Consider the following 115,343-nt stretch of genomic DNA (forward strand, 5'->3'; position numbering starts at 1 on the left):
TTTATCATTAAACTTTTAAAAAAGCTTTTTAGTATAATGACTGGTAAAAATACGTTTCTTTTTGAAATATGGAAGTTTAAACCGCGAAAAACATTTCTAACTCCTGTAGCGTTTCCCCAGAGGTCTGAATATCTTTTACGATTTCCCCTTTATTTAAAGCTACTATTCGATCACAAACTTCTACAGTGTGTTGCAAATCATGGCTTGAAACTAAAATTGTGATGTCCTTATTTTCAGCAAGTTCTTTAATTACTTTTTTCAACCTATTAACCGTTGTAGGGTCTAAATTAGCAAAAGGTTCGTCAAGAATAACCACTTCCGGATTGCCTATCAAGGTCGCGATTATACCTACTTTCTTTTGATTTCCTTTGGATAAGTCACGCAGGTATTTTTTATTTTTTAGTATTTCACCATTAAAAAACTCTTCATATTTTTCTAATAAAGCATCAATATCAGCCTTGTTTTGACCGCGTAAATCGCCAATGAAATAGAAGTACTCTTCCGGTGTAAGATAGCCTATCAAGAAGCTTTCATCGATAAATGCAGCGGTAAAAGGTTTCCAATCTTCGCTAGCATTTACCAAAATACTGTTGTTTATTATACTCCCAGTTGAAGGTTGGATTAAATCCAATAGTAAACTAAAAAAGGTTGTTTTTCCGGCACCGTTATTTCCCACGAGACCCAAACTTTGTCCTTTTGGGATTTCAAGATGTTCGATATTTAAAACTGTAGTTCCGTTATATTTTTTTGAAAGCTGATTTACCTGTATCATTATATTTTTATGTATTGTGATGACTCAAAAGTTATCATTACTAATTTTCTTGTTGTTTGAAACCGTTGATGGTTGCGTATTTTCTTTTGGTATAACCGGCTGCAATTGTATTCAAAAGATAATTTCTCACTACCAACCCAATCACGCCAATTGTCGCAATTGCAATTATAGCTACCTCTACATTTATCAATTTATAAATACCATAAAAAATCAAGGTTGGGATTAGCATCAAAGGCAATCCAACAATCCATTGCGTAGCTCCTGTTCCCTGGTAATTCATAAACGGACTTTTCTCTAAATCAATTCTTTTTTTGTTAAACGAACCCGCAAATAATAAAACCGGAATGTTGACACCCAAATTATAAGTCGCACAGGCCAGGTTAATGGCTAATACATTCCATCCAAAATAAAGATAAGGCGTGCTTAAAATTGCCAAAATCACAACAGAAACAGACATTAATCCTGCTTTTGAAGCCAAATATTGTTTCATAGGAATGTTTTGTGACATCATCATTCCATAATAATTACTGTCCCAAGAGGGTACAAATTGCCCGTAATTTATCATGAATACCCCAGTCATTAAGATTCCGACCAATACAGAAAAGGCTGGTGTTTCTTTGTAAGTAGGATTCGTGTAAATCATTAAACCATAAGCCAAGAAAATCAAAGAGATCCAAATCACTGTTTTAGGTCTTTTGTTTCTCCATATCATTTTTAAATCCAACTGAAGAAAAGGTGCGATGTCGCCAAAGCGCTTCGTCCAACTTAAATCAGACGTTTTTGCTTCCTCCACTTTCGATTGCAATGAGCTGTCCAGATAGAAATTGCTTTTTAGGTACTTGAAATTTAAAATATAGAATCCTGCTAAAATCAAGATTGGTACTAAAACTAATATTGGCTGTAACACTAAAGTATCAAGAACAACGCCTGAAAGCGTTGTGATTTTAAAAACCCCAAAATAATCCAGACCAAAAAATACCATTCCTAAAACTACGAAAGGAAGAAAGGCTTTGATGTTTTCGGCAAATTTCTTTTTGATTAAAAAATTAGCATAATTGACTATTAAAGCTAAAATATACATACCAAACATCCAAATAATCATGTTCAATGTGCCATCATTCCCTTTGATAATATTAAAAACCCCAAAAGGGATGATAACCAATAAGGGAAAAATATTGTAGATCGAAATTAAACTCTTCAGCAACACAAAGTGGATTACCGATTCTTTTTTTATGGGCAATACTAATAATGGTTTAATATTCATCACCGGTAAACTTTGCATAAAAAAACGAAAAATTAGTTCTATCGCCAACCAGAAAATCACATAACTATTGACTATCGTCAATGGTTTTTGACCCGGGAATACTTTCTCTAAAATTGGATATAACGCAATTCCTAATACTAAAAAAACAAGTAAAAAATAAACTACTAAAAAGCCCATCAGAATTTTTAAGCCGATGCTTTTTCCAACACTGGCTGAACGGAAAAAAGCTTTCAACTCTAAATTTATAAAATGTTTGAACATAATTTAATGGTTTGGTTTTACAATAAGTAAATAAAAGTAAGAAAACGTTACAGCTTTTCTAATTTATATTCAGGGTAGGTTTCCATTAAGTACTCTGTAGCTTTTGATGGAATGATTTTAAAGATGATAAAAATTACTACAGCCAGAAGGGCAAAAAGGAAACTTAAGCCAAGAATCCAATAGTCGTTTCCACTATACTTTTCGCTATGGTAAAAAATGCGGGGAAACAGGTTAATTGGAATACTAATCAGTCCTAAAAAACCACCATATTGATTTATAATTTCTTCAAACAACCATCTTTTCTGTCCTGATTGCAGTTTTTGTTTTTGATTCTTTTTGTTTTTGAAAATTTCATGAAATGAAAAAAGAATCAAAATGATAAAAAGCCCCATAAAAACCCATTCGCTGTAATAGCTTATTTTGAGAATGCTAAACAATGCCAGCGTCATCGCAATTGTCAATACAATCTTAGGGACTCCAAAAAAATCTTTGAAATGTTGCCAAACCAAACGATTGTACTTTTTACTTAAAACAGCTTGACGTTTTTCAACCACATCCATAAAACCAAAAACACCAAACTTCTTGAATTCTCTATTCAAGGCTTCGTCAAATGTAAGTTTAGGATATTCTTCCCATTGCATTTCAATGGCATTCGCGAGATGGTCCACAAGTTCAGTTTGTAAATCATACCATTCCACATAATGCTGTTGGGTGAAAAGATAAAGACGGTCTATTTGTTCAATGGTTAGTTTCATGAGTTAGAAATAGATAGTTTTTCTTCAATCTTATAATGATTGTACAAAATTCGTAAACTATTGATAGAGAATAATATAAAAAGGAAAGGGAAAACTAACATCAATACTTTAGATTCTATACTTTTATTTAAAGGAACTGCTCGAAAAATAGTAGAAAAGATTTGAATCGAAAATAATAAAGTAATATAAAATCTTCTGTTAAATAAAGTAGAATAAATAGTCTTTGCCTTTGATTTAGAAAGAGTAACTCTAAAGTAAATAATGGTTACAGCCACAATAAACAATAACGTTCTTAATAGCATACCAAACACTAATAAAATAGAGGCATTATTATCTGTTTTATAAATCAACCAGATAATTAAAGTGCTGAAAAAAGCTAGTGACAAACCCCACTTCAACTCTGATTTTGTTAAATCAACCATTTTATCCATGACCATTTTTGGTCCAGTATAAGCGTATCCAAGCCATAAACCATAGGTTGTAGGTTTTAATTGTGATTCCCATTTTTTAAAAACCATTTTTAAATTTTCTTCAAATGAAAGCGTGTTTTCTTCCATTATGAATTCAATTTCTGAGGCTATATGATCTGTAACTTCTAGTTTGATGTCGTCATATGTAACGCCGTTTAAAACTAAGGTTTCATCGATTAAGGCTATTTGTTGGTTTGTTAGTTTCATCTTAAATTAAGTAAGTTGGTATTGTTTTTTTATATTGGCTAATGAGTTTTTATAGATTTGTTTACCCGTAATAAATATTAATATTCCTAAAACCCAAATTGCGCAAAAAATAATTCTTAAGACATTGTATTGCTCAACCCATTCCTTACACACATTACCAAAGTTCAGTCCTAAATTCATAAATCCAAATCCCAACACCATCGGACTACTGATTTCAATTTGTAGAAATCGCTTGCCGTTAATTTTTCTGTTTTTGAAATAGGAGTACATAAAAGGAATGTATAAAGCCAGTAAAAAAACAAAAAGCACAGAAATAAACTTTACCGGTTTATCAAAATAAAACGACAATTTATAACTGATGATCAGCGCAAGTAGACATGCAAATATTTTTGGAAACTTTAAATATGCTGTAATCATTTTCCATTGTGTCTTCCTAAACTCTCTCTTTAAAATTTGTGTACGTTCTTCTTCAATTGCTTTAAACCCTTTCCTTCCAAATGTATCCTCAGCATATTGTTTTACCTGATGAAAAGTAAGCTCAGGGTCTTTCGCCCAAAACTCCTCCATACTCGTAACCATATGATCCGTCAACTCTAATTGTAATTCATACCACTTGATGTCATGGGAAGCAACATAGTTGGATATGTATTCTATTTGTTCAACTGATAATTTCTTTTCCATGAAAATTTAAAATTCTAATTTAGGATTAACTAATGATTGCATCGTTCTAATGAAATCTTCCAGTTCGGCAAGGCGGTTAACGGTTTCTTTAGTTCCTGCTTCTGTAAGTTTATAGTATTTCCGCATGCGGTTATCCACTTTTTCAATTTCCACATCCAGTATGCCTTCGGCTTCCAACTTGTGTAACGCAGGATAGAGCGCACCTTCGGTGATATTGAGTTCTCCTTGCGTAATGGCTTTTACTTTTTGGGTAATTTCATAGCCGTACATCTTGCCGTTTTCTTCTAGCAATTTCATGATAATGGTATTTAAACTTCCTTTATACAACTGTGAATTTTTCATTTTTTTGTCATTTCGAGGCACGAAGCAATGTCCTGTTGAAAAACAAATATACATAAGAATCTTATACATAACACTTTTAGGTATGTAAATTTTTCAAACACTTTGATTTAAGAAACCTATTCAGTTTAGTATATTTGCAAAAAAAATATCTCATGCCTTCATTTTTAAAACTAATTATAAAAGAAGTACGACGCGAAACCAAGGATGCGGTTTCGATACTCTTCAACATTCCAGAGCAATTACAACCCAATTATACTTTTATTGCCGGGCAATATGTTAATATCCGATTAACGCTCGACGGCCAAGAAATTCGTCGTGCTTATTCAATTTGTTCTTCTCCGGAAAGTGGTGAATTGCGTATCGCGGTTAAAGCTGTAAAAAATGGTGCTTTTTCGCAATTTGCCAATACCAAGCTTAAAGCGGGGGATGCACTTGAGGTAGGAAAACCAGAGGGAAAATTTATATTAGAACCTGAATTAGAAAGACAAAAAAACTACGTGGCTTTTGTATCTGGAAGTGGGATAACACCCGTAATTTCGATATTGAAAAGCGTATTGAAAAGCGAGCCAAAAAGCTCTTTTGTACTAGTTTATGGTAACAAAACACCCGAAGAAACAATCTTTAGTAAAGAATTACACGATTTACAATTACAATATGTAGGTCGCTTATTTATTCACTTTGTTTTTAGTCAAGCCAAAGCAGAAAATGCTTTATTTGGTCGAATAGACAAATCTGCCGTAAATTATGTTCTGAACAACAAACACAAGGAACTGGAATTTGATAAATTCTATTTGTGTGGGCCAGAGGAAATGATCGAATTAGTTTCGGGGGTTTTGAAAGAGAAAAATGTAAAAGAATCGGCTATAAAATTTGAGCTTTTTACTTCATCTTCTCATGAAAACGTAATAAAAGATTTAGGAGGACATTCTAAAATTACCATTATGGTAGACGACGAAGAAACCACCTTTGAAATGTCTCAAAAACAAACCATACTTGAAGCTGCCCTAAAACAAGGAATTGATGCTCCTTACTCCTGTCAAGGCGGGATTTGCAGCAGCTGTCTTTGTAGAGTAACTTCGGGAACAGCTGAAATGACGAAGAATTCAATCCTAACTGATAAAGAAATTGCAGACGGATTGATCCTTAGTTGTCAAGCTCATCCTACATCAGAAACGATCTATGTAGATTACGATGATGTTTAGGAAATAAATATCCAACTTTAAAAATTGGGGTTTGGAATTTTTTATTTTGGGATATTTAGATATTTAATGAGCTAATTGCGACTGAATACTCAACACTACCGTCTCTGGAATAATGGTTCTCATAGCATCTTCATAACCTTCCACTTTTTTATTGCCATAAACGGATGTTGGCAACATAGGGTACTTTTCTCTATTAGAAACTAAAGAATTCGATAATGGTTGATTAAAAGGAACAAATCCAGCATACGGATGCGTAGCACCCCAAAGTGTAATGACTTTTACTCCCAGCATTGCTGCAATATGGGCATTTCCAGAATCCATAGAAAGCATTACATCAAGAGTACTTATAAGTTGTAACTCCTGCTGAAACTTGATTTTGCCTGCCATGTTGATTACATTGTCTTTTGAGTCTGAAAGAGAATCTAAGATTTCTATTTCTTTCTTTCCTCCTCCAAAAAGCAGAATTTTATAATTTGGATTGTCAGCCAATTGATGGATAACTTCTTGCATTAAATCCAAGGGATACACTTTAGAATCGTATTGTGCAAAGGGAGCGATTCCAATTAATTTTTTATTATCTGTTCCAATAAGATTTACTGTTTCTTTATCTAAATTGGCTTTTTGGGGAAATATCGGTTTTGATAAATCTATCGGAAAACCGAGTTGTTCAAACACTTTTACATGTCTTTCAAATACCGTCGATAAAGGTTGGAAAATCTTATTATCGGCACGTGTTAATGCTTTTTTACCTTCACGTCCCTTGTCTGTATACGCAGTTTTTTTTCCGCTCAAGGCAAATAATGTCCTAACAACTTTAGAACGTAAAACGTTATGCAAATCGGCGAAAGCATCGACATCCAATTTTTTCACATCTTCAAATAACCGAAACAAGCCTAAGGCTCCTTTATGCTGTTCTTTTTCATCGAAAGCAAAAAAAGAAAGATTTGGTATTTCTTCAAAAAAAGGTTTAAAAAAAGGACGGGATATGACCGTTATCTTAACATCAGGATATTGATTTACAAAAGCCCGTAAAACAGGAACCGTCATGGCGACATCTCCCATTGCGGAAAGTCTCATGACGGCTATATGCTTTATTTTATTTGACAAATTACTACTTGTCAACTATTTTTTCCCTTGGTACAAAACAGGATTTAATTCATCATCATTGTACATTTTCATTTGCTTGTACACTTTCATGAATTTATCCCCACTAGAAATGTCTATTAATAAATCGTCAATTGCGGTAGACAAGTCAGTTCTTTGTTCTAATAGAATATTTAATTTCGTCTGACATTTATCTCTATGATCTTGAGATGCTTCTGCACGAGTCGCTTCCTCATTCATATGATAAATTTTCAATGCTAAAATTGACAATCTGTCAAAAGCCCAAGCTGGACTTTCTGAGTTGATTTTTGCATTATCTTTTACTTTTACATCGCTGTATTTTTTTAAAAAATAACCATCAATATATTCTACCATATCAGTACGTTCCTGATTAGAAGCGTCAATTCTTCTCTTCAAAGTCAATGCAGCAACGGGGTCAATATTTGGATCACGAATAATATCTTCAAAATGCCATTGAACTGTGTCAATCCAGTTTTTTAGATACAATAAATGTTCAAATTGATCTTTAGGAAAAGGGTTATTTATAGGCTGATCTACATTATCAAATTGATGATAATCTTTGATGCTTTGTTCGAATACGGAGTACGCTAATTTTGAAAACATATTTTTATATTTTATAGTTACAAAGATACTTTTTATACTTTTATAAAAAAATTACAAATCACAAATCTAATCTAGAACCCAAAAATCAGCATTAAATCTGATTTGGGAACTAAAAATGTTAATTCAACAAATCATGCAAATTCACAATCTATCGGAAAACAATAGCGTTCTTAATCATTTTTTGGGACAAATCAGAAATGTAAATATACATAATGACAGCATGCGTTTTAGAAGAAATATTGAGCGAATAGGAGAAATTATGGCGTATGAATTGAGTAAAGATTTGCATTATAAAGCGGTCGAAATTCAAACTCCACTAGGCATCAAAAAGACCACTGAGATTAGTGATCAATTGGTAATCTGTTCTGTTTTACGTGCCGGATTCCCAATGCATACGGGTTTTTTAAATTATTTTGATTCAGCCGAAAATGGTTTTATTTCTGCATCAAGACACCATCCAAACAACGACGATTACTTTGAGATTCTTGTAGAATACCAGGCTATCGCAGATTTTAATGGGAAATATTTATTACTAGTAGATCCTATGCTTGCCACCGGACAATCGATCGTGGCAGTCTTTAACCGCTTAAAGGAAAGAGGAGAAGCAAAAGAAATTCATATTGCAGTTGTAATTGCTGCACCTGAGGGAATAGCTTACCTGGAACAACACTTACCGGACACTTGTCATTTATGGGTAGCCTCTTTAGACGAGAAACTAAACGAGCATAGTTATATTGTACCTGGACTAGGTGACGCAGGAGACTTATCTTATGGAACTAAATTATAATTGAGAGAAAAAAGCAAAAAAGCTGCAGGCTATAAGAACAACCAAAACCATTTCTTGTTTCAATTTTAACTGAGGCATTTCGATATGGTTTGTTGCCATTATAGCCAAAGGAGCAATTGTAAATATAAGTAAATCATTGCTTTTATTTGAAGAAACCAAGAAAATCACTACTCCAATAAAAAAGGAAGCGATGATTTTTTTGAAAGAAGCATGCGTTATTGATAGTCTACTGGATAGCGTGGCAAACATCGAAATAACAAAAAACAAAGCCACTGTCGCATAGATTGACAAAGCACCGTTTTGATAATTATTAGTAAAATAATTAATTTTAAAACTGGTTTTAACACTGCTATTGATATATTCTAATGCGCTGATGTCAAAAAGTATCGAACTAAGTGCAAAAAGAGTTCCTACTGCAAAAAAGGCAATAATGGGCAATATCCAATTTCTATAGTCTCTTGAAACATGGAAAATTATCGAAATAAACACCAAAACTAAATAGAGAATACACCAAAAATGAAATAAAGCAGCTACAAAAATCCATAAGGAGGCATCAAATATTTTTTCTTTGGAGGCTTTTAGCGATTGAAGGGAAAGTAATCTTCGTAGGGCTAAAAGGATAAAGAAATTGGCAAAGACTAAATTAATGTTGTCTAAAACCGAAGGGAAGAAAATTAAAAATAGAAAATAGAAAAAGATCGTGTAGCTACTGTCTTTACTCAATCCGTTCTTTGTCGAAATGAAATTTGTCAGGAAAATAGAGCCCAATAAAACAAGTAAAATCCCCGCTTTTTCAAGAATCAATATAGTGGAATCAGTCCAGACCAAATCCTGAATTTGATAGATCAAAAAAAAACTCAGTATTAAAATTACAACCAGAGAAAAATTTAATGGTGTAGATTTTTTAAAAAGACTTGTAATCATAAGGATATTTTATACTTTTGTGACTTTAAAACTGTAAATATAATACTTGTTTAAAAAGGAAACCCCCAAGTTGAAAAAGATTCTTAACAAAAGCGTTTTTTACTTCTGGGAAATTAAAAAAACAACAACATAATTTTAACGATATGAAATCATTTTTTGAAGGAATTCAATACCTATTTGTAAATATATTATTTGCTCCATTAGATTTTTTACGTTCACTTGAACTTAGCTCATGGTTTGTTGCCAATACAATCAATTGGATTTTCATGATTATTTGTGCAGCTGCAATGGTATACTGGATTAAGCAACTAAGAATTTTCGATGAGGCTGGAACTGAAAAACAAGATACTACTGCGCACTCTTTTTTTAAATAAAACGACCTAACCCCAAATAAAATTTAGGGTTAAGCAGCATACTTATTATTTATAAAAGATCGTTACCGATATCTTTTCTAAAATTCATCTTATCAAAATGTAGCTTGTCTATATTTTGATAAGATTTTTTTATGGCCTCTTGAAAGTCATTCCCATAAGATGTTATTGCTAGCACCCTTCCTCCATTAGTAACAACAGTGTCGTTATCCAATTTTGTACCGGCGTGAAAAACAATGGAGTCCGTAATTTTTTCCAGTCCAGAGATAATTTTTCCTTTTTCATAATCTTCCGGATAACCTCCAGATACAAGCATAACCGTAGTCGCACTTCTCTCGTCGATTTCTAGCGTAATTTCATCTAGTTTTTCATTGGCTACAGCCAAAAACAATTCTACTAAATCTGTTTTTAATCTTGGAACAACCACTTCAGTTTCCGGATCTCCCATTCTTACATTATATTCAATAACAATAGGTTCGTTATTCACATTAATCAATCCGATGAACACAAAACCTTTGTATGGAATTCCATCTTTTTGAAATCCTTCAATTGTGGGTTTAACGATACGTGTTTCTATTTTTTCCATTAATACAGCATCAACATAAGGAACTGGAGAAACAGCTCCCATTCCGCCCGTATTCAATCCGGTGTCTCCTTCACCAATACGTTTGTAATCCTTGGCTGTTGGAAGTATTTTATAACTTTTCCCGTCAGTAAGAACAAAACAACTCAATTCTATACCGTCAAGGAATTCTTCAATCACTACTTTTGAACTGGCTGCACCAAATTTTTGATGAACTAGCATATTTCTTAATTCTTCTTTGGCTTCCGCCAAATCATGAATAATCAAAACTCCTTTTCCTGCAGCCAGTCCGTCAGCTTTCAGTACATAAGGAGGTTTTAATGTCCCTAGAAAATCACATCCTTTTTCCACTGTCTCAGCAGTAAAACTGTCGTAAGCAGCAGTGGGTATATTGTGTTTAACTAAAAATTCTTTAGCAAACTCTTTACTTCCTTCCAGTTGTGCTCCTATTTTAGATGGACCAATAACCGGGATATGACTTAGTTTTTCATCGTTTAGAAAAAAGTCATAGATTCCTTTTACCAAAGGATCTTCAGGTCCTACAACAACCATTTCTACCTTTTCAGCAAGTACAAACGTTTTTATAGCATCAAAATCAGTTATACTAACATTAACATTCGTTGCTATTGCAGCGGTTCCAGCATTCCCCGGCGCAACAAAAAGTTTATCGCAAAGTGGACTTTGAATCATTTTCCATGCAAATGCATGTTCTCTTCCGCCTGAACCTAAAAGTAAAATAGTCATGTGTTGTGTAGTTTAGTTGCTTATCCACCTTTTGGAGGATGTTGCAAAAATAATTGCTTTTGAACGTAAAAAATAATTAATTTCTAAAAAGTTGTTGGTTCTTCCCAATTAGTTGTTCTTATACATTATTTTTGGATAAACAAAAACTGAAAATGCTTCCTCTTTTTGACTTATCACTTCAATTTAATGGCTATCCAATTCAGGAGGCTAAAGCTGAATTGCAAAAAATTGCCGCTTTTACTACAAGCGAAAAAGAGCATTTTATTGAAAGTAAAAAAAGAGAGATTGTTGCCTTCCATTTAAATAACAATCCTTTCTATCAGGAGCTAGTTGGTACAAAATCGTTTAACGATTGGAATGAACTCCCTATTTTAAACAAACAAAATCTACAGAAACCATTAACTGAGCGACTTTCAAACGGTTTTTCTATTAAAAACGTCTACGTTAATAAAACATCAGGCTCCAGTGGGGATCCTTTTGTATTTGCCAGAGATAAATTCAGCCATGCATTATTTTGGGCTTCTACTGCTTTTCGTTTTGGTTGGTACGGCGTTGATTTAAATACTTCCTATCAAGCCCGTTTTTATGGAATTCCGATGGATTTTATGGGATATCAAAAAGAACGCATTAAGGATTTTTTAGGCAAACGGTTTCGTTTACCAATATTTGATTTATCTGACCCTGTCCTTGAAAAGTTCCTACGCCATTTCAAGACCAAAAAATTCGACTATATCAACGGTTATACTAGTTCAATCGTTTTGTTTGCTAAATTTTTACAGCAAAAAAACATTGTTTTAATAGACGTTTGCCCGTCATTAAAAGCCTGTATGGTTACATCTGAAATGCTTTTTGAGGAAGACAAAAAACTTCTGGAAAAACAACTAGGCATTCCAATTATAAACGAATATGGTGCGTCAGAATTAGACATAATTGCTTTTCAAAATCCAGATGGAGAATGGCAGGTCAATGCCGAAACTTTGTTTGTGGAAATTCTAGATGAAAAAGGAACTGTTCTCCCTTACGGGAAAAAAGGCCGAATTGTAATTACTTCTTTGTTCAATAAAGCCCATCCGTTTATTCGTTATGATATTGGTGATATTGGGGTTTTAGATGAAAAAAGTACGGTACACAAACCTATTTTGAAGCAACTAATTGGCCGAACCAATGATGTTGCAATTTTACCAAGCGGTAAAAAAGCGCCCGGCTTAACCTTTTATTACATCACAAAAAGCATTATCGAGGACGACGGAAATGTAAAAGAGTTTACGATTAAGCAAACCACAATCGATACTTTTATAATTAAGTATGTAAGTGATATTGTTTTAAGTCAGGTCCAAATTAAAAAAATAGAAGAGGCCATCACCTTGTATCTAGAACCAAATTTAAAATTCAGCTTTATCCAAAAAGATACTTTAAAAAGAAACAAACGGGGGAAATTGAAGCAGTTTAAATCGATGGTTTAATTTTCTTGATGTAACTAGGCTTTATTAACAATTGTGTAAATAAAAACAGCTTCATACAAGCCACCGCAATAGGAAAACTAAAACCATGAAACTTTCTATAAACAGCAAAATTATATTTAATCAAATCTAACTTTGAAGTCGAAAGAGAGTCATTTCTAACGCGGTAATACGCAAGGCTTTCAGGAACGGGTTGAGCCGTTTTTATCTTTTTAAGAACTGTTAACCATAACATCCAATCTTGGCGTTTTCGAATGGACGAAATAGGGATTTTTCCAAAATAGTTGACATCGTATATTCCGGTCAGATTCCCAATATAATTACAAAAAAATAATTGTCGGTACGAAAGGTTTAGTGGTGCTTCCACTCGTTTGTTCAATGGTTTTCCCTCTTCGTCGATACAATCATAAAAAGAAAACGTAAACGCTATCTTATTTGTTTTTAGGAAATCAATTTGTTTTCTAAGTTTCTCCGGTTTCCATAAATCATCTGCGTCTAAAAAGGATATATATCTTCCATTAGCATTAGAGAGTCCTTTATTTCTGGCAACACCAGTACCTGAATTATTTTCGAGTTGGAAAAATCGAATTCGGCTATCTCTTTGAACCATCCCTAAAATTAGAGCTACAGTATTATCTGATGAACAATCGTCAACCACGATAATTTCCCAGTTGTTGTAGGTTTGGTTTTGAACCGACCGAACCGTTTCTGCGATAAATTTCTCAGAATTAAAGCACGGAATTATTATAGATACTAAGGGTGTTTCCATATTAATATGCTTTTTCTTCCCCTTTATATATGTTTACCATCGTTTGGTATATTATTTTCAAATCCAGAATCAACGACCAGTTTTCGATATAAAAAACATCAAATTTTATTCTGTTGATCATGTCTCTGTCTTTTTCAATTTCCCCTCTAAATCCGCTAACCTGCGCTAAACCGGTAATACCGGGTTTCACACAATGGCGAATTGGATATTTTTTAATTTTACCCGTATAAGACAGATTTTGTGACCACAAATGAGGACGCGGTCCAACCACAGACATATCGCCAAGGAGTACGTTAAAAAACTGAGGCATTTCGTCTACACTGGTTTTCCTCATTAACTTTCCTATTCTGGTAACTCGAGGGTCGTTCTTAGACGCTTCCGTTTCTGTTGTTCCATTTATTTTCATGGATCGAAACTTGTAACAATGAAACTCTTTTTCGTCGATTCCTGGTCTTCCTTGTCTAAAAAATACTGGCCCTTTTGATTCTAGTTTTATCAAAATAGCCAAAAGTGGCATCAGCCAAGACAATAGACCCACGATAACAATACTCGAAAAAATAATATCAAATACTCGTTTAAATATTTTAATCGTAGGATCATTTAATACTGTTTTCTTTAACGAAAGAACCGGAAAGGAATCATAATAATCAATTTGTAAGTTCTTTGAAAAAATCTCTTTTGAGTCTGGAATAAATTTTATTGTTTTTTTATTCTCGTCTGAGAAAGCGATGATTTGTTTTAACTGTGCGTTAGAAACCTCCTTCAAAGAACAGTAGATTTCATCGATTTCATTTTCTATGACAAATGATTTAAGCTTCTCTAATTTTCCTTTAATTTCTATGTTCTCTTTCTTATTCGAAAAAAAACCAAAAAAATGATATCCAAAATCATTTCTAGCTTCAAAAAGTTTTTTTAATCGAATTGCTTCTGGAGTGTATCCAATAATAACAACATTTCGAAAATTACTACCCGTCGCTATTCTGTATTTTTTTAGAAAATAAAACAAGGTGAATTTTGAAATGGAAACCAAAGCCATACTGGAAATTATAAACAATATGACTGTTTTTTCACTAAAAGCATATTGTTTTGAAAACGGAAAAAAGGCAATAACAATTAAAAGAAACAGAACGCCTTGCTTGACAATTTTTGAAAAAATTTCAATAGGTGCTGTAAAACGATAGACATCGTAAAAATGAATAAACACAGCAACAGCAATCCAACCGACTATAAGATAGATTATAAAATAACTAATATTATAGATTTGATATTCAAACAAATAAAATCCTAATATAGAAATTATCATCAAGTCCATTAGGATACTAATGGGTCTGATGTATTTTGAATATCTTCCTATATTATTTGCAGTCATGATTAGTTGTTGTCTTCCCTCTCCTATTTTCTATTCGATAGTATTTCCTGGTTTTGACTTTATTCGATTCGACTACTTATTTAATATAGTTTGAAAAGTCTTTGTGTTCTTCTTTAGAAAGTTCCTCTTTAGACATTGATCTGAAATAGTCGTAGGTAATCTTCATTCCCTCAGCTCGATTTACTTTGGCCTCCCAACCTAATATTTCTCTTGCTTTTGTAATGTCAGGTTGGCGCTGCAACGGGTCATTTACTGGCAACGGGAAATAAACCACTTTTTGATTCGTTCCAGTCAGTTTTATAATTTCATCTGCAAAATCTTTGATTGTAATTTCGTCTGGATTTCCAATATTCACCGGATACACATAGTCTGAATGCAATAATCTGAAAATACCTTCCACCTGATCATCTACATAACAGAAAGAACGAGTTTGCATTCCGTCGCCAAAAATAGTTAGATCTTCACCACGCAGAGCCTGGCCAATAAATGCAGGAATAACTCTTCCATCATTAAGTCGCATTCTTGGTCCATAAGTATTAAATATACGTACTATTCTGGTCTCTACACCGTGAAAAGTATGGTAGGCCATTGTTATTGATTCCTGAAAACGTTTAGCTTCATCATACACACCTCTAGGCCCTATGGTGTTTACATTACCATAGTATTCCTCCGTTTGTGGATGAACTAATGGATCTCCATACACCTCCGATGTGGAAGCAATCAGAATTCGAGCTTTTTTAACTCGTGCCAAACCTAAAAGATTATGCGTTCCAAGAGAACCCACTTTTAGTGTTTGAATTGGAATTTTTAAATAATCTATAGGACTTGCTGGTGAGGCAAAATGCAAGATATAATCCAACTGACCTGGAACATGAACGAATTTTGTGATATCGTGATGATAAAATTCAAAATTTTCCAATTTGAACAGGTGTTCTATATTTTTTAAATCTCCAGTAATGAGATTATCCATGCCAATAACAAAATAACCTTCCTTAATAAAACGGTCACATAAATGTGATCCTAAAAATCCAGCTGCACCAGTGATAAGTATCCTTTTCATAAATAAATTTTACAGTTGCAAGGTATTAAAAAACATTTAATAAAATAGTAGTTGTGGTATCTCGTTCCAATAAGATAAACCATGATAAATTACTTATAAACTTAAAATTATCTTCTATATTACGTTCCTTAATAACACTATTCCTAGTCTATTTTATATATTTTTACAGAAACAAAATCATCTAATTTGAAAGTTGTCCATATAGTTGAAGCACTAGCGGGGGGAGTTAACACCTATTTCAAAGAGTTATCCTTTTTCTTCGGTGATTCTGAAATAAAGGAAGACATCGATACCACAATTATTTATAGCGCTAACCGAAAAGAAGTTGACTCAAAAAAAATAAATGAGGAGTTTTCAAAAGGAGTATCGCTTATAGAGCTGAACATGGTTCGCGAATTTTTGCCACTTCAAGATCTAAAATCACTATTACAATTAATTAAGGAACTTCGAAGAATTCAACCAGATGTCATTCACCTTCATTCTTCAAAAGCAGGTGTTTTAGGACGCATTGGCTGTTTTCTATTATTTAAAAAAACAAAGCTGTTTTATACTCCGCATGGTTATGCATTTCTTCGAACAGATACTTCCAGTTTTACTAAAAAATTGTATCGCATAATTGAAAGTAGTTTCCAACGAATATTTGGTGGAGCGACCATCGCTTGTGGAGATACAGAATATGGAATCGCCAAAACCATAGGGAAATCGCATCTGGTAAGAAACGGAATTGATATTAAAAAGGTTCTAAAATACAGTTCTAAAAATGACAATACCGTCCTAACGATAGGCATTGTTGGGAGAATAACTTCCGCTAGGAATCCGGCATTATTTAATGAAATCGCATTAAGATATTCTAATCTTAATTTTCTCTGGATTGGAGATGGAGAATTACAACCATTACTAACCGTCCCAAACATAAAAATAACTGGTTGGTTCCTTGATAGAGAAGATGCACTTACAGCGCTTAATACTATTGATATTTATATTCAGACTTCACTATGGGAAGGCTTGCCCATAGCAGTTCTCGAGGCAATGGCAATGCAGAAACCTGTTTTGGCAACAAATATTATCGGAAATAAAGATGTAGTAGTACATAACGAAACCGGTTTCCTTTTTGATGAGATCGCTGAATTAGATAACTATATTGAAATTCTAAAAGACGAAGAAGTGCGACACCGTTTTGGGAAAAAAGGCTTAGAAAGGTGCCAAGATTTATTTGACAGTGCGAAAAATTTTAAGCAATTAATCGCTCTTTACAAACAGTAGCTTTCTCTTGTAGCCAAGAACTGCCGAAGACAGAAAACCAAAACCCGCTGAAAGCGATTCCATCAAAGCGCAATAGAAAATCATCCGTTAGATTCGAAGTTAGAAAGAGAAAAAAGAAAAATATAACAATTGCATTTTTTAAATCATATCCTAAATATCCGATGGTAAAAATGTACAAAAAGACTACAACTGGGCCCAGAACCCCAAATTTTAATAGAAAATCCAGAAACTGATTGTGTGTTGGAAATTCATATTTCGCTAGAAAATGCTGGTTGCTTTGTTTGTAATATTTAAATAATTCCGGTTTCCCATCTGAAGCACCAACTCCAAAAGGAAGATGATCCAAGGACAGTTCCCAGGCAGATTTCCAAATGGACACGCGTGTAACAAATGAATTAAATACTTTTGCTTCCGGGTTTTCAATCTCATCTAGCTTGCCCACTTTATCCATGTATGCAAATGTTACCGTGTTATATTTCTCTTTCATATAGGGATTGTTTTTAACGAACAGGAAAAGGATTCCTCCTAACAAAATAGCACCCAAAGTTATGATTACAGCCACTTTCTTAAAATTATAATTTCGAATGACTTCGTAGAAAAAAATGATGATTATACCAGCAATTACATTAAAAAGAGCCATTCGGGTATTTACAAAAAGCACAAAGAAAAAAGAAAGTGCAAAAACCAATACTCTAAGTAATTTATAAGCTAAGTTTTCTTTTTTTCGAAAAGCATAAACAACAAAATACATACTAATAATCGCTACAAAAGCAAGGTGCATATTGAGCGCCGGTGCATGAATTCCAATAGAATTAGAGAAACTGTATCCCATTTCCCATAAATCAGTACCGCCTAAATATTTATCTATCAAGTCCGGAAAAACGACAATAAACCGAATGAAGAAAAACAATACAATCGCAGTCGTTGTGTAGCTATAAAATTGCAGTAATTTAATAAATTGCACCCGCTTATAATTGCCTAGAATAAACAATGGAAAGAGTAGTAACGAAATACTTTTTTCCATCGATTTCAATCCTTCTCCAAAAGAATCATTATTCCAAAAAAGTAAAATCTCTAATAATAATGGTGAAGCGATAACCAACCCCAATAATATTGCTAATCGAGTGAGTTTTAATTTTTTTATAAAGCCTAAATTAAACAAGACAAATCCAATAATAATCCAAGTACATGGTTTTCTAAAAATCATGGTACTTGCAATTAGAAATAGAAAAATATTGAAAATTTTATTGAAGTTATTTTCTGAAATGTTCATAGTATAAGGCATAATAAATTAAAGGAAACACTCCTATTTTATGACGAATGGCGCTTCCTAAATCGGGCTCAAAAACCCCTTGAACAATAAAATATGAAAATAAAATAAGCAATATCCACAGTTCGTATTCCTGCTCTTTTCTATTCTTTAAACAACGTGAAAAGCGTACTAGAAGAATATAAAACAATAAAATTTGCCAAATAACGAACGCAATGATCTGAGGAGACAAAAGGTGTTTTAAGCCATTTACAGGAAAGTTGACCGTGAAAAAACCATAGACAATACCCACAGTTTCGCCGTACCAAGTGTCTGGTTTAAGGGGAGAAACAATCATGGAGTTAGCATCTTGTGACCGCAATCTACCACTATTAACTACTTCCCTACTACTTTCAGAAAGATACTGTCCTTTCAGGACACCATAACTTAATGACAAAAAAACAGCGATACAAAGTCCATAAAAAATAGTAGTTAGCGTTTTATTCTTAAAATTGATAAAACTCACTAAATACATCCCAAATGCAATAATAGGTATTAGTAAAAAGTACGGGCGATAAAAAGCTCCCAAAACCCCCAATAGAAATAAAGATAAAGAAACTGATTTCTTGAAAGGTATGCTTTCGCTCTTATAAATAAATACAATGAGTGCTAAATACAAATAAGTAATAAACTCTTTGGACGGCATCGACATAAAAATAGCCATCATAAAAAACCCTAAATAAACCAGAAGGTTCTTAACATTAATCTTTTCAAAATTATCAGGCACGCCTATTTTATATAAAACATAAGCAAGAATGGGATATTGAATCAATGCAATCAAAGGAAAAGACAAATAACGCAAACCTGTTATTTTGTAAAATAAAATGGTAAGCGGGTAACTTCCTAAAAACCCAATCTCATTCCCTTTATCGAACGCAATAAGAGTAGCGTCGTAAAAAAACCGTTTGGGCAATACGTAAAATGCCAGCACCGCAACAACTAAGTTGCAAATAAGCAAAAGCATAAAAGCCGCTTTATTTTTTTTTACTAACATCCTCATAGTTTATATAATCCGGTATACAATTCAATGTGTTGATCCACCATAAATTTAATATCGTATTGCTCTGCCCTTTGCTGGCATCTATTTGCAACATCTTGGTAATATATGTTATTTGTAAAGAGTTTATCAATATAACTCGAAAGTTCTTTAGCGTCACCTGGTTTAAACAAGATACCAGCATCTTTAACAATTGTTGTTAAACAGTCTACATTAGAAGCAATAAGCGGTTTTCCTGATGCCATCCCTTCAATAGAAGCCAATGAAAATCCTTCATAGTTTGACGAAAGCACCACTATATCGGCCATTTTTACTAATTCGGGTACATCCATCCTAATTCCAAGAAACAGTACCCGGTCATCAACTTTTAATTCTTTTGCCAGTTCCTTACATTGCTGTTGCAAAATCCCTTCCCCCACCAATAACAGTTTTACATTACTTGATAAATAAGACAACGCCCGTATCAAGGTAGCCTGATCCTTGGGCTCTTTAAAACTGGAAACCTGAATGATTATTTTAACATCCGAATTTGTATTCGGAAAAAAATCAAATCTATCTCTAGGAATACTATTTTTAAACGTGTCGATTGGCACTCCATTATTTATGACCTCAATATTTGAATCCGATAATCCAGTCTGTTTTTTAACAACATCACCTACTGTTTCAGTGATACAAACTATTTTTTGGTATTGTCTATAAAAGAAAGGGTCTATGCCTTTAAAAATACGACTCCTTACTCTTCCACTAGAAGTACTATGCTCCGTATAAACTAATTTTATTTTAGAACCCGATACTAATTTTGCTAATACCACCCAGTACTGCGCTGGGAATAAATGAACGTGTGCGACATCATAGTTTTTTAAAAAAGGAATGATTTTAAATATATGTATTGGATTATAGCGAGAACGAAACCCTAAAGAAAAGATAGAACAACATGCCGATGCCTTTAAAGACTTGATAAATGGATAATCTACACCATTTAATACCAGCAAGTCCACCTTAACTCCCCTTTTATTGTAAAGAGGCAATGTATCCAACACCAGTTTTTCAGCTCCTCCTGACTCCAAACTATTTATAATATGTACTATTCTCATTAGTAATTTCTTCTAGTGTAAATATTGGGTGATCGATTAATCATTAATTCAAAAAAACCTTCACCTTGTCTTTTCTATAAATTACTACTGCTGCACTAATATTCCAAAAAAACGAACTTACAACAAAAGCAATTGCCGCTCCTGTCATCCCATAATCTGGTATTAAAAACCTATTTAGAACAAAATTAACCACAACAGCCAAAACTAGTATGATTTGGAAAATATGCTGTCTTCCAGTCATATTTAAATAAACCGGAACCGCTCCAAAAGCCGAACAGATACCTTGACCGATCATCAAAATAAGCAACGCATCCTTAGCTGCAATGTAGTCTTTTCCAAAAAAGCCCAAAACGGATTCAGAAAACAGACAAATAATAATGGTCGCCGGTAAAGTCAGTATAAAAATCAACCTCGAACTATTTCTTAGTATTTTATTAAGTTCAATAGTATTTCTAGTCGAAAAATATTCGGCTATTTTTGTCGAAATGGTAATGTTTACAGTAATAATTACCATCGATACAATAGTCATAAATTTAACTGCCAAAGCATAAAACGCAACACTAGCATCGTCTCTATATTTCTTTAAAAACATAATATCAAAACTCATCAATAAAAATAAAGCCATCCCGCTAATAGCAATAGGGTACGATTTGGTAATTATTTCTTTATATGAAATAGCGTCATCTTCACTTTTGCTACGATTTCGAGTGAAATAATAAAACGTTAAGCTTGTTGTTATCACTGAAAGAATTACAAATCCAAAGAGAAAAACATCAACCAAATAAGTTTCATCATAAAAATAATAGAGTATAACGGCACCAATTATAACCGGAATGTATTTTATGGTATTTCTAAATAATTCCGCTACATACAAATGATCCAAAGCTCTGAAAACCTCAATGTTTAGTGTTGTTAAAGCGTAAAAAAATAAAATTACAGTTGCTTTCAAAAGAATCGGATAGACTCCTTCATCTGCAAAAAAAGTATTTATAAACTCTTTATCTAGACTTAAAACTATTACAAATAAAAATACAGACATTGAAAATACGATGCCTACCATTTTCATGTAAATACTTCGTAGATCACTTGAAGTATTCGAAATTTTCAATCTTCCTCTAAAATACAAAATAGACTGATCGCATCCCAGCAGGCTGATACTACCTATCACTAATAAAAATGAACGAACAAAATCGTATTGACCTACCGTCTTTGGATCAAAGTTTTTTGTGAGAAATAAAGTAAATCCAAACAAAATAAATACGCCAATAACCCGCAACACCAGCGTAATTAAACTTTGTAGAATAAAGGGATTTTGTCTTATTTTTTGAAGATAGCGACTAATTATTTTCAACATATTTATATCTGATAACCCATTAATTTCAGTTAAATTCGAAAACAATTACTTTACTGTCTTATTCGATATATGGATATTTACTTTGCTTTCAACGATTGACTTTTGTAAAACGAGAAGATGAATCCAAAAATAATAAATAGGGAAATAAACAGTATCGGTAGAACTAATTTCATTTTACCATTAATAGATTTATTGTTTTTAATATTCAAAATTACAGCATTGTCATTGATGACTTTCCTCGAATTGAATAAATCAATTTTTAATGTTCCCAAAACATTTACCAACGAATCTTTTGTCTTAATAATGTTATTTAATTGGGTGTTTTCATTGTAATAAATCAGTTTATCACTATTTTTAGCGTTCCCATTTCGATTTGAAAATGCGTTTACTATTCCGTCAATTTGTAAAACAGTAGCTTCTTTTTCTTTGATCTTTTGCTGAATGTTACCAACTGAAATCTTTTGTATTTCCTCAAAATAACTACTGCTATTTAAATAATTCAATATTGGATCGACAAAATCACTTTGACGCGTCACTCCATTTGTTGAAAGAATAATGGTATGATAATTATAGTTCTTACTGGTGGTACTTTCTTTAACGATTGTTTTTAAATCCCCGTTTTGCGCCATTAATTCCAAAAGTTCAAAGTTTTGCTCGTTATTACTTATTAATTTATAAACATCAACGATAGGTTCAATTGAAATTTTGGTTAGTTGCGAAGGGTCATTAATACCGATGGATTTCAAAAAAAGAACGTCTTTTTCGGAAATTTTAGAAGCCAGTAAATCAATTTTAGAATACAGATAATCCGTTGATTTAAAATTTGGTGCTACAATAACTTGATGATTGTAATCTTTTTGATTTTTATCTAAATAATATCCCAGCCCAAAGCCAACGATTAATAGAATTAAAATGATTATCCCATTTTTTATAAAAAAATGAATGCATCTAAATATAAATACATTCAATTCCTGAAAAAGATTTCCAATTTTTTTTGAGATTTGAAATAAATCAATCTCTTGATTATCGTTATTTTGGGGTACGTTTGTACTCATCCTAAAAAATTATTTTGTGTTGAATATTTGTTCCAAAATTTTAATCGTAATCAAATAAGTAGGTTTTACGCCCGTTGTTCCTAGTCCGCCTGAAGCTAGTGTGCTTCCGGTTTCTAAAGGATTATCTGAAGCATAATAAGCATATCTCACCTTGACATCATGGGGAACACTTTTTCTGATTTTAGAGGCTGACTGAATAGCTTTTTGATAGTAAGAACCTTCCATCTCTAAACCAATTACACCCCAAGTTGATTCATGGAAGAATTTCAATAAATCCTTGTTTTGCAATGATGTTCCAAGCACTGTAACCATAGGTCCAGCAAAAACTTCTATACCGTTGCCTACAAACATATCAGCAGTTAATTCATTATGGAAAAAATAATTATCAGCTGTTCCCTCATTGATATGTGCATTCGGAATCATAATATCTCCTTTTCCACCTTCAAGAATTCCAGCTTTTCCCATTATAGAAACCGATTCTACATTCAGCAAAGTGTCTTTTTTGAATGGTTTTAATAACTCATCAATGGTTTCGTAGGCTTGCTCTCCAAATGCATAATCCATTACGATTAATACCGGTTGTGTATCGCCAAGTTTGGCTTTTGGAAAGGATGAATTAGCCCAATTAATTTTGGCAGTATCAAAAATTTGAACATCAATGTTCGTTCCTGAAGTATCTGGTAGCGAAATCATTCCTTGTTTCAAGGCGATTCCTTCCACTATATTTCGAACTTCATTTGCTCCTGACTTACTCAATTCTTCATAAATAAAGAAGTCAGATTTGTCTTTGAAATTCGTTTTTAAGGCTGTGGTAGCAAAAATAGAATTCATAACCGAGTGCATATTGGCACTGATGACATGAATAGGTCGGTCTAAAAGTCCGTTTTCTTTTAATACTTCCTTGATATTAGTTGCCCAAATTTCACCATGTATGTGATGTCCTAAACGTTCTCTTAAAATAGGGCTAAAAGTAATGACTCTTTTATTATTATCAGTAATCTCTTCTATTGCTAATTTCCCTAACCAAAATATAACATGTAAAAATCGATCAGGCGCTGCTGTAGATCCAAAAGCATCATATATGTCCAATACTTCTTCAAAAGTTCTTCCAAGGATATTAGCGGCATGAGAAATTGCTTTCTCTTTTTCTACAAGCGTTAGTTTTTTATTTTGAGCCACGGCAGCTTCCAGTTTCATCCAGTCGCGGGAAACTTCTCCAGCATCATCTAGTAAAACTCGGTTTCTTATTTTATGCGATTCAATGAAAATAAAGGTCAAATGGGTCAAAATATCATAAATATCTGAGCGGCCTCTTGTGATTTCCACGTTCATTTGTTCTTCATCAATACGGTAACAGTTCCTTTTTCTTTTTGGAGGAACAATTGCTTGAAAATGAGATTTAGAATACCCTTCATCAGAAGTAAGGTTAATAAATCTACATTCTTCAATTCCTACAGGAAGACGTTCAATAACATATAACAGTCCGTTTAATTCTACTTTTTCTTCTGCAATGTTTCCGTATATTTCCGGACGTAAAGCTAACAATGCTTCACGCAATGTATCTCCAGAAATCCCCATTGGTTTGTAGAACCCTCTGTTGAACAAATGGCGCATTGTAATGTACATTTTTTCAATGGCTGCCGATGATTCTTGTGCTCGGGACCTTGATATATTTTTAGTTTCTTTCATTATTTTATTTTTTCTAACCTACGAATATAATTCTTTTATTTAATGTTCAACACTTCGACAATCTTCCTGTCGTTTGAAAGCCTCGGGATTTTATTTTGCCCACCTAGTTTTCCTATCGATTTCATATAATCTTGGAAACCGTTTTTGACCACTTTGGTTATCACTACTTTTTGCAGAATATTACCTACAATCAAGTCATCATAATACATATTTTGTTTTCTCATCGCATTGTCTAACGCTTCCTTGAAAACGGCCGGATCCTCGGGTTCATTTTCAAATTCAATAAACCATTCATGATAAGGCAAACCGTTTAGTGGGCTTATTTGCGGAGCAACGGTAAACTCATTTACACGTGCTTTTGTTCCCTCCATAGCTTCCTTTAAAGCACATTCTACTTCTTTGCCAATTACGTGTTCCCCAAAAGCAGATATATAATGTTTAATTCTTCCCGAAACGATAATTCGATACGGTTTTAATGAAGTAAACTGCACTGTATCTCCAATGTTATAGCCCCAAAGTCCGGCATTAGTGGAAATTATCAATACATAATTAACTCCTAATTCCACTTCCCCAATAGTATACCTTCTGGGTTTATCAGAGAAAAATTCGTCGCTTTTAACAAATTCATAAAATATTCCTGCATTCAACAACAGTAACATTCCTTTTTCCTTTTGCGAGTCTTGATAAGCAAAAAACCCTTCCGAAGCCGGAAACAGTTCAATGCTATCTACTTTCCTACCTATTAAATTTTCGAATTTGGCTCGGTAAGGTTCGTAATTAACACCGCCATAAATAAACAGATTAAAGTTTTTGAATATTTCGCCCACGGTCTTCCCTCCTTTTTGTTGCAAACGCTCAAAGTACATTTGCACCCAAGATGGAATTCCTGAAATTACAGTCATGTTTTCATCGAAGGTTTCTTCGACAATGGCATCTATTTTCCTTTCCCAATCTTCAATACAATTAGTTTCCCAAGATGGCATTCGGTTTTTTTGCAAATATTTTGGAACAAAATGCGCTACAATTCCTGACAGTCGACCAAATTTAATTCCGTGTTTTTCCTCCAGAATTGGACTTCCTTGTAGAAAAATCATTTTTCCGTCCACAAAATCAGCCTTACCCGTTTCATGGATGTAATGTAAGATTGCATTTCGCGCCGCTTCAATATGATATGGCATGGATTCCTTAGTAAGCGGAATGTATTTTGCTCCGGAAGTCGTCCCTGATGTTTTAGCAAAATAAAGCGGTTTTCCTTTCCAAAGAATATTTTCTTCTCCTTTTACCACTTTTTCAACATAAGGTTTTAAATCCTCGTAATCTCGAATAGGAACGTGTTTTGCAAAATCTTCAAATGTTTTTATTTGGTCAAAATGATGATCGATTCCAAACTCAGTCTTCTTCGCTTCTTTAATTAATGAATTTAAAACATTTTTTTGGCTATCAACAGGATTGCTGGCCCAGGCTTGCGTTTTCTTATATATTTTCTTGGCAAATAATTTTGCTGCGGCTGATTTTACTGACATAGTTTTTTGGGTTTTGCCACGAAGTCGCTTTCGATAGCTACCGAAAGGCACAAAGGTTTTATTTTTTCGTGTTTTTACTCCCAGCCTTCGTAGCGGCTGGTTGGGCATTTTTCTCTTCTTTTGCTACTTCTTTTCTTAATTCTAATTCTTCTTCTGATGCCGATAATTTTACTTGTGGCACTACTTCCGTACTGGATGCAAGAATGGAATCTTTATTAAATTTTGCATATTCTAATTCTCCGTTAAGTACTTTTTGAATGGATTGAATATAGGCCTCATTTTTCTTAAGTGCTATGGTTAATGAATCTGATTTTAAAGCTAATTCAGTCGCATCCCTTTTTAATTTAGAAGAAGAATACCCCGGAATGAATTCTCTTAAAGGGGTAAATGCGATTATAAAAGTAGTGACTGAAATCAAAAAAATGGCACCAATAGTCGCCACAACAAAAACATTCATTAAATTTAATTTTAAAGAAAATATTTCTTCAAAAGTATCCTCATTCAAAATAACCAAGCGGTTTTTAGTGAATAATTTACGGTGAAGTTTTTTCCTTTTCAATCTTTTACCTGCCATACTTTTTCTTTATGTTACAAATATAATAATTAATGTCAACGAAAGTGCTTTGACCACTTAGTTCGGCTTAATTCATGGCAATGATTTAATTTTAATACATTTTTAACCCTAACTGAATTAAATAATAGTTAAATTGAATTCTTATTAAGTTATTCTATTTACCTTTGTCCCAAGATTTATTACAAATTTGCTTCGGCATAAATTATTCAATCATGGGAAGATTTGGTGTTACAGAAATCCTTGTTATATTAGCAGTTGTTTTATTACTTTTTGGAGGTAAGAAAATTCCAGAATTAATGAAAGGATTAGGAAGCGGAATTAAAGAATTCAAAAATGCCGCTAAAGAAGAGCCTTCAGCTGATAAGAAAGACGAAACTGAAAACGAAAAAAAATAAAAAAAGTCCCGATGCTGTCGGGACTTTTTTTATGCTCTTATAGTATCATTGTCAATTGAATTCGTTTTCTGTCTTCATCGACCTCTGTTACTTTTACGGTTACATGTTGGTGTAACTTCACAACTTCGTTCACATCGCTTACAAAGCCAGCTTTGAGCTGCGAGATGTGAACCAAACCACTTTCTTTTACTCCAATATCAACAAAACATCCAAAATTAGTGATGTTATTGACGATTCCCGGTAATATCATACCAGATTTTACGTCTTTAATCGTTTTGACATTCGGGTCGAATTCAAATACTTTTGCTGATTTTCTTGGATCTAATCCTGGTTTTTCAAGCTCTTTAATAATATCTTTCAAGCTTAACAGACCTATTTCGGGAGTGATGTAATTCTCCGGTTTTATTAAGGCTGTTTTTTCTTTGTTTGCAATCAAATCATTTACCGAAAGTTTCAAATCTTTAGCCATTTTTTCGACAATTCCATAGGCTTCCGGATGTACAGCCGAATTATCCAATGGATTTTTAGCATTCGAAATTCGAATAAAAGCAACCCCTTGCTGATACGCTTTTTCACCCAAACGCGGGACTTTTTTCAGTTGTTTTCTATTTTCAAAAGGACCATTTTCTGAACGGTAGTTCACAATGTTCTCTGCGAGCTTCTCTCCTATTCCACTCACATAACTCAATAAATGTTTACTAGCTGTATTAATATTTATCCCAACAGAATTCACACAACGGATTACCGTATTGTCTAATTCTTCTTTCAGTTTAGTTTGATCAACATCATGTTGGTATTGGCCTACGCCAATGGCTTTTGGGTCAATTTTTACCAATTCAGCCAATGGATCTGACAATCGTCTCCCAATAGAAACCGAACCACGAACCGTTACATCATAATTTGGGAACTCTTCACGGGCAATTTTAGATGCTGAATACACCGACGCTCCAGCCTCCGAAACAATAAAAACCTGCACCGGTTTGTCGAACGCAATTTTCTTTATAAAAAACTCAGTTTCACGGGAAGCGGTTCCGTTTCCTATCGAGATTGCATCAATTTTATACGAATTCACCATCGAACGAATTTTTTTCATCGCCATAGCTTCTTCTTTTTGTGGAGCATGCGGATAAATAGTTTCATTATACAATAAATCCCCTTTTTCATCCAAACAGACAATTTTACAACCGGAACGAAATCCTGGGTCAATCGCCAAAATCCTTTTTTCACCTAATGGCGGCGCTAATAGTAATTGTCCTAAGTTATTGGCAAAAACCTGAATCGAATTGGCATCTGCTTTGGCTTTAGCTTCCTGCAAAGCTTCATTTGAAATAGCCGGATTCAACAATCTTTTAAAACTGTCTTCAATAGCAAGTTGTACGTGTGAAGTAGTTTTGTTTTGACCTTTTAAAATCAACTCATCTATTATATCATATGCGGTATCAACATCTACTTCCACTTTTAGTTTTACAAAACCTTCGTTAACTGCGCGAAGCATCGCTAATAGTCGATGCGACGGTGCTTTACTTAATGGTTCTGACCAATCGAAATATTGATCAAATTTTTGTGCTTTTTCTTCTTCTTTTTGCTTTTTTACTACCTTGGTACTAACAGTAGCACTTCGTTGATACAGGCGTCGCAACTGTTTTCGAACATAAATATTTTCATTTATCCATTCGGCAATAATATCTCTTGCCCCTTGTAAAGCGGCATCTTCATTAACAACATTGTCGTTCAAATACTGTGTTGCTAAAAAATCAACATCATCATTATTTTGTGCCATAATGATTTTAGCTAATGGTTCTAAACCATGTTCACGGGCAACATCAGCTTTTGTCTTTTTTTTCTTTTTATAAGGTAAATAGATGTCTTCCAGTTCCTGTATATCGAAGCTTTTATCAATTTTAGCAAACAGCGTTTCGTTCATAGCGCCTTGCTCCATAATTGATTTTAATATTGCCTCTTTGCGCTTTACAATGTCTTCATACTCTTTTTGAAGCTTAGCGATTTGCTCAATTTGAACTTCATCTAGATTTCCAGTGGTGTCTTTACGATACCTAGAAATAAAGGGAATAGTACAATCTTCTTGTAATAATTGAACGGTTTTTTGAATATTAATTGCTGCTGTAGCAACTATTTTTGATATGAATTGTATGTTAGTCATTCTATTGTTATTTGAATAATTGTATATAAGGGTCAAATACGTAAACTTTGCCTCTTTTGCTTCCTGTTATTTCTTTTAAAATTTTCATGATTATTAATTCTTCCAAAATTTTATAGGCGGTAGCTTGTGAAACCCCTGTAATATCAACTATTTTGGAGGCATTAATAGTTGGTTTTTGATATAGAAACTCCATAATATTCAACAAATGATTGCTTCTACTAGCTGTTTTTTGAATTTTATCTTCTGTTTCTTTCTTTAGTTTTAAAACTGCATCAAAAGTTTCAATACCACTTTTGGCAGTTTCAATAATACCTACCAAGAAAAATTTAAACCACTGTTTTAAGTCGTCTTTGGTTCTCACATTCATCAAATTATCATAATATAATTGTCTGTTTCTTTCGAAAAAATCAGATAAATATAAAATTGGTTTTTTGAGAATGGTTTTATCTACTAAATATAATGTTATCAGCAACCTTCCTACTCTACCGTTACCATCCAAAAAGGGATGAATCGTTTCGAATTGATAATGAATTAATGCTATTTTGAGTAAATCAGGAAAATAATATTCCTCATTATGAGCAAATTTTTCTAAATCACTCATTAATTCCGCCAATGAATTATGCACTGGAGGGATAAATGTAGCGTCATTTATTGAAGCACCTCCAATCCAATTTTGACTAGTTCTGAAATCGCCCGGTTGTTTATTTTCTCCTCTAACTCCTTGCAATAAGGTGCGATGTGTTTCTTTTATTAATCGGGAGGAAAATGGAAGCGTTTCTAACTCTTTGATTGCTGAATTCATAGCTTCAATATAGTTTTGAACTTCCTCCCAATCGTCTCTTTTGTCCAGAACAATATCATCTTTGTCTAAAAGTGCTTCCTCTATATTAGTTTGCGTGCCTTCAATTTTACTACTTTGTGTAGCTTCTTTCAGCACGTGCATACTAATATACATATCAATATTTGGAATATATTCAGAATACATATCCAATCTTCCTAATTGTCTATCTGCTTTAGAAAGCAATTGTTGGATTTCCATATCATCTAACAACCAATGTTTATTTATAAAAGAGGGTTGAAAACTTTTATAATACCCCTGATTTTCAAAATTTCCTGATTTATAATTCTTCATTTCGGTATATTTTTAAAACAAATATAATTATTATTTTAAAATTTACGTGTTTTTTAAATTAGTGAATACTACTATTTTAAAAAATAACATTTTTTTAAAATAACGAAGTTGCTTAATAAAAATTTTACTGGTTTTTTAAATTAAGCTATCTTCGAATCCTATTTATATGTCTTCCAATGATTTTTAATTACTACATAATAAGCGTTTCTATTTTTGCCTTCTTACTTATCGCCTACGATAAATACCTATCCAAAAACAAAAAAAGAAGAATACCAGAAAAAACACTTTTAAGCTTTGTAGTTTTTGGAGGTACTATAGGCGCAGGAATTGCTATGTTACTTTTTAGACATAAAACAGCAAAAAGAACTTATCTATTGAAGTTTTGGGCTATTGTAACAATCCAAATAGTACTTCTTTATACCTACTTTTATTTTGGATTTTATTCCAAATAAAAAAGCCTATTCATTTAAAAATAAATAGGCTAGATATAGTTATTTGGTACGAAGCACCTCGATTTTAAAAATTAGCAACACGCAATTTTATCTACTCTGGTTTGGTGTCTTCCTCCTTCAAATTCAGTATTTAAAAAAGTATTTACCATTTCTACTGCTTGTGGAATAGATGTATAACGAGCTGGAATACTAATAATATTAGCATCATTATGTTGACGGGCTAAAGCTGCTATCTCTTTCATCCAACATAAAGCAGCACGTACTTTAAGGTGTTTGTTTGCACTCATGGCTATTCCATTACCGCTTCCGCAAATAACAATTCCAAAATCAACTTTTCCTTCAGCTACATCTTTTGCAACAGCGTGCCCAAAATCAGGATAATCTACACTATCATTTGAATCTGTTCCATAATTAGTTACCTCATATCCTTTTGCTTTAAGCATATCTACAATGGCTTTTTTATATTCTGGACCAGCATGGTCATTTCCAATTGCTATTTTCATTTTATTTCTATTAAGTTGTGTGCTGCAAATCTACCAAAACAATTTTGTATAATTAAAGTATGGAATTCTTTATTTGTTAAAAAAGAACAACAGCGGCAGCAGCCTTATTTTACTGCATTGTAACACACAGATTACGAGTAAGTTTAGCAGTTATCAACAATTATCATTATTTCATAAAACATTGATAATCAATAAATAATATGAATTTATTTTGTTAAAAATATCCATTGTTAATAGTAAAACGCAATTGCTTGATATTCAGTTAACTTTAAGTTAACATTAATTGTTGATAACTTGAGATAGAATATTAGAACTATTTTTCTGTAGTATTAAAAAAATAAGTAATCAAAAACCCACATTAGAAATCCAAATTTACTTTGGTGAATTTTTAGAATAGTTATCAATATAAAAAAGTGCTTTATTAACAAAATTTTAAAAAATACTTATTTACAAATTCAAATGATTTTAGTCTATCAACCATTGTTAATTAAAACATAAAAACTCTTTAAAACTAGATATTTAAGTAAATATAGTATTGTTAATAACTCCGAATAAAGTTCTACAACTTGGTTTCAATACTTTTTCTTAAATATTTATAGCCACTATTAACAAGCTATAATACCCATTAATAAATAATTTAAATTAATTTTTTTTTTTATTGTATTATATATGTGTTGACAACTTTAAAGAAAAATTAAACAATTTTTAAATTGTTATCGTACTTCATTTCTTGTAAAATTGCTTTTACGCTAGCAAAGTCATTAGGATGAATTTTAAGTTTGATTCCTCCAAGAGCAGTTGAGTACATGGGAACAATTGATGACATCAATTCATTCTGAAAATAATACTGCAAACCTTCCTGATCCAATCGATGTTTTAGAATTTCTATTTCATGGATGTAATCAAAAATAGCGATAGTTATAAATGCTTCCATTTTTATTGTTTTCATAAAGATACAACTATTCTGTAAAGTTATATTTTCTTTAAAACTGCCTGCTATTTTCTTATAACTGCATACTATTTCGTAATTTTCGACTTTTAAGAAAAGATTTATGAGTAAAAGAATAAGAAAGCCGGTAAAGAAAGAGAAAGATTTCTCTGAACAAATTATAAAAATATTATCGCAAAGTGCTAATAAAGCATTCAATTATAAACAAATAGGAGCAAAGCTAGAGCTTGACGATACACAAAGTAGAAACCAAATTATAAAGGATTTAAAGATACTTGCAAGCCAAAATAAAATTATAGAATCAGAGCCAGGAAAATATTTGATTAAAGCAGAAAGCAAAGAGTATTACGAAGGCAAGATTGACATGACAGGTAGAAAAACAGCCTATTTTGTTTGTGCTGAATTAGAGGAAGATGTATTTATTCCAACGAATAATTTAAACCATGCCTTAGATAAAGATATTGTCAAAGTATATGTTTACAACCGAAGAAAAGGTAAAAGACCTGAAGGTGAGGTTATTGAAGTGATTGAAAGACATAAAACTGATTTTGTAGGAGTTATTGATATTCAGAAGAATTTTTCTTTTGTTTCTACAGCCAATCCAAAAATGTATACGGATATTTTTATTCCAAAAGATAAAATAGGAGAGGCAGAGCAAGGAGATGTGGTATTAGTTCATATCGAAGACTGGCCTTCAAGAGCAGATAGTCCTTTTGGAGCTGTGATTAAAGTATTAGGAAAACCAGGAGAGCACGACACCGAGATTCACGCTATTTTAGCTGAATACGGTTTGCCAGCTGAATTTCCAATTGAAGTTGAAACCTTTGCTCAAAAAATTGATACTTCGATAGAAGAAAGTGAAATTGCTAATCGTCGCGATATGCGCGATACATTGACTTTTACTATTGATCCAAAAGATGCCAAAGATTTTGATGATGCTTTATCATTCAAAAAATTAGAAAATGGAAATTACGAAATAGGTATTCATATTGCCGATGTCTCGTATTATCTAGAAGAAGGAAGTATTCTTGACGACGAGGCTTATCAAAGAGCTACCTCTGTTTATTTAGTGGATAGGGTAGTACCTATGTTGCCAGAAGTACTGTCTAATTTTGCATGTTCATTGCGTCCAAATGAAGAAAAATATACTTTTTCGGCTATTTTTGAAATTACAGATAAATGTGAAGTAGTTAATCAATGGTTTGGAAGAACAGTAATTTATTCTGATCAACGTTTTGCTTACGAAGAAGCTCAATATATTATAGAAACTAAGGACAATACAATACCCGAAGAAATTTCCATCACAGGAAGTTCTTATGTTGTTTCGGATGAAATTGTTGCTGCTACTTTAAAAATGGATGAATTAGCTAAGATTTTCCGAAGAAAAAGAATGAACGACGGAGCTATTTCTTTTGATAAAGTAGAAGTAAAATTCAACTTAAATGAAGAAGGAGAACCGGAAGGCGTTTACTTTAAAGTATCAAAAGATGCTAATCATTTGATTGAAGAATTTATGCTTTTGGCCAATAAAAAAGTGGCTGAATTCATTGGTAAACAAAAGAAAACTTTTATATATAGAATTCACGATGAGCCTAATGCAGATAAATTAATTGCATTACAAACGGTTATAGCAAAATTTGGTTATAAAATTGATTTAAGAAGTAAAGACGATATTTCAAAATCGTTGAATAGTTTATTAAGTGAGGTTGTAGGAACTAAAGAACAGAATTTAGTAGATACTTTAACCATCAGAACGATGAGTAAAGCTAAATATTCTACTGATAACATAGGGCATTATGGATTAGCATTTGATTATTATTCTCATTTTACGTCGCCTATTCGTCGTTATCCTGACGTTATGGTACACCGTTTGCTACAGTTTTATCTAGATGGCGGAAAGTCCGTAGACGAAGATACCTATGAAGCTAAATGTTTACATTCTTCTACAATGGAAGGATTAGCTACCCAAGCAGAAAGAGATTCTATCAAATACATGCAGGTGAAATACATGCAGGATCATAAAGATCAAGAATTTTTGGGAGTTATTTCTGGTGTTACTGAATGGGGAATTTTTGTCGAAATCATTGAAAATAAATGTGAAGGTATGGTTCGAATTCGAGATATAAAAGATGATTATTATTCTTTCGATGAGAAACAATATGCACTCGTAGGAGCAAGTTCGCATAAATTATTACAATTAGGGGACGAAATTTACGTTAATGTTAAAAATGCGGATCTAGTTAAAAAACAACTTGATTTTAATTTTTTAAGACGTATTGAAGAACCAGTAAAATAAAAAAAATGAAAAGATTGTTGATTATAACATTTGTTATTGTTGCCCAAATGAGCTTTGGTCAGGTTACTAAAAACTTAGGTGATTTTAGTGATATCAAAGTATTTGATAAACTTAAAGTTGAACTAATTTCATCTTCAGAAAATAAAGCAGAAATTACCGGTAATAGGGAAAGTGAAGTTGAATTTGTTAATAAAAATGGAGAATTAAAAATAAGAATGCCATTTCCTAAATTGTTATCCGGAGATGATATTACTATTAAATTGTATTTTAGAAACATTGAAAGTATCACTGCAACCGAAGGTTCTTTTGTTTCATGTGATACTAGGTTCAAACAAACGATCATGGATTTAAGTGCAAAAGAAGGAGCACAGATTAATATTGATTTAGATGTTGAAAAAGTAAATGTAAAAGCAGTTACAGGTGGAATTATTGAATTATCTGGTAAAGCTTTAAATCAAGATGTAGTTATTATGTCTGGTGGAAATTTACAATCTAAAGAATTACATACCTCACAAACCTCAATAAACGTTTCTGCGGGAGGAAATGCAGAAATACATGCTAGTACTCTTGTTGACGCTAAAGTTAAAGCAGGAGGCTCAATTTACATTTATGGAAGTCCAAGACAAATCAATAAAGAAACATTGTTTGGTGGAACGATCGTAGAAAAAAAATAATTCGTAGTTATAAATTTTAATGGTAAACGATATTTTATCCGGAATTCCTTGGGGAATTTTCCTAAGTTTTATGATTGGTCCCGTATTTTTTATTTTACTTGAAACAAGTATTATAAAGGGTTTTAGAGCTGCAATAGTTTTTGATTTAGGTGTTATTTTAGGAGATATAGTATTTATTGGTATTGCATACCTTGGGAGTTATAGGTTAATCCAATCTTTAAAAGACAAACCAGCTCTCTTTATTTTTGGAGGGATGTTGATGTTAGCCTATGGTATTATTTCTTTTATCAGTTTGCGGAAAGAAAAGAAGATTGACACTAAAAAAATTGATAATGAAATCATAAGAAAAGATTATTTTAGTCTTTTTATTAAAGGATTTTTCTTGAATATTATTAATATTGGAGTGCTAGGTTTTTGGTTAGCGATAATCATTTCGGTGGGTCCAAAATTAGACATGCAAACTTCGAGAATGGTTACTTTTTTTGCTGCTGTAATTATCACTTATTTATTAGTAGATTGTATTAAAATTCTTTTAGCTAAACAGTTAAAAACAAAGATGACTCCAACTAATATCCTTAAAATTAAAAAAGGAATCAGTGTTGTTTTGATGGTTTTTGGAATCGTTTTGATAACACAAGGTTGGTTTCCAAAAGAAAAAGAAATGGTTAAAAATGCATTTCAAAAAATAGAGAAGGAACATTAAATTTTTTGTCTTATATATTTAAACCGCTCTATTTGAGCGGTTTTTTTTATGTTTTAAAATGACTTAAAATCTAGCTAAGAATTTTAATGGTTTAAATTTTGGCGATTCTCTGTGTCTTCTTTGTGACTCTCTTTGAAACTATTCACTAAAAATTGAACATAAAAAAACCTCCAAGTTTCCTTGAAGGTTTTAGAGGCATCGTGCGGATTCGAACATATCTTTAATAAATTTTTCTAAAAAATTGAATATAAAAAAAAACCTCCAAGTTTCCTTGAAGGCTTTAGAGGCATGGTTCGGATTCGAACATATCTTTAATAAATTTTTCTAAAAAATTGAACATAAAAAAACCTCCAAGTTTCGTTTAAGGCTTTAGAGGCATGGTTCGGATTCGAACATATCTTTAATAAATTTTACTAAAAAATTGAACGTAAAAAATCCTCTAAGTTTCCTTGAAGGCTTTAGAGGCATAGTTCGGATTGGAACATATCTTTAATAAAATTTTCTAAAAAATTTAATATAAAAAAAACCTCCAAGTTTCCTTGAAGGTTTTAGAGGCATCGTGCGGATTCGAACCGCAGTAGGAGCTTTTGCAGAGCCCAGCCTAGCCACTCGGCCACGACGCCATTTATTGAATGGATGGCAAAAGTACTTAAAAAGTTTAGAGTTTAAAAGTTTAAAGTTTAAAAGTTTTAAAAAATTATTATTTTCTGCTTTTAAAATGCGTTTACATTTGCGGTATTTGCAATCGGTTTAACTTCTGTATTTTTCTAATTCAACAGTAACCGCTTCAACATCACCACCAATAGGAGGATTTAATTTAGAAACAGCCAATAGTATTCTAGAAACTTCTGGAATTTCTCCAAATACACGTGTAATTATCCTTTGTGCCACATGTTCTAGTAAATGGGAACGGATTTCCATTTCTTCCACAACAATTGTATTCAATAATACATAATCTACGGTGTCATTCAAGTCATCTGACTGGCAAGATTTACGTAAATCGGTCTTTATTTCTAGGTCAATCGAGTAATCGGAACCTATTTTTCCTTCTTCGATCAGGCAACCATGATAGGAGTAGGTGCGTATATTTTTTAATTTAATAGTTCCCATTTTATGTATCGTCTTTAATTAGCTTGTTTATTTTTTTATAAAAGTACGAATTATTTGAATTTTATTGGCTTAAAAAGAAATAAGCAAATCCTGCATTCGCTATTTAACCAACAATTTTGATAACTTTGCTTCTTTAATACAACATTATGTCTACAGAAGAAAAATCACTTCATTTTATAGAACAGATTATAGAAGAAAGCTTAGCAAATGGTTTTCCAAAGGAGCAACTTCGTTTTCGTTTTCCACCAGAACCAAATGGCTATTTGCACATTGGTCATGCTAAATCAATTTGTCTTAATTTTGGCTTAGGATTAAAATACAACGCGCCAGTTAATTTACGTTTTGACGATACAAATCCAGCTAAAGAAGAGCAGGAATATGTTGATGCCATAAAAGAAGATTTGTTATGGTTGGGTTTTAATTGGACTGAAGAACGATATTCTTCTGATTATTTTCAACAACTCTATGATTGGGCGGTTGAAATGATTAAAAACAATAAAGCTTATGTAGACAGTCAGTCTTCTGAAGATATGGCTATGCAAAAAGGGACACCTACTCAACCTGGAGTAGACGGTCCTTATAGAAACCGTTCTGTAGCTGAGAATTTGACTTTGTTCGAAGCGATGAAAAATGGCGATTATCCAGAAGGAAGCCATGTTTTACGTGCAAAAATAGATATGTCATCGACTAATATGTTGATGCGTGACCCTTTGATGTATCGTGTTTTACACCGTCATCATCATAGAACAGCTAACGATTGGAAAATTTATCCAATGTATGATTATGCTCATGGCGAAAGCGATTATGTAGAGCAAATTTCACATTCAATCTGTACATTAGAATTTGTGATGCACCGCGAGTTATACGATTGGTTTTTAGACCAAATTTATGATGAAAATAAGGTAAGACCACATCAATATGAATTCGCTCGCTTGAACCTTAATTACACTGTAATGAGCAAGCGAAAGTTATTGCAATTGGTGCAGGAAAACATTGTTAATGGATGGGATGATCCAAGAATGCCAACTATTTCTGGTTTAAGAAGAAGAGGGTATACTGCAGCTTCTATTCGTAAGTTTTGTGATATCATTGGTGTTGCAAAGCGTGAGAATGTAATCGACGTATCTCTTTTAGAATTTTGTCTTCGTGAAGATTTGAATAAAACAGCGCCTCGAGTAATGGCAGTTTTAGACCCAGTAAAATTAGTTATTACTAATTATCCTGAAGATAAAGAAGAGTCATTAGATGCTGAAAATAATCAGGAAGATGATGCTGCCGGTTTTAGAAAATTGCCTTTTTCTCGTGAATTATACATAGAAAGAGAAGATTTTCTTGAAGTTGCTCCAGCGAAGTTTTTCCGTTTAAGTATTGGGAATGAGGTTCGTCTTAAAAATGCATATATAATTAAAGGCGAAAGTGTTGTAAAGGACAGTGAAGGTACTATTACCGAAATCCATGTTTCTTATGATGAAGACAGCCGAAGCGGTAGTGGGAGTGAAGCTTCTCAACGAAAAGTAGCTGGTACCTTGCATTGGGTTTCCATAAAACATGCCATTGAAGCTGAGATTCGTTTGTACGATCGTTTGTTTATTGATGAAGCGCCAGACAGTCATAAAGAAAAGAACTTTTTAGAATTTATGAATACTAATTCTCTCGAAATAGTGAAAGGTTTTGTAGAACCAGGTTTAGCTTCTAGTACCCCTGGAGATAAATTTCAATTCCAACGTTTGGGTTATTTTAATACAGATAAAGATAGTAGAGAAGGTAATCTAGTTTTCAATAAAACAGTTGGGCTCAAAGATGCTTGGGAAGAAAAAGGCAAGAAAGAAAGTAATTTATTGGTGAATACACAAAAAGAAATCAATAAATATGTGAAAGAAAAAGACGTTTCTAATGCTGATTTGATGTTGGAAAATATCGTTGCTAACATACTAAGTATCGATAATTTCAGTCTGATAAACCAAACGGTTGTTAAAAATGTTAAGAATGACAATAATTCTTTATTGTTTGCTAATTTAATTTTACTGCACTCTGATAAAGTACAACCGAAAGATATTGAAAAAGAGGTTTTGACAAAATTATACACGATGTCGTTAAAAAGTCAATTGGCTGCCGTTAGGATTTTAGCAATTCAGAATTTGAGTACGGATGCTGTTAATTTTGATGAATTTAAAAATCAGCTTGCAGAATTGAAAAACACAGAGAAAAATGAAAAAGTTTCTGATTTATTAACTAACCTAAAGCTCTAATCTATTTTTCTTATAGAATAGATTTTAATAATACAAAAACGCCTTTAATGGGCGTTTTTCTTATTATTGTAAAAAACTATCAAATACAAATATTTAATTGTTTTTATATATTAAAAACGACTCCCATATAGCTTGATTAAGCTGTTTTTAAGTTTTATACATTAAATAGCATGAACTATGCTATTTTCATTGATTAGTATCCTTTATATAAGCTTTTAATCATTTTAAAATCACTTTTATTGCTTATTAACATGTAAATGTTAATAAAATTTGTATCTTTATGTTATTACTAATTAAATATAAAAAATTATGTCAAAGAATACAGGAAATACGATTTTAGCAATTTTAACTGGTGCAGCTATTGGAGCTGGTGTTGGAATTTTATTTGCTCCGGATAAAGGTTCAAAAACAAGAGTAAAAATTAAAGACAGTTATAAAGATGCTCAAAAGGATTTACAAAAAAAGTATGAAGAACTTTCTGAAGAAGTAAAAACAAAATTCACTAGTACGAAATTTGATTTTGAAGGAAGCTATGATGATTTACTTTCAAGTATGAGTCATAAAACAGAAGATGTAATTAGTTTCCTTGAAAGTAAATTAGCTGAGCTAAAAGAGAAAAACTCAAAACTTCAAAAATAATTAATAAGCTTTAAATTTGAAAATAAATAATTAATGTATGGCATTTGAAGAAATAAAAGAGAATGTTGAAGAAATTCAAGAACAGACGCAAGCATATATTGAAAATAATCTAGCCTATTATAAATTGCGGACTTTTAAAATGGCAATGAAATCAACGACTACGATTTTAAAGTTTTCTTTGATATTGTTGGGTTTTAGTATGGTTTTGTTATTTCTTTCTTTAGCCCTTGCATTTGCTATTGGAAATTATTTGGATAGTTTTCCATATGGTTTTCTGATTGTTGGAGTGATTTATCTTCTTGCTACAGGAGTTTTATTTTTGGTTAGAGATAAGGTAGTGGAAGGACCTCTATTAGAGAAATTTTCAGAAATATTTTTTAACGACTAAACTAAACTATGGGAACTAAAAAATATTCATCGTATGATCAAATTGATAGAGAACTTGAGATTTTAAATATAGAAAAAGAAATCAGCTATCAAAAAATTATTCTGGGCTATCATAAAACTAAGGAAAGCATTACACCTAAACATTTAGTTAACAATTTGTTGGGCTCCTTTAAAACAGGCTTTAATGGCTCTTATGGTACCATATTAAACATAGCAGTACCATTTGTGATCAAATGGATAATAGATAAAAAAAGAGGCCGTTAGGCCTCTTTTTTGTTATAATAATAAAAAGTATTATTCTTCTGTTTCAGAATCGTCTTCCTCTTCATTTTCTATTGGAGTGATAGGTTCAGTTTTTGTTTTAGCTTTTCTATTTCCTTTTTTCATTGATTCCCCGACCATATTACTAGCTGAGAAGCTTGCCACCATATTGTTTAGCATGTCACTACCTGCTTGTGGTGAATTTGGTAATAAAATCAAATTAGAATTAGTATCAGCACCAATAGCTTGTAAAGTATCGTAATGTTGTGTAACCACAATCAACGCAGAAGCTTCTTGAGAGTTAATTCCAACTCTATTTAATACATCCACACTTTCTACTAATCCTCTAGCAATCTCTCTTCTTTGATCTGCAATACCTTGTCCTTGTAGACGTTTACTTTCTGCCTCTGCCTTTGCTTTTGCAACAATTCTAATTCTAGATGCTTCCGCTTCAAATTCAGCTACTGTTTTCTCTCTATCAGCAGCATTAATTCTATTCATGGCGTTTTTTACTTGAATATCCGGGTCAATATCAGTTACTAATGTGTTGATAATTGTATATCCGTATGTGGTCATAGCTTCGTTTAGTTCTCTTTTCACGGCAATGGCGATGTCATCTTTTCTTTCAAAAACATCATCTAATTTTAATTTTGGAACCTCGGCACGAACCACATCAAATACGTAAGAAGTAATTTGGTCATGTGCGTATTCTAATTTATAAAAGGCATCGTAAACCGTTTCTTTGACCACCATAAATTGAACCGAAACTTTAAGTTTGACAAAGACATTGTCTTTAGTTTTGGTTTCGATAATTACGTCTAGTTGTTGGATTTTAAGATTTACACGTCCTGCAACTCTATCAATTAGGGGAATTTTCAAATGGAGTCCTGATTGTCTAACGCTGTGAAATTTACCGAATCGTTCGATGATAACAGAAGTTTGCTGCTTCACTGTGAAGAATGAAGACAGTAGAATAAATAATCCAATAACAAGTAGGATAATTAATGTAATGTTCATAAGATGTATAATTAAGATTAAAAATTAGTGTTAAATTACAAAAAATCTTTAGGTTTGTGAACGTTTAATTCAAGAATATGAAAAAGCTCTATTTTACATCAGTTTTGATTTTGGTTGTATGTACCGTTTTTGCACAATATGGTTATAGGGATTCTAATAGGATAGGGGTGACGTTTGGAGTAAATCAGCTTACTATGAATACTGACAATTTTCAAACAAAGCCGGATTTAGGTTGGAATGCTGGTTTATCTGTGAGAGGGAATTTCTATGATAATTGGGATATGGTTTACGCACTACAGTTTAGCGAAAATAATTTTTCAGTGGCTACTAGGAAACTCAATGTTCAAAATGTAGATGTTAATTATAAACTGGCTTCGGCTCAGATATCGCTACAGTTGAGTTATATTCTTGTAGAAAATATTTTGAGTGTGGAGTTTGGACCAATTGTACAAGTGAATGGAAAATTTAAAATTGATTATGAAGATGAAAACAATACGATTAATGGGACCGCATTGTTAGCAAAGGACATTGTTGATATTTCTAAATTTAATTTCTATCCAACTGTTGGTATTACAGCTGGTGTACGTCATTTTAGATTTAATGTTTCGTATCAGTATGGAATAAATAACATGCTTGATAATCTTAATACGAAGCAGCTGGGGGTTAATTTTAAAGGAAATCCTGGAATACTTAATGGAAATATTATTCTATATTTATAAAAAAAGCCTCCGTATTTACGGAGGCTTTTTGACTTTTATAAAGTTTCAATTGCTTTTTGAATTCTGCTAATTGTTTCTTTTTTTCCAATGAGCTCCACGATATCAAATAGGTGAGGGCCTTTTAAAGCACCAACCAAACTCAAACGGAAAGGTTGCATTACTTTTCCCATTCCAATTTCGTTTTTCGTCATCCAGTCTTTTACGATAGTTTCGATGTTGATGGAAGTGAAATCAGTTATTTCTTCTACGACAGATATTAGTTCTTGCATTAAAGCTGGAGTTTCTGCTTTCCAGTTTTTTGATGCTTTTTCATCATAGGTTGTTGGAGCAACAAAAAAGAAATCGCTTAATTCCCAAAACTCAGAAACAAATGAGGCTCTTTCTTTTATTAAAGATACGATCTTAACTAATGTAGTTTCTAGTGCTGTAATTCCTTTTTCTTCCAAAATAGGAGTGAAGGCTTTCGCCAAATCTTCGTCTTTTTGCTTGATTAAATATTGGTGATTGAACCATTTATTTTTTTCTGGATCAAATTTCGCACCTGCTTTGTGAACTCTGTTCAAATCGAAAGCTTCTACTAATTCTTCTAAAGTATATATTTCTTTGTCTGTTCCATCGTTCCAACCCAATAATGCTAAGAAGTTAACAACTGCTTCTGGGAAAAATCCTTTTTCTCTGTAACCTGATGAAATTCCTTCTTCCGTTTTCCATTCTAATGGGAATACTGGGAACCCTAATTTATCTCCGTCACGTTTAGATAGTTTTCCGTTTCCAACTGGTTTTAAAATCAAGGGCAGGTGTGCAAATTCAGGTGCATCCCAACCAAAGGCTCTGTATAATAAAACGTGAAGTGGCATAGACGGTAGCCATTCTTCTCCACGTATAACATGCGAAGTTTCCATTAAATGATCATCCACAATATTTGCTAAATGATATGTTGGCATTCCGTCACTTTTAAACAGTACTTTATCATCTAGTAAGCTGGTTTCAAATTTGACATCACCACGAATGATATCTTGTAAATGCAAGGTTTCACCAACTGGAGTTTTAAAACGGATCACATAAGGATCACCGTTAGCGATTCTTTGTGCAGTTTCTTCAGCAGAAATTACCAGTGAAGTATCTAGTAATTCTCTATTAGTATGATTGTAAATAAAGGTTTTCCCTTGTTCTTCTTGTTCTTTTCTTGCTGCATCTAATGCTTCAGCCGAATCAAAAGCATAGTAGGCCCAACCAGAGTTTATTAATTTATCAGCGTATGCTCTATATAAAGGTTTTCTTTCGCTTTGACGGTAAGGACCAAATTTTTCATTTTTCCCTATCGTTTCATCAGGAGAAATACCTAACCATTTTAATGCTTCCATGATATACGCTTCGGCACCTGGAACAAAACGATTTTGATCAGTATCTTCGATTCGTAAAAAGAAAACACCATTATTTTTCTTGGCAAACAAATAATTGAATAGGGCAGTACGGACACCGCCAATATGTAAAGGTCCTGTTGGACTAGGTGCAAAACGCACACGAACTTGCTTCGACATTTTTATAAATTTTGATGCAAAGATACGATTTCAATCGCTGAACTGCAGAATTTGAAAACGAGATAATTTTAACATTTTTGACATTGGTGCTTTTTTAACATTTCTTTATTCATATAAATTATTACTTTTATTGGTTATATGAAACAAATAGAAGCTTTGGAATCTTCAAATGGTATTTATCAAAAGTTAGAAGCATTTATCAGGAAGTATTATACTAATGAATTGATCAGGGGAATTATATTCTTCATCGGTTTAGGATTGTTGTATTTTCTGTTCACGCTTTTCGTGGAATATTTTCTTTGGCTCAAACCAATGGGAAGGTCTATTTTGTTTTGGACTTTTGTTGGAGTAGAGGTGGTGTTGTTATTTCGTTTTATTTTATTCCCAATATTTAAATTGTTTAAATTCCAAAAAGGAATCGATTATGACCAGGCTTCAAAAATTATCGGAAATCACTTTGCAGATGTCAATGATACGCTGACTAATTTTCTCCAACTAGCGAATTCGGATAAGCAGGAGCATTCTTCTGAATTACTTTTGGCTTCTATCGATCAAAAAGCAAATGCTTTGCAGCCTGTTCCTTTTGGGAATGCCATAAATTTTAGATCTAATAAAAGATATTTGCCGTTTGCAATAGTTCCTATTTTGTTTTTTCTATTCTTTTATTTGTCTGGTAATACTGCTGTGATTTCTCAAAGTTTAAATCGTGTCGTTCATTTTAACGATACCTTTTTGCCTCCTGCTCCTTTCAAATTTGTTGTGCTCAATAGCAATTTACAAAGTGAGCAGAACAAAGATTTCTTGCTAAAGATTAAAACGGAAGGAAAAGTAGCTCCAGAAAACGCAATGATCTTCATAGACGGAGAAAGTTATTTTATGGAGAATAGTAAACCAGGGGAGTTTCAGTTCAAGATTACTAAGCCAATGAAGGATGTAGTGTTTCACGTGGAAGGTAATGCTATTTCTTCAGAGGATTATAAGTTGATAGTGGTTGCTGTTCCAACGATTTCTAATTTTGAGATGGAATTGAATTACCCATCGTATTTGAATAAAAAAGCAGAAGTAGTTAAAGGAACAGGGAACGCTGTAATCCCTGAAGGGACTAAAGTTACTTGGAAAATTTATTCTTTGGCTACTGAAAATATCGTTTATACGGAAGAAACCACGCGTTTTTCGTTTCAAAAGAATGACAATGTGTTTTCATTGTCTAAAAATGTTATTCAAAATGCAGATTACCAAATCATTACCTCCAATAAACGGGTAAAAGACCATGAAAAACTAGATTACCAGCTTACGGTAATTAAAGATAAGTTTCCTACCATTAATGCTAACTATGCTCCAGATAGTTTAAAGGTAGATAAGAGCTTTGTTTTGGGACAAGTTGCAGATGATTATGGATTGTCTAAATTACAGGTTGTTTATTACCCTAAGAGCAAACCAGAGGCTGCTAAACGTGGAACAATACCAGTAAAGACTTCCGGATATGAACAGTTTTTATTTTCTTTTCCGGGTGGACTAGCTGTTGAACAAGGAGTTTCTTATGAGTATTATTTTGAGGTTTTTGATAATGATGCATTTCATGGTTTTAAAAGTTCAAAATCTTCGGTGTTTTCTAATCGAATTGGTACCGATGAGGAGAAGAAAAGCGAACTGCTGGAACAGCAAAGTGGCAACATTAATAGCCTTCAAAAGTCGTTAAAAAATCAAGACAAGCAGTTATCTGAAATTGATAAATTACAAAAGACAGGGAAAGAGAAAGAACAATTTGAATTCAAGGACCAGCAAAATGTAAAAGATTTTATTCAGCAGCAGAAGAAGCAGGATGAAATGATGAAGGAATTTGCTAAGAAGATGAAGAACAATTTGGATGAGTTGAAAACTATTCCAAAAGACGAATTGAAGGAAGAGTTAAAAAAACGCTTAGACAAAGCGGATAAAGATTTGAAAAAAAATCAGAAGCTATTGGACGAGTTAAAGGAGTTAAATAACAAAATAAAGAACGAAGAGTTACTTAATAAACTAGATCAATTTAAGCAGAATAGTAAGAACCAGGTAAAAAATTTGGAGCAGTTGGTGGAACTGACCAAGAAGTATTATGTAGAAAAAAAGGCGGAACAGTTAGGAGATAAATTGGATAAGCTTGCAGATAAGCAGAATAAATTGGCAGAGAACGAAAAGGAGAATTCTGCCGATAAACAAAAAAACATTAATTCTGAATTTAAGAATATTCAGGATGAATTGAAAGACTTAGAGAGAGATAATGCTGAATTAAAGTCACCAGTAGATTTGCCTGATGATGCCGCAACAGAAAAAAGTATCGCTGAGGATTTAAAGAAAGCGACTGATGAACTTCAGAAAGATAATAAAGCTAAGGCCAAACCTAGTCAGAAGAAAGCTGCTGATAAAATGAAGTCGATGTCTAAGAAGATGTCGCAAAGTTTAGAAGGAAGTGCTAAAGAGCAAATGGAGGAAGATGTAAAAATGTTGCGTCAGATATTAGATAATTTATTGGCTTATTCGTTGTCGCAGGAATATGTTATGGTTCAATTTAGAGGGTTGAAAACAGGGTCTCCAGCGTTCAATAAAAACATTAAATTACAACAAGATTTAAAACTTCAGTTCAAACATGTCGATGATAGCTTGTTTGCAATGTCATTACGGAACCCAAAAATCGCTGAGGATATTACGAAAGAGATAGGGAATGTACATTACAATATTGACAAATCCTTGATCAGTTTAGCAGATGCGCAAATACCAAAAGGATTATCGCACCAGCAGTATGCTGTTTCATCCGCTAATAAGCTAGGCGATTTCTTGAGTGATATTTTGAATAATATGCAAATGTCGTTATCTGGTATGGGTGCTGGAGAACCAAAACCAGGAAGTGGACAAGGAATGCAGTTGCCAGATATTATTAAAAAGCAAGAGGGGCTTGGTGAGAAAATGAAAGAAGGAATGGAGAAAGGACAAAAGCCTGGTGATGGTAAAGAGGGGAAAGCTGGTGAGGGTTCTAAGAAAGGTAAAGAGGGTTCGCAAGACGGAGGCGAGGGAGAAGGAGACGCGCAAGCTTTATTAGAAATTTACAAAGAACAAAAACAACTTCGAGAAGCATTAGAAAATGAATTAAATAAGCAAGGTTTAGGTGGTAGTGGTCAAAATGCTTTGGAGCAGATGAAACAAATAGAAAAGCAATTATTGAACAAAGGCTTTAAGAACGAAACGCTGCAAAAGATATTGAATGTAAAGCAGGAATTGTTAAAATTAAACACAGCTATTCAACAACAAGGGGAGGAAAAGAAGCGTCAATCAGAGAGCAATAAAAGAGAGTTTAATAATGAATCTAAACCGTTGCCTGACGCATTGTTAGATTATTTAAATAGCATTGAGATATTAGATAGACAATCGTTACCTTTGCGCTCGAATTTTAACCGCAAGGTTCAAGAATATTTTAATAAAAAATGATCGATTTTAATTACGAAAACGAATACAACCTAGACAATGAAGAGGCTGTTGGAAATTGGCTTTCTGCAGTTATTTTGTCTGAGGGGAAGAAAGAAGGAGAAATTAACTACATCTTCTGTGACGACGAATACCTACACAAAATCAATCTTGAGTATTTAAACCATGATACATTAACAGATGTTATCAGTTTTGATTACACTATGGGAAATGAAATTAGTGGAGATGTTTTTATTTCTGTGGAACGTGTTCAGGATAACGCTACAGATTTTAATGTCCCTTTTGACGAAGAGTTGAGAAGAGTAATGGTTCATGGTGTTCTACATTATTGTGGATATAAGGATAAAGGAGATGAAGATGAGTTGCTAATGCGCTCTAAAGAAAACGAAAAATTAGCGCTGTTCCACGTGGAACAATAGCAGACCGATTTAGCTTACGAAGGTTTTTTGTTTCACGTGGAACAAAGTGAAATTCGAGTGGTTTTTGGTGTTGTGATTTTAGAATGTTTCACGTGGAACAACTTTTAATGATTCAATAATCAGATAAGAGATGTGACGCAGGGAGCGAGAAAATAAATTGAGATTTCAAAAACAGAAATGCTTTTGGTGTTGGGATCTCACCCCCGAATATCGGGACAAATTCATATAATAAGATGTTTCAAGAAGAATATGATGTAATTGTTGTGGGAGCCGGACATGCCGGTTCTGAGGCTGCTGCTGCTGCTGCAAACCTGGGTTCAAAAACGCTTTTGGTCACCATGAGTCTGCAAAACATTGCGCAGATGTCTTGTAATCCTGCTATGGGAGGAATTGCCAAAGGACAGATCGTTCGTGAGATTGATGCGCTTGGTGGGTATTCTGGAATTGTCTCAGATAATACCGCAATCCAATTTAAGATGCTGAACAAATCCAAAGGTCCTGCAATGTGGTCGCCACGTGTTCAAAGTGACCGTATGCGATTTGCTGAGGAGTGGAGAATGATGCTAGAAGGAACTCCTAATCTTGATTTTTACCAAGAGATGGTGAAGGGCTTGTTGATTGAAAACGGAAAGATAAAGGGAATAACTACGGCTCTCGGAATTGAAATAAAAGCGAAGTCGGTAGTGTTAACTAATGGAACTTTCTTGAACGGGATCATTCATATTGGTGATAAAAATTTCGGAGGAGGTAGAGCGGGTGAAAGTGCCTCTCATGGAATTACTGAGGATTTAATTAACGCTGGCTTTGAAGCGGGTCGAATGAAAACAGGAACGCCTCCAAGAGTGGATGGACGTTCTTTGGATTATTCAAAAATGAATGAAGAAAAAGGAGATGCTAAGCCAGATAAGTTTTCTTATTCTGATGTGACGTCGCCATTGATTCATCAAAGATCTTGTCATATGACGTACACGTCGTTGCAAGTTCATGATATTTTAAGAGAAGGTTTTGATCGTTCTCCAATGTTTAATGGAAGAATAAAAAGTCTAGGGCCAAGATATTGTCCGTCGATTGAAGATAAGATAAATCGTTTTGCTGATAAAGAAAGGCATCAGTTGTTTATCGAACCAGAGGGCTGGAAAACCTGTGAGGTTTATGTTAATGGATTTTCTACATCGCTTCCTGCAGACATTCAGTATAAGGCAATGCAATCTGTTGCAGGTTTTGAAAAGGTGAAATTCCTTCGTGCAGGATATGCAATCGAGTACGATTATTTTCCGCCTACACAATTGAAACATACTTTAGAAACAAAGTTGGTTGAAGGTTTGTATTTTGCTGGACAGATTAATGGAACTACCGGTTATGAAGAAGCAGCATCTCAAGGTTTGATGGCTGGAATTAATGCGCATTTAAAAGTGCACGAAAAAGCGCCGTTAATCTTGAAAAGAGATGAAGCGTATATTGGAGTGCTGATTGATGATTTAATTACAAAAGGAACAGAAGAGCCTTACCGTATGTTTACATCACGAGCGGAGTACAGAACGCTATTGCGTCAGGATAATGCCGATTTCAGATTAACGCCTATGTCTCACGAAATAGGTTTAGCTTCTGAAAAGCGTTTGCGTCGTATGGAGCATAAATTAAAAGAGTCTGAAAAGATGGTTTCGTTTTTTAGAGAGACTAGTGTTAGCGTTGCGGAAGCAAATCCAATATTGGAATCTAAGGATACTGCATTAATTACTCAAGGTGATAAATTGTTTAAGGTTTTCTCTCGTCCGCAAATTGACATGGACGACATCATGAAATTTGATAAAGTGAAAACATATATTGAAGAGAATGATTTAGATCAAGAAATTCTGGAGCAAGCAGAAATTCAGGTGAAGTATTCTGGTTATATTGACAAGGAAAGAAACAACGCGGATAAACTGACTCGCTTAGAAGATGTGAAAATCCCAGAAGATTTTGATTACGATAAGATAAAGTCAATGTCTATTGAAGCGAGACAAAAGCTCGGTAAGATTCGACCAGTAACTATTTCGCAGGCATCGAGAATCAGCGGAGTTTCTCCAAGTGATGTTTCGGTATTGTTGATTTACATGGGAAGATAATATATTTGATTTCAGATTAACGATTTATGATCTTTTTTATATCTGCAATTAAAAATCGTTAATTTGCATTCGAAAATCATATGTTCCACGTGAAACTACGGCCGAAAGCCTTGTTGTCACTAAGGATCTTGTGTTTTAAAATAATAATAATTTAATATTTGATTTTCAATCTTCACATTTAAACTGACGACTGAAAACTGACGACTGAAAACTATAAATGGACATTTCAAATAAAAAGCATTTCCTTACTGTAAAAGACCATTCTGTTTCTAAAGAAACATTTGACTTGTACTACGATGAAACAATGGACATGTTAATTACATATCCGCAACCTAGTTTAGAAAACTTGGGTAAGTATTATGAAAGTGAAGATTACATTTCGCATACAGATGGGAAACGATCTTTATTTGAAAAGGCATACCATTTTATAAAAGGGATAGCTTTAAAAAATAAGTTGGAGCTGATTAATTCACAACAACCTAATAAAGGGAGTATTTTAGACATTGGCGCTGGTACTGGAGATTTTTTGGCAGTAGCCAAAGAAAACGGTTGGAAAACAGTAGGGGTGGAGCCAAGTGATAAAGCTAGAGCGATTGCTTTGAAAAAAGCAGTTTCTTTTGTCGAAGACACTTCCGGATTAGAAAGTCATTCTTTTGACGTGATTACAATGTGGCATGTTTTAGAACACGTTCCTAATTTAGATAACCAAATAAAAGAATTAAAGCGATTGCTAAAACCTTCGGGAACTTTAATTGTTGCTGTTCCTAATTTTAAATCTTTTGATGCAAAACATTATGGAACGTTTTGGGCAGCTTATGATGTGCCAATTCATTTCTGGCACTTTTCGAAAAAAGCCATAAAAATGCTTTTCGAAAAAGAAGGTATGCAATTAGAAAAAGTACTACCTATGAAATTTGACTCTTTTTATGTGAGTCTGTTGTCTGAAAAGTATAAATACGGAAAAATGAATTTTGTTAAAGCCTTTTTTGTTGGATTACAATCGAATATTAAAGCCAAACAAAATTTTGAATATTCATCCCATATTTACGTTCTAAAAAACAACTAAATCGAATTTAAGATTAATTTAAGCCATGATTTTCTGTTTTATGGGGGTTTTTATTGCTTATTTTGATTTCGCGGCTTATTTAAGCGATGTTAAAGCTGGTTTTTATAAGAATAAATTATAAACTCGACCTTTTTAATAATAAAATCTGATAGTATAAATTTTTCCCAATTTTTAAAGTTTTTTAGGATACTCTCTAATTTTTTATATTTTTGCTATAAACACATAAATTCCAAATAAACCAAAATGAAAAAAGTATTATTAATTATCGCAATTTCTATTTCAGTTGTTGCTTGCAACAAAACCGCAGATGTTAAAGAAGTAAAAACAGCTTATGTAGATACTTCGGTATTAATGAAAGAATATACTGAAGCGAAAGATCTTGAAGCGAAATATAAAGCACAGTCTGAAGAAAAAGGAAGACAGCTAGATGCGGAGATTAAACGTTTCAAAGAAGATGCTGCTAATTTTCAAAGTCAAGCACAAGCTAACGGTCAAACATGGGCACAACAAAAAGGAGCTGAATTACAAAAAAGAGAGCAACAATTGAGTTATGCTCAACAAGCTTTATCTCAACAATTACAACAAGAAAGTGGTGCAGAAATGGACACTTTAGTAAGTGGAGTGAAAAAGTTTATCAAAGCATATGGTAAAGAAAAAGGATATTCTTATATCTATGGTACGGGAGATGCAGCATCAGTTTTATATGCTGAAGATAAATACGACATTACAAAAGATATCGTAAAAGCATTAAACGACAAATACAAAGCCGCTGCTAAAACAGAAGAAAAAGTAGAAGATAAAAAAGAAGAAAAGAAATAAACTTCTATTTTCATAAAAATTAAAAGCCTCCATTCTTGTATTAGAATGGAGGCTTTTTTGATTATTTACTTATTCACATTGTCGTTATTATACTCTTATAAATAGCTTACTTTTGTGTTATCAAATCGTTTTTTTTAATTTATACGCCCAATGCAAACCGTTTCTGAAGCCGCTGCTTACACTTTACAATTCATCAACCAAACCCAACGTTCAGTTTTTCTAACTGGAAAAGCGGGAACAGGAAAAACTACGCTTTTAAAGGAAATCATTGCCACTACCCACAAAAACACGGTTGTAGTAGCGCCTACGGGTATTGCCGCTTTGAATGCGGGTGGTGTTACGATTCACTCGATGTTTCAGTTGCCGTTTGGTGGATTTATTCCTGCGTTTGGCGTTGATTCCCAATTCACGGATACCGTAAAATTTGAATCTAAGGATACCTTGCGTCGTCATTTTAAAATGAGCGGATTGAAGAAGTCTGTGATTCGTAACATGGAATTGTTGGTGATTGACGAAGTGAGTATGCTACGTGCTGATTTGCTAGACGCAATGGATTACATGATGCAAACGGTGCGTAAGAATGCATCTCCTTTTGGTGGGGTTCAAGTATTGTTTATTGGTGATTTATTGCAATTGCCACCGGTAATTAGGGATGAGGAATGGCGTACGCTTCGCAACTATTACAAAGGAAAATTCTTTTTCCATTCGCATGCAGTACAGCAAAGTCCGCCGTTGTACATTGAGTTATCAAAAATTTACCGTCAAACGGACACCGAATTTATTTCGGTTTTGAATAATTTACGGAACAATCAGATTACCGCAGCTGATGTTCAGGCGCTGAACAAGTACGTTAAACCTGATTTTGATTTAAAAAGCAACAAAGGTTATATCACGCTTACAACCCACAATAACAAGGCCGATGCTATGAACGCACAAGCTTTGGAAGATTTAAAAGGGGAGTTGATTACCTACAAGCCAGATATCGTAGGTGACTTTCCCGAGAAGATTTTCCCGATAGAGGAACGCTTGCAGTTAAAACTAGGCGCACAAGTGATGTTCGTGAAAAACGATTTATCTTTCGAAAAAAACTATTTCAACGGAAAAATGGGAATTATAAAATCCCTTTCGAGCCAGGAAATTCTGGTTCATTTTCCGGAAGAAGACAAAACCATAGAAGTTGAAAAATACGAATGGCAAAACATTCGTTATAAAATTGATCCTTCGACAAAGGAAATAGAGGAGGAGGTTCTAGGGACTTTTGTTCATTATCCTATAAAATTGGCGTGGGCGATTACGGTGCATAAAAGTCAAGGATTGACTTTTGACAAAGCAGCAATCGATGTTTCGCAAGTTTTTATGCCGGGTCAGGCATATGTCGCATTATCTCGTTTGCGCTCGTTAGAAGGACTTATTTTACTATCTCCGTTGCGTATGAACGGGATTTCTAACGACCAGGATGTCATGGATTACTCTTTAAACAAGGCTTCCGAAGAATTGTTGAAAAACTCCCTACATTTTGAAACTAAGAATTTCATTCATAACTATCTGATGCACAGTTTTGACTGGGCAGTTTTAGCGCAGGAATGGCGCAATCACAAGTACAGCTACGGCGACAAGTCGGAGAGTTCAGCTAAGTCTAAACATGCGCTTTGGGCCACAAAGCAGATGGAAGCCATCGACTCCCTTTTGGATCCATCCAAAAAATTCATGGGACAGCTCAACAAAATTTTCAATAATGAGACCGTCGATTTAATCCACGTTTCGGAGCGGATCGAAGCCGCTTTTGGTTATTTCTTAAAACCTATGGACGAGTTGGTTTTTGAAATTCTCTGGAAACTGGAAGAAGTAAAGCGCGTTAAGAAAAGCAAAGCGTATTATGACGAACTAATCGTGCTCGAAGAATTACAGACAAAAGCCGTTTTACGATTGATGAAAGCCAAGCTTTTGATTGAGACCGTTGTTGCCGGCGAAACCATTTCGAAGGAAAAACTGACCTCTGACGAAATAAAGAGATACATCAGTAGAAAAACCGAAGCGATTCAGAACCAGTTCAAGAAAGCAAATGTCACGCTGATTGAGGACGAAGCTGACTTGCAACGCTATACCTCTAAAAAAGCGACCAAGAAAGCACCCAAAAAATCTACCGTTCAGGAAACCTATGAATTGTGGGTAGAAAAGAATTCAATTTCAGATATTGCCACCATCAGAGTGCTGACAAAACAAACCATTTACTCTCATTTTGTCCAGCTGATACAAACCAAAGCCGTGTCTATTACGGAGGTTTTACCCGAGGATAAAATACAGACCTTAGCGCTAGCTTTCCAAGGTTATAAAGAGGAATCGCTAAATGCGTTAATGGAAAAAAACAGTGATAAATTCACCTGGAACGAAGCCCGAATGTACAAAGCGACCTTGAATTAGTTTTATTATTGGGAGCAGAGCGTATGTGTATTTTAAGAATAAATCCTCCCGCTATGCGTTGCACTCGAGCGAAGCGAACTGACGAAGTAATCTTTTCTTAAAAAAGAAAAGGATTTCCACTGCTATCGGGGCTATAATGGACTAATATTATCTTTTCAAAAGTGTCCTTGTTCTTGTTTCAAAACACGAATTTGTATTTTATGATGCAGCATTATATTCAACAATCTAGTCATGTATTCTAGTGACTATTCATCATGTAATAATCGTATTTATCGTATATTTGAAAGTAACAATTTCAATATTAAATCCATTCACTTTATGAACTATTCTGTAAAAGCCAGTATTTCCTCCAATAAAAATGCAGCTGTACATATTAAAGAATCTGAGATTAGTTTTGGAATTTCTCCCGATACAGAAGCGAGTTTGCCTAATCCAGCAGAGTTGTTTTTGGGTTCCTTTTCAGCTTGCATTCTAAAAAATGTTGCTCGTTTTTCTGTTATGATGAATTTCGAATATTCAAGCGCCGAATTAACCGTAAATGCGGTGCGACTAGAAAAGCCACCGAGAATGGATGAAATACAATATGAATTACTCATCCACAGTCAAGACGAAAGCTTAAATATTGATTTGCTGCAAAAAAACATTGAAAAGTTTGGAACGATCTTCAATACAGTAAAAGCGTGCTGCTCAGTTAGCGGTATAATTAAGAAATTAGTAGATTAAAAAGAGGAACCCACCTACAATAAATTCAGTTTTTAACGAACTATTAGCTACTAAAAAAGGCAAAACTTTAAAGTCTTAGAATTCCATAAAACAGTGCCGAAACCAATTCAATACTGTATTTTTGTCTGATGCAAAATAATATCAGGACCTCCCAATTTGAATTTGTCGCACTTATGGCGTCCTTGATGTCGGTAGTGGCATTAGCGATCGATGCCTTATTGCCGGCTTTGGAGATTATTGGGATTAGTATTGGTACTACTGAAGTTGTGGATAATCAACTGCTCATTACGATGATCTTTCTTGGTCTTGGATTTGGCCCTTTAATTTTTGGCCCGCTTTCAGATAGTGTGGGGAGAAAACCAGTGGTTTACATGGGTTTTGCCTTGTTTATACTCGCTAGTTTCATTTGTGTAAACGCCACAAGTTTAGAAATGATGGTTATAGGAAGGATCTTGCAGGGAATTGGTCTTTCTGCTCCCAGAACCATAAGTATTGCTATTATTCGCGATATGTACAGCGGAGATTATATGGCGCGTATCATGTCATTTGTGACGGTTGTTTTTATATTGGTTCCTGTGATTGCTCCGGCTTTGGGTAAATTTGTGCTGGATTACTACAACTGGCATGGGATTTTCTATATTCAGGTAGTTATTAGTGTGTTGGTTTCGTTCTGGTTTTGGAAACGACAACCGGAGACTTTGTCTATTGAAAACAAGAAAGATTTCTCCGCAAAGGGTTTTATTGGAGAATTTAAAGAACTGATAAAATTTAAAAGAACTATTGGTTTTACCATTATCTCTGGGTTTATCACTGGATCTTTTATGGTGTACCTTAGTAGTTCACAACAGATATTTCAGAATCAATATAATCTAGAAGAAGAGTTCCCATACATTTTCGCCGGACTTGCAATCGCAATAGGTGCGGCTGTTTTTTTAAATGGAGTACTGGTTATAAAATTTGGGATGGAAAAATTAATTACCACTGCTTTAATTTCTTTTTTCTTGGTTTCAGCGACCTACGTTGCCTTTTTTTATAATTCCCCAAATCCAGATGTGCGTGTTTTGTTGCTGTTTTTCGCCTTGCAATTTTTCAGTATAGGTTTCCTTTTTGGAAATATACGCGCCATGGCCATGCAGCCAGTAGGACATATTGCAGGAACTGCAGCTGCAGTAACCGGTTGTATTTCTACAATTATGGCGGTACCCATCAGTATTTACATTGGCCGCTTTATTGCCGAAACGGCTCTGCCACTTTTTGTTGGTTTTTCAATATGCGCCGCCTTGGCAATTAGTTTACTTGTTTATTTAAAAATAGACGAAAAATCTACCGCTGCGACTGTCTAAAACAGCAGTAGTTTTACTAGTAAGAGCTAAACGAGCTTATATAGCGCGTAATTTGACTTTTAAGAACTTCTTTATTCGAATAAAGAAACAACGCAGGAAATCGTTTAAAAACGACTTATTAGGCATAGCAAATATTCTAGTTACTCAAACATTAACATTAGCGAATCAGTTTATTTATTGTGATACCATTTGCAATAAGCGTAAGATATATATTATATATTTGAGGGTATGTAATCAATTACGTTTGTAATGCAGATGCATAAGTTATAACCGATAAAAAAATAAATTCAAATATTAAACACAATGAAAATAGAAAATGTAATGATTGCAGGAGGGGGGACATTAGGCTCACAAATAGCCTGGCAGACCGCTTTTATGGGTTTTAAGGTGGTAGTTTATGATGCTTTCGACAAAGGGATAGAAGCAAGCAAAGCTTTTCACAAGCAATATGCTGAATTGTTTTCAACGAGTAGAGGAGTTTCTAAAGAAGACATTGAACGAACCTTAGGCAGATTAAGCTATTCAACAAATTTAGCCGAAGCGGTAAAGGACGCTGATTTAGTTAGTGAATCTGTTCCTGAAAACGTGGAAATTAAAATAAGCTTTTACCAGGAGCTGGCGAAAGTAGCACCTGAAAAGACTATTTTCACTACTAATTCTTCCACGACCTTGCCTAGTGATTATGCAGCTTATACAGGTCGTCCTGAAAAGTTTTTAGCGTTGCACTTTGCTAATGGAATTTGGGATACTAATATTGGAGAAGTGATGGGGCATGCAGGAACAGATCCGGAAATATTTGAAAGAGTAGTACAGTTTGCTTCTGAAATTGGAATGATACCCATTCCAATACACAAAGAGCAAAATGGATATATATTGAATTCTTTGTTGGTTCCATTACTTACTGCAGCGCAAGAATTATTTTTTAGTGGAGTTTCTGATGTTGAAAGCATTGATAAAACCTGGATGATTACTATGGGAACAAAAATGGGGCCTTTTGGTATTCTGGACAAGATAGGGATGCAAACGGCCTACAATGTAAGTATGCTTTGGGGAACAAAACTGGGAGATCAAAAAAGACTTGATCGTGCCGCTATCATTAAATCAGATTTTATCGATAAGGGTAAAATGGGGGTAAGTAGTGGTGAAGGATTTTACAAATATCCAAATCCAAAATATGCTGATCCTGATTTTTTGAAATAGTGTCGACTACTGTTTCTACACTAACCGTTTGCGCCAACTGCATGAAAAAAAGAGGTATGAAACTTTAATAGTTAGCTTGAACCTTACGATTTGTTGTACAGCGGATTAGGTTTAATGCTTTTATCATATACGTATTACAGATCCTACGCGGCTAATTGTGTTCCGTTTCTAGAAGCTAAATTCAAAGACACTCTTTAATTCAGTTGCTGTTCATAAAACAAGCAATAAAAAAACCGAAACTACTTTAAGCAATAAAGTTCTTTCGGTTTTTTTGGGTTGAATCAATAATTGTATTATAAATCTAAACTGCGTAATATATATTCTTATTAACTGATTTTATTCAATGCGTTCTGAATCGAAGTATCTCCTTTGATGATTTCGAAAGTTGCATTGTGAGCTGTTTTATCTTCTAAGCTTTGCACTAAAGTTTGCGCAACATCAGCTCTACTGATTTCGCCATGTTTATTTAACTTTTGCTCTAGCTCAATCATTTCTAATTGCGAGTCATTCGTTAAAGTTCCCGGTCTAACAATACTTTAGTTCAATCCGCTGCTTTTTAAATATTCATCAGCATTATGCTTTGCTTTCAAATACTCTTGCAATTGAGTTGCTTCTTCGGGTTCGTCAGCTCCCATGGAGCTTAACATTACAAACTTCTTGATATTTGCCTTTTTAGAAGCATCTATTAATTTTTTAGCACCTTCTTGATCTACGCCTATCACATTTTTACCCGCTGAACCCGCGGCAAATATTACTCGGTCAATTGGATTAGTAAAAACGGAAGTAACATCAGCTTCTAAATCTCCCAAGACAGTTTGAATATTTTGGTTTTTAAAATAGGCTTGTTGTTCTTCTTTTCTAACCATAGCAATAGGGTTAAAATTTTGAGATTTATTTAAAAGGTCTACTATTTTTTTTCCTGTGGTGCCATTAGCACCGGCTACTAATATATTTTCCATAACTAAAAGTACAAAACTGGTTTCACTAACGGCTTATTAATATGGTGTTTAACTTGAGTTTAATACTTTTTAACGTTTTTTTTAAATCTGTTTTAGTATTGTTGTCACTTAGAAAAGATCATGTAGTACAATCTAATGGCTAAACAAGCCTTAAGCCTTTGTTTTTAAGGGCTGTTTTGTCTTTAAGTGAAATTCCTATATTTGCAAAGGCAATCGATCGGCGAAGAGCTTAAATCCGCCTTTTATATTGTTTTATCATTACAACGAAAAGAAAATTGACTAGAGACATTCTGAAATACGATTTTAAAGAAGGATTGCCACAAGAGTTTGAAATTCTTCAAATGAAGCAACTGTATGCCGAATTTAAAGCAGAAATCACTGAGCCACATCGCGCCGAATTCTACCAGGTTCTTTGGTTTCAAAAAGGCACATCCGTTCATTATGTTGATTTTAAGCCTATAGTGATTCAGCCAAACACAGTTATTCTAGTGAATAAAAATAGTGTACAGCAATTTGACAGTAAGGTTCCTGTAGAAGGAAAGGTGATTTTGTTTACGGATCATTTTTTCTGTAAAGAAGAGTCTGATGTTCATTTTTTGAAAAGCAGCATTTTATTCAACGACTTATTCGAAACACCCCATATTGCGATTCCGAATATCACCTCCATATTTAGCGGACTTATTACCGTTTTAGAAACAGAGATTGACCAACAAAAAGACGAATATCAAGCGGATGTTTTACGCAATTATCTCCGTAATTTTTTATTGCTTTTAGAACGAGAAAGACGCAAACAAGACTTTACCGAAATTAAGAAAGGGCCAGATTTAGATTATGTAATGCTTTTTAAGGAATTGTTAGAGAATCAATTTCACCATGAAAAGCAGGTCAATAGTTATGCTGTTCAAATGCACATTACTAAAAAGAGACTCAATTTCGCCACTTCAAAAGTCTTAGGCTTAACGCCAAAGAAGATCATCGACGATCGCATTATGCTTGAAGCCAAAAGGCTTTTGGCACATTCAAGTGCGTCGGTTAAAGAAATCAGTTTTACTTTGGGATTTGATGAACCCACAAATTTTGTTAAGTATTTCCGCAAGAACCACCTTTCTACACCACTGGAATTTAGAGATAGCTTTTTGAGTTAATTTCAACTTTGGCACAAATTTACCATCCAAAGGACTTTTTGTATCCCTTTTCTTTTTGATTATCGCCGCAACTTTGTATCATCAATTTATAACAATAAAAAAATGAACAAATCAATACTAAATGTAGCATTAATCTTTGCCCTAGCAGTAACAACAACTTACGGACAAAAACAGAAAAATTCAAAAACTAAAAAAGAAAACACAATGGAAATTTCGAATAAACAAAAAGTAGTCGCTTTATTAAAAAGCATCGAAACAGGAGCTCATGAACCAGCTGCTTACATTAATCCTGAAAAATACATTCAACACAATCTAGGTGTAGCGGATGGATTGGCCGGTTTTGGAGCAGTTTTACAACAATTACCTCCCAATTCAGCCAAAGTAAACACAGTTCGTGCTTTTGAAGATGGCGATTTCGTTTTCACACAAACAGAATATAACTTCTTCGGGCCAAAAATAGGTTTTGATATCTTTAGATTCGAAAGCGGAAAAATCGTAGAACATTGGGATAACTTACAAGAAACTCCAGGAACTGCAAACCCAAGCGGACACTCGATGATTGACGGTGCGACTGAAGTTAAGGATCTTGATAAAACAGAAGCGAACAAAGCATTAGTGGAGAACTTTGTTGAAGCTATTTTAGTAAAGGGTGAAATGGGAAAATTAGCGGATTACTTTAACGGTGACGAATATATCCAGCACAATCCAAACATTCCTGACCAACTTTCGGGATTAGGTGGGGCATTGGGAGCTCTTGCTAAACAGGGGATTTTCATGAAATTTGATACTATTCATAAAGTATTAGGACAAGGTAATTTTGTTTTGGTTGTTAGCGAAGGCCACTTTGGCAAAGACCATAATTCATTCTATGATTTATTTAGAGTTGAGAATGGTAAAATTGCTGAACATTGGGATGTTGTAGAAACAATTGCAGCCCAAGATACTTGGAAAAACACGAACGGTAAGTTCTAATGAATAGTGACGATCAAGGGCGAAAAACAGTAGTTATTTAGGTGTGAGCACCCGATAGGCTTATAAAAGCTGTCGGGTGTTTTTTATTTAAACGGCTAATTTATAGTTAGAATGTTTTTGCAAATGTTAAAAATTACCAAATAATTTTTTTAATTCAAAGCAAGTGCTTAGTTTTGTACCGTATTAAAATAGTAATGGCAAGAAGTAAACAATATAACGAACAAGAAGTAGTAGAAAAAGCAATGTCTTTGTTCTGGCGAAATGGGTATGAAAATACCTCGGTACGTATGTTGGAAAAGGAAATGGGAATCAACCAGTTTTCGATTTATGCTAGTTTTGGCAACAAACAAGGGCTATTTTTAGAAAGTTTGAAATGCTATAAAAGCAAGGTAAACGGAATGTTCGAAAAGTTTAAAAATGGAACAGATGGAATAGAGGACATTAAAGATTTTTTTTATGATTCGGTTCAAACTCCAATAGAGGTTGGCAATTACAAAGGATGCTTTCTTACCAATACCTACAATGAATTTGCCGAGGCAGAAGATCAGATCATCAACGTACAAATGGCTGAATTTATGGAGAGCATCAAGCAATTGTTCATAGAAAAATTACGGACAGATAAATCCAAAGATGAAGAAACAATATTGAAGCAAGCCAACTATTTATTACTGGCAAAACACGGTCTTGCCGCAGCATCAAGAGTCAACAATAAAAAAGAAATAGAAGATTATATAGAGCTAACGTTCAACAATATTTAGCTTTTTTTTGACTTAAAACTAAGCAAACGCTTAGATATAGATTGCCCAAATAATAATAAATTAAAATAAATAATTATGACAACATTAAAAGTTCACACTATCGAATCGGCTCCAGAAGCAAGTAAATCATTATTAGGAAACTCTCAAAAAGCATACGGAATGATTCCTGGACTTCACGGAGTTTTAGCAGGATCTCCGGGTTTATTAAACGCATACCAAACACTACATGAATTGTTTGTAGCCTCTTCATTCAACGAAGAAGAATTGACAGTAGTTTGGCAAACAATCAACGTAGAACATGAGTGCCATTATTGCGTGCCTGCGCATACGGCAATCGCTGGAATGATGAAAGTAGATAACGATATTACTGAGGCTTTGCGTAACCGTACGCCACTTGCAAACTCAAAATTAGAGACTTTACGCAATATGACGTTAAGCATGGTTCGCAACCGTGGAAATGTTTCTCAAGAAGATTTAACTGCATTTTACGCTGCAGGTTATGGGGAACAACAAGTTCTAGATATTATCCTTGGGTTATCTCAAAAAGTAATCAGTAACTACACAAATCATATCGCTAAAACACCAGTTGATGCACCTTTCCAACAATTTGCTTGGACTAAATAAGCATTAAATTATCAAAGTAACGTACCGTATTTTGTACATTTGGGCAGCATTTCCGCCCTCCGTTCCCGCTTTTTTTGTTCCACTAAGCTGCACAAAAAAGAGCTCCACTCAGGTCGGGCTGCAGGACAGTGCATAAAGGACGTTCCGATTACAAAATACGGTTAGTAACTTATAAATATAAAAACGAGAATCATGATAAAAGTAAGCGTAATGTATCCTAGTGGTCCAGACACCACATTTGATGTAGATTATTACAAAAATTCACACCTTCCTATGATTAAGGAAGCCTTGGGTGATGCCTTAAAAGGATTAGAATTGAATATTGGTTTAGCAGGTAGAGCTCCAGGCGAGCCAGCTCCTTATGTAGCTATTGCACATTTAACGTTTGATTCAGTTGAGGCTTTTCAAGCTTCTTTTATGCCGCATTCTGCTACATTTGCAGCCGATATTCCTAATTATACCAATACAAAAGGCGAACTTCAAATTAGCGAGATTGTTTAAGTATCAAAATTAAACAGCATTACAATAGAGGAATCACAAGGCGGTTCTTATAAAAAAAGCAACTCTTTTACGAGTTGCTTTTTTTATACAATTGTGTTTTTAAAATATGCAATTTGAGACAAAATAGTTCAAGTGAAAATCGCAGTGGCTACATTAGAAGATGCCATTAGATTCGATTCGGGATCCGCAAACTAAATCAATAGTCTTTTGGAATCGTTTCGGCTATTCGGCTAAAGGGTATAAAACAGCGTTTTTAGGATGTGATTTACATTAAGACAACTTCTTATACGTTTAGATCAACAAGCGCGTGGTGAACCGCTTAAAAAACGTTGTTTAGTGTACGGAACATCGTCCTTATTCTAATGCTTAGCCCAGATAGTAGCGGCATCCTCTTGTGGCCGAGTTTTTTTACGAGGGCACAAGAGATATAGCGGATAGCTGGAGATTGCTCCTAAAAAAATACCCCCAAATAGCGTATCGCTTTTTGGGGGTAGTCTAAACCGTCGTGGCTTTTATATTATAGGGACTCAATTAAAAGCCAAGCTTCTGGATTGTCCGCTTTTTGAATTTCTTTCTTTGCCTTATCTGCTTCGGCAAATGTGGCATAACTACCATAAAGGACAGGGTATAGACCATATTTATTAACACCGATGCGTCTGGCTTTATATCCTTGGTCTGATAGACGTTTGAATATTTTATCAGCATTTGCTTCCTCTCTAAAAGCGCCTGCTACAATATGATACGACATCTTACTTTCTTTTACAGAAAGGGTTACCGCCGGCATTGGACTTTTTATAAAGAAGGTAGCTTCTTGAATTTTATTATTTACTTGTTTCTGAACAGCTGTTTCAACTAGTACTGTTGCGGTAGCGATTTGACTTTGATATACAGAATAGCCAACACTCGCGGTTAATCCTAAACCTAAAACAAAAATGGCGGCATATTTTAAATAGGAACGACCGCTTCTTTCTTCAGTATCTAAAGTAATAACAGTGTCCTCTTCTAATGCTTCTATTTTTTGCTCGAAAATTTCTCTTTTTACAGCCGGAGAAACAAAAGCGCTTAAACCGAAAGAACTAGTCAAATAATTAGTCTGATCTAAAGGTTTGAAAACAATATTGTTGTCTGCGTTAAGACTTATGTCTCCTATGTTTTTTATCGAAAAACTACCATTTGCCTCCAATGCTTTTTTCCAGTTCAATACTTCGTACTGAATAGCACTTACTGCATAATCATAAGAGGTTTTCTCTGATTGAGCAATATGGTTGGCTAAAAGGCCATCGTTATTTTTTAAATTGGCATTGAAAGAAATCATCTTTTTTGGAGGAAAAAATGAATTTGCGCTTTCAACCCACTTTGCCGATTGGATTTCAGTCAAAAATGCACCGAATCCAGGAACGGTAACACATTGATAACGATATAAAAGCTGCGCGATGTAAGGTTCGATGTTCATACATACAAAGTTATACAATGAAAATAGTTATCAAAATTTTATTCACAATTTTTATTAACAATCAGCGTATTTTTTTTATACATTTCAACTACAAATATTTAGCATGACAGAACAAGATTTATTTTATCTATTGGCCTTGCAAAGAGTGGAGGGTGTAGGCGACATTATGGCCAAAAAGCTTCTGACTCATTGCGGCAGTGCCGAAGCAGTTTTTAAAACCAAGTCTACCCAACTTGGCGCCATTGATGGTGTGGGTTCAATTTTACTTAGAAACCTGAAAAACCAGGCTGTTTTTGATAAAGCCAATGCAGAAATGGAGTTCATACGATCAAACGAGATCAATGTCGTGCATTTTCAAGGAGAGAATTATCCGGAGCGATTGAAGCATTGTATCGACGGTCCTTTGTTATTGTTTACCTCTGGAAAAATTGATTTAAAAAACCGGAAAATAATCAGCATAGTTGGTACTCGCCAAATCACTTCCTATGGTACGGAATTCTGCCGGAAACTAATCGAGGATTTGGCTCCGCTAGATCCTATAATCGTTAGTGGTTTTGCGTATGGAGTTGATATCGTGGCGCATCAATTGGCTATGGAACACAACTTACAGACAATTGGCGTCGTAGCTCATGGTTTAAACCAAATCTATCCCAAAACCCACAAAAAGTATGTCGCCAAAGTCGAAGAGAACGGCGGATTCATGACTGAGTTCTGGAGTACATCGAATCCCGACAAAGAAAACTTCGTGCGTAGAAATAGGATCGTAGCAGGTATGTCTGAGGCGACAATCGTAATCGAATCGGCTGACCGAGGTGGTTCGCTGATCACAGCTAATCTGGCGAATGATTACAACCGCGATGTTTTTGCGGTTCCAGGTCGCGTAACCGACAAGTACAGCCAGGGCTGTAACAACCTGATAAAAACCCAAAAAGCAAACGTGCTCACCAGTGCAGCTGATTTGGTTTACATCTTGAATTGGGATATTCAGGCTAAGACAAAACCCGTACAAAAACAGTTGTTTGTGACTTTGGAAGACGACGAACAAAAAGTCTATGATTTTCTACTAAAAACAGGAAAAGAACTAATGGATATCATAGCCCTGCGTTGTGATTTTCCTATTTATAAAATCTCAGGAATGCTGTTGAATATGGAATTGAAGGGTGTGGTACGGCCATTGCCAGGGAAATTGTTTGAGGCGATATAAACTGAAGTAAATAAACCGCAGATTCGCAGATTTTTAATTTTTTTAAATCTGCGAATCTGTGGTTTTATTTTTTTAACTAGATAACTTCAAAGTCTAATTCGTGCCCTTTAAAAATCAGAAGTATGCAAGCGCCAGAACTAGAAAACAAACTAGTGCCAGCGGGATTGCCTATAACATTGTTTTCATTCAATCATAATGCTCGACTTAACTTGAATATATTTTGTTGTATCAAGATTATCTTCTACTAAAAACACAACATAATTACTGAAAAAATGAGCAAGATTATCATCATTTAATTTTCGCTGTTTGTTTTTATCGAAAAATTTTGAGGAGCGTACAAAATTTTCAAGACTGAGTATTTCTTCTGGTTTTATTTTTTGATTATTCTTAGCTTGAATTTCTTGAAAGAAAAAAGTACCATTATTTGACCCACTACTATCTTTGATAAAATACTCTTTATTAACAGTTTTTGATTGGTAAACATAACTATTATCTAATTCAAAAAACAGTGTATCTTTTATTTTATTATTGACGGCGTTTTCCCCTTTACCAATTGGATAGTAAGAATAATACTCTATGTATCTTGGCTGGACAAACTCATTTCCATTAATAAAATATATTGTGTATTTTTCTGTCAATGAATCTTTTAGTTTCCATTTATCTATTATTTGGTTGTGTTTTCCATCAAAATAGAATTTCCTGTTTTCAATATACTTTTTTATTGATAGAATTTTTTTGGGCTTCAAATCTTTTGTTAAAAATCCATTACCAACAAAGAATACATAACCATTCGTTTTCGTATGATTCATTTGCTGTTTTTTAACGATCTCGTGTTCAGAATAACTTTGTTTCGAAAGATTTGGAATTAATGTAGGTGATATTGTGTAATATTTATCAATGCTAAAAAATAGTGTATCTTTTTTTTCTCTTGTGCCTTTAGGACAGTAATAGAAAAAAAAGTTAGCAAAAGAAGTGAAATATGTTTTTTCATCATAGATTAATTTGTAGCTAATGATTTTAAATATAATACACTTTAGGATATAAAATAGAGTTGCAGTGTATTTAATTCTACAGTTGACTAGGTAGCTTAAAACCAAAATCCCTTTCTACTTTAAAATAGAAAGGGGTTTGTATATTAAGATTATGTGGTTTTTAAAGCACTTCAAAGCCTAATTTCTCTCGTACTCTTGACAATACACCATTGGCAACAGCCGAAGCTTTTCCAGCACCTATTTTCAATAACGCATCTACTTCCTCGAGATTATTTAGATAGTAATTGTATTTTTCTCTTTCGGTTTTGAATGTTTCGCAAATTAGCTCGAACAAGGCTTGTTTTGCGTGACCGTAACCATAGTTTCCGCCCAGGTAATTGGTAGTCATTGTGGCCAATTGGTCTTCGGTTGCCAGTAATTTATAAATAGCAAATGCATTACAAGTCTCTGGATTTTTCGGATCTTCTAGTGGCGTGCTGTCGGTTTCAATGCTCATTACCTGTTTGCGTAACGACTTGTCATCAAGGAAAATGTTGATGATGTTATTGGCTGATTTGCTCATTTTTCCGCCATTGGTTCCGGGAATCAGCATGCTGTCCTCCTGAATTTTAGCTTCTGGAATAACGAAGGTTTCTCCCATTTGGTGGTTGAATCTTGAAGCAACGTCTCTAGTTATTTCAAGATGTTGCAATTGGTCTTTCCCTACGGGAACCAACTCTGCATCATACAACAAAATATCAGCAGCCATCAACATTGGGTAAGAAAACAATCCCGCGTTTACATCTTCTAATCTATCAGCTTTGTCTTTAAACGAATGTGCTAATGTCAAACGTTGGAAAGGAAAAAAACAACTCAAATACCAAGACAATTCCGCTGTTTGTGGTACGTCTGACTGTCTGTAAAAAACCACTTTATTAACATCTAATCCACAAGCCAGCCAAGCTGCTGCTGTGCTATAGGTATTCGTTCGAAGTAATTCTCCGTTTTTTATTTGCGTGATAGAATGCAAATCGGCAATGAAAAGAAACGATTCATTTTTAGGATCATTTGATAATTGTATCGCCGGTATAATTGCGCCTAGTAGGTTTCCTAAATGTGGAGTTCCTGTACTTTGAACGCCTGTAAGTATTTTAGCCATTGTGATTTTTTCTTGATCGCAAAGTTCGCAAAGTTTTTTATTTTTTTGAGGTAAATTTTAAAAACTTACACAAAGGCTCGCAGAGTTTAGTTGCAAATAAAATTTCCGAAGTTTTGTATAAGTAGTTTGGTGTGCCTCTGCGTTTTTTCTTTATGCATCTTCGTGAAACTCAATTTCCATAAATAATTGACGCATAGGTTCACAGAGTAAAAACATAATGGAAACACGCCAAGGCTCATACAAGATACTCTTTGTACATCTCTGAGTCTTTCTTTGTGTGTCTCTGTGAAATACTAATAAGTTTACTTGTTCTATAAATCGAAACTTTATAATGATGATAACATTCGATTCCTTACTTTTGACGTCATGAAAGGAATAAAAATAATTTTCTGGACTTTATGGCGGATGTGGTTTTATGTTTTATTTACTATCCCCATAGTGATTATGTTGCCGTTTTTAGTTTTGTCTATCGTTTCTGAAAAAGGATATCCGTACTATTTCAAAATGGCACGAATTTGGGCAAAATTCATTCTCTTCGGAATGGGTTTTTACTATAAAATCGAAAAAAATCAGACTTTAGAATCGAATAAAAGTTATATGATTGTGGCTAATCACTCTTCTATGACTGATATTATGCTTATGCTCGCTACGGTGAAAAACCCTTTTGTTTTTGTTGGAAAAGTGGAGTTGGGCAAGATTCCGTTATTTGGATTCTTCTATAAAAGAACCTGTATTTTAGTAGACAGAGGTTGCTCTAAAAGCCGTTTAACGGTTTTTAATGAGGCACAGAAAAGATTTGACCGCGGTTTGAGTGTTTGTATTTTTCCTGAAGGTGGTGTTCCAGATGATGAATCGATTCTTTTGGATACGTTTAAAGACGGTGCTTTCCGACTCGCAATTGAACATCAAATCCCAATAGTTCCTATCAGTTTTCCAGATAATAAAAAGAGACTTTCTTATACTTTTTTCAGTGGTGGTCCAGGATTAATGCGTGTTAAGATACACCAACAAATTGAAACCTCTGGAAAAACAGGTGTAGACAGAAGACACATCAGGGAGGAAGTTCGTGACGTTATTTACAATCAGCTAGTGGCGTATGAGAATGAAGCAAACGAGAAGAAATGGATGTTTTCTAAAAATAGAGTATAAAAAAAGAGTTGGCCACGGCCAACTCTTTTTTTAGTTTTATGCGTCTGCTAATTCTTTTATTCTTTCCTTAATTTTAGCTTCTAGTTCATCTGCTAATTCAGGATTGTCTTTAATTAAAGACTTAACTGCATCACGTCCTTGTCCTAATTTGGTTTCACCATAACTGAACCAAGAACCTGCTTTTTTAATAATTTCAAATTCTACGGCAAGATCTAAAATCTCTCCTGTTTTTGAAATTCCTTCACCGTACATAATATCAAATTCAGCAATTTTAAAAGGCGGTGCTACTTTGTTTTTTACCACTTTCACTTTAGTTCTGTTACCCAGAACGCTGTCTCCGTCTTTAATTTGTGTAGAACGACGGATATCTAAACGTACCGAAGCATAAAACTTCAATGCATTTCCTCCTGTAGTAGTTTCAGGATTTCCAAACATTACTCCAATTTTCTCTCTCAATTGATTGATAAAGAAAACGGTACAATTTGTTTTACTAATCGTTCCTGTTAGTTTTCTTAATGCTTGAGACATTAAACGGGCATGAAGTCCCATTTTAGAATCTCCCATTTCACCTTCGATCTCGCTTTTTGGAGTCAAAGCAGCAACAGAGTCAATAACAACAATATCAATTGCTCCTGAACGAATAAGGTTTTCAGCAATTTCTAATGCTTGTTCTCCATTATCTGGTTGAGAAATAATAAGGTTTTCAATATCTACGCCTAATTTTTCAGCATAATTTCTGTCGAATGCATGCTCCGCATCGATAAATGCTGCAATTCCACCCGCTTTTTGAGCTTCTGCTATAGCATGAAGTGTCAACGTAGTCTTTCCAGATGATTCTGGGCCGTATATTTCGATTATTCTTCCTCTTGGGTAACCACCAACTCCTAATGCTAAATCGATACCTAAAGACCCTGAAGAAATAGTTTCTACTTCAACAATGGCTTTATCGCCCATTTTCATTACAGTTCCTTTTCCGTAGGTTTTATCCAGTTTGTCAAGCGTAAGTTGTAGCGCTTTTAATTTAGCTTCTTTTTCTGTACTCATCTTCTCTTTCTCTTTTACCTTTTCTTTCATCTATTTGTATTGTTTTTCTATCTGTAACAAACTAACAGCATGGATTAGTATGCCGTTAATTTTATTTAAAAGTAATTGTATGTTTTCGTAAAAATACTTCTTTTTATGATGTGAATTTTCTCTTTCAAGTTTTTTTTTAAAACCTTAATTTTCTATAAAAAAGACAGTCTCAAATTCTATTTTTTTACATGAACAGAGCCTTTAACTCTGTTGCTTCTTCCGGTTTCATTTTTCCGGCCAAAACTAAACTGAGTTGTTTTCGTCTTAATGCGGCATCAAAACGTTCTTTTTCCAATTCCGTTTCTGGGATTATTTGAGGTACTTCTACCGGTCTTCCCGTGTCATCTACTGCGACAAAAGTGTAAATAGCCTCATTAGCCTTCGTTTTATTTCCGGATTCTCTATCTTCTACCCAGATGTCGATAAAAATCTCCATCGAACTTTTGAAAGCTCTGGAAACTTTAGCCTCAACAGTCACAACACTTCCTAACGGAATAGCTCTATTAAAAGCCACGCTATTTACAGATGCTGTAACTACGATTCTTCTCGAATGTCTTCTCGCAGCAATACTTGCAGCACGATCCATTCGCGCCAGTAATTCACCGCCAAAAAGATTATTCAAAGGATTTGTTTCACTAGGCAACACTAAATCAGTTAATGTTGTCAAGGATTCGGAAGGATGTTTTGGTGTCATTTTATTTGTCAATGTAATTACTGTTTTCTTTTTTTATGTATTCTAATTTAACCAGTACACGGCCATAACTGCCGGTATAAAATAGATAACAATGGTTCTTGCTCCATCGTAATCTTTTGCTAATCTTTGCCCAAAAAGCAACATAAGTAAAGTTATGCAAGAAAAAACTGCGCCATAAAAACCAAATTCCCTACCGTTGTTTACCAATAACTCGATACAGCCCACAATGCACAAAATACCGGATATTAATTCCAATACCAGCACATTTGCTAAAGCCAATGGTACTTGATTTCGTAAAGGTGTTTTAGAAAAATGACCTTTTAACCATTCGATATTATCTTTCCAATAAAACAGTTTATCGTAACCGGATTGCAGAAAAGAGATCGCTAAAAAAACTAATATTAAAATGGAGGCAACGTTGTTCATATGGTTATTTTTTGTGGATTAGACGTGTAAGTTTTATTGATAAGTCAGTTAATATGATTTTTGCATTTCCATTGCGTTCCACATGATACATGGCATCAGAAAGTTCTTTAAAGATATCGTGAATGTTATTACCATTTACAAAAGGAGCAAAATTTTCCAGTTTAAACTTTTCGACTTTGGGTTCAAAATAAACTAACGATTTGGTTTCGTAATTCATCATTAATGCCTGACGGAACATTTCGATGCAAAATTGAAGGAACTTCTTTTGGGTTTCTCTTCCCAAGCCTGCAATCTTTTCACTCCAAAGAATCAAATCTTGAATCGCCGCAGCATTTCCTTTTGCTTTGAATGCTGCCCGAACCCAGGTAACAAACCATTGTTCAAAGGGATGCTCTTCATCATCAGCATGGAGTAAGTGTAAGGCAATGTTGTAATTTCCCTGTGCCTGATGTGCAATTTTTGCCGCCAGTTTTGGGTCGGTTTGTTCTCTTGCTACCAATGCTTCTGCAATGATAGGCTCACTTAAACCATTAAAATGTAAAATCTGGCAACGAGAACGTATCGTTTGAATTAAATCTTCTTCGTTTTCAGTAATCAAAATAAAAACTGTCTTTTCTGGTGGTTCTTCCAGCAGCTTTAATAATTTATTGGAAGCAGAAATATTGAGTTTATCTGCCATCCAGATTAGCATAATTTTATAACCACCTTCATATGATTTTAACGACAATGCTTTTAGAATTTCCTGTGCATCATCTACTCTTATTTCGCCTTGCTTGTTCTGAACACCTAATATGGCATACCAATCAAACAAACCACCATAAGGATTTGTGGTTATAAATTTTCTCCAATCAGTAATGAAATCAATACTTTTCGGGCTTTTCTTTACTTCTTCGGTCGTTACAGTAGGATAGGCAAAGTGTAAGTCGGGATGCGATATTTTTTGGAACTTTAGATTGCAAGCTTGATTAGTACCGCTATTTTCTCCGTTTTGGTTGCCACACAAAATATATTGCGCGTAGGCAATCGCCATGGCTAAGGTACCACTTCCTTCAGGACCAACAAACAATTGTGCATGCGGGATTCTACCCAAATCGGCACTTCGCGTCAGATGATTTTTAATGTGTTCTTGGCCTAAAATTTCAGAAAATTGCATGAAGCAAAGATATAAGAAAATGGGTTAGTCTAAAATATTACATAGCAAAGTTTACTAAAATGTAACCGCAAAATGACATTGGATATTGAAACGTTTTAGAAAGCGTTATTCCCTCTTTTTGTGAATATATCATTTTTTATTTGGCATAAAAATAAATTATTTATCGATTTACATCGATTTCGTTGATTATGTTTCGGTTTTTTTGATTTTTTCAAATTTATTAATAATCTAAAAGTTCTATATTTGGTGTTCTTTCAAATAAACAAACTAAAAACAGAGCTGATGAAGACTTTAAACGATTTTGATTTCAAAAATAAAAAAGCAATAATACGTGTTGATTTTAATGTGCCGTTAGACGAAAATTTTAACGTGACTGATGCTACTCGAATTGAAGCAGCAAAACCTACAATCGATACTATTTTAGCTCAAGGTGGAAGTGTAATTTTGATGTCACACTTGGGTAGACCAAAAGGTGTTGAAGAAAAATACTCATTGAAGCATATTTTGAAAACAACTTCAGAAGTTCTTGGGGTACCAGTTAATTTTGTTTCAGATTGTATTGGAAAAGAAGCTGAAAATGCTGCTGCAGGATTACAGCCAGGCCAAGTTTTATTATTGGAAAACTTACGTTTTCATAGTGAAGAAGAAGCTGGAGATGTTGCTTTTGCAAAACAACTAGCGGCACTAGGAGATATCTATGTAAATGATGCTTTTGGAACTGCACACAGAGCGCATGCTTCGACTACTATCATTGCACAGTTTTTTGAAAACAAAAAATGTTTCGGATTATTATTGGCTAAAGAAATAGAGAGTTTAAACAAAGTATTGAAAAATAGCGAAAAACCAGTAACTGCTGTTTTAGGTGGATCAAAAGTGTCTTCTAAAATCACTGTTATCGAAAATATCCTGGATAAAGTTGACCACATGATTATTGGTGGTGGAATGACATTTACTTTTGTAAAAGCATTAGGAGGAAAAATTGGAGATTCTATTTGTGAAGATGACAAACAAGAATTGGCACTTGAAATTCTAAGATTAGCAAAAGAAAAAGGAGTACAAATTCATATTCCAGTTGATGTGGTTGCGGCAAATGCATTTTCAAATGACGCCGAAACTAAAATTGTTGACGTAAGCGAAATTCCTGATGGATGGCAAGGTTTAGACGCAGGTCCAAAATCATTGGCAAACTTCGAAAAAGTAATTATGGAATCAAAAACTATTCTTTGGAACGGTCCGTTAGGAGTTTTCGAAATGGAAAGTTTTGCTAATGGTACTATTGAACTTGGTAAATATATAGCAGCTTCTACTGCAAAAGGAGCCTTCTCTCTTGTGGGTGGTGGTGACTCTGTAGCGGCAGTAAAACAATTTGGTCTTGAGGACAAAATGAGTTACGTATCTACAGGTGGTGGTGCGATGCTTGAAATGCTTGAGGGTAAAGTATTGCCAGGAATCGCAGCGATTTTAGACTAGACATTTCACTTTTAACAATTTTTATTGAAGTTTGTAGTTATAACATATTAAGTTTGTAAAAATAACAGTTCCTTAATCGTTTAGAATTAAGGATGTTGACAACATTAATATGACTATAAAAAATATATCACTATCCTTCATTTTATTAACATCAATTCCTTCGTTTTCGCAACAATTTGCAGAAAGCAAAGGAATTGTTAGTATAGAAACAAATCTATCGTACCTAGATTCAATTAAAAAGACCTTCGTAAAAGATGACATGGCTACTTGCGTAGACAGTTTATGGATGAAGGAATTGACAAATCTGGAGTTGTACAATGATATTACTTCTGATATTGAGAACATCAATATGGATGCGAAGGTAGATTATGAATTGCCTACGGAATTGTTGAAAGCAAGATTGGAGGCCATGAATGCAAAATCACCTTTCAAGATTGAATACAATGAGAGCCTTGAAAATGTAATTAAATCGTTTCTGAAGTACAGAAAGCATTCGTTTGAGCGATTAATGGCAATCTCAGAGTATTATTTCCCCATGTTTGAAGAGGCTTTCGCCAAACAAAATGTGCCTTTGGAGATAAAGTATTTGTCTATTGTCGAATCAGCATTAAACCCAAAAGCAGTTTCCAGAATGGGCGCCACAGGACTTTGGCAATTTATGTATCAGACAGGAAAACAATACAATTTAAAGATCGATTCGTATGTAGATGAACGAAGCGATCCTTTGAAATCCACTGCCGCAGCTGCAAAATACATGTCTAATATGTATTCCATTTTTGGAGATTGGGAATTGGTATTGGCATCTTATAATTCAGGACCGGGGAATGTGTCTAAAGCAATCAGACGCTCCGGAGGAAAGCAAAGCTACTGGGATATTAGAAAGCACCTTCCTAAAGAAACACAAGGATATGTTCCTGCTTTTTTAGCAACCATGTACTTATATGAATACCACAATGAGCACGGAATAAAAGCAGATAGAGCGGTAGTGCAGCACTTTGCAACGGATACCATAATGATTAAAAAGCAAATGTCATTCAAGCAGGTTGCTGATTTATTAGACGTTCCCGTTTCACAATTACAGTTGCTGAACCCGTCATATAAATTGAATATCATTCCTTTTTATAACGACGAACATCATTATTTGAGATTACCAACAGAAAAAATAGCCACATTCGTTTCTAATGAAGACAAAATGTATGCTTATATACAACATGAAATAGATGTTAAGGAAAGCCCTTTCATAAATTCAAGAGCTATAGCAAAAAGTGATGAAAGCAGCACTGAAACAAAAACAGTTTCACAAACCAAAACAAAATATTACAAGGTAAAACGAGGGGATAATCTGAGTTCAATTGCCAGTAAATATGATGTTGCTGTTGCCGAAATTAAAAAATGGAACGGACTTAGAAGTAACTCGATTGGCTACGGAAAAAGTTTAAAAATCATTACTACAGAAAGCGTTGTGCAAACCGTTAAAAAAGAACCTAGAACGGAAATTGCTTCAGCAGATGTAAAAGTCGTGAGGGACATTAAAATTATAAAAGAGGTTAAGACAGATACCGTTTCTGCAAATACTGCCACTAGTTATATTGTTCAAAAAGGAGATAATTTAAACAGCATTGCTCAAAAGAATAATGTTACAGTTGCTGAAATTAAGGAATGGAACCATCTCTCGAATACAACTGTTCAATTAGGAGCGTCTTTAAAGGTTGCAGAAACAAATACCGACAATAAAACGGAGCTTGTTGCAGAAGCAGAAATGAAAGACATTGAATATACAGTCCAAAAAGGAGACAACCTTGGAAATATAGCGAAGAAATTTGGCGCTTCTTTAGCTGATTTAAAAGAATGGAATCAGTTATCAGACCATAATATTGTTTTAGGTAAAGTCTTGGTAGTTGCTAAGAATGAAGTTGCCATCAATACGGCTCAAGCTTCGGTAGATTCATTCAAAAAGAAGGACAATGCAGCCGTATCTAAAAAATTGGTAGCCGACTATTATGTTCAAAAAGGCGATTCTTTATACAGCATAGCCAAAAAATATCCTGGAATAACGATTTCAGACATTAAAAAGTGGAACGATATTCGCGATGAAAAAATTAAACCTGGAATGAAGTTGAAAATTAGCGGATAATACGTTTAACTTCTATAAATTTGGGTTTTATTTTATAATATAATTAGAATGAATAAATCCTATTTTTTAATACTCCTTATTTCGGTTCTGTTTTTTTCCTGTAAAGAGGAAAAAACTAACGCTATTCGAAAAACGACTGGAAAAGTCAATAATATCTCTGTTATTATTGATGATCAGCTCTGGAATGGCGAGATAGGGGATAGTATAAGAAATAAGTTTGCTTCCCCAGTAATCGGATTGCCGCAAGAAGAACCTCTATTTACTATAAATCAATATCCTATTAAACTTATGGAAGGGTTTATGACGGATAGCCGAAATATTATTATAGTTAAGAAAGGTGATAAAAATTACTTCGCCATAAAGAAAGATGAATATGCCTCACCGCAAAATGTTTTTCATATTTCAGGAAAGACAGGAGCAGACATTGTAGCTATTTTAGAAAAAAACACCTCTCAAATAATCCAAATCATTCGCCAGACTGAAATTGAGGAATGCCAAAGAATTAATAAAAAGTCACTTCTTGAAGAAAAATTATTTACTGAAAAATTCAATATCACTATAGACGTCCCATCCGATTATGAAAACATGGTGCAGGATGCTAATTTTATTTGGCTAAAGAAAGAATTAGTAAGCGGAAACACTAGTTTATTAATTTATCAAGTACCCATTAATGCGATAAAGAACAATAAAAATTTGGTTTCAAATATCATTAAAACGAGAGATTCTATAGGTGCTTTATACATTCACGGGAAAGAACCCGATACGGATATGATTACTGAAGAAGCTTATGCTCCTTATTTCTTTAAGATTAAACTGGACGGTAAATTAACGTATGAAATAAAAGGAACCTGGGAGTTGCGAAACGATTTCATGTCGGGCCCTTTTATTAATTACGCTATTTTTGATACAGTAAATAATAGAGTGTTGTTTCTGGAGGGATTTTGTTATTCACCTTCGAAGGAAAAACGAGATTCCATGCATGAATTAGAATCCATTATAAAATCAGTTACAGTGCTTAAAAAAGAATTGTAAAGGAGCATAAATTCCAAAACCTAAATTTTAAAATAAAGAAACAATCCATGGCAATACAATGGAAAATAAAGCTTTTTGAGGCACTTTCAGTTAATGAACTATATGATTTACTTAAATTAAGAAGTGAGATCTTTGTAGTGGAGCAAAATTGCGTCTATCTTGATCTTGACGGCAAGGATAAAGTTGCATTGCATCTTTTTGCAGAGTTTGAAGGAAAAGTAGTGGCTCATGCCCGACTTTTTAAACCCGGAATCAGTTTTGATAATGCATCAATAGGAAGGGTAGTGGTAGATGCTAATTACCGTGACAGAAAATGGGGTCATGATTTGATGCGGGAAGCTATCGCTGGAATAGCGCAGCATTATGGGGAAAGTAAAATAACTATTGGCGCTCAATTATATCTGAAAAAATTCTATGAAAGCCACGGGTTTGTGCAAAGTAGCGAAATGTATCTGGAAGATGATATTCCACATATCGAAATGAAGAAAGAGTAATTATATTTTAGTAATAAGAAACTCAACTCTCCGGTCAAATTCTTCCCCTTTTCCTAAGGGGAATTTATTTCCAACACCCTTATAAGACATCCTTAGGCTATTGATGTTTTGGTTCATTAAATATAGGAAAACAGATTTGGCGCGGTTTACGGATAGTTTTCGCTCATTTGTTTCCCTATCGATAGCGTCTTCGTAATAACTCGGAGTGCAGCATACATGGCCTATAATTTCAAATTCAATTCCTTTATTTGAGTCAAGTATTTTAGCAATTTTGTCTAATTCTTGTTTGGATTGATAGTTTAGTTTGCTGCTTCCAAACGGGAAATATATTTTTTCTAAATAAATCCGATCTCCTACTACGTGCTTGTCTTGAAAAGAGTTGTAAATCCCTTCCCCAAAGCTATTTTTCTGCACAAGTAGTAAATCGACACGTCGGTTTTTGGATCGTATTTCACCTAGATTTTCTAAAAGATCATCAGTTAAAATGACGCGTCCTTTTCCTTCAATTATTACAATTTTGTTCTTATTGAAGCCGTAGGAAATAAGTAAATTACGAACAGTATTTACTCTTTGCTCGGATAATTTGTAATTATAATCAGCGGTTCCCCGATCGTCGCAATAGCCATAGATTTGAATAGATTCTATCCTAGAAGTATCTACTTTAATTATAAAATCTAAGATCATTTGCTCCTGCTCAGAATAGAGGTTGGATTTATCAAATTCAAAATAAACAGTTTCTACTTTCCCTGCTTGAGCGGTAAGATAACTAAAGGACAGCAGAGCTATTATTTTTAAATATTTTAGCATTAAATTTTTAAAATATTTTTATAGTCAGCACTATTGTTTAAAATACTGACGGATTTTTTTATTTCGGAATTAGTTTTCACATAATATTGATAAAGACCTTCCTGATATTGGTATCGTTTAATAATTTCATCAACAATTAGCCCTTTAATTTCTTCTTGGTTTTTATCCAATAGTGTCTCTTCACTTTTTTGAAGTGCCGCAAGAAGTTGTTCATATTCTGTAGTAATCGTGGCGTCTATTTTTTCTTTTTTGGCCACAGCCATAGTGTTTTTTAGTGCCTGCTCTGTTTCGGTATCGAAAGAAATTTTCTGAGTTTTTAAGAAATTTTTGAAATCCAAAAAGTCAGTATTCGAAAAAGAAGGTACTTGTACTCCTAAATTAGGATTTTTGTAATAATAGGCAGTTGCATAATTGAAAATCCCATCATTTTTCAACAATGCATTGGCAATAGGACTTGTTTTTGTTTCTTCAAGTTGGATGTCTGGTAAGACGCCGCCACCGTCATAAACGCTTCTTCCTTTTCTAGTTTTAAAGCTATTGTAGTTTTTTTCATCCGTTCTAATGGCTACGCCATTTTTATCCTTATGGGCATAGTCTAAAGCTTGAATACACCTTCCTGATGGTGTGTAATATCTAGAAATCGTTACTTTTAACTGGGTGTTGTATGTTAAGTCTATTGGTTTTTGTACCAAACCTTTTCCAAAACTGCGACTTCCCACTATTACAGCTCGGTCTAAATCTTGTAACGCGCCCGCTACAATCTCTGATGCTGAAGCACTTTTGTCATTTATAATTATTACTAATGGAATTGCCGTGTCGACCGGTTCCATTGTCGTTTTATAGGTGTTGTTGTGTTTTTCGTTTTTCGATTTTGTGGTTACGATAACTTCATTTTTCGGTACAAAGAGATTGCATATGTTTACCGCCTCATTCAATAAACCTCCGGGATTTCCTCTTAGGTCTAATATAATTCTTTCAGCACCTTGTCTCTTTAGTTCCTCTAATGCTTGTTTGGTTTCATAGGAAGCTTTTTTATTAAAATGTGCCAAGACGATATATCCTGTTTTTTCATCTATTTTTGAGAAAAACACCACCGATTTTATTTCGACTTCATCAAGAATAATTTGTGCCGTATTTGTTTTTCCCTGACGGATATATTTGACGTCGATTTTGGTGTTTTTAGCTCCTTTCATGAGTTGGGAGGCATCGTCTTTGAAGTCGGATAAAAGAACATCTCCTATTTGAGTAATTTCATCTCCGGGTTTAAGACCAGCTTTATCAGCAGGGAAATCTTTGTAGACCTCACGAATAATTATTTTATCCTCTCTTCGGGTAATCAAAGCGCCTATTCCTGTATATTCCCCGGTATTGTTTATTTTAAATTTCACAACTTCCTGTTCATTGAAATAAACAGTGTAGGGATCTAGACCAGCTAACATGCCTTTGATCGCATTGTCCATTAGGTCTCCAGGGTTTGTCTCATCAACATAATTGATATTCAATTCCTTGAAAAGTGTAGTGAATATCTCGATTTGTTTTGCAATTTCAAAAAAATCATTTTTGAAACTGGCACCTAGAAACAGTAATGCCGAGGCAACTACGGGAACTATGTATTTTTTTTTAAAAAAGTTTGTCATCTTAAACGGTTTTTTTCTTAAATCTTTTTTTTACAAAATAGAACACTATTCCAAGGAGTATAAGGAAGGGCCAAACGCTAATTAAACTTATGAAAAAGCTTGAGAAGCTATTAAATCCAGATTTGACTGCATTCCAGATTTTCATTCCATACGAAACGGTTATACCACTATCTGGAGCAACCGGTTTGTAAAACTCTACAGTAACTGTACTTAAAGAAATCCTATCTTGTAAATAGTTAAATTGTCCTTGCTTAGCTTCTATTTCTTCACGAATGGCTGATAGTTGTGCCTCAACTTCTAACATTTCCGATACTTTATTTGCTTTTTTTAGTAATTCAATATATCGATTTTCAAGTACTTTTTTAGTTTTTAATCTCGCATCAATATCAATATATTGAGTCGTTACATCTTGTGCTGAAATTTCCTTATTGTCAAAATAGGAAACGCCTTTTGATATGTTTTTTAAAAAACCATCAAAATTCTGACTAGGAACTCTAATGACTAATCGTCTAAAGATAGTGCCGTAATCTTTTCCTTCAGTGTCATTTTGTATTGAGCCACCACTTTCGGTAGTGCTTTTTAATATCTGATTGTAAGTAGAATTTAAATCAGTAGTTTCAAAACGAAGATTAGCTTCTTTAATTATTTTTTGTTCTGTAGTTTTTTGTTCTTTCTGAGAGGAGTTAATTGGAGGCTCTTCAGTAACTTCTTCTGCGTTTGCAACTACAGGTTTCACAAATTTTACTTGATCTAATTCTGATGAATTTGGTGACATTGAAAAAGCTGCTACTTCACTGTCGGATTTTTTACAGCTTGAAAAAGATATTAGCACCAATAAAAACAGAATAATAGATTTCATATTAATTTATTTAGAGCTAAAACTACAATTTTTTTGATAAACTCTAATTTAATTATTGAGGCGAAATTATTCTTTTACTAGATCGCTATTTGTTTCTGTTTGTTCTTTTTTACTGTTTTGTGCTACAAATTTTTCAAACAACTGAATGGTCTTGATGTTAATCTCCTCATAAGACAAGCGGTCTTTGGTCTGGTAAAAAAACATGAAAGAATACGTTTGGTCGAGTTTGTCAGTAAGGATGTGTTTATTCAAACGATAGGTCTCACGCAGAACACGTTTGAAGTAATTCCTGTCAACTGCTTTTTTAAAGTTCCTCTTAGAAACAGAAACTCCCATTTTTATTTGCTGACCGTCACTTGATGGCCCGCAATGATATACGAGTCGTAGCGGATATTTAGATACAGATTTCCCTTCAGTAAATAATAGTCCAATTATGATTTTACTTTTTAGTTTTTCTTTTTTTGGATAAGTGAAATTCATTTTTCTTTAGAGAGAGGGATTATAGCAGACAAAGGTACAATTAATACTAATTGTAGTTATTTATTAGTCAGAAAATGTATAGGATGATGCAGATATAGTATTAAAAGAGTCCTCCCGATAGCTATAGGGATTATTGTACTATCATTGAATACATAAACGCTAAACCTATTATTGTGTAGGAATTAATTAGCAGTAAAAATATATTTGCTACTTTTGTCGCTTAAATTTTAAGCATGGAAAAAATAATATCGTATCCCATATCCGTAATATATTATTTGTTATTTGGTCTTACGTTGGTCATTTTTCACCCTATTCAATGGGTTTGTTTCAATGTTTTTGGATACCAGGCTCATAAAAAAAGTGTGGACTACATGAATTTTATTTTCGTGAGACTCACGAACCTTTTGGGAACAACCTTTAAATTTGAAAATATAGAAAGTGTACCCAAAAACGTACCAATTATATTTGTTTCTAATCATCAAAGCATGTACGATATCATAGCAATGATTTGGTATTTACGTAGATTTCATTGTAAATTTGTAAGTAAGAAGGAATTAGGCAAGGGAATTCCAAGTATTTCCTTTAATTTGCGTCATGGAGGTTCTGTGTTGATTGATCGAAAAGATCCTAAGCAAGCGATTCCTGCAATTAAAGGTTTGGCCGATTATATAGTTGCAAATAACCGTTCGGCAGTTATTTTTCCGGAAGGAACTAGAAGTAAGACAGGGAAGCCAAAAGAGTTTGCGCAAACAGGTTTGAAAATATTATGTAAGAACGCACCATCGGCTTATGTCGTTCCTGTAAGTATAAACAATTCTTGGAAAATCGTTAAATATGGATTTTTTCCATTAGGTTTGGGAAATCGGCTTACCTTTGTATTACATAAACCATTAGCAGTAAGTGAATATGATTTTGCGGAGCTAATGGAGAAGACAGAAAGCGCAGTAGTAAATGGAATAAAATTTTAATTTATATAAAATGTCAATAAAAAACATTCGATTAGAAGTTATGCAGTTTTTGGAAAAAAACGTTGATAGCTATGTTGATCAATATTTAATACCTGTTGAAAAAATATGGCAACCAACCGATTTTTTACCCAATTCAGAAAGTGACAACTTTTTTGAAGAGGTTAGAGAGTTGCGCGAGATAGCAAAGGAATTACCTTATGATTTTTGGGTAACCCTAGTTGGAGACACCATTACTGAAGAAGCCCTTCCTACCTATGAGTCTTGGTTGATGGATGTAGAGGGAATTGATAACGTAGAAAGAAATGGTTGGTCTAAATGGATCAGACAATGGACAGGTGAAGAAAATCGTCACGGTGATTTATTAAACAAGTACCTTTATTTATCTGGGCGTGTTAATATGCGTGAGATTGAAATGACAACGCAACACCTTATCAATGATGGTTTCGATATTGGAACTGGAAGAGATCCGTATAAAAACTTTGTATACACGAGTTTTCAAGAGCTTGCTACTTATGTTTCTCATAATAGAGTGGCACAAATGGCTAAGAAATATGGAGACAATAAATTGTCAAAAATGTGTAAGATGATTGCCGGTGACGAGATGCGCCATCATCATGCTTATTCAGAGTTTGTAAGCGCTATTTTCAAGATAGATCCTAGTGAGATGATGCTTGCTTTTCAATACATGATGAAACAAAAAATTGTAATGCCAGCACATTTCTTGAGAGAATCAGGAGAGAAAATAAGTACTGCATTCGAACAGTTTTCTGATTCAGCGCAGCGTATCGGAGTTTATACTGCGGCAGATTATATTGATATCATGCAAAAATTAATGGTTAAATGGGAAATTGATAAAATTACCGGTTTAACTGATGAGGCAGAGAAAGCACGTGATTATTTAATGAAATTACCTGCTAGAATGGCTAGAATTTCAGAAAGAATGGTTATTCCTCAAGAATCCCATATTTTCAAATGGGTAGAGCCTGCAAGATTGTAGGTTTTAGTTGTAAAAGTAACGAATGTTGATTTTAGAATCAACAATAAAATAAAATACAAATGTTGATTTTTAGAGTGTAATAACTTTAGAAATCAACATTTTTTTATAAAATATAAAAGATGAATAACACAGATATCATAAGTAAGACTATCACTTTTGTTAAAGAAAAATTGAAAAATGCAGAAGGTGGCCACGATTGGTTTCATATCGAAAGAGTCTATAAAAATTCATTATCGATTGCAAAAGATGAGGTTTGTAATGAGATAGTAGTAAAACTAGCAGCGTTGCTTCATGATATAGCAGATAGCAAATTCAATAATGGAGACGAAGTGGTTGGACCGGAAACAGCGAGAGCATTTCTAGAATCAGAGGAAGTGGATGAAGCAATTATTGAGCACGTTATCAAAATCATAGAAAACATCTCTTTTAAAGGAGGAAATTTCAAAAAGGACTTCTCGTCTATAGAATTAGAAATTGTTCAGGATGCTGACCGTTTAGACGCTATAGGTGCTATAGGTATTGCTAGAGCGTTCAATTATGGCGGATTCAAAAACAGAGCGCTGTACGACCCTAAAATCGCTCCGAATTTAAAAATGACAAAAGAGGAATATAAAAAAAATGATGCGCCTACGCTAAATCATTTTTATGAGAAACTGTTCTTGTTGAAAGATAAAATGAATACGCCAACTGGCAAACAAATTGCGTTAGAAAGACATCGTTTCATGGAAAGCTTTATTGCGCAATTTTATGCGGAATGGGATGGGGAGAAGTAAGTGAGCAGTGTTCAGCTTTATAGTGTTCAGAACTATTGATTACTAAAAAACGGAACACTTAACACAACTAAATTATTCCTTTTTCTTTCATTTCGATAATTACATCCGAAGCATTTTTAAACGTAGGTGGCTGTTCTATAATACTTCCCACTCTTTTTTTGTTGAGTTTGAAAGTAATGTCGTTTTCTGTTGTAAATAAAAGGGCTGTCAAAAAAGGATTGTTCATATACGGAGCCAATACTATAAAAGCTTCGTCAATCGTATGAAAACTTTCTATTTCCTCTGTTTTGTATTTAGCGCTAAGAGAAAGGCTAAAAACATCATTTTCCAGTAATACAGGTCGCACATAAATGTTTTTCAGTTCTGTATCACCTATGGTCTTCGCCAAAGTTAATTTGGCATAAGTTCCGTTTTGAATACTTTGTTTTACACTTTCCCAAAAAAGGGCAAATACGGGTTCGTATGACATGAGTTTAATTTTAGGTTTAATTTCTCTAAAAAGAGAGTGTGCAAAATTAGCTTTTGTATCTGAAAAGAGGAATGTATTCTACGAAAACTTTAATTTTTTAAATAGAAAACCGCAGATCCATAGTTTTAAAAGCAATGAATCTGCGGTATTTTTTTATATAATAATTTTATTCTCCAGTAAAGGCAGCTTTTCTTTTTTCTAAAAAGGCAGTAGTACCTTCCTTAAAATCATTGGTTCCAAAACATTTTCCAAAAGATTTTATTTCGGTCTCAAAACCATTTTCACCATCTTTATAATTAGCGTTAATTGATTTAATTGCTTTGCTGATCGCCAAAGGAGAGTTTTTCATGATTATTTGTGCAATGCCATTGCAGAAGTCTAAAAGTTCTGCTTGTGGTACCACATGGTTTACTAAACCAGTTCTGTAGGCATCTTCAGCGGTTACCATTCCTGCAGTCATAATCATTTCCATGGCGCGTCCTTTTCCTATTAATTGTGGTAAACGTTGCGTTCCACCATACCCTGGAATAACTCCTAAAGATACTTCTGGCAAGCCCATTTTAGCATTATCTGAAGCGACTCTAAAGTGACAAGCCATAGCTAATTCTAATCCTCCTCCAAGTGCAAATCCATTAACGGCTGCAATAACAGGGATTTTTAGATTTTCGACAAAATTGAATAAAATGTCTTGTCCTTGAGCAGCTAATTGAACGCCTTCTTCAACTGAAAAGTCGGCAAATTCAGCGATATCAGCTCCTGCAACAAATGCTTTTTCACCGCTTCCGGTTAAAATAACCACACGGGTGTCATAATTTTTTTCCAACTCCTGAAACGCCTCATGCAGTTCTTGAATCGTTACTGTATTTAGGGCATTTAGTTTTGTAGGGCGGTTTATAGTTATTGTTGCAATACTGTTTTCTTTTGCAACTAGAATGTTATTGTAGCTCATTTTAGTAATTTAAGAGTTAATTATTGGAAGTGATACTGTAAAACGTGTCCCTCTTCCATATTCTGTATCAAAGGTAATTGTTCCTTTATAATTTTCAATGATGTTTTTGATAATACCCAAGCCTAATCCCATTCCGCTATTTTTAGTGGTGAATTTAGGTTCGAAAATACGACTAATATCTTCAGGTTTGATTCCGATTCCATTGTCTTCAACGATGATTAGTACATTGTTGAGGTCTTTTTTTACGGCTACAAAAACCCTTTTATTTTCCTGTTGTTCTGGTATTGATTGAATGGCGTTTTTAACTAAATTGGTGATGATTCGAATCAATTGTGTTCGGTCTACTTTAGAAATAATTTCGGGAGAATCACTTTCAAAGACAATGTGTTCTTCATTAAAAATATCTAGTGACAGTTCAACGACTTCCACTACATTCAACGTTTCGTTTTGTTGTGCTGGCATAGAAGCAAAATTAGAAAAAGCAGATGCAACGGCGTTCATGGTGTCAATTTGCTGAATCAATGTCTCCGAGTAATCTTTCATTTTTTGTATGATGTCAGGATCTTCGGGATTGAATTTTCTTTCAAAGCTTTGTACAGTCAAACGCATGGGCGTCAAAGGGTTTTTGATCTCATGAGCCACCTGTTTTGCCATTTCGCGCCAAGCTTCTTCTCTTTCGCTTTGCGCTAATTTCACGGCACTTATCTCTAGCTCTTCGACCATTCGATTATAAGACTTGATCAATAAGTTGATTTCTTTGCTGCTCGCCTCTAGTACTATTTTTTTATTTTTTTGGCTCAAACTGGTTTCGTTTATCCGGTCTGAAATCGTTTTTAGTGATTTAGTGATGTAAGTTGCGAGGAAGTAAGCTAGTCCAAATGCCACAATTAACATGAAGGTATAGACTTGCCCTAAACGGATTAAGAAACTATGCAGCTCCTTTTCATAAAAACCGTCGTCCTCGAGATAAGGTAAGTTCAAAACACCCAGTGGTTTGAATTTGTCGTCTTTTATTTGGGTAAAAGAGGAGCGGTTTTTAACACCATTTATCGTTTTAATGTCAACGTATCGTTTTTCAATCGAAGAGCGAACTAGTTTTAATATGTATTTTGGGATGGGCGGCGAAACCTTATCAACGGAAAAAGATTCTTTGGATGACTTTAATAGCGCGCCTTCTAAGCTATAAATGTTTATCTCAATATTGTGGATGTGTGCCAGTTCATGAATTTTATCCTTGAAAATTAAATCCAGGTTTTCAGTCGTTAAAGGGTAAGTTGTTGTAGAAAGGACATAATTGATATGCTCCCTAACTGCATTTTCTTTACGTTCCAGTCGCTCCTGATGGTATTCTTTGGCTTCGTTTTTAAATTGGATAATCGAGATGGAAGCTAGTAAAACAGAGGCTACAATTATCAGTACGATCATCGAAAGAAAAATCCGAATTCGTAGTGATAACATCGATAATTTGAAACCTTTTAGCATTTTTTAGTGATTAGTGAATAGTGAATAGTGATTAGTTCAAAGCCATGAAGCCAAGTACTAATAGCTAGTTGCTAATTACTTTTTTCTCGTATTCTCTTGTAAAATTTAAAGCCCAACATAATCGTAATTGAAAATATAAAAATGCCAGCGACCCCGTAAATCCAATTAACTGCATTTTTCAGAACCACTAAAAAAACGACTGCAAAAAGAATGATGGTAGCCCCTTCATTCCATAAACGCATAAAGTTAGTTGTGTATTTAACCTGGTCGTTTTGCAATTGCTTAAATATTTGATGGCACTTGCCATGGTATAAATACAACACAAATACAAAGCCAAGTTTTACATGCATCCATGGCATTTGCAACCAAGACTTTCCTAAGTCAGTGAAAAACAGCATCCAAAATGCAAAAATACTAGCTAGAATCGCCGAAGGCCAAGTGATAATATACCACAAGCGGTAGGTCATTATTTTATATTGTGCTTGCAAAATTTCTTTTTCAGGGGATGGTTTGTCATTTGCTTCAATTTGGTAAACAAATAAACGGACGATGTAGAATAAACCTGCAAACCAGGTAATTACAAATATGAGGTGTAGGGATTTGAGGTAGTTATAATATTCCATCAGTAGTTTTAATCAATTTTGTATTCATTTCTTTCTTTAGAAAATAACCGGTTAGTATTGTTGACAACACATCGGCAATAGGGAAGGCAACCCACACTCCAAAAATACCGAAAAAATTCGGTAGTATCAGTACTAACGGAATTAAGAAAAATCCTTGTTTACTCAGCGTCAGCATTAATGCTTTTTTAGCTTTACCTGCCGCTTGAAAATAGGCAGCCCCAATTAACTGGATGGCAATAATCGGAGAAGCAGCAAATACCCAGCGCAATGCATCCGGTGTTTCGGCAATAACTTTTGGATCGGTGGTGAAAATGGCGACTATAGGCGCAGCGTAGTAGAGAATAACAACAAAAATTAACGATGCTAGTAGCGCCGCATATTTTATTGATATTTGAATACTCTCTTTTACTCTTTCGTAATTTTGAGCCCCATAATTATAGCCAGCAATCGGGATAAACCCTTGTGTGATTCCAAGAATCGGGAATAGGGCAAACATCAACATTCTACTTATTATTCCGTAAACGGCAATCGAATGTTCGCCGCCATACGAGTATAAAGTGTGGTTGAGAATAATGGCCAAAACACCTATAACTCCTTGTCTTGAAAAAGTAACAAAACTTAGTTCTGTAATTTCTTTAATGATGGGTAAGTGTAATTTAAAATGTCGCGCTTTTAGTTTTAATTCGCTTTTATAAATAAAGAACCAAAGAACAAAAAGGAAGCACATAAAATAGGAAATGGATGTGGCTAACGCTGCTCCAAACATGCCTAATCCCATCACTTTTATAAAAATAATATCTAATATGATATTGACAAAAGCAGGAATAATCATGGCAACCATGGCAAATTTAGCTTTGCCTTCTGCTCTTATAATATTGTTTCCCATCATACAAAGTGCCAGAAAAGGCACAGAAACAATGATTGGGGAAAAGAATTCAGCTGCCGGTGCTATGATTGCTCCTTTGGCACCAAAAAGCAGTAGCATTTCAGAACTGAAAAAGATGCCAAGAACTACAAAAAGTGACGCCAAAATAAAGGTCATCATAATTTGATTGGCAAAAGTGGTTTTGGCTTTTTCGCGGTCTTTCGCACCCAAAGCTCTAGAAAGAACAGAACCGCCGCCCACACCAATAGCCATACCTAAAGATGAAATCAGGAATGTTATCGGTAAGACCACTGTTACAGCCGCAATAGCAAGAGAACCAATCCACTGTCCGACAAATATGGTGTCAATAAGAATATTGACGGACATGAACAAAATCCCAATAGAAGCAGGCAAAGCCTGCTTCATCAAGAGTTTTTTTATGTCTTCGGTTCCTAGTTCTTCGGCTGAAATTGCCATTTATGCAGTCGTTTTTTCAACAGCTACCCATTCGGTAATCCAATTGCTTACGGTATTGCACCAGGCATCGCTATCGTTCAGGCAAGGAATTGCCAAGAATTCTTCGCCTCCATGTGCCTTGAATTCGTGGTTAGCCTCCATCGCGATTTCCTCTAATGTCTCTAAACAATCAGAGACAAAAGCTGGAGTTACCACTGCTAATTTTTTAATTCCTTTTTCAGGCATTTTGTTCACTTCGACATCCGTGTAAGGCGTAAGCCATTTGTCACCCGCTAAACGGGATTGAAACGTTTGGCTGTATTTTCCTTCTGGAATACCTAATAATTTCACGACCTGTTTTGTAGTTTCATAACATTGGTGACGGTAACAAAACTCATGTGCCGGTGAGGGCGTATTGCAACAAGAGCCGTCAATTTTACAATGTGATTTGGTGATATCCGTTTTGCGAATGTGACGCTCTGGAATTCCATGGTAAGAAAACAACAAATGATCGTAGTCATACCCTTCCAAGTGCCCTTTTATAGAATCCGCAAGGTTTTGTAAATAGTCAGGTTTGTTATAAAAAGCAGGTACAATCGTAAATTTCATTTCTGGGAAATACTTTTTACGGTGTTCCTCGGCTAGTTCTAATATTGTAGTTGTAGACGCCATCGCATGTTGCGGATACAAAGGAAAAAGCATCACTTCAGTAACACCTTGATCATGTAATTCTTGTAACCCTGATAAAAGAGAAGGGTTTCCGTAACGCATGGCTAATGAAACGGGAACATTCACTAATTGCTTTACTTTAGCATGCATTCTTTTAGATATCACTACAAGTGGAGAACCTTCGTCCCACCATATTTTAGCATAGGCTGCCGCTGATTTTTTAGGTCGCGTTTGCAAAATGATTCCGCGAACTAATAATGCTCTTAACAAAAACGGAACATCAATTACGTACTTGTCCATTAAAAATTCATCCAAATAAGGTTTTACATCTTTTGCAGTTGGACTTTCAGGAGAACCTAAGTTGACTAATAATACACCTTTCATAAATTATTTCTTTTTATTATTATCATTGCTTCAGCTGTTCAGGTAAAACCCTTGAGTACGAAGAATGTGTAATCTTGTGGCAAAAGTAATTAAAGTTGGTTTGCTGTAAATTACGATTAACTATTTTTTATTTATTGTTTAATATAAAAAACCGATGACGAATTAAGTATTCGGATTTATGGACATTAAGTATTTTTTTGGCGTTGTAGCAAATTTCTTTTTGAAGGCAGCGATGAAATGACTTCCGGTGCTGTATCCTATTTTTAATCCTACCTCATTTACGTTATATGATCCGCTGTCGAGTAATTTTCGAGCAAAATCCATTTTGTAATCAAATAGAAACCCATAAACAGTATCGCCATAAATTTGTTTGAAACCCATTTTCAGTTTCTTTAAATTTAAACCTATTTCATCGGCCAGTTCTTGTAGACCGGGCGGTTCTGCCATATTAGCAATAATAATTTCTTTGGCTTTTCTAATCTTCATTACATTGTCTTCATCGATCAAAAACGGACATTGTTCTGCATTGGGATCTTCTGTTCGATTGAAATATAAACTTAATAATTCGTATCCTTTCCCTTTGTAATACAAGTTTTTTATCGAAGGATGCAGGCTGTAATGAAATAATTGCGATAGCACAATTGCCATCGACGGACTTATATTCCCTTCGTTATAATATTTTTTATCTTTGTTGTCTCCACTCAAAAAAGTAATATAATCTGCTTCTGTCGAAAATAAGGCATGAAATTTCTTGATGGAAATAATCACAGATATCACCCATGAATTTGGCGCTAACTCGAGATTTAAAGGCAATTCTTTTTGTGGATTGTATAAAAGCAAGGATTTTTCTTCTTTCAATTCTAAGGAATAATTCCCTTGATTGAATATAAATTTAGCGCTTCCTTTTAATCCAAAATGAAACTGAATCAACCCACTGCTGACTTCGCGCTGGGCATTAAAGGATTCTGTGCTGTCATTCTGAAAACGAATTAAGGTAAAATCATCTTCAATTTTTATAATTTCTTGAGAACTCATAGCGACATTTTTTAATTTAAAACATGACAATTATCAGCCGTGTTAGTTTAGAACGACTCTAAATAAGAAAGGCGTGACAACTTGATTTCATTACAAAACTAACTATTTTTGGATAAAAATAGCCGATTAGAAACAAAAAAACATCTAGCGACACAAAAAGAACTTCTAGCGTTACTTTTATAAAGTCTATAGTGATAATTTTGTCTCACTTTTTGGAAAAGTATTTATATGGAAAATAATAACCTATCAAAGCATCAGTATTTTTACTCCGTTGGATTAAGCTATAAAAAAGCAGATGCCGAGATTAGAGGAAAATTTAGCTTAGATGCTTTAGCTAAAACACGTTTACTGGAACAAGCAAAAGAGGAAGGGATTGAAAGCTTAATCGTAACGTCTACTTGTAACCGAACTGAAATATACGGATTTGCAGAACACCCTTTTCAATTAATCAAATTGATTTGTGAGAACAGTCAAGGTAGTGTTGAATCATTTCAAAAGGTTGGTTTTGTATATAAAAATCAAGAAGCTATAAATCATATGTTTCGCGTAGGAACAGGTTTAGACAGTCAAATTCTTGGTGATTTTGAAATTATTTCACAAATAAGATCAAGTTTTACGCAGTCTAAAGTAATGGGGTTAGCTAATAACTTCATGGAAAGATTAGTGAATGCGGTTATTCAGGCGAGTAAAAAAATAAAAACAGATACAGAAATTAGTTCCGGAGCCACTTCGGTGTCTTTTGCTTCGGTTCAATATATAATGAAGAATGTAGAAGACATTGGAAACAAAAATATTCTACTTTTCGGAACAGGGAAAATTGGTCGTAATACTTGTGAAAATTTGGTAAAACACACCAAAAACGAACACATCACTCTAATCAACAGAACAAAAGATAAAGCAGAGAAATTAGCAGGAAAACTAAACTTAATTGTAAAAGATTATTCAGAGTTACATCTGGAATTGCAAAAAGCAGATGTCGTTGTAGTTGCTACTGGTGCCCAAAATCCTACTGTAGATAAAGCAATTTTAAATCTAAAAAAACCTTTATTGATTTTGGATTTATCCATACCTAAAAATGTAAATGAAGATGTTCAGGAATTAGATGGCGTTACATTAATTCACATGGATTATTTGTCGCAATTGACTGACGAAACTTTAGAAAACAGAAAAAATCATATTCCAGCTGCTGAGGCTATTATTGAAGAAATCAAAGAAGAGTTCAATGTTTGGACAAAAGGGCGAAAATTTGCGCCTACCATTCATGCTTTGAAAGAAAAATTGAACGCTATCAAAACTTCTGAATTAAATTTTCAAAGTAAAAAAATAGCTGATTTCAACGAAGAACAAGCCGAAATTATAAGCGCAAGAATCATTCAAAAAATTACTACACACTTTGCTAATCATTTGAAAGATGATGATACCATGGTAGATGAAAGCATCGAGTGGATTGAAAAAGTTTTTAAAATAGGTCTTGCAGCGAAATAAATTTATATAAAACTTAATGAATCTTAATTTCTTAATGGTTTTTCTTTTTTAAGAAATCAAAATATAAAAATGGCTGAAAAAACAATACGAATCGGTACCAGAGATAGTGAACTCGCACTTTGGCAAGCACACACAGTAGAGAAAAAATTAAACGATTTAGGGTATAAAACTGAGATTATATCGGTTAAATCTACTGGGGATATCATTCTGGACAAACCACTTTACGAATTAGGAATCACCGGAATTTTTACAAAAACATTAGATGTTGCTATGATAAATGGCGATGTGGATATTGCAGTGCATTCAATGAAAGATGTTCCTACGGCTTTGCCAAAAGGGATTGTTCAAGCTGCAGTTTTAGAAAGAGCCAATACTTTAGATATTTTAGTTCATAAAGGCAATCTTGATTTTCTTAACGAATCAGGAACTATTGCTACAGGAAGCTTGCGTCGTCAAGCGCAATGGCTGAATAAATATCCAACACATAAAGTAGTTGACCTTCGCGGAAATGTAAATTTGCGTATGAAAAAGTTGAACGAAGGTGACTGGAACGGAGCTATTTTTGCAGCTGCTGGTTTAGAAAGAATCAACTTAAAACCGGAGAATTATATTAATTTAGACTGGATGATTCCCGCTCCTGCTCAAGGAGCTATGCTTGTTGTTGCTATGCAAGAAGATGCGTTTACACTAGATGCTTTATCGCAGCTAAATGATATTGAAACCGAAATCGTAACTTATATAGAACGTCAGTTTCTTAAAACATTAGAAGGGGGTTGTACGGCACCTATTGGAGCTTTGGCACGTTATAATGAAGAAGAGGATACCATTCATTTTCAGGGAGTTTTATTTTCGCTTGACGGAAAAGAAAAAATTGAAGTAGAAAAAATTGTTCCTATCGAAGAATGGAAAAAATTAGGTTTCTTTTCTGCTCAGGAAGTCTTGAATAATGGCGGAACAAAATTAATGGCGGAAATTAAAAATAACTTAAAGAAATAATGAGTCAAACAAGCATTTTATCAACCAAAACATTGTCTGCAGAACAAAGGCAAGTATTTATCGATGCTGATTTTGATCTTTTAGAGCAAGATTTTATCGAAATAAAAAACAACCTTTTTCAGTTAGATAAATTCAACGATAATTTGATTTTTAGTAGTCAAAATGCTGTTGTGAGTTTAATGGAACAAAGCGGTTGGGAAATTCTTAAGACTAAAATGGTCTTTTGTGTAGGTATTAAAACCAAAGAATTACTCGAAGCTAATGGTTTTACGGTTAGTGTCTATATGGATTACGCCTCTGAATTAGCGGAGATTATTACATTGATCTATAGCAAAGAGAGTTATACTTTTTTGAGCGGAAATTTACGTAAGGAAACCTTGCCAGCAGCCTTAAAAAGCGAAGGGATAACATTTAATGAAATAGAAGTGTACCAAACTACATTAGCGCCTTTCAAAATATCCGATCAGGAAAATTTTAACGGAATAATGTTCTTTAGTCCGTCTGCAGTGGAGAGTTATTTGACAAACAACAAAATCAAAAAGGAAATTTGTTTTTGCGTAGGGAATACTACTGCAAAAGCATTAGAGTTAAACAAAGTTAAAAACATTGTAATTGCCGAAATCCCAACAATCGAAGACGTAATTATTGAAGTGATTCAATATTATAATCCGGAAGAAAGTATCGAGCCTACAGCTGAAAATTAAAAAATCCAATAACCTCGCTGCGGTGGGGAATAAAAAAGATAGAATTATGTTAAAGAATGACTTGTTTTTAAGAGCATTAAAAGGAGAAACAGTTCAACGTCCACCAGTTTGGATGATGCGTCAAGCTGGAAGATATTTACCAGAATTTATTGCTTTACGTGATAAATATGATTTTTTCACCCGTTGTCAAACGCCTGAATTAGCTGCAGAAATTACGGTTCAGCCTATTCGTAGAATCGCTCCAGATGCAGCAATTTTATTTTCGGATATCTTGGTGATTCCACAAGCAATGGGAATTGAAGTAGAGATGAAGCCTAATTTTGGTCCGTATTTACCCAATCCTATTCGTACGATTCAGGATGTAGAAAAAGTGATCGTTCCAGATGTACATGAAACTTTAGGATACGTTTTTGACGCTATTAAATTGACTAAAGAAATGTTGAATGATGAGGTACCGTTAATTGGTTTCGCGGGTTCGCCATGGACTATTATGTGTTATGCAGTAGAAGGACAAGGATCTAAAAGCTTTGATAAAGCCAAAGGATTTTGTTTCTCTCACCCAGAAGCAGCACATGTTTTATTGCAAAAAATTACTGACACGACTATTTTATACCTAAAAGAAAAAGTAAAATCGGGAGTAGATGCCGTTCAAATTTTTGATTCTTGGGGCGGAATGTTATCTCCAGTAGACTATCAAGAATTCTCTTGGAAATACATCAATCAGATCGTTGAAGCTTTGGCCGATGACGCTCCGGTTATTGTTTTCGGAAAAGGATGTTGGTTCGCTCTTGGCGAAATGGGTAAAAGTCGTGCTTCTGCATTAGGAGTAGATTGGACTTGTTCTCCTAGAAATGCAAGATACCTTTCTGGTGGAAACATTACTTTACAAGGTAATTTTGATCCATCAAGATTGTTATCTCCTATTCCGGTGATTAAGAAAATGGTACACGAAATGATTGACGAATTCGGAAAAGACAAATACATCGTGAACTTAGGTCATGGTATTTTACCAAATATTCCTGTTGATCATGCAAAAGCATTTATCGATGCAGTGAAAGAATACAACCAATAATAGCAGATGCTGAATAAAGGATTAAGAGACGAAAAGAAAGTAAAGATTGACAATATGTTAAGTACTTTACTTTCTTTGGTTTTTGTGCCCAAATTTTGGAATATAGAAGACACGAGTTTAATTGATAGTCAGTTGACTGATTTTGATTTAACAACTGTGATTATTGACCAAATTGAAGAAAAAGATTTGATTCAATTATTAGATAAGTACGAAATGGATTGGGGTCAAAAAGAACAATTCGCGGACTTTCTAATTGCCTATTCAAAGAACAATCAATTTGATTTTTCGGCGAAAGCAATCGCTATTTATGAGCATATTCAATTAGAGAGTAAGACTTTTTCATTTGATATAATAAATAAAATTGCTGGTATTAAATCAAAACCATAAGGTAAATGATACTGTCAGAAAATTTCATTATCGATCAATTAAAATCAACGGATGCTACTACATTACATCTTTTTTTGTTAGATAATACAGCGCATCTTAGTAAATTTTTTCCGCTTACGCTTTCTAGTAATGAAACTATTGAAAAGTCAGTAGCTTATATTTTATAAAAAAATGATGAAATACGGCGAAAAGTAAATTTTACTTTTGTAATCAGAGAGTTAGATACGCAGCATATTGCGGGTTTAATTATGATTAAAAAAATTGATTGGGTAGGTCGAATTGGAGAACTTGCTTATTGTATTGGAAGAGATTTTGAAAGGAAAGGTTTGGTTACGAAAGCCGTTAAAGCTATTTCGGGCTTTGCTTATAATGAGTTAGATTTGAAAGTTTTACAGATTACCGCTCATAAAACGAATATAGGAAGTGTAAAGGTGGCCGAGAATTGTGATTTTATATGGAAGCGAACGTTATTAAATGAATTTTCTCCTATTGGAGAATCTCCGATAGATATGGAATTATATGAACATACAAATGAAAGATAAATAATGACTAAATTTATCTTTCAAGTTATTTTGATTAAAATTATAAACAATAGTTTTTAATGGATAAAGCTTTAAATCTAAGTTTTTTATAATATGAAAACACTCATACTTCTTTTATTTGTTACTGTTTCTTTTGCTCAAATTAGAGGTAAGGTAGTTGATGTTAATGGTAAGGCTCTTGTAGCTGCAAATGTTTATTTTGACGGAACAACAGTTGCCACATTAACAGATAAAAAAGGAGATTTCATAATTGACAACACTTTTAGATTAAATACTGTTTTGGTGGTAAGTTTTTTAGGGTATCAAACGCAATATTTAAAATTTGATTCGGATAAAGAATTATATGTTATTTTAAAAGAAGTAGCTGAAAGCTTGAATGAAGTCATAATTAAAAAAGATCTTTTTACTAGAAAGCAAAAAATGGAGCTATTTAGAGATCAATTTTTAGGTAGAACTTCATTTGGAAAAGCTTCTAAAATCGAAAACGAAAGCGATATTTATTTTATATATGATAAAGATAAAACAACATTAAAAGCGTTCTCACAAAACCCTTTAATTATAGTTAATAGTGCGTTAGGTTACAAAATAACCTATGAATTATCGAATTTCGAAACTAAGTTTTGGAAACTAAGTGTTAATTCTAGAGATGTGACGCGGAGTTTTTTTTCTGGTTTATCTCGTTTTGAAGAAAATGACTCTAGTTCTAAAATAATTAAAAACAGAGAAAAATGTTATACTGGTTCGCAATTAGAATTTTTTAGAAATTTAGGAGACGAAACTTTGGGAAAAGGCAATTTTTTAGTTTTTGAAAAATCATATCAAGTTAACCCAAAGGATAGTTTTACTGTAAGAGATACTTTAGGCTTAAAAAGAGTTGAAGTGTTAAAACAAGAAAGAGGTTTGCATAATAAAAAATTTATAGCTGAATTTAGTTTGTTACACAAAAAAGCGGGTCAGTCAAAATTTATTCTGGAAACTACCTCGTTTTATATTGATCAATTTGGTCTTAATTCAAATATCGAAGATATAAGCTTTTCAGGCAAGTTATCAGAACAAAGGGTGGGAAATATGCTTCCAGCCAATTACAAAATTAATTAATGTTTTATTTAGACATGAAAGAACAATTCTACGCATACATACAAAACCTTCAAGATGCCATCGTTGCAGGATTAGAAGCTGTTGATGGTCAAGCCAAATTCAAAGAAGATCTTTGGGAACGCCCAGAAGGTGGAGGAGGAAGAACCCGAGTAATCGAGAACGGTGCTGTTTTTGAAAAAGGCGGTGTAAATATCTCAGCTGTTCACGGGAAATTGCCAGAAGCAATGCAAAAAATGTTTGGCGTAGGCGAAGCGGATTTTTTTGCCTGTGGACTAAGTTTGGTTTTACATCCAAAGAATCCAATGGTGCCAACTGTTCACGCGAACTGGCGTTATTTTGAAATGTACGATGACAACGGAAAGGTGATTCAACAATGGTTTGGTGGCGGACAAGATTTAACGCCTTATTATTTGTTTGAAGAAGATGCCATTCATTTTCACCAAACCTGTAAAACCGCTTGCGACAAACACAATCCGGAGTTTTATCCAAAATATAAAAAGCAATGTGATACCTATTTCTGGAATGCTCATCGTCATGAAGCCCGTGGAATAGGCGGATTGTTTTTCGATTATTGCAAAGCTACTGACGAAATGAGTATGGAAAATTGGTTTGATTTTGTCTCTGAAGTTGGGAATAGTTTCCTAGAAGCTTATGTTCCAATAGTGGAAAAAAGAAAAGCATTGTCTTATTCAGATGAGCAAAGAACCTGGCAAGAAATCCGTCGTGGTCGTTATGTTGAGTTCAATTTGGTTCACGACAAAGGGACTTTATTTGGTCTGAAAACGAATGGAAGAATCGAGAGTATCTTGATGAGTTTACCGCCACATGTACAATGGGTTTACGGTCATCATCCAGAAGCTGGTAGCGAAGAAGAGAAATTAGTAAACGTATTAGAAAAACCAAGAGATTGGGTATAGTTTATTTTAAATTCTGAATTTTAAATTTTAATTGGGTTTAACTTTAAACTTTTAAACCTGAAACTTTAAACAAAATATTATGTTTCCATTACACAGAGGTAGAAGATTACGCGTTAACGAATCCATGAGAAGTCTAGTTCGTGAGACTACTTTAAGTCCGTCAGATTTTATGTTTCCTATGTTTATTGCAGAGGGAGAAAATGTAAAAGTGGAAATCCCTTCGATGCCGGGAATCTTCCGTCGTTCGATTGATTTAACTTTAGAAGAAATCAAAGAATTATTTGCTTTAGGCATTCGTGCGGTAAATATTTATGTAAAAGTAAGTGAAAACCTAAAAGACAATACTGGAAAAGAAGCTTGGAATAAAAACGGATTAATGCAAGAAGCTATTCGTGCGATTAAAGCGGTTTGTCCCGAGATGATTGTTATGCCAGATGTCGCTTTAGACCCATATTCTATTTATGGTCACGATGGTATTATAGAAAATGGAGATGTAGCAAACGATGCTACAAATGACGCCTTAGTAAAAATGGCCGTTTCACATGCTGCCGCTGGAGCCGATTTTGTTGCGCCATCAGACATGATGGATGGTCGTGTATTGCGTTTGCGCCAAGGCCTTGATGCTGCAGGTTTTCATAATGTGGGAATCATGAGCTATTCGGCTAAATATGCTTCGGCGTTTTACGGACCATTTCGCGATGCATTAGACAGCGCACCAAGAGAAGCAGATGTAGTAGTTCCAAAAGATAAAAAAACCTATCAAATGGATTACGCTAATCGGCTTGAAGCGGTCAAGGAAGCCCTTTGGGATGTTGAAGAAGGCGCAGATATGGTTATGGTAAAACCCGGAATTGCTTATTTAGATATTGTTCGTGAAGTAAAAAATGCGGTAAATGTTCCGGTAACAGTATTTCATGTTTCTGGTGAATATGCGATGATTAAGGCTGCCGCCGAAAGAGGATGGTTAGACCATGACAAAACGATGATGGAGCAATTAATGTGTATCAAACGTGCTGGGGCAAGTTTAATTTCGACTTATTTTGCAAAAGAAGCCGCTGTAATTTTAAATAAATAAAACTGATAATTATCATTTTTTAAAAACTTTAAGTACACTAAATTTGAGTTAAAATACTTCAAATCATGAAAAAAATAGTAATTATTGCGATCGCATTAGTAGCATTTTCTTGCAAAGGAAAGGAAGAAGAGTCTTTTGGTAAACAAGAACCAGCTGAATCTACAGAATCATCTTCTGAAGGAATGCCGGCAGTAGCACAAACTCCAGAAGAACTTGGTGCAACAATATTTAACGGAAAAGGAACTTGTGCAACTTGTCATCAAGTAGACACAAAAACTATTGGACCTAGTGTACAAGATATTGCTGCAGTTTATAAAGCTAAAGGCGGAAATATTGTGGCTTTCTTAAAAGACGATGCAAAACCGTTGGTTGACCCAAGTCAATACGAAGTAATGAAAGCAAATTTTGCAATTACAAAAGCAATGTCTATCGAAGAATTACAAGGATTAGAAGCGTATATCAATTCTAATTTAAAGTAATTTAGACATTCTACTTGTAGTAGATTAAGGAGCTTTTTCCTGCTGTACACTATATCTTTATGTTTAAAAAAACATAAAGGATGCCGTTTCCATCAGGGCTAAAAAATAAGAACCATTCGTAAACCGATTGGTTTTTTTATTTTGAAATAATTTGGCAAACTTTGTGTACTTTGCAGCTGATAATTATTTATTATGAAAACAGCTCACATCAAAACCCCACTGGGTATTGCTACAATTATTGGGGATGAAAACGGTATATTCTCAATTACTGTTTCAGATGAGCAAACGATTCCAACTATAATTCCAAACGTTTTACAAGAAGCAGTCACTCAACTCAACGAATACTTTGATGGAGAAAGAACCGACTTCACTTTAAAACTAAATCCAAAAGGAACTGAATTCCAACAAAAAGTATGGGGCGCCTTATTAGACATTCCTTATGGTAAAACTAGAACGTATTTAGAACAGTCCAAAATTTTAGGAGATGTAAAAGCAATTCGGGCTGTGGCTTCCGCCAATGGAAAAAATCCACTTTGGATTGTTGTGCCTTGTCACAGGGTGATTGGTTCAGATGGTTCGCTAACCGGTTATGCTGGGGGATTATGGCGTAAGAAATGGCTTTTGGAACACGAAAACCCATCAACGCAGCAAAGTTTGTTTTAGAGTAAGTACTAAAGCTGATATTATTTTTTAAATTCGTATCTAATTCTTTCGATTTGTAAATAAGAGAAATCCGTTTTAATCTGTAAATTCCGCGTCATCCGCGTTCCATTATTATGATAGAAAAAATCAACCTTAATAACATTCTCTTTCTAGACATAGAAACAGTACCAGAAGCCGAGGATTATAATTCTTTGGATTCCGAGATGAAAGACCTTTGGGAGCTTAAAACCCAATACCAACGAAAAGACGAGTATAGTCCGGAAGATTTTTACGATCGCGCTGGAATCTGGGCAGAGTTTGGGAAGATAGTTTGTATTTCTGTTGGATACTTTACAATCAAAGGGGATATCCGGAACTTTCGGGTCACTTCCTTTTTTGGAGAGGAAAAGAAAATCTTGAATGATTTTAACAACTTATTAAATACGCACTTCAATCAGCCGCAACATGTTTTGTGCGGACATAATGCCAAAGAATTTGATATTCCGTTTATGGCAAGAAGAATGATTATCAACCAAATTGTAATACCCAATAAATTGAATTTATTTGGAAAAAAACCATGGGAAATCCCACATTTGGATACCTTGGAGTTATGGAAATTTGGCGACTACAAGCATTACACCTCTTTAAAATTAATGTGCAAAGTGCTTGGAATACCCTCTCCGAAAGGTGATATCGACGGCAGTCAAGTAGGTCATGTTTTTTATGTAGATAAAGACATTGATAGGATTGTTACCTATTGTGAGAAAGATACTATTGCCGTTGCTCAGATTTTTCTTAGGCTTAGAAGGGAAGATTTATTGATCGATGATGAGATTATTCATGTTTAACACGTCGCTTTCTAATATTAATTAAATGGAAAGTAAGCGGTTACTTCAATTTCTGTCATTACTATTTTAGTACCGGATAGTCTTTTAAAAAAAAATGTGTTTAAAGCGGTTAAATATTTACTTTTACACTTATGAATAAGCCCTTACTTTCCGTTCAGAATCTCGAAATCTCCTTTAAAAAAGAAGGGGTTTATACCGCTGTTATCAAGAACATCAGTTATGATTTACAACAGAATGAAATCCTCGGTATAGTAGGAGAATCTGGTTCTGGGAAGTCAGTCTCTTCTTTAGCGATTATGGGTTTGTTGCCTGCTACTATTTCTAGAATTTCAGCAGGTGAGATTCTTTTTGATAGTAAAAATGTTGGGCATCTAAGCGAAAAGGAACTGCAGCAACTCAGAGGCAATGAAATCGCGATGATTTTCCAGGAACCTATGAGTTCGCTGAATCCGTCCCTAAAATGTGGTTTTCAGGTACAGGAAATTTTGTTGCAACACACAAGCTTGTCAAGAGCAGCAACTAAAACCGAGACACTTTCATTATTCGATAAAGTTAAATTACCGAATCCGGAAATATTATTCGATAAATATCCTCATGAGATTTCAGGAGGGCAAAAACAACGTGTGATGATTGCTATGGCGATTGCCTGCAAACCACAATTGTTGATTGCGGACGAACCTACAACCGCCTTAGACGTAACCGTTCAAAAGGAAATTATCCAGTTGTTGAAAGATATTCAGCAAGAAACCGGGATGAGTATTATATTCATTTCTCATGATTTGTCCCTAGTTTCAGAGATTGCTCATCGAGTTTTGGTGATGTATCAAGGAGAAATTGTGGAGCAAGGAGAAGTAAAGCAGATATTCAAAAATCCGCAGCATAATTATACGAAAGCCTTAATTGCTTCGCGTCCTTCTTTAGATTTCCGTTTGAAGAGACTGCCCACGATTCAGAATTTCTTAGATGATACAATTAATGCTGAGGTAGTAACCCAAGAAGATAGAGCTCGTTTTCACAATAAATTGTATAGTCAGATACTCATTTTGGAGGTCATTAATGTTGAGAAAGAATATTTTTCTACAGCAGGTTTCTTTGGAAAAAAATCAGGATTTAAAGCGGTGAATGATGTGAGTTTTAAATTGTATGATGGAGAAACCTTAGGATTAGTAGGGGAGAGTGGCTGCGGAAAATCAACCTTGGGGAATGCCATTTTACAATTAGACAAAGCGACTTCAGGACAGATATTATATAGAGGCGAGGATATTACCAAACTTGGCAACGCAGAACTCAAAAAACTAAGAAAAGAAATTCAAATTATTTTTCAAGACCCTTACTCTTCATTGAATCCAAGGATTCCTGTAGGTAAAGCCATTATGGAACCCATGAAAGTTCATGGATTGTATAAAAATGACAAAGAGAGAAAAGCAAAAACGATCGAAATTCTCGAAAGAGTAGGTTTAGGTGCTGAATATTTTAATCGGTATCCACATGAATTTTCGGGTGGACAAAGACAACGCATCGGAATAGCGAGAACTATAGCGTTACAGCCCAAATTAATCGTCTGTGACGAGTCGGTTTCAGCATTGGACATATCTGTTCAGGCGCAGGTTTTAAATCTTTTAAATGAGTTAAAAGAGAATTTTGGGTTTACCTATATTTTTATTTCACACGATTTGGCTGTGGTGAAGTACATGAGTGATCAGGTTTTAGTTATGAACAAGGGAAGAATAGAGGAAATTGCAGATGCAGATGAGTTGTATGCCAATCCTCAAAAAGAATATACAAAAATGCTGATTGAGGCTATACCCAAAGGGAACGACACTTAGACTGACTGCCCCAAAACAGTTATAATTATATCATAATACAAAAAGGAATGTTATATTTGCGGTATCGAAATTGTTTTAAAAACAGAAACGAGAATACCCCTTCCTTTTTTAAGATCTTGACTGGTTGAAAAGAAGCATAGTAAAGAAAGTGCCCCCCTAATTTATAGCTTTTGCAAAACTCATTGCAATTTTTCATACAAGATGATTAAAGACGAAAATACATATTTAATTTTAGTTGTTGAAGACGATTTAACTGACGCTTCGCGGATTGAACAGTTGTTATTGGCACTTAATTTTGATTTTCAAATTAGATATGCAAAAAGCTTCGAAGAAGCGGCTGCGATTTTGTCTTCAGACGATAAGTTTTTTGATGTTGTCCTGCTAGACCTTACGTTACCGGATATAAGTCCGCAAAATTTGGTTAATGCAATGATAGATAAAGTATTGTTTTGTCCCATAATAGCGCTAACCACAAATGCAGATGTTGATTTCAGTATTAGATCAATTTCCCAAGGTATTTCAGATTATTTAGTAAAGGAAGATTTAACAACTGCGATGTTGTATAAGAGTATTATTTGCTCGATAGAGCGCAAAAAAATATTTTATTCATACGATGATGCAAAAACTCGTTATAGTGATCTTTTTCACTTAAGCCCCTTGGCTATGTGGGTTTATGATCTGGGGACATTCGACTTTTTAGATGTTAATGAGGCTGCTATCAAGAAATATGGTTATACCAAAGAGGAGTTTTTAAAAATGACTATTAAAGAGATACGACCAGAGGCAGACTACCCTCTTTTTGAAGAAGGAGTTTATTCTTTTAATCAGTACAGAGATAACTTAAAGAAAAGGTACTTAAGGCATCAGAAAAAAAACGGAGTTCTTATCGATGTCGAAATTCAAAGCAACATTATTTTCCTTAATAATCAGAAAGTAAAGCTGGTTATGGTGAATGATATAACAAAGCAAATGCAGCACATTAACACTATTGAGGATCAAAATAAAAGTCTCAAAGACATTGCCTGGACGCACTCTCATGTTGTTAGAGCGCCATTAGCAAAAATGATGTCTATTGTTGAGTTTATGAAGGAATCAGTTAACATGCCTACAGACTATGAAGACTTATTGAATCATTTTCTTGATTCAAGTACTGAACTGGATTCAATTATTAGGGATATTGTAAAAAAAACCGAAACAATAAATAAAATTGAAGACAAATGAGTTACAATGTAGTTGTTGTAGATGATGATGAAATAATTCTGTTTTTACACAGTAAAATAATTAAAGCAGTTGGTCTCCATGATTCGCCGAGAACCTTTAATTCTGGAACTAAGGCATTGGATTTTTTTGATAGCCTTTCTAATGATGAGGAACCTATTTTGCTATTTTTGGATATCAATATGCCTGTTATGGATGGCTGGGGCTTGTTGGATATTATCCATGAAGAAGGGTTTAATAAAAAAATCGAAGTTATTATGGTTACTTCTTCTGTAGATCAGGAAGACAAAGACAAGGCAGCATCGTATTCAAAAATAATTCATTTTGTCGAAAAACCGTTTAGCAAAGCAGATCTACAGGAACTAAATCTCGGTTTTTAATAGGCGTACAGTTTGTTAATTATAGAATTGTTACTTCTCTAAATTTTATTTGAAAGAAGTTGATCTCATAAAAAAAGCCTCACATTACTGTGAGGCTTTTCTATTATTTTAAAAAAAAAGTATTATTTCTTTGCAAAAGGTTTAACAACAGTTTTCTCTCCATTGTTAAATTCGAAGAAATAGATTCCTTTCGTTAGGCTACTTACATTAACTGCATCGCCTGAAGTATTTCCGTTTTGAATTTCAAATCCTTGGGAATTATAAATTTTATAAGAACCTTCTTTATATGGGTTTGAAGAAATATTAATAAAGTCAGATGTCGGGTTCGGATATAGAGTAAAATCGAAACTTGAATTATCATTTGCAGATGTAGAGTTGACTGCGTTGAACGCTGCACCATCGATTATAACAGTGTAATCTTCTACTTGCCCATAAGGGAAAGTTTCACAAGGAGAAGGGATTCCATTATATTTCATTGAGACTCTCATTCTTGTCGCACCAATAGTTGCTGAAGTTGGAATTGAAACTGTTCCGCTAACTGGAGAACTTGAAGTTGCTCCAATGGTCATTACTTGTTCTCCGGCATCATCAAAATCTCCATCGGCATTAAAATCAATCCATACGGCGTATCCTTCTTTGAATTTTCTATTTGCCCAAGATGGTGTCACAGTAATAGTATAAGCAGTTCCTCTTGATACATTCGTAGAAATTGAAGTGTAATCTACATAACCACTACCGCTTGAAGTCGTATTACTTATGGTATTAAAATCGACACTACCAATGTTCTCGCTTGCAGTACTATTTCCTTGAGAAGTACAATAGTTTGCAACTGCTGTTGCAGTTGTTGTAACATTAATTACATTGCTTGAAGCAGAAACGTTTCCTGCAGCATCTTTCGCTTTTACAGAGAAGGTATAAGCAGTGCTGGCAGTTAATCCTGTTACTGCATATGAAGTGCTTGTTACAGTTGCTTTCAAAGTACTACCTTGATATACATCATATCCTGTTACTGCTACATTATCTGTAGAGGCGGTCCAAGTTAAGTTAGTTGATGTAGCTGTAGTCGAAGCAGCTGTTAAACCTGTTGGAGCAGTAGGAGCAGTAGCATCTGGTGCAGGAGTAAGAGTAGTTACGTTTACAGTGTTACTTGAAGTAGAGACATTTCCTGCAGCATCTTTAGCTTTTACGGTAAAAGTATACTGTGTACTTGCTGATAATCCAGCCACTGTATAAGTTAATCCAGTCACTGTTGTTAGTAATGTTGTACCGTTATATACATTATATCCGGTAACCGCTACATTGTCAGTAGATGCTGTCCAAGATAAGGTTGTTGATGTAGTTGTTGTTCCTGATGCAGCTAAACTTGTTGGAGCTGTTGGAGCAACATTATCTGTAGGACCGCTATATGCAGCACCTACTCCTACTGCATAGAATGCATTTGTTGTAGCGATTGTTTGAGCTGAAGTAGCTCCGTAAAGATCAGTTGCAGCTTTAATTCCAAAAGTTCTAGCATCTGCATAAGTTGAGTTTGCTGATAAATAAACACTTTCTAAACGATAAGCGATTTTAGCAGCTGCATCAATTCCAATACCAGTTACACTATAGGAACTTCCAATATCATTTGTTCCAGTCTTACCTTGTGTAAGAATATAAAACCAATGATTTAGAACCCCACTGTTATTATGTACTCCACAATTATCATTTCTACTGCTTGGTCTACATTTAGTTTGATCCGTCCAGTTAGTTCCACCATAAGTATCCGGTTGGCCTTCACTTTTTGGATCGCTCATGGAGCGTAATGCTAAATGACCTGCTCTTCTTTCAATATCTTCTCCTATTAACCAGGTAGATTTATTTGGCGCTGCATTATATTCAACACAGGCTCCCCAAATATCAGAAAACGCCTCATTCATTGCGCCAGATTCTAGTTGGTAAGCCAGATTTGCTGTGTTTGAACAAATAGCATGACCTATTTCGTGTGCGGCAACATCAATTGATGTAAGAATATCAAAATAAGTTCCGCTTCCATCACCATAAGTCATTACACTTCCATTCCAGTAAGCATTATCATAATTGCTGCTGTAGTGAACGTAACTTTTAATAGCCGCTCCGGCATTGTCAAAGCTATTTCTTCCATGAACCGATGTCCAATAATCATATGTTTTCTCGGCTCCCCAGTGTGCATCTAAGGCACCATTATCTTTATTGACATTGTTATATTCAGCTGCAGTCCAATTGTTGTCGGCATCTGTAAAATTTACAGCTGCAGAATAATTAGTTCCTTTGTTCATGTTATAGGTCATGATTCCATTTCCACGAGTAGCGTCAGAAAGGATATATGACCCACCACTTGATGCAGTTTGTATGGTTTGATTTCCACTATAACGTGTAGCGGCATTTGCAGCAACAAAAGCAGTGGCGGTATTTTTATTTTCAGTTTTACCAATCTTTTTAGCTCCATGACTATATTCGCCTAAATGTTTAATAGTGGCGTTGTAAAACAAAGAGTTTCCTGTAACTGCATCGATATAGATATCACCACGACTCACGGGGTTTGTAGCATAAATGTCAAATTTATACGCTAAACGAAGTTGTTGGTTTTTTTTACCAGTAACATCTTCATCCGTAATAGGCAGTAGAACTAATTCTCCCTCCGGTTTTTTATAGTCATTAAATGTTGCTTCGGCTGGAGAATCCCAAAGATATTTTGTAGCGCCTATTTCTTTTAATGCACTTTTAAAAGCCTGTTCTTTTGATAATGTAGCGTTTGTATTTACATTGTCCAGTTGATAAAATTCGCCACTCATTGATTCTAATTTCCCGGATTTAGAATGCAGCGTGTAAGTAGAAAACTCCACTTTTAGCCCTTGATGGAATAATTGAAACTTTTCGTGTAAAAAACCTAATTTGTCTTTTTCAGATTTTGTTTTCGTAAAGCTGGAATTGTCTTTTAGATCTAATTGCTCTTTGAATGCTTTTTGAGAATCAGACTCTTTATAAGATGACTTTTCATTAAACACTATTAATGATGGTTTTCCTCTTTGGTCGAGAAATTTTTGTTTTACGTTTTTACTTGCATCTTGAGCGTTTGTCTGTAATGTTAGTAAAGAAACGGATGCAAATAATGCAATTTTTCCAAGTAGTTTTGTTTTCATTTTTTGGTTTTGGTTATTTTTCCTAAAAATAGACTTATTTCTTAAAATAGCAATTAAAAATGTTAAATAAAATCAAAAACCACAGGTTTTTATGTAGTATTATAACATTAGATAGGAAAATTAATAATTTATTTGAATTGTGCTTAGTCGTAAAACATAATAAAGTAATAATATTATGTCAATCGTTAGATTATTTTTAAATAAAAAAGCTGTCTCTTTTGAGACAGCTTTTTTCTATTTTTTAGTGATGTTAGTTTTTCACGAATTTTTTAGCCACTGTTTTTTGACCGTCATTTACTTCTAAGATATAAACTCCAGCTCCTAATTTATTAACGTTTATTCCACTTTCAGATAACTTACCTGCGTCAACTTGTTGACCAAGGAAATTAATAAGTCGATAAGTTCCTTTTCTACTATCTGCCATTCTTACATTTAGGATGTTATCTGCAGGGTTTGGATACATTACTACATCTGAAATTGAATCTTCGTTTCCTAAATCAATTGCGACTTTGGCAGTTGTAATGGTTGTTATTGCTGCAGCACCAATATTAACAGTATAATCTTCAACTTCTCCATAAGAGAAAGCCTCACATGCAGTTTGTGCCGCATTGTATTTCATTGACACTCTCATACGAGTTGGACCCGCTAAAGCTGAGGTAGGAACAGTAAATGTGCTTGTTAGGTTTGCGCTACTAGAAGAGGATCCTGATACCATTTCTTCAGCAGTTTCAAAAGTTCCATTTTGATTATAGTCAATCCAGATTTTCCAATATTCTGTATAAGCTGTACCGCTAAAACCAGCACTAAACAAGATAGTGTTTGAACCATAAGGAAGATTACCTACAAGGCTAGTAAAGTTCCCGTATCCAGCATTACCAGCTGTAGTGTTATTGATACCTCCTATTGAAACATAATCAATATATTCATCAGCTACAGAATTTCCTTTAGAAGTACAATATACCAGAGTATTACTTAACGTAGTTACATTTACCACATTACTCGTAGCAGATATATTTCCGGCAGCATCTTTTGCCTTTATAGAGAAGGTATAAGCAGTGCTGGCAGTTAATCCGGTGACAGCATATGAAGTGCTTGTTACAGTCGCTTTCAAAGTATTACCTTGATATACATTATATCCAGTTACCGCCACATTATCCGTAGAAGCGTTCCATGATAAATTTGTAGTTGTGGTAGTTGTTCCAGAAGCGGATAAGGTTGATGGTGCAGATGGTGCAGTTGTATCTGCGGCACCGGCTGTAATATTTACAGTATAATCCTCAACTTCACCATAAGGTAAGGCCTCGCATTGTGTTGGAATTGCATTGTATTTCATCGACACTCTCATACGGGTAGCTCCAGTAGTAGCAGTTGTTGGCACCGTAAACGAACCTGAAACTGGTGTTGTTTGAGATGCAGCTTTACTCCAAACTAATTCTCCGGCATCGCTAAAGTCACCATTTTTATTATAATCAATCCATACTGCATAGCCTTCATTATATTTTGTTCCAGGCCATGTTGGTGTGATTGTAATTGTGCTTGAAACTCCTTTTGTTAGGTTAGTCGAAATGGAAGTATAATCACTATAACCTGTCCCGCCAGTAGTTGTATTATTTATTGTTCCTAATTGAACTTTACTGATATATTCATCTGCAACACTATTTCCTTTTGAAGCACAATAATTTAGTACTCCATAAGCTGAGCCAACACCTACAGCATAAAATGCATTAGTTGTAGCTATAACTTCAGGAGATCCAGCTCCGTATAAGTCAGTTGCTGCTTGAATACCATAAGTTCTGGCATTAGCATAGGTAGAATTAGCAGATAAATAAACACTTTCTAAACGATAAGCTATTTTGGCAGCTTTATCAATATTTATTCCGGTAACATTATAAGAGTTTCCAATGTCATTTGTTCCTGATTTTCCTATTGTCAAGATGTAAAACCAATGATTTAACACCCCGCTATTTGTATGTACCCCGCAATAATCATTTGCTTGTGTAGGAGTACCACATTCAATTAGTTTCCAATTTGTTCCGCCATAAGTATCTGGTTGCCCTTCGCTTTTCGGATCACTCATAGAACGTAATGCTAGACGACCTGCTCGTCTTTCTATGTCTTCTCCGATTAACCAAGTAGATTTCCCTGGTGCTGCGTAATATTCGATACATGCGCCCCAAATATCAGAAAAAGCCTCATTCATCGCGCCAGATTCTTTCTGGTAGGCTAAATTTGCTGTTTTCTCACAAACGGCATGTCCTATTTCGTGTCCAGCAACATCTATTGATGTTAAGGCATCAAAATAGGTGTCGCTTCCGTCACCATAGGTCATAACGCTACCATTCCAGTAAGCATTGTCATAAGCATTGTCATAATGCACGTAACTTTTTATCGCCGCACCTAAATTATCATAACTGTTTCTTCCATGAACTGCGGAAAAATAGTCGTATGTTTTTTCTGCTCCCCAATGTGCGTCAAGGGCAGCATTGTCTTTATTGGCATTATTAAATTCCGTAGCAGTCCAGTTATTGTCGCTATCTGTAAAATTTACCGCAGTACTATAATTAGTTCCTTTTTTCATATTAAATGTTTGAACTCCGTTTCCACGTGTAGCATCAGATAATATGTAAGAAGAACCGCTTAAAGCAGTTTGGATTGACTGAGTTCCGCTATATCTAGTAGCCGCATTTGCTGATACGAAGAGGGCTTTGGCCGCATTTGTATTTTTTGCTCCAACCCCATTTATTGTATGGCTTTTTGCATGGCTATATTCACCAAGATGCTTGATTGTTGCATTATAGTAAAGTGCTTCGCCAGTTATTGCATCAATATATAAATCACCTCGACTAACAGGACTTGTTGCGTAAATGTCAAATTTGTAGGCTAAACGAACCTTTTGATTTGTGTTTTTTTCACCTTGGTCAATCATAGAAGGAAGAAAAACTAATTCCCCTTCAGGTTTATGATATCCTATTTTTGAGGCATTTTCTGGATTTTCCCATAAGTATGTTGAAGCACCTATTTGATTAACAGCTTTCTTAAAAGCAGTTTCTTTCGAGATACTTGGAGTTGTTGATTCATTTTTAATATCATAGTATTCACCACTCATAGATGTTAACTTTCCATTTTTTGAATGTAGAGAGTAGGTAGCATATTCTACTTTAACGCCTTGATGATACAGTTGGAATTTTTCATGGGCGTAACCTGATTTGTCAGATTCAGTTTTCATAGTAGAAAATGTAGAATTATCTTTTAATTCTAATTGTTCCGTCAACACTTTTTTAGAATCTGTCGATTTGTAAGTGGAGTTTTCATTGAAAGTGATTAGGGAAGGTTTCCCATTTTCATCAACAACTTTTTGTTTTACGTTTTTGGCGGAATCTTGGGCGCTTCCGTCAATAGCAAATAATGAGACGCTTAGTACAAGCGCAATTTTACTGAGTAATTTTCTTTTCATTTTCTGTAGGTTAAATGTTAATAAAAAATTAAAATTTTCATTTCCAAATGTAGATTAAAAAGTAAGAAAAGGAGCAGTATTTTTATTTATTTTTGTATTTAATCGGATTTTTATGCGTATAATCGATAAAAAGACTGTGATAGTACGAGATGCTAAGGTATTTTATTTTTTAATTTAAAAGAATACAGTAGGTATTTATGTAGTTTTATAGGATTAGTTTCCAGGTATTTAGTTAATTCGAATGTATAAAAGCACTATTTTTTCTAAAAAAAAGCTATTTGTGATTTTTACTGACAATAAAGTCCCCATGAGATTTTGTGTATTTATTTTTTGGTTGCATTGTGTAAATGGAAGGATAAAGGAATGCTTGTCACGAGAATGGATGTTGCATTTAGTTTATTTTCAACTTCCTTATTAAAGAAATTTGTAGTGTACGTCTTTGGGATTATTTACAAAAGTATATTGAATTTTACAAAAGTGATTAGGAACCCTAATCAAGAGCAGTAACAACAAATAGAATTCATTAGTAATTAAAAAAAAGAAATCGGCATAGAAGTTATTCTGTGCCGATTTCTTTTTCATGTTAATCCAGCGACCCTTTGATAGGACAGCCTATGTTTATTTATAAAGATTTTAGTCAATAATCATTTCTGGTATATTGCCTTCAATAATTAACTCTGCTTCAGTGGAAGAAATAATATGTTCTACCGTCACTCCTGGAGCACGTTCTAAGAGTTTAAAGCCTTTAGGGGTTACTTCTAAAACAGCCAATTCAGTCACTACTTTTTTGACACAACCAACACCAGTCAATGGTAAACTGCACTTTTTAAGAATCTTAGATTGCCCCGCTTTGTTTACGTGCATCATGGCAACGATAATGTTTTCGGCAGAAGCTACTAAATCCATTGCCCCTCCCATTCCTTTTACCATTTTTCCTGGAATTTTCCAGTTGGCGATATCTCCGTTTTCAGAAACTTCCATAGCGCCCAGAATAGTTAAGTCTACATGTTGTCCACGAATCATTCCGAAACTTAGAGCTGAATCAAAAAAGGAGGCTCCAGGTAATGTTGTTATTGTTTGTTTTCCTGCATTGATTATATCTGCATCTTCTTCTCCTTCAAAAGGGAAAGGTCCCATGCCTAAAACACCGTTTTCGCTTTGAAATTCAACGTCAATTCCTTTTGGGATGTAATTGGCTACCAATGTTGGAATGCCGATCCCTAAATTTACGAAATAGCGGTCTTTAAGTTCTTGTGCAATACGTTTCGCAATACCTATTTTGTCTAATGCCATAATATTAATGTGTTAATTAGAGAATTCGGAAATTAGATAATTGAGTTACAATATCTAATTAACTCATTTTCTCATTATCTATTTCTTACTGTACGTTGCTCTATTCTTTTTTCATATTTTGAACCTTGAAAAATGCGCTGCACGAATATTCCAGGGATATGAATTTGATTTGGATCCAGCGTTCCGGCTTCCACTAATTCTTCCACTTCAGCAACAGTGATCTTAGCAGCACCAGACATACAAGGATTAAAGTTTCTAGCAGTTCCTTTAAAAATTAAATTTCCTGCTGTATCACCTTTCCACGCTTTTACAATAGCAAAGTCAGCATTGAAAGCTAATTCCATTATATGCATTTTCCCGTTGAATTCTCTAACTTCTTTTCCTTCAGCTACTTCAGTACCATAGCCGGCAGGAGTAAAAAAAGCGGGGATTCCAGCCTGAGCTGCACGACAACGTTCTGCCAAAGTTCCTTGTGGAATTAATTCTACATCTAGCTCTCCGGAAAGCATCTGGCGTTCAAACTCAGCGTTTTCTCCAACATAAGAAGAGATCATCTTCTTAATTTGTCTTTTTTGTAATAATAATCCAAGACCGAAATCGTCCACACCGGCATTATTAGAAATACAGGTCAAACCAGTAGTTTCTTTTTTTACCAATTCAGCAATTGAGTTTTCGGGTATTCCACAGAGACCGAAACCACCTAACATGATAGTCATTCCGTTTTCAACTCCTTCAAGTGCAACTTGAACGTTTTCTACTTTTTTATTTATCATAGTCTATTTTTTAAGTTCAATCAACTGCGTTATCCTATACTTTTAGCCATGGAAATCGCAAATGTCTTGAAGTCTAAAATTTGTAAATCTACTTAGTCAATTCGTATTTAGAATTCGAATTCATCTGTATTTTGTTGCGTGTCGGTTGTGTCTTTTGCAGCGGGAGCATTGTAACAATCAACTTTTATCGAAAGGTTAGGAGGTCTGTCGAATTCTCCTTTAGACACTTTTAAATTTTCATCAGCATAACAAAGTTTCATAAAGTAAGCCCAAACAGGTAGTGCAGCAGTTGCTCCTTGCCCGTAAGTAATACTTTTAAATCTGGCAGAACGATCTTCACAACCTACCCAAACACCTGTTACTAGATTTGGAACCATTCCCATAAACCAACCGTCGGACTGGTTTTGTGTTGTTCCTGTTTTACCAGCAATTGGGTTAGTGAATTTATATGGATATCCTGTAATTCTATTGTATCCATAACCTCCGCCTTCAGTTCTTAATCTGTTTCCAGAACCTCCTTCTGTTACTCCTTCCAATAATTTAATAATGGCAAAAGCAATGTCTTTGTTTAATACGTCATGAGATTCAGGTATTGGCTCATAAATAATAACGCCACTTTTATCTTCTATTCGACTTAAAAACTGAGGTTTTGTATACACACCTTGATTAGCAAATGTGCTGTATGCCGCTACCATATCCTCGACAGTGATATCTACTGCACCTAATGCAATGGATGGCTGAATAGGTATTTCTGATTTGATTCCTAATTTATGAGTAAGCTTAACAACGGCCTCAGGACCTACTTTGTCCATTAACTTTGCAGACACAGTGTTTATTGAGTTGGCTAACGCTTTTTTCAAAGTTACCATTCCTCTGTATTTATTATCAGAGTTTCTAGGTGTCCATGCTGCGGTAACGTGGTGACGGCCCACAGGCATAGTGAAAGGAGCATCTATTATGGAATCACATGGAGACATGTTCAATTGTTCAATCGCTGTCGCGTAAACAAAAGGTTTAAAGGTAGATCCTACCTGTCTAGCTCCCTGACCTACGTGGTCATATTGAAAATATTTATAGTTAATTCCACCTACCCAGGCTTTTATGTTACCCGTTTGAGGTTCCATAGCCATAAGCCCTGATTGTAGAAAGTGTTTGTAATAACGAATGGAGTCTATCGGAGTCATGATAGTATCTTTTTCTCCTTTCCATGTAAATACAGTCATTTTAGCTTTTACGCTAAATGATTTTATAATATCCTCATCGCTCATGTCTGCTGATTTTAAAACAGACCATCGGTTTGATGATTTCATTGCTTGGGTTAAAATACGCTGTGTTTCCTTATCTGAGATACCTACAAAAGGGGCGTTTTTATTGTTTTTTGCCTGAATAAAAAATTCTTGTTGAAGATTAGCCATGTGGGCAGAAACGGCTTCTTCAGCATGTAATTGCATTCTGGAATCAATCGTGGTGTAGATTTTTAATCCATCTTTGTAGATGTCATAATCAGATCCGTCTGGTTTCTTGTTTTCATCAACCCATTTTTTCATGTAATCACGAAGATACTCTCTGAAATAAGTTGCTGTTCCTTCTCTGTGGCTTTCCAGTTTAAAACGAAGGGTAATTGGTAAACTTTGTAGTCTTTCCTTTTCTTTTTCGGTAATAATGTCTCCTTTTGCCATTTGCGCAAGTACTACATTTCTACGGTTTTTTACTCCTACAGGGTTTCTTACCGGATTGTACAGCCCTGAGTTTTTGAACATACCTACTAGTATGGCGGATTCTTCAATAGTAAGGTTTTTTGGCTCTTTTGAAAAATAGGTTTGTGCTGCAGAACTTACTCCTACAGAATAGTTTCCAAAGTCATATACATTGCAGTACATGGCCAAAATTTCATTTTTGGTATATTGTCTTTCTAATCGAATAGCGATAATCCATTCTTTTACCTTTTGTACAATTCTAAAAGGCAAAAACTTCGAACCTTCACCGTGAAATAATTGTTTAGCAAGTTGCTGTGTCAAAGTACTTGCTCCTCCACTAGCTCCTAAACTAGCAAAAGCTCTTAAAGTTCCTCTTCCATCAATACCTGAATGTTCGTAGAAACGTTCATCTTCGGTTGCTACTAATGCTTGAACAAGGTTTTTAGGTAAATCAGAATATTTTAGTTGGGATCTATTTTTTTGAAAATACTTTCCTAATACTACTCCGTCAGCTGAAATGATTTCAGTTGCTAAATTAGAATCGGGGTTTTCCAAGTCTTCAAATGAAGGCATGGAACCAAAAAGCCCCCACGAAGCAAATAAGAAAAATAGAACGACACTAGCCATTCCGTAAAGAAAAATCTTCCAAAATGTTTTAGTATAATACTTAAAATCTTTATCAGCAGTATTGCCCTTATTGTTTTTTTTTATAGCAGCCATAAATTATCCTAGTCTTTTTTTTCTATTCGTAATCCCACTTCTGTAATTCCTTCTAAAAGCGTCACACCGGGAACTTTACCGGTTTCTCTGACAGCCTGTTTTATATGGACTTTGTATTTTCCTTTGAATTTAACATTCTCTTTAAAGAACAATTTACTTTCTTTTATATCTGTAAATCCGTCTCCTAGCAATGTGCCATCAGGATTTGCCATTTGGTATTCTAATGTGTCCACTTTTGTATAACCATTGGGTTTTTCAACGGACACGATCAAAAAGAGATTGTTGTATTGATAATTGTTGTTGTCTCTTAAATTGATGAACAAATCATATCGTTGTGTGGAATCTAATTCTGGCAAATCGAAAGTTATAATGCTGTCTTTATGCCAAGCGCTTCCCACAGATTTATA

The 115,343-nt window shown here is 34.3% G+C and carries 106 protein-coding genes, 1 tRNA gene and 1 pseudogene (1 of these 108 running past the window's edge); 54 read left to right on the top strand and 54 right to left on the bottom strand.

Annotation, left to right across the window (positions count from 1 at the left end; translation table 11 throughout):
• Positions 1-76: 76 nt before the first annotated feature.
• The 6 genes from AAC069_RS04200 to AAC069_RS04225 are packed head-to-tail and all read right to left on the bottom strand — an operon-like array spanning position 77 to position 4,752.
• Positions 77-772 carry an ABC transporter ATP-binding protein gene (locus tag AAC069_RS04200; protein WP_339919245.1) on the bottom strand — a complete coding sequence of 232 codons (696 nt, stop codon included), beginning with the start codon at positions 770-772 and terminating at the stop codon, positions 77-79.
• Between the two features lie 40 nt (positions 773-812).
• Positions 813-2,297 carry a DUF5687 family protein gene (locus AAC069_RS04205; protein ID WP_339919246.1) on the bottom strand — a complete coding sequence of 495 codons (1,485 nt, stop codon included), beginning with the start codon at positions 2,295-2,297 and terminating at the stop codon, positions 813-815.
• A gap of 47 nt (positions 2,298-2,344) precedes the next feature.
• Complete coding sequence (locus AAC069_RS04210) at positions 2,345-3,052, bottom strand: hypothetical protein (protein ID WP_339919247.1); 708 nt, start codon at positions 3,050-3,052, stop codon at positions 2,345-2,347.
• Positions 3,049-3,729 (bottom strand): hypothetical protein, encoded by a 681-nt coding sequence (locus AAC069_RS04215; RefSeq protein ID WP_339919248.1) that lies wholly within the window; start codon positions 3,727-3,729, stop codon positions 3,049-3,051. Before AAC069_RS04215 ends, AAC069_RS04210 begins: the two co-directional genes overlap by 4 nt.
• 6 nt (positions 3,730-3,735) lie before the next feature.
• Complete coding sequence (locus AAC069_RS04220) at positions 3,736-4,410, bottom strand: hypothetical protein (RefSeq protein ID WP_339919249.1); 675 nt, start codon at positions 4,408-4,410, stop codon at positions 3,736-3,738.
• Positions 4,411-4,416: 6 nt separating this feature from the next.
• Positions 4,417-4,752, bottom strand: a complete 336-nt coding sequence (locus AAC069_RS04225; RefSeq protein WP_074720389.1) for a helix-turn-helix transcriptional regulator — start codon at positions 4,750-4,752, stop codon at positions 4,417-4,419.
• Positions 4,753-4,904: 152 nt separating this feature from the next.
• Between AAC069_RS04225 and AAC069_RS04230 the strand changes: the two genes are divergently transcribed.
• Entirely contained in the window at positions 4,905-5,954 is a 1,050-nt protein-coding gene (locus AAC069_RS04230; protein WP_339919250.1) for a ferredoxin--NADP reductase, read from the top strand.
• A gap of 63 nt (positions 5,955-6,017) precedes the next feature.
• Here the strand turns inward: AAC069_RS04230 and AAC069_RS04235 are convergent, their stop codons facing one another.
• Together AAC069_RS04235 and AAC069_RS04240 are read right to left on the bottom strand one after the other, a co-directional pair.
• On the bottom strand, positions 6,018-7,031 hold the full coding sequence (locus AAC069_RS04235; RefSeq protein WP_339919251.1) for a glycosyltransferase family 9 protein: 1,014 nt from the start codon (positions 7,029-7,031) through the stop codon (positions 6,018-6,020).
• A 45-nt stretch (positions 7,032-7,076) separates the two neighbouring features.
• Positions 7,077-7,682, bottom strand: a complete 606-nt coding sequence (locus tag AAC069_RS04240; RefSeq protein ID WP_339919252.1) for a DUF4254 domain-containing protein — start codon at positions 7,680-7,682, stop codon at positions 7,077-7,079.
• A gap of 133 nt (positions 7,683-7,815) precedes the next feature.
• Here AAC069_RS04240 and upp point away from each other — a divergent pair, with 133 nt between their 5' ends.
• Positions 7,816-8,469 (top strand): uracil phosphoribosyltransferase, encoded by a 654-nt coding sequence (upp, locus tag AAC069_RS04245; RefSeq protein ID WP_339919437.1) that lies wholly within the window; start codon positions 7,816-7,818, stop codon positions 8,467-8,469.
• On the opposite strand, the gene AAC069_RS04250 is transcribed toward upp, so the two are convergent.
• Positions 8,464-9,393, bottom strand: a complete 930-nt coding sequence (locus tag AAC069_RS04250) for a DUF6427 family protein (protein ID WP_339919253.1) — start codon at positions 9,391-9,393, stop codon at positions 8,464-8,466. The two genes, upp and AAC069_RS04250, sit on opposite strands and share 6 nt — an antisense overlap.
• 143 nt (positions 9,394-9,536) lie before the next feature.
• On the opposite strand from AAC069_RS04250, the gene AAC069_RS04255 reads away from it, so the two are divergent.
• Complete coding sequence (locus AAC069_RS04255) at positions 9,537-9,767, top strand: uracil phosphoribosyltransferase (protein ID WP_339919254.1); 231 nt, start codon at positions 9,537-9,539, stop codon at positions 9,765-9,767.
• Between the two features lie 49 nt (positions 9,768-9,816).
• Here the strand turns inward: AAC069_RS04255 and purD are convergent, their stop codons facing one another.
• Complete coding sequence (gene purD / locus AAC069_RS04260) at positions 9,817-11,091, bottom strand: phosphoribosylamine--glycine ligase (protein WP_339919255.1); 1,275 nt, start codon at positions 11,089-11,091, stop codon at positions 9,817-9,819.
• 152 nt (positions 11,092-11,243) lie between these two features.
• Here purD and AAC069_RS04265 point away from each other — a divergent pair, with 152 nt between their 5' ends.
• The gene (locus AAC069_RS04265) at positions 11,244-12,554 is read left to right on the top strand and encodes a phenylacetate--CoA ligase family protein (protein WP_339919256.1); all 1,311 of its coding nucleotides are present in this window, start codon (positions 11,244-11,246) and stop codon (positions 12,552-12,554) included.
• On the opposite strand, the gene AAC069_RS04270 is transcribed toward AAC069_RS04265, so the two are convergent.
• The 3 genes from AAC069_RS04270 to AAC069_RS04280 all read right to left on the bottom strand — a co-directional run bounded on the left by AAC069_RS04270 (position 12,538) and on the right by AAC069_RS04280 (position 15,749).
• Positions 12,538-13,320 (bottom strand): glycosyltransferase family 2 protein, encoded by a 783-nt coding sequence (locus AAC069_RS04270; protein ID WP_339919257.1) that lies wholly within the window; start codon positions 13,318-13,320, stop codon positions 12,538-12,540. The genes AAC069_RS04265 and AAC069_RS04270 overlap by 17 nt on opposite strands.
• A gap of 1 nt (position 13,321) precedes the next feature.
• Complete coding sequence (locus tag AAC069_RS04275; protein ID WP_339919258.1) at positions 13,322-14,689, bottom strand: undecaprenyl-phosphate glucose phosphotransferase; 1,368 nt, start codon at positions 14,687-14,689, stop codon at positions 13,322-13,324.
• 76 nt (positions 14,690-14,765) lie between these two features.
• On the bottom strand, positions 14,766-15,749 hold the full coding sequence (locus AAC069_RS04280; protein ID WP_339919259.1) for a UDP-glucuronic acid decarboxylase family protein: 984 nt from the start codon (positions 15,747-15,749) through the stop codon (positions 14,766-14,768).
• 186 nt (positions 15,750-15,935) lie between these two features.
• Here AAC069_RS04280 and AAC069_RS04285 point away from each other — a divergent pair, with 186 nt between their 5' ends.
• Positions 15,936-17,012, top strand: coding sequence for a glycosyltransferase (locus tag AAC069_RS04285; RefSeq protein ID WP_339919260.1), 1,077 nt, complete (start codon positions 15,936-15,938; stop codon positions 17,010-17,012).
• Here AAC069_RS04285 and AAC069_RS04290 read toward each other — a convergent pair.
• The 8 genes from AAC069_RS04290 to AAC069_RS04325 all read right to left on the bottom strand — a co-directional run bounded on the left by AAC069_RS04290 (position 16,981) and on the right by AAC069_RS04325 (position 26,607).
• Entirely contained in the window at positions 16,981-18,285 is a 1,305-nt protein-coding gene (locus tag AAC069_RS04290) for an O-antigen ligase family protein (protein ID WP_339919261.1), read from the bottom strand. The two genes, AAC069_RS04285 and AAC069_RS04290, sit on opposite strands and share 32 nt — an antisense overlap.
• On the bottom strand, positions 18,266-19,315 hold the full coding sequence (locus AAC069_RS04295) for a hypothetical protein (RefSeq protein ID WP_339919262.1): 1,050 nt from the start codon (positions 19,313-19,315) through the stop codon (positions 18,266-18,268). The genes AAC069_RS04290 and AAC069_RS04295 overlap by 20 nt, the downstream gene beginning before the upstream one ends.
• Before the next feature lie 2 nt (positions 19,316-19,317).
• Complete coding sequence (locus tag AAC069_RS04300; protein WP_339919263.1) at positions 19,318-20,412, bottom strand: glycosyltransferase; 1,095 nt, start codon at positions 20,410-20,412, stop codon at positions 19,318-19,320.
• 43 nt (positions 20,413-20,455) lie between these two features.
• Complete coding sequence (locus tag AAC069_RS04305; protein WP_339919264.1) at positions 20,456-21,766, bottom strand: polysaccharide biosynthesis C-terminal domain-containing protein; 1,311 nt, start codon at positions 21,764-21,766, stop codon at positions 20,456-20,458.
• A 77-nt stretch (positions 21,767-21,843) separates the two neighbouring features.
• Positions 21,844-22,821, bottom strand: a complete 978-nt coding sequence (locus tag AAC069_RS04310; protein WP_339919265.1) for a hypothetical protein — start codon at positions 22,819-22,821, stop codon at positions 21,844-21,846.
• Positions 22,822-22,830: 9 nt separating this feature from the next.
• Positions 22,831-24,510 (bottom strand): hypothetical protein, encoded by a 1,680-nt coding sequence (locus tag AAC069_RS04315; RefSeq protein ID WP_339919266.1) that lies wholly within the window; start codon positions 24,508-24,510, stop codon positions 22,831-22,833.
• 35 nt (positions 24,511-24,545) lie between these two features.
• A complete protein-coding gene (locus AAC069_RS04320; RefSeq protein ID WP_339919267.1) occupies positions 24,546-26,033 on the bottom strand; it encodes a GH3 auxin-responsive promoter family protein in 1,488 nt (495 codons plus the stop codon).
• Between the two features lie 58 nt (positions 26,034-26,091).
• Complete coding sequence (locus AAC069_RS04325; protein WP_339919268.1) at positions 26,092-26,607, bottom strand: peptidase; 516 nt, start codon at positions 26,605-26,607, stop codon at positions 26,092-26,094.
• Positions 26,608-26,819: 212 nt separating this feature from the next.
• Between AAC069_RS04325 and tatA the strand changes: the two genes are divergently transcribed.
• The gene (tatA, locus tag AAC069_RS04330) at positions 26,820-27,002 is read left to right on the top strand and encodes a twin-arginine translocase TatA/TatE family subunit (RefSeq protein WP_074720351.1); all 183 of its coding nucleotides are present in this window, start codon (positions 26,820-26,822) and stop codon (positions 27,000-27,002) included.
• A 37-nt stretch (positions 27,003-27,039) separates the two neighbouring features.
• Here the strand turns inward: tatA and AAC069_RS04335 are convergent, their stop codons facing one another.
• Positions 27,040-29,163: a Tex family protein gene (locus tag AAC069_RS04335; protein ID WP_339919269.1), complete on the bottom strand. Its 2,124-nt coding sequence runs from the start codon at positions 29,161-29,163 to the stop codon at positions 27,040-27,042.
• Between the two features lie 7 nt (positions 29,164-29,170).
• On the bottom strand, positions 29,171-30,295 hold the full coding sequence (locus AAC069_RS04340) for a Fic family protein (protein WP_339919270.1): 1,125 nt from the start codon (positions 30,293-30,295) through the stop codon (positions 29,171-29,173).
• A gap of 176 nt (positions 30,296-30,471) precedes the next feature.
• Between AAC069_RS04340 and AAC069_RS04345 the strand changes: the two genes are divergently transcribed.
• Complete coding sequence (locus AAC069_RS04345; protein ID WP_339919271.1) at positions 30,472-30,747, top strand: DUF1294 domain-containing protein; 276 nt, start codon at positions 30,472-30,474, stop codon at positions 30,745-30,747.
• Positions 30,748-30,818: 71 nt separating this feature from the next.
• On the opposite strand, the gene rpiB is transcribed toward AAC069_RS04345, so the two are convergent.
• Together rpiB and AAC069_RS04355 are read right to left on the bottom strand one after the other, a co-directional pair.
• On the bottom strand, positions 30,819-31,250 hold the full coding sequence (gene rpiB / locus AAC069_RS04350; protein WP_091085592.1) for a ribose 5-phosphate isomerase B: 432 nt from the start codon (positions 31,248-31,250) through the stop codon (positions 30,819-30,821).
• A 694-nt stretch (positions 31,251-31,944) separates the two neighbouring features.
• The gene (locus AAC069_RS04355) at positions 31,945-32,184 is read right to left on the bottom strand and encodes a hypothetical protein (protein WP_074721113.1); all 240 of its coding nucleotides are present in this window, start codon (positions 32,182-32,184) and stop codon (positions 31,945-31,947) included.
• Between the two features lie 118 nt (positions 32,185-32,302).
• Between AAC069_RS04355 and rnr the strand changes: the two genes are divergently transcribed.
• The 3 genes from rnr to AAC069_RS04370 are packed head-to-tail and all read left to right on the top strand — an operon-like array spanning position 32,303 to position 35,872.
• Positions 32,303-34,495 (top strand): ribonuclease R, encoded by a 2,193-nt coding sequence (gene rnr, locus AAC069_RS04360; protein WP_339919272.1) that lies wholly within the window; start codon positions 32,303-32,305, stop codon positions 34,493-34,495.
• A gap of 5 nt (positions 34,496-34,500) precedes the next feature.
• Positions 34,501-35,169: a head GIN domain-containing protein gene (locus AAC069_RS04365; RefSeq protein WP_339919273.1), complete on the top strand. Its 669-nt coding sequence runs from the start codon at positions 34,501-34,503 to the stop codon at positions 35,167-35,169.
• A 19-nt stretch (positions 35,170-35,188) separates the two neighbouring features.
• Entirely contained in the window at positions 35,189-35,872 is a 684-nt protein-coding gene (locus tag AAC069_RS04370) for a LysE family transporter (RefSeq protein ID WP_339919274.1), read from the top strand.
• Between the two features lie 552 nt (positions 35,873-36,424).
• Here the strand turns inward: AAC069_RS04370 and AAC069_RS04375 are convergent.
• Both AAC069_RS04375 and folB read right to left on the bottom strand, forming a co-directional pair.
• Positions 36,425-36,495: transfer RNA gene (locus tag AAC069_RS04375), tRNA-Cys, on the bottom strand.
• Positions 36,496-36,622: 127 nt separating this feature from the next.
• Positions 36,623-36,982: a dihydroneopterin aldolase gene (folB, locus tag AAC069_RS04380; protein WP_339919275.1), complete on the bottom strand. Its 360-nt coding sequence runs from the start codon at positions 36,980-36,982 to the stop codon at positions 36,623-36,625.
• Between the two features lie 146 nt (positions 36,983-37,128).
• Here folB and AAC069_RS04385 point away from each other — a divergent pair, with 146 nt between their 5' ends.
• From AAC069_RS04385 to AAC069_RS04400, 4 genes are all read left to right on the top strand, one after another.
• Positions 37,129-39,231, top strand: a complete 2,103-nt coding sequence (locus tag AAC069_RS04385) for a glutamine--tRNA ligase/YqeY domain fusion protein (protein WP_339919276.1) — start codon at positions 37,129-37,131, stop codon at positions 39,229-39,231.
• Positions 39,232-39,540: 309 nt separating this feature from the next.
• A complete protein-coding gene (locus AAC069_RS04390; protein WP_091085572.1) occupies positions 39,541-39,870 on the top strand; it encodes a YtxH domain-containing protein in 330 nt (109 codons plus the stop codon).
• A gap of 37 nt (positions 39,871-39,907) precedes the next feature.
• Positions 39,908-40,258 (top strand): competence protein, encoded by a 351-nt coding sequence (locus AAC069_RS04395; protein ID WP_339919277.1) that lies wholly within the window; start codon positions 39,908-39,910, stop codon positions 40,256-40,258.
• 8 nt (positions 40,259-40,266) lie between these two features.
• Positions 40,267-40,521, top strand: coding sequence for a DUF6327 family protein (locus AAC069_RS04400; RefSeq protein ID WP_339919278.1), 255 nt, complete (start codon positions 40,267-40,269; stop codon positions 40,519-40,521).
• 30 nt (positions 40,522-40,551) lie between these two features.
• Here AAC069_RS04400 and AAC069_RS04405 read toward each other — a convergent pair whose 3' ends face one another.
• Complete coding sequence (locus tag AAC069_RS04405; RefSeq protein WP_339919279.1) at positions 40,552-41,535, bottom strand: SPFH domain-containing protein; 984 nt, start codon at positions 41,533-41,535, stop codon at positions 40,552-40,554.
• Between the two features lie 77 nt (positions 41,536-41,612).
• On the opposite strand from AAC069_RS04405, the gene AAC069_RS04410 reads away from it, so the two are divergent.
• A complete protein-coding gene (locus tag AAC069_RS04410) occupies positions 41,613-42,254 on the top strand; it encodes an outer membrane beta-barrel protein (protein ID WP_339919280.1) in 642 nt (213 codons plus the stop codon).
• Positions 42,255-42,289: 35 nt separating this feature from the next.
• Here the strand turns inward: AAC069_RS04410 and gltX are convergent, their stop codons facing one another.
• Positions 42,290-43,795, bottom strand: coding sequence for a glutamate--tRNA ligase (gene gltX, locus AAC069_RS04415; RefSeq protein WP_339919281.1), 1,506 nt, complete (start codon positions 43,793-43,795; stop codon positions 42,290-42,292).
• Positions 43,796-43,933: 138 nt separating this feature from the next.
• On the opposite strand from gltX, the gene AAC069_RS04420 reads away from it, so the two are divergent.
• The 9 genes from AAC069_RS04420 (at position 43,934) to AAC069_RS04460 (ending at position 57,350) form a co-directional block, all read left to right on the top strand.
• A complete protein-coding gene (locus AAC069_RS04420) occupies positions 43,934-47,257 on the top strand; it encodes a hypothetical protein (RefSeq protein WP_339919282.1) in 3,324 nt (1,107 codons plus the stop codon).
• Complete coding sequence (gene ybeY, locus AAC069_RS04425) at positions 47,254-47,673, top strand: rRNA maturation RNase YbeY (protein WP_339919283.1); 420 nt, start codon at positions 47,254-47,256, stop codon at positions 47,671-47,673. The genes AAC069_RS04420 and ybeY overlap by 4 nt, the downstream gene beginning before the upstream one ends.
• A gap of 233 nt (positions 47,674-47,906) precedes the next feature.
• The gene (mnmG, locus tag AAC069_RS04430) at positions 47,907-49,778 is read left to right on the top strand and encodes a tRNA uridine-5-carboxymethylaminomethyl(34) synthesis enzyme MnmG (RefSeq protein ID WP_339919284.1); all 1,872 of its coding nucleotides are present in this window, start codon (positions 47,907-47,909) and stop codon (positions 49,776-49,778) included.
• Between the two features lie 217 nt (positions 49,779-49,995).
• Positions 49,996-50,844, top strand: a complete 849-nt coding sequence (locus AAC069_RS04435) for a class I SAM-dependent methyltransferase (RefSeq protein ID WP_339919285.1) — start codon at positions 49,996-49,998, stop codon at positions 50,842-50,844.
• Positions 50,845-51,087: 243 nt separating this feature from the next.
• Complete coding sequence (locus AAC069_RS04440; RefSeq protein WP_339919286.1) at positions 51,088-51,663, top strand: OmpH family outer membrane protein; 576 nt, start codon at positions 51,088-51,090, stop codon at positions 51,661-51,663.
• A gap of 150 nt (positions 51,664-51,813) precedes the next feature.
• Entirely contained in the window at positions 51,814-54,084 is a 2,271-nt protein-coding gene (locus AAC069_RS04445) for a helix-turn-helix domain-containing protein (RefSeq protein WP_339919287.1), read from the top strand.
• Between the two features lie 318 nt (positions 54,085-54,402).
• A complete protein-coding gene (locus tag AAC069_RS04450) occupies positions 54,403-54,807 on the top strand; it encodes an OsmC family protein (RefSeq protein WP_339919288.1) in 405 nt (134 codons plus the stop codon).
• Between the two features lie 128 nt (positions 54,808-54,935).
• Positions 54,936-56,150, top strand: coding sequence for a multidrug effflux MFS transporter (locus tag AAC069_RS04455; RefSeq protein ID WP_339919289.1), 1,215 nt, complete (start codon positions 54,936-54,938; stop codon positions 56,148-56,150).
• 303 nt (positions 56,151-56,453) lie between these two features.
• Positions 56,454-57,350: a 3-hydroxyacyl-CoA dehydrogenase gene (locus AAC069_RS04460; protein WP_339919290.1), complete on the top strand. Its 897-nt coding sequence runs from the start codon at positions 56,454-56,456 to the stop codon at positions 57,348-57,350.
• A 326-nt stretch (positions 57,351-57,676) separates the two neighbouring features.
• Here the strand turns inward: AAC069_RS04460 and AAC069_RS04465 are convergent.
• Positions 57,677-58,309, bottom strand: a pseudogene (locus AAC069_RS04465) (SDR family oxidoreductase).
• Between the two features lie 275 nt (positions 58,310-58,584).
• On the opposite strand from AAC069_RS04465, the gene AAC069_RS04470 reads away from it, so the two are divergent.
• The 5 genes from AAC069_RS04470 to AAC069_RS04490 all read left to right on the top strand — a co-directional run bounded on the left by AAC069_RS04470 (position 58,585) and on the right by AAC069_RS04490 (position 62,309).
• Positions 58,585-59,454: a helix-turn-helix domain-containing protein gene (locus AAC069_RS04470; protein WP_339919291.1), complete on the top strand. Its 870-nt coding sequence runs from the start codon at positions 58,585-58,587 to the stop codon at positions 59,452-59,454.
• 102 nt (positions 59,455-59,556) lie between these two features.
• On the top strand, positions 59,557-60,426 hold the full coding sequence (locus AAC069_RS04475; RefSeq protein WP_339919292.1) for a nuclear transport factor 2 family protein: 870 nt from the start codon (positions 59,557-59,559) through the stop codon (positions 60,424-60,426).
• A 194-nt stretch (positions 60,427-60,620) separates the two neighbouring features.
• On the top strand, positions 60,621-61,184 hold the full coding sequence (locus tag AAC069_RS04480) for a TetR/AcrR family transcriptional regulator (protein ID WP_339919293.1): 564 nt from the start codon (positions 60,621-60,623) through the stop codon (positions 61,182-61,184).
• 75 nt (positions 61,185-61,259) lie between these two features.
• The gene (locus AAC069_RS04485; RefSeq protein WP_339919294.1) at positions 61,260-61,808 is read left to right on the top strand and encodes a carboxymuconolactone decarboxylase family protein; all 549 of its coding nucleotides are present in this window, start codon (positions 61,260-61,262) and stop codon (positions 61,806-61,808) included.
• A gap of 192 nt (positions 61,809-62,000) precedes the next feature.
• Entirely contained in the window at positions 62,001-62,309 is a 309-nt protein-coding gene (locus AAC069_RS04490) for an EthD family reductase (RefSeq protein WP_339919295.1), read from the top strand.
• 517 nt (positions 62,310-62,826) lie between these two features.
• Here AAC069_RS04490 and AAC069_RS04495 read toward each other — a convergent pair.
• A complete protein-coding gene (locus AAC069_RS04495) occupies positions 62,827-63,762 on the bottom strand; it encodes an SPOR domain-containing protein (RefSeq protein ID WP_339919296.1) in 936 nt (311 codons plus the stop codon).
• Positions 63,763-63,865: 103 nt separating this feature from the next.
• Here AAC069_RS04495 and dprA point away from each other — a divergent pair, with 103 nt between their 5' ends.
• On the top strand, positions 63,866-64,966 hold the full coding sequence (gene dprA, locus AAC069_RS04500) for a DNA-processing protein DprA (protein ID WP_339919297.1): 1,101 nt from the start codon (positions 63,866-63,868) through the stop codon (positions 64,964-64,966).
• Between the two features lie 182 nt (positions 64,967-65,148).
• Here the strand turns inward: dprA and AAC069_RS04505 are convergent, their stop codons facing one another.
• Together AAC069_RS04505 and trpS are read right to left on the bottom strand one after the other, a co-directional pair.
• Positions 65,149-65,775: a hypothetical protein gene (locus tag AAC069_RS04505; protein ID WP_339919298.1), complete on the bottom strand. Its 627-nt coding sequence runs from the start codon at positions 65,773-65,775 to the stop codon at positions 65,149-65,151.
• A gap of 343 nt (positions 65,776-66,118) precedes the next feature.
• Positions 66,119-67,096, bottom strand: coding sequence for a tryptophan--tRNA ligase (gene trpS, locus AAC069_RS04510; RefSeq protein ID WP_339919299.1), 978 nt, complete (start codon positions 67,094-67,096; stop codon positions 66,119-66,121).
• Positions 67,097-67,462: 366 nt separating this feature from the next.
• Between trpS and AAC069_RS04515 the strand changes: the two genes are divergently transcribed.
• On the top strand, positions 67,463-68,245 hold the full coding sequence (locus AAC069_RS04515) for a lysophospholipid acyltransferase family protein (protein WP_339919300.1): 783 nt from the start codon (positions 67,463-67,465) through the stop codon (positions 68,243-68,245).
• Between the two features lie 36 nt (positions 68,246-68,281).
• Here the strand turns inward: AAC069_RS04515 and recA are convergent, their stop codons facing one another.
• The 4 genes from recA to AAC069_RS04535 all read right to left on the bottom strand — a co-directional run bounded on the left by recA (position 68,282) and on the right by AAC069_RS04535 (position 71,592).
• Positions 68,282-69,289, bottom strand: a complete 1,008-nt coding sequence (gene recA, locus AAC069_RS04520; protein ID WP_091085808.1) for a recombinase RecA — start codon at positions 69,287-69,289, stop codon at positions 68,282-68,284.
• 214 nt (positions 69,290-69,503) lie between these two features.
• Complete coding sequence (locus tag AAC069_RS04525; RefSeq protein WP_074720266.1) at positions 69,504-70,013, bottom strand: acyl-CoA thioesterase; 510 nt, start codon at positions 70,011-70,013, stop codon at positions 69,504-69,506.
• 42 nt (positions 70,014-70,055) lie between these two features.
• A complete protein-coding gene (locus AAC069_RS04530; protein WP_339919301.1) occupies positions 70,056-70,439 on the bottom strand; it encodes a DoxX family protein in 384 nt (127 codons plus the stop codon).
• A 4-nt stretch (positions 70,440-70,443) separates the two neighbouring features.
• A complete protein-coding gene (locus AAC069_RS04535; RefSeq protein WP_339919302.1) occupies positions 70,444-71,592 on the bottom strand; it encodes a DNA polymerase III subunit delta' in 1,149 nt (382 codons plus the stop codon).
• Between the two features lie 282 nt (positions 71,593-71,874).
• On the opposite strand from AAC069_RS04535, the gene AAC069_RS04540 reads away from it, so the two are divergent.
• From AAC069_RS04540 to AAC069_RS04555, 4 genes are all read left to right on the top strand, one after another.
• Positions 71,875-73,062 (top strand): phosphoglycerate kinase, encoded by a 1,188-nt coding sequence (locus AAC069_RS04540; protein WP_339919303.1) that lies wholly within the window; start codon positions 71,875-71,877, stop codon positions 73,060-73,062.
• Between the two features lie 109 nt (positions 73,063-73,171).
• On the top strand, positions 73,172-75,196 hold the full coding sequence (locus tag AAC069_RS04545) for a LysM peptidoglycan-binding domain-containing protein (protein ID WP_339919304.1): 2,025 nt from the start codon (positions 73,172-73,174) through the stop codon (positions 75,194-75,196).
• Positions 75,197-75,244: 48 nt separating this feature from the next.
• Complete coding sequence (locus AAC069_RS04550) at positions 75,245-76,228, top strand: DUF4837 family protein (protein WP_339919305.1); 984 nt, start codon at positions 75,245-75,247, stop codon at positions 76,226-76,228.
• Positions 76,229-76,275: 47 nt separating this feature from the next.
• Positions 76,276-76,722 (top strand): GNAT family N-acetyltransferase, encoded by a 447-nt coding sequence (locus AAC069_RS04555; protein ID WP_339919306.1) that lies wholly within the window; start codon positions 76,276-76,278, stop codon positions 76,720-76,722.
• Here AAC069_RS04555 and AAC069_RS04560 read toward each other — a convergent pair whose 3' ends face one another.
• The 4 genes from AAC069_RS04560 to AAC069_RS04575 form a co-directional block, all read right to left on the bottom strand.
• On the bottom strand, positions 76,723-77,529 hold the full coding sequence (locus AAC069_RS04560) for an OmpA family protein (protein WP_339919307.1): 807 nt from the start codon (positions 77,527-77,529) through the stop codon (positions 76,723-76,725).
• Positions 77,529-79,166: a S41 family peptidase gene (locus tag AAC069_RS04565; protein WP_339919308.1), complete on the bottom strand. Its 1,638-nt coding sequence runs from the start codon at positions 79,164-79,166 to the stop codon at positions 77,529-77,531. The genes AAC069_RS04560 and AAC069_RS04565 overlap by 1 nt, the downstream gene beginning before the upstream one ends.
• Position 79,167: 1 nt before the next feature.
• Positions 79,168-80,025, bottom strand: a complete 858-nt coding sequence (locus AAC069_RS04570) for a DUF4349 domain-containing protein (RefSeq protein WP_339919309.1) — start codon at positions 80,023-80,025, stop codon at positions 79,168-79,170.
• 66 nt (positions 80,026-80,091) lie between these two features.
• Positions 80,092-80,505, bottom strand: coding sequence for a ribonuclease P protein component (locus AAC069_RS04575; RefSeq protein ID WP_339919310.1), 414 nt, complete (start codon positions 80,503-80,505; stop codon positions 80,092-80,094).
• A 233-nt stretch (positions 80,506-80,738) separates the two neighbouring features.
• Between AAC069_RS04575 and AAC069_RS04580 the strand changes: the two genes are divergently transcribed.
• The 3 genes from AAC069_RS04580 (at position 80,739) to AAC069_RS04590 (ending at position 83,243) form a co-directional block, all read left to right on the top strand.
• The gene (locus AAC069_RS04580; protein ID WP_339919311.1) at positions 80,739-81,473 is read left to right on the top strand and encodes a lysophospholipid acyltransferase family protein; all 735 of its coding nucleotides are present in this window, start codon (positions 80,739-80,741) and stop codon (positions 81,471-81,473) included.
• Positions 81,474-81,483: 10 nt separating this feature from the next.
• Entirely contained in the window at positions 81,484-82,470 is a 987-nt protein-coding gene (locus AAC069_RS04585; protein ID WP_339919312.1) for an acyl-ACP desaturase, read from the top strand.
• Positions 82,471-82,589: 119 nt separating this feature from the next.
• On the top strand, positions 82,590-83,243 hold the full coding sequence (locus tag AAC069_RS04590; protein WP_339919313.1) for an HD domain-containing protein: 654 nt from the start codon (positions 82,590-82,592) through the stop codon (positions 83,241-83,243).
• Between the two features lie 67 nt (positions 83,244-83,310).
• Here AAC069_RS04590 and AAC069_RS04595 read toward each other — a convergent pair whose 3' ends face one another.
• The 7 genes from AAC069_RS04595 to AAC069_RS04625 all read right to left on the bottom strand — a co-directional run bounded on the left by AAC069_RS04595 (position 83,311) and on the right by AAC069_RS04625 (position 90,175).
• Positions 83,311-83,712 (bottom strand): hypothetical protein, encoded by a 402-nt coding sequence (locus tag AAC069_RS04595; protein WP_339919314.1) that lies wholly within the window; start codon positions 83,710-83,712, stop codon positions 83,311-83,313.
• 166 nt (positions 83,713-83,878) lie between these two features.
• Entirely contained in the window at positions 83,879-84,661 is a 783-nt protein-coding gene (locus tag AAC069_RS04600; protein WP_339919315.1) for an enoyl-CoA hydratase-related protein, read from the bottom strand.
• Between the two features lie 9 nt (positions 84,662-84,670).
• Positions 84,671-86,086: an ATP-binding protein gene (locus AAC069_RS04605; RefSeq protein WP_339919438.1), complete on the bottom strand. Its 1,416-nt coding sequence runs from the start codon at positions 86,084-86,086 to the stop codon at positions 84,671-84,673.
• 128 nt (positions 86,087-86,214) lie between these two features.
• Positions 86,215-86,766 carry a CopD family protein gene (locus AAC069_RS04610; protein WP_339919316.1) on the bottom strand — a complete coding sequence of 184 codons (552 nt, stop codon included), beginning with the start codon at positions 86,764-86,766 and terminating at the stop codon, positions 86,215-86,217.
• Positions 86,753-88,108: an MATE family efflux transporter gene (locus AAC069_RS04615; RefSeq protein WP_339919317.1), complete on the bottom strand. Its 1,356-nt coding sequence runs from the start codon at positions 88,106-88,108 to the stop codon at positions 86,753-86,755. The genes AAC069_RS04610 and AAC069_RS04615 overlap by 14 nt, the downstream gene beginning before the upstream one ends.
• Positions 88,109-89,140, bottom strand: a complete 1,032-nt coding sequence (gene hemH / locus AAC069_RS04620) for a ferrochelatase (RefSeq protein WP_339919318.1) — start codon at positions 89,138-89,140, stop codon at positions 88,109-88,111.
• A 162-nt stretch (positions 89,141-89,302) separates the two neighbouring features.
• Positions 89,303-90,175: an AraC family transcriptional regulator gene (locus AAC069_RS04625; RefSeq protein ID WP_339919319.1), complete on the bottom strand. Its 873-nt coding sequence runs from the start codon at positions 90,173-90,175 to the stop codon at positions 89,303-89,305.
• Positions 90,176-90,403: 228 nt separating this feature from the next.
• On the opposite strand from AAC069_RS04625, the gene hemA reads away from it, so the two are divergent.
• The 16 genes from hemA to AAC069_RS04705 all read left to right on the top strand — a co-directional run bounded on the left by hemA (position 90,404) and on the right by AAC069_RS04705 (position 103,844).
• Positions 90,404-91,660, top strand: a complete 1,257-nt coding sequence (hemA, locus tag AAC069_RS04630; RefSeq protein ID WP_339919320.1) for a glutamyl-tRNA reductase — start codon at positions 90,404-90,406, stop codon at positions 91,658-91,660.
• Between the two features lie 69 nt (positions 91,661-91,729).
• Entirely contained in the window at positions 91,730-92,656 is a 927-nt protein-coding gene (hemC, locus tag AAC069_RS04635; RefSeq protein WP_339919321.1) for a hydroxymethylbilane synthase, read from the top strand.
• Complete coding sequence (locus tag AAC069_RS04640; protein ID WP_339919322.1) at positions 92,656-93,360, top strand: uroporphyrinogen-III synthase; 705 nt, start codon at positions 92,656-92,658, stop codon at positions 93,358-93,360. Before hemC ends, AAC069_RS04640 begins: the two co-directional genes overlap by 1 nt.
• Before the next feature lie 46 nt (positions 93,361-93,406).
• A complete protein-coding gene (hemE, locus tag AAC069_RS04645) occupies positions 93,407-94,432 on the top strand; it encodes a uroporphyrinogen decarboxylase (RefSeq protein ID WP_091085420.1) in 1,026 nt (341 codons plus the stop codon).
• A 6-nt stretch (positions 94,433-94,438) separates the two neighbouring features.
• Positions 94,439-94,819, top strand: coding sequence for a hypothetical protein (locus AAC069_RS04650; RefSeq protein ID WP_339919323.1), 381 nt, complete (start codon positions 94,439-94,441; stop codon positions 94,817-94,819).
• Positions 94,820-94,824: 5 nt separating this feature from the next.
• On the top strand, positions 94,825-94,986 hold the full coding sequence (locus tag AAC069_RS04655) for a hypothetical protein (protein WP_339919324.1): 162 nt from the start codon (positions 94,825-94,827) through the stop codon (positions 94,984-94,986).
• 12 nt (positions 94,987-94,998) lie between these two features.
• Positions 94,999-95,361, top strand: a complete 363-nt coding sequence (locus tag AAC069_RS04660; RefSeq protein ID WP_339919439.1) for a GNAT family N-acetyltransferase — start codon at positions 94,999-95,001, stop codon at positions 95,359-95,361.
• A gap of 93 nt (positions 95,362-95,454) precedes the next feature.
• On the top strand, positions 95,455-96,459 hold the full coding sequence (locus tag AAC069_RS04665; protein ID WP_339919325.1) for a carboxypeptidase-like regulatory domain-containing protein: 1,005 nt from the start codon (positions 95,455-95,457) through the stop codon (positions 96,457-96,459).
• Between the two features lie 14 nt (positions 96,460-96,473).
• The gene (gene hemF / locus AAC069_RS04670) at positions 96,474-97,376 is read left to right on the top strand and encodes an oxygen-dependent coproporphyrinogen oxidase (protein ID WP_339919440.1); all 903 of its coding nucleotides are present in this window, start codon (positions 96,474-96,476) and stop codon (positions 97,374-97,376) included.
• Between the two features lie 79 nt (positions 97,377-97,455).
• Complete coding sequence (hemB, locus tag AAC069_RS04675; RefSeq protein ID WP_339919326.1) at positions 97,456-98,451, top strand: porphobilinogen synthase; 996 nt, start codon at positions 97,456-97,458, stop codon at positions 98,449-98,451.
• A 65-nt stretch (positions 98,452-98,516) separates the two neighbouring features.
• Positions 98,517-98,930 (top strand): c-type cytochrome, encoded by a 414-nt coding sequence (locus AAC069_RS04680; protein ID WP_339919327.1) that lies wholly within the window; start codon positions 98,517-98,519, stop codon positions 98,928-98,930.
• A gap of 192 nt (positions 98,931-99,122) precedes the next feature.
• Positions 99,123-99,593 carry a methylated-DNA--[protein]-cysteine S-methyltransferase gene (locus tag AAC069_RS04685; protein ID WP_339919328.1) on the top strand — a complete coding sequence of 157 codons (471 nt, stop codon included), beginning with the start codon at positions 99,123-99,125 and terminating at the stop codon, positions 99,591-99,593.
• A gap of 113 nt (positions 99,594-99,706) precedes the next feature.
• A complete protein-coding gene (locus tag AAC069_RS04690; protein WP_339919329.1) occupies positions 99,707-100,420 on the top strand; it encodes a 3'-5' exonuclease in 714 nt (237 codons plus the stop codon).
• A 131-nt stretch (positions 100,421-100,551) separates the two neighbouring features.
• A complete protein-coding gene (locus tag AAC069_RS04695; RefSeq protein ID WP_339919330.1) occupies positions 100,552-102,246 on the top strand; it encodes an ABC transporter ATP-binding protein in 1,695 nt (564 codons plus the stop codon).
• 201 nt (positions 102,247-102,447) lie between these two features.
• The gene (locus AAC069_RS04700; RefSeq protein WP_339919331.1) at positions 102,448-103,467 is read left to right on the top strand and encodes a PAS domain S-box protein; all 1,020 of its coding nucleotides are present in this window, start codon (positions 102,448-102,450) and stop codon (positions 103,465-103,467) included.
• The gene (locus AAC069_RS04705) at positions 103,464-103,844 is read left to right on the top strand and encodes a response regulator (RefSeq protein WP_339919332.1); all 381 of its coding nucleotides are present in this window, start codon (positions 103,464-103,466) and stop codon (positions 103,842-103,844) included. The genes AAC069_RS04700 and AAC069_RS04705 overlap by 4 nt, the downstream gene beginning before the upstream one ends.
• A gap of 122 nt (positions 103,845-103,966) precedes the next feature.
• Here AAC069_RS04705 and AAC069_RS04710 read toward each other — a convergent pair whose 3' ends face one another.
• The 6 genes from AAC069_RS04710 to AAC069_RS04735 all read right to left on the bottom strand — a co-directional run.
• Positions 103,967-106,999 carry a M4 family metallopeptidase gene (locus tag AAC069_RS04710; RefSeq protein ID WP_339919333.1) on the bottom strand — a complete coding sequence of 1,011 codons (3,033 nt, stop codon included), beginning with the start codon at positions 106,997-106,999 and terminating at the stop codon, positions 103,967-103,969.
• Positions 107,000-107,249: 250 nt separating this feature from the next.
• Entirely contained in the window at positions 107,250-110,453 is a 3,204-nt protein-coding gene (locus AAC069_RS04715; RefSeq protein ID WP_339919334.1) for a M4 family metallopeptidase, read from the bottom strand.
• 633 nt (positions 110,454-111,086) lie between these two features.
• Entirely contained in the window at positions 111,087-111,746 is a 660-nt protein-coding gene (locus AAC069_RS04720; RefSeq protein ID WP_339919335.1) for a CoA transferase subunit B, read from the bottom strand.
• 74 nt (positions 111,747-111,820) lie between these two features.
• On the bottom strand, positions 111,821-112,519 hold the full coding sequence (locus tag AAC069_RS04725; protein WP_091085376.1) for a CoA transferase subunit A: 699 nt from the start codon (positions 112,517-112,519) through the stop codon (positions 111,821-111,823).
• Positions 112,520-112,626: 107 nt separating this feature from the next.
• A complete protein-coding gene (locus AAC069_RS04730; RefSeq protein ID WP_339919336.1) occupies positions 112,627-114,936 on the bottom strand; it encodes a transglycosylase domain-containing protein in 2,310 nt (769 codons plus the stop codon).
• Positions 114,937-114,944: 8 nt separating this feature from the next.
• A protein-coding gene (locus tag AAC069_RS04735) for a gliding motility lipoprotein GldH (RefSeq protein WP_091085370.1) crosses the window boundary here: on the bottom strand, positions 114,945-115,343 show its 3' portion. The gene runs 81 nt beyond the window's last position; only the last 399 of its 480 coding nucleotides appear in the window; the start codon falls outside the window, past its right edge; the stop codon is at positions 114,945-114,947.

The organism is uncultured Flavobacterium sp. (assembly GCF_963974175.1).
Taxonomy (GTDB): domain Bacteria; phylum Bacteroidota; class Bacteroidia; order Flavobacteriales; family Flavobacteriaceae; genus Flavobacterium.

Bases quoted from the DNA above. Each gene is read 5' to 3' on its own strand.
- AAC069_RS04205 (WP_339919246.1), bottom strand. From the start codon at position 2,297: ATGTTCAAACATTTTATAAATTTAGAGTTGAAAGCTTTTTTCCGTTCA.
- AAC069_RS04605 (WP_339919438.1), bottom strand. From the start codon at position 86,086: ATGATCGTACTGATAATTGTAGCCTCTGTTTTACTAGCTTCCATCTCG.
- AAC069_RS04460 (WP_339919290.1), top strand. From the start codon at position 56,454: ATGAAAATAGAAAATGTAATGATTGCAGGAGGGGGGACATTAGGCTCA.
- AAC069_RS04720 (WP_339919335.1), bottom strand. From the start codon at position 111,746: ATGGCATTAGACAAAATAGGTATTGCGAAACGTATTGCACAAGAACTT.
- recA (WP_091085808.1), bottom strand. From the start codon at position 69,289: ATGAGTACAGAAAAAGAAGCTAAATTAAAAGCGCTACAACTTACGCTT.
- trpS (WP_339919299.1), bottom strand. From the start codon at position 67,096: ATGGCTAAAATACTTACAGGCGTTCAAAGTACAGGAACTCCACATTTA.
- AAC069_RS04615 (WP_339919317.1), bottom strand. From the start codon at position 88,108: ATGGCAATTTCAGCCGAAGAACTAGGAACCGAAGACATAAAAAAACTC.
- hemH (WP_339919318.1), bottom strand. From the start codon at position 89,140: ATGAAAGGTGTATTATTAGTCAACTTAGGTTCTCCTGAAAGTCCAACT.
- AAC069_RS04530 (WP_339919301.1), bottom strand. From the start codon at position 70,439: ATGAACAACGTTGCCTCCATTTTAATATTAGTTTTTTTAGCGATCTCT.
- tatA (WP_074720351.1), top strand. From the start codon at position 26,820: ATGGGAAGATTTGGTGTTACAGAAATCCTTGTTATATTAGCAGTTGTT.
- AAC069_RS04295 (WP_339919262.1), bottom strand. From the start codon at position 19,315: ATGTTAGTAAAAAAAAATAAAGCGGCTTTTATGCTTTTGCTTATTTGC.
- purD (WP_339919255.1), bottom strand. From the start codon at position 11,091: ATGACTATTTTACTTTTAGGTTCAGGCGGAAGAGAACATGCATTTGCA.
- rnr (WP_339919272.1), top strand. From the start codon at position 32,303: ATGAGTAAAAGAATAAGAAAGCCGGTAAAGAAAGAGAAAGATTTCTCT.
- AAC069_RS04600 (WP_339919315.1), bottom strand. From the start codon at position 84,661: ATGAGCTACAATAACATTCTAGTTGCAAAAGAAAACAGTATTGCAACA.
- AAC069_RS04385 (WP_339919276.1), top strand. From the start codon at position 37,129: ATGTCTACAGAAGAAAAATCACTTCATTTTATAGAACAGATTATAGAA.
- AAC069_RS04300 (WP_339919263.1), bottom strand. From the start codon at position 20,412: ATGAGAATAGTACATATTATAAATAGTTTGGAGTCAGGAGGAGCTGAA.
- AAC069_RS04655 (WP_339919324.1), top strand. From the start codon at position 94,825: ATGATACTGTCAGAAAATTTCATTATCGATCAATTAAAATCAACGGAT.
- AAC069_RS04705 (WP_339919332.1), top strand. From the start codon at position 103,464: ATGAGTTACAATGTAGTTGTTGTAGATGATGATGAAATAATTCTGTTT.
- AAC069_RS04505 (WP_339919298.1), bottom strand. From the start codon at position 65,775: ATGAATCATACGAAAACGAATGGTTATGTATTCTTTGTTGGTAATGGA.
- AAC069_RS04395 (WP_339919277.1), top strand. From the start codon at position 39,908: ATGGCATTTGAAGAAATAAAAGAGAATGTTGAAGAAATTCAAGAACAG.
- AAC069_RS04445 (WP_339919287.1), top strand. From the start codon at position 51,814: ATGCAAACCGTTTCTGAAGCCGCTGCTTACACTTTACAATTCATCAAC.
- AAC069_RS04725 (WP_091085376.1), bottom strand. From the start codon at position 112,519: ATGATAAATAAAAAAGTAGAAAACGTTCAAGTTGCACTTGAAGGAGTT.
- AAC069_RS04490 (WP_339919295.1), top strand. From the start codon at position 62,001: ATGATAAAAGTAAGCGTAATGTATCCTAGTGGTCCAGACACCACATTT.
- AAC069_RS04580 (WP_339919311.1), top strand. From the start codon at position 80,739: ATGGAAAAAATAATATCGTATCCCATATCCGTAATATATTATTTGTTA.
- AAC069_RS04310 (WP_339919265.1), bottom strand. From the start codon at position 22,821: ATGAGTACAAACGTACCCCAAAATAACGATAATCAAGAGATTGATTTA.
- AAC069_RS04695 (WP_339919330.1), top strand. From the start codon at position 100,552: ATGAATAAGCCCTTACTTTCCGTTCAGAATCTCGAAATCTCCTTTAAA.
- AAC069_RS04685 (WP_339919328.1), top strand. From the start codon at position 99,123: ATGAAAACAGCTCACATCAAAACCCCACTGGGTATTGCTACAATTATT.
- ybeY (WP_339919283.1), top strand. From the start codon at position 47,254: ATGATCGATTTTAATTACGAAAACGAATACAACCTAGACAATGAAGAG.
- AAC069_RS04235 (WP_339919251.1), bottom strand. From the start codon at position 7,031: ATGAGACTTTCCGCAATGGGAGATGTCGCCATGACGGTTCCTGTTTTA.
- AAC069_RS04565 (WP_339919308.1), bottom strand. From the start codon at position 79,166: ATGACAAACTTTTTTAAAAAAAAATACATAGTTCCCGTAGTTGCCTCG.
- AAC069_RS04525 (WP_074720266.1), bottom strand. From the start codon at position 70,013: ATGACACCAAAACATCCTTCCGAATCCTTGACAACATTAACTGATTTA.
- AAC069_RS04540 (WP_339919303.1), top strand. From the start codon at position 71,875: ATGAAGACTTTAAACGATTTTGATTTCAAAAATAAAAAAGCAATAATA.
- AAC069_RS04410 (WP_339919280.1), top strand. From the start codon at position 41,613: ATGAAAAAGCTCTATTTTACATCAGTTTTGATTTTGGTTGTATGTACC.
- AAC069_RS04515 (WP_339919300.1), top strand. From the start codon at position 67,463: ATGAAAGGAATAAAAATAATTTTCTGGACTTTATGGCGGATGTGGTTT.
- AAC069_RS04455 (WP_339919289.1), top strand. From the start codon at position 54,936: ATGCAAAATAATATCAGGACCTCCCAATTTGAATTTGTCGCACTTATG.
- gltX (WP_339919281.1), bottom strand. From the start codon at position 43,795: ATGTCGAAGCAAGTTCGTGTGCGTTTTGCACCTAGTCCAACAGGACCT.
- AAC069_RS04370 (WP_339919274.1), top strand. From the start codon at position 35,189: ATGGTAAACGATATTTTATCCGGAATTCCTTGGGGAATTTTCCTAAGT.
- AAC069_RS04625 (WP_339919319.1), bottom strand. From the start codon at position 90,175: ATGAGTTCTCAAGAAATTATAAAAATTGAAGATGATTTTACCTTAATT.
- AAC069_RS04215 (WP_339919248.1), bottom strand. From the start codon at position 3,729: ATGAAACTAACAAACCAACAAATAGCCTTAATCGATGAAACCTTAGTT.
- AAC069_RS04335 (WP_339919269.1), bottom strand. From the start codon at position 29,163: ATGACTAACATACAATTCATATCAAAAATAGTTGCTACAGCAGCAATT.
- AAC069_RS04475 (WP_339919292.1), top strand. From the start codon at position 59,557: ATGAACAAATCAATACTAAATGTAGCATTAATCTTTGCCCTAGCAGTA.
- AAC069_RS04730 (WP_339919336.1), bottom strand. From the start codon at position 114,936: ATGGCTGCTATAAAAAAAAACAATAAGGGCAATACTGCTGATAAAGAT.
- AAC069_RS04440 (WP_339919286.1), top strand. From the start codon at position 51,088: ATGAAAAAAGTATTATTAATTATCGCAATTTCTATTTCAGTTGTTGCT.
- AAC069_RS04225 (WP_074720389.1), bottom strand. From the start codon at position 4,752: ATGAAAAATTCACAGTTGTATAAAGGAAGTTTAAATACCATTATCATG.
- AAC069_RS04400 (WP_339919278.1), top strand. From the start codon at position 40,267: ATGGGAACTAAAAAATATTCATCGTATGATCAAATTGATAGAGAACTT.
- AAC069_RS04290 (WP_339919261.1), bottom strand. From the start codon at position 18,285: ATGAACATTTCAGAAAATAACTTCAATAAAATTTTCAATATTTTTCTA.
- AAC069_RS04340 (WP_339919270.1), bottom strand. From the start codon at position 30,295: ATGAAGAATTATAAATCAGGAAATTTTGAAAATCAGGGGTATTATAAA.
- AAC069_RS04320 (WP_339919267.1), bottom strand. From the start codon at position 26,033: ATGTCAGTAAAATCAGCCGCAGCAAAATTATTTGCCAAGAAAATATAT.
- AAC069_RS04550 (WP_339919305.1), top strand. From the start codon at position 75,245: ATGAATAAATCCTATTTTTTAATACTCCTTATTTCGGTTCTGTTTTTT.
- AAC069_RS04435 (WP_339919285.1), top strand. From the start codon at position 49,996: ATGGACATTTCAAATAAAAAGCATTTCCTTACTGTAAAAGACCATTCT.
- rpiB (WP_091085592.1), bottom strand. From the start codon at position 31,250: ATGAAAATAGCAATTGGAAATGACCATGCTGGTCCAGAATATAAAAAA.
- AAC069_RS04560 (WP_339919307.1), bottom strand. From the start codon at position 77,529: ATGCTAAAATATTTAAAAATAATAGCTCTGCTGTCCTTTAGTTATCTT.
- folB (WP_339919275.1), bottom strand. From the start codon at position 36,982: ATGGGAACTATTAAATTAAAAAATATACGCACCTACTCCTATCATGGT.
- AAC069_RS04710 (WP_339919333.1), bottom strand. From the start codon at position 106,999: ATGAAAACAAAACTACTTGGAAAAATTGCATTATTTGCATCCGTTTCT.
- dprA (WP_339919297.1), top strand. From the start codon at position 63,866: ATGACAGAACAAGATTTATTTTATCTATTGGCCTTGCAAAGAGTGGAG.
- AAC069_RS04405 (WP_339919279.1), bottom strand. From the start codon at position 41,535: ATGAACATTACATTAATTATCCTACTTGTTATTGGATTATTTATTCTA.
- AAC069_RS04715 (WP_339919334.1), bottom strand. From the start codon at position 110,453: ATGAAAAGAAAATTACTCAGTAAAATTGCGCTTGTACTAAGCGTCTCA.
- AAC069_RS04325 (WP_339919268.1), bottom strand. From the start codon at position 26,607: ATGGCAGGTAAAAGATTGAAAAGGAAAAAACTTCACCGTAAATTATTC.
- AAC069_RS04280 (WP_339919259.1), bottom strand. From the start codon at position 15,749: ATGAAAAGGATACTTATCACTGGTGCAGCTGGATTTTTAGGATCACAT.
- hemF (WP_339919440.1), top strand. From the start codon at position 96,474: ATGAAAGAACAATTCTACGCATACATACAAAACCTTCAAGATGCCATC.
- AAC069_RS04595 (WP_339919314.1), bottom strand. From the start codon at position 83,712: ATGTCATACGAACCCGTATTTGCCCTTTTTTGGGAAAGTGTAAAACAA.
- upp (WP_339919437.1), top strand. From the start codon at position 7,816: ATGCAAATTCACAATCTATCGGAAAACAATAGCGTTCTTAATCATTTT.
- AAC069_RS04690 (WP_339919329.1), top strand. From the start codon at position 99,707: ATGATAGAAAAAATCAACCTTAATAACATTCTCTTTCTAGACATAGAA.
- AAC069_RS04665 (WP_339919325.1), top strand. From the start codon at position 95,455: ATGAAAACACTCATACTTCTTTTATTTGTTACTGTTTCTTTTGCTCAA.
- AAC069_RS04230 (WP_339919250.1), top strand. From the start codon at position 4,905: ATGCCTTCATTTTTAAAACTAATTATAAAAGAAGTACGACGCGAAACC.
- AAC069_RS04365 (WP_339919273.1), top strand. From the start codon at position 34,501: ATGAAAAGATTGTTGATTATAACATTTGTTATTGTTGCCCAAATGAGC.
- AAC069_RS04585 (WP_339919312.1), top strand. From the start codon at position 81,484: ATGTCAATAAAAAACATTCGATTAGAAGTTATGCAGTTTTTGGAAAAA.
- AAC069_RS04355 (WP_074721113.1), bottom strand. From the start codon at position 32,184: ATGGAAGCATTTATAACTATCGCTATTTTTGATTACATCCATGAAATA.
- AAC069_RS04535 (WP_339919302.1), bottom strand. From the start codon at position 71,592: ATGCAATTTTCTGAAATTTTAGGCCAAGAACACATTAAAAATCATCTG.
- AAC069_RS04480 (WP_339919293.1), top strand. From the start codon at position 60,621: ATGGCAAGAAGTAAACAATATAACGAACAAGAAGTAGTAGAAAAAGCA.
- AAC069_RS04305 (WP_339919264.1), bottom strand. From the start codon at position 21,766: ATGTTGAAAATAATTAGTCGCTATCTTCAAAAAATAAGACAAAATCCC.
- AAC069_RS04315 (WP_339919266.1), bottom strand. From the start codon at position 24,510: ATGAAAGAAACTAAAAATATATCAAGGTCCCGAGCACAAGAATCATCG.
- AAC069_RS04250 (WP_339919253.1), bottom strand. From the start codon at position 9,393: ATGATTACAAGTCTTTTTAAAAAATCTACACCATTAAATTTTTCTCTG.
- AAC069_RS04390 (WP_091085572.1), top strand. From the start codon at position 39,541: ATGTCAAAGAATACAGGAAATACGATTTTAGCAATTTTAACTGGTGCA.
- AAC069_RS04345 (WP_339919271.1), top strand. From the start codon at position 30,472: ATGATTTTTAATTACTACATAATAAGCGTTTCTATTTTTGCCTTCTTA.
- hemA (WP_339919320.1), top strand. From the start codon at position 90,404: ATGGAAAATAATAACCTATCAAAGCATCAGTATTTTTACTCCGTTGGA.
- AAC069_RS04680 (WP_339919327.1), top strand. From the start codon at position 98,517: ATGAAAAAAATAGTAATTATTGCGATCGCATTAGTAGCATTTTCTTGC.
- AAC069_RS04650 (WP_339919323.1), top strand. From the start codon at position 94,439: ATGCTGAATAAAGGATTAAGAGACGAAAAGAAAGTAAAGATTGACAAT.
- AAC069_RS04270 (WP_339919257.1), bottom strand. From the start codon at position 13,320: ATGGAAACACCCTTAGTATCTATAATAATTCCGTGCTTTAATTCTGAG.
- AAC069_RS04570 (WP_339919309.1), bottom strand. From the start codon at position 80,025: ATGAAATCTATTATTCTGTTTTTATTGGTGCTAATATCTTTTTCAAGC.
- AAC069_RS04200 (WP_339919245.1), bottom strand. From the start codon at position 772: ATGATACAGGTAAATCAGCTTTCAAAAAAATATAACGGAACTACAGTT.
- AAC069_RS04210 (WP_339919247.1), bottom strand. From the start codon at position 3,052: ATGAAACTAACCATTGAACAAATAGACCGTCTTTATCTTTTCACCCAA.
- AAC069_RS04545 (WP_339919304.1), top strand. From the start codon at position 73,172: ATGACTATAAAAAATATATCACTATCCTTCATTTTATTAACATCAATT.
- hemB (WP_339919326.1), top strand. From the start codon at position 97,456: ATGTTTCCATTACACAGAGGTAGAAGATTACGCGTTAACGAATCCATG.
- AAC069_RS04450 (WP_339919288.1), top strand. From the start codon at position 54,403: ATGAACTATTCTGTAAAAGCCAGTATTTCCTCCAATAAAAATGCAGCT.
- AAC069_RS04485 (WP_339919294.1), top strand. From the start codon at position 61,260: ATGACAACATTAAAAGTTCACACTATCGAATCGGCTCCAGAAGCAAGT.
- AAC069_RS04255 (WP_339919254.1), top strand. From the start codon at position 9,537: ATGAAATCATTTTTTGAAGGAATTCAATACCTATTTGTAAATATATTA.
- AAC069_RS04240 (WP_339919252.1), bottom strand. From the start codon at position 7,682: ATGTTTTCAAAATTAGCGTACTCCGTATTCGAACAAAGCATCAAAGAT.
- AAC069_RS04220 (WP_339919249.1), bottom strand. From the start codon at position 4,410: ATGGAAAAGAAATTATCAGTTGAACAAATAGAATACATATCCAACTAT.
- AAC069_RS04275 (WP_339919258.1), bottom strand. From the start codon at position 14,689: ATGACTGCAAATAATATAGGAAGATATTCAAAATACATCAGACCCATT.
- hemC (WP_339919321.1), top strand. From the start codon at position 91,730: ATGGCTGAAAAAACAATACGAATCGGTACCAGAGATAGTGAACTCGCA.
- mnmG (WP_339919284.1), top strand. From the start codon at position 47,907: ATGTTTCAAGAAGAATATGATGTAATTGTTGTGGGAGCCGGACATGCC.
- AAC069_RS04700 (WP_339919331.1), top strand. From the start codon at position 102,448: ATGATTAAAGACGAAAATACATATTTAATTTTAGTTGTTGAAGACGAT.
- AAC069_RS04590 (WP_339919313.1), top strand. From the start codon at position 82,590: ATGAATAACACAGATATCATAAGTAAGACTATCACTTTTGTTAAAGAA.
- AAC069_RS04610 (WP_339919316.1), bottom strand. From the start codon at position 86,766: ATGGAATATTATAACTACCTCAAATCCCTACACCTCATATTTGTAATT.
- AAC069_RS04575 (WP_339919310.1), bottom strand. From the start codon at position 80,505: ATGAATTTCACTTATCCAAAAAAAGAAAAACTAAAAAGTAAAATCATA.
- AAC069_RS04640 (WP_339919322.1), top strand. From the start codon at position 92,656: ATGAGTCAAACAAGCATTTTATCAACCAAAACATTGTCTGCAGAACAA.
- AAC069_RS04420 (WP_339919282.1), top strand. From the start codon at position 43,934: ATGAAACAAATAGAAGCTTTGGAATCTTCAAATGGTATTTATCAAAAG.
- AAC069_RS04265 (WP_339919256.1), top strand. From the start codon at position 11,244: ATGCTTCCTCTTTTTGACTTATCACTTCAATTTAATGGCTATCCAATT.
- hemE (WP_091085420.1), top strand. From the start codon at position 93,407: ATGTTAAAGAATGACTTGTTTTTAAGAGCATTAAAAGGAGAAACAGTT.
- AAC069_RS04495 (WP_339919296.1), bottom strand. From the start codon at position 63,762: ATGAACATCGAACCTTACATCGCGCAGCTTTTATATCGTTATCAATGT.
- AAC069_RS04555 (WP_339919306.1), top strand. From the start codon at position 76,276: ATGGCAATACAATGGAAAATAAAGCTTTTTGAGGCACTTTCAGTTAAT.